The organism is Marinomonas foliarum, assembly GCF_016906065.1.
In the GTDB taxonomy this organism is placed as follows: domain Bacteria; phylum Pseudomonadota; class Gammaproteobacteria; order Pseudomonadales; family Marinomonadaceae; genus Marinomonas; species Marinomonas foliarum.
Map to the genome: position 1 here is coordinate 2,620,721 of NZ_CP070273.1, position 115,343 is coordinate 2,736,063.

General features: G+C 43.6%; 106 protein-coding genes and 1 pseudogene (2 of these 107 running past the window's edge). 53 read left to right on the forward strand and 54 right to left on the reverse strand.

Annotation, left to right across the window (positions count from 1 at the left end):
- Together glpD and JSY38_RS12170 are read right to left on the reverse strand one after the other, a co-directional pair.
- Nucleotides 1-465, reverse strand: partial view of a glycerol-3-phosphate dehydrogenase gene (glpD, locus tag JSY38_RS12165; RefSeq protein ID WP_205113421.1) — the beginning only. 1,023 nt of this gene lie to the left of the window's left edge; 465 of the gene's 1,488 nt are visible here — the first part of the coding sequence; the start codon lies at nucleotides 463-465; its stop codon lies off the left edge, out of view.
- Between the two features lie 182 nt (nucleotides 466-647).
- Nucleotides 648-1,418 (reverse strand): DeoR/GlpR family transcriptional regulator, encoded by a 771-nt coding sequence (locus JSY38_RS12170; protein WP_114411315.1) that lies wholly within the window; start codon nucleotides 1,416-1,418, stop codon nucleotides 648-650.
- A 170-nt stretch (nucleotides 1,419-1,588) separates the two neighbouring features.
- Between JSY38_RS12170 and glpK the strand changes: the two genes are divergently transcribed.
- Both glpK and JSY38_RS12180 read left to right on the forward strand, forming a co-directional pair.
- Complete coding sequence (glpK, locus tag JSY38_RS12175) at nucleotides 1,589-3,073, forward strand: glycerol kinase GlpK (RefSeq protein WP_114411314.1); 1,485 nt, start codon at nucleotides 1,589-1,591, stop codon at nucleotides 3,071-3,073.
- 93 nt (nucleotides 3,074-3,166) lie between these two features.
- Entirely contained in the window at nucleotides 3,167-3,457 is a 291-nt protein-coding gene (locus JSY38_RS12180; protein WP_205113422.1) for a hypothetical protein, read from the forward strand.
- An 85-nt stretch (nucleotides 3,458-3,542) separates the two neighbouring features.
- On the opposite strand, the gene JSY38_RS12185 is transcribed toward JSY38_RS12180, so the two are convergent.
- The 3 genes from JSY38_RS12185 to JSY38_RS12195 all read right to left on the reverse strand — a co-directional run bounded on the left by JSY38_RS12185 (nucleotide 3,543) and on the right by JSY38_RS12195 (nucleotide 6,127).
- Nucleotides 3,543-4,055: a DUF501 domain-containing protein gene (locus JSY38_RS12185; RefSeq protein WP_114411312.1), complete on the reverse strand. Its 513-nt coding sequence runs from the start codon at nucleotides 4,053-4,055 to the stop codon at nucleotides 3,543-3,545.
- A gap of 36 nt (nucleotides 4,056-4,091) precedes the next feature.
- Entirely contained in the window at nucleotides 4,092-4,502 is a 411-nt protein-coding gene (locus JSY38_RS12190) for an energy transducer TonB (RefSeq protein WP_114411311.1), read from the reverse strand.
- Between the two features lie 212 nt (nucleotides 4,503-4,714).
- Entirely contained in the window at nucleotides 4,715-6,127 is a 1,413-nt protein-coding gene (locus JSY38_RS12195) for an aminotransferase-like domain-containing protein (protein ID WP_114411310.1), read from the reverse strand.
- A 251-nt stretch (nucleotides 6,128-6,378) separates the two neighbouring features.
- Here JSY38_RS12195 and JSY38_RS12200 point away from each other — a divergent pair, with 251 nt between their 5' ends.
- Both JSY38_RS12200 and JSY38_RS12205 read left to right on the forward strand, forming a co-directional pair.
- Nucleotides 6,379-8,355 (forward strand): methyl-accepting chemotaxis protein, encoded by a 1,977-nt coding sequence (locus JSY38_RS12200; RefSeq protein ID WP_205113423.1) that lies wholly within the window; start codon nucleotides 6,379-6,381, stop codon nucleotides 8,353-8,355.
- Nucleotides 8,356-8,417: 62 nt separating this feature from the next.
- Nucleotides 8,418-8,897: a peroxiredoxin gene (locus JSY38_RS12205; protein WP_205113424.1), complete on the forward strand. Its 480-nt coding sequence runs from the start codon at nucleotides 8,418-8,420 to the stop codon at nucleotides 8,895-8,897.
- A 74-nt stretch (nucleotides 8,898-8,971) separates the two neighbouring features.
- Here the strand turns inward: JSY38_RS12205 and JSY38_RS12210 are convergent, their stop codons facing one another.
- From JSY38_RS12210 to JSY38_RS12220, 3 genes are all read right to left on the reverse strand, one after another.
- Nucleotides 8,972-10,240: a TRAP transporter large permease gene (locus tag JSY38_RS12210; RefSeq protein ID WP_205113425.1), complete on the reverse strand. Its 1,269-nt coding sequence runs from the start codon at nucleotides 10,238-10,240 to the stop codon at nucleotides 8,972-8,974.
- 2 nt (nucleotides 10,241-10,242) lie between these two features.
- Nucleotides 10,243-10,716, reverse strand: a complete 474-nt coding sequence (locus JSY38_RS12215) for a TRAP transporter small permease (protein ID WP_114411306.1) — start codon at nucleotides 10,714-10,716, stop codon at nucleotides 10,243-10,245.
- Nucleotides 10,717-10,799: 83 nt separating this feature from the next.
- On the reverse strand, nucleotides 10,800-11,813 hold the full coding sequence (locus JSY38_RS12220) for a DctP family TRAP transporter solute-binding subunit (RefSeq protein ID WP_114411305.1): 1,014 nt from the start codon (nucleotides 11,811-11,813) through the stop codon (nucleotides 10,800-10,802).
- A 657-nt stretch (nucleotides 11,814-12,470) separates the two neighbouring features.
- On the opposite strand from JSY38_RS12220, the gene JSY38_RS12225 reads away from it, so the two are divergent.
- From JSY38_RS12225 to JSY38_RS12250, 6 genes are all read left to right on the forward strand, one after another.
- Complete coding sequence (locus JSY38_RS12225) at nucleotides 12,471-13,478, forward strand: amidohydrolase family protein (protein ID WP_205113426.1); 1,008 nt, start codon at nucleotides 12,471-12,473, stop codon at nucleotides 13,476-13,478.
- A gap of 30 nt (nucleotides 13,479-13,508) precedes the next feature.
- Nucleotides 13,509-14,186, forward strand: a complete 678-nt coding sequence (locus tag JSY38_RS12230) for a 4-carboxy-4-hydroxy-2-oxoadipate aldolase/oxaloacetate decarboxylase (protein ID WP_114411303.1) — start codon at nucleotides 13,509-13,511, stop codon at nucleotides 14,184-14,186.
- On the forward strand, nucleotides 14,179-15,267 hold the full coding sequence (locus JSY38_RS12235) for a 4-oxalomesaconate tautomerase (protein WP_205113427.1): 1,089 nt from the start codon (nucleotides 14,179-14,181) through the stop codon (nucleotides 15,265-15,267). Before JSY38_RS12230 ends, JSY38_RS12235 begins: the two co-directional genes overlap by 8 nt.
- Nucleotides 15,268-15,351: 84 nt before the next feature.
- The gene (locus JSY38_RS12240; protein ID WP_205113428.1) at nucleotides 15,352-16,224 is read left to right on the forward strand and encodes an amidohydrolase family protein; all 873 of its coding nucleotides are present in this window, start codon (nucleotides 15,352-15,354) and stop codon (nucleotides 16,222-16,224) included.
- Nucleotides 16,225-16,265: 41 nt separating this feature from the next.
- Complete coding sequence (locus JSY38_RS12245; protein WP_205113429.1) at nucleotides 16,266-16,628, forward strand: protocatechuate 4,5-dioxygenase subunit alpha; 363 nt, start codon at nucleotides 16,266-16,268, stop codon at nucleotides 16,626-16,628.
- Nucleotides 16,628-17,476: a class III extradiol dioxygenase family protein gene (locus tag JSY38_RS12250; RefSeq protein WP_114411299.1), complete on the forward strand. Its 849-nt coding sequence runs from the start codon at nucleotides 16,628-16,630 to the stop codon at nucleotides 17,474-17,476. Before JSY38_RS12245 ends, JSY38_RS12250 begins: the two co-directional genes overlap by 1 nt.
- Before the next feature lie 74 nt (nucleotides 17,477-17,550).
- Here the strand turns inward: JSY38_RS12250 and JSY38_RS12255 are convergent, their stop codons facing one another.
- Together JSY38_RS12255 and JSY38_RS12260 are read right to left on the reverse strand one after the other, a co-directional pair.
- The gene (locus JSY38_RS12255; protein WP_205113430.1) at nucleotides 17,551-18,876 is read right to left on the reverse strand and encodes a methyl-accepting chemotaxis protein; all 1,326 of its coding nucleotides are present in this window, start codon (nucleotides 18,874-18,876) and stop codon (nucleotides 17,551-17,553) included.
- A gap of 253 nt (nucleotides 18,877-19,129) precedes the next feature.
- A complete protein-coding gene (locus JSY38_RS12260; RefSeq protein ID WP_114411298.1) occupies nucleotides 19,130-20,080 on the reverse strand; it encodes a LysR family transcriptional regulator in 951 nt (316 codons plus the stop codon).
- A gap of 186 nt (nucleotides 20,081-20,266) precedes the next feature.
- Here JSY38_RS12260 and JSY38_RS12265 point away from each other — a divergent pair, with 186 nt between their 5' ends.
- Nucleotides 20,267-21,682 (forward strand): acetyl-CoA carboxylase biotin carboxylase subunit, encoded by a 1,416-nt coding sequence (locus JSY38_RS12265; protein ID WP_205113431.1) that lies wholly within the window; start codon nucleotides 20,267-20,269, stop codon nucleotides 21,680-21,682.
- A 17-nt stretch (nucleotides 21,683-21,699) separates the two neighbouring features.
- Nucleotides 21,700-23,508: a sodium-extruding oxaloacetate decarboxylase subunit alpha gene (gene oadA / locus JSY38_RS12270; RefSeq protein ID WP_205113432.1), complete on the forward strand. Its 1,809-nt coding sequence runs from the start codon at nucleotides 21,700-21,702 to the stop codon at nucleotides 23,506-23,508.
- A 97-nt stretch (nucleotides 23,509-23,605) separates the two neighbouring features.
- Here oadA and JSY38_RS12275 read toward each other — a convergent pair whose 3' ends face one another.
- From JSY38_RS12275 to JSY38_RS12285, 3 genes are all read right to left on the reverse strand, one after another.
- Nucleotides 23,606-24,586, reverse strand: coding sequence for an aldo/keto reductase (locus tag JSY38_RS12275; RefSeq protein ID WP_205113433.1), 981 nt, complete (start codon nucleotides 24,584-24,586; stop codon nucleotides 23,606-23,608).
- A gap of 93 nt (nucleotides 24,587-24,679) precedes the next feature.
- On the reverse strand, nucleotides 24,680-25,627 hold the full coding sequence (locus JSY38_RS12280; protein WP_205113434.1) for a Gfo/Idh/MocA family oxidoreductase: 948 nt from the start codon (nucleotides 25,625-25,627) through the stop codon (nucleotides 24,680-24,682).
- Between the two features lie 149 nt (nucleotides 25,628-25,776).
- On the reverse strand, nucleotides 25,777-26,991 hold the full coding sequence (locus tag JSY38_RS12285) for a LysR family transcriptional regulator (RefSeq protein ID WP_205113435.1): 1,215 nt from the start codon (nucleotides 26,989-26,991) through the stop codon (nucleotides 25,777-25,779).
- Nucleotides 26,992-27,498: 507 nt separating this feature from the next.
- On the opposite strand from JSY38_RS12285, the gene JSY38_RS12290 reads away from it, so the two are divergent.
- The 4 genes from JSY38_RS12290 to aroQ all read left to right on the forward strand — a co-directional run bounded on the left by JSY38_RS12290 (nucleotide 27,499) and on the right by aroQ (nucleotide 30,735).
- On the forward strand, nucleotides 27,499-28,353 hold the full coding sequence (locus JSY38_RS12290; protein ID WP_205113436.1) for a shikimate dehydrogenase family protein: 855 nt from the start codon (nucleotides 27,499-27,501) through the stop codon (nucleotides 28,351-28,353).
- A 154-nt stretch (nucleotides 28,354-28,507) separates the two neighbouring features.
- Nucleotides 28,508-29,215: a GntR family transcriptional regulator gene (locus JSY38_RS12295; RefSeq protein WP_114411290.1), complete on the forward strand. Its 708-nt coding sequence runs from the start codon at nucleotides 28,508-28,510 to the stop codon at nucleotides 29,213-29,215.
- Between the two features lie 83 nt (nucleotides 29,216-29,298).
- On the forward strand, nucleotides 29,299-30,231 hold the full coding sequence (locus JSY38_RS12300; protein WP_205113437.1) for an AEC family transporter: 933 nt from the start codon (nucleotides 29,299-29,301) through the stop codon (nucleotides 30,229-30,231).
- A 51-nt stretch (nucleotides 30,232-30,282) separates the two neighbouring features.
- On the forward strand, nucleotides 30,283-30,735 hold the full coding sequence (gene aroQ, locus JSY38_RS12305; protein WP_114411288.1) for a type II 3-dehydroquinate dehydratase: 453 nt from the start codon (nucleotides 30,283-30,285) through the stop codon (nucleotides 30,733-30,735).
- A gap of 70 nt (nucleotides 30,736-30,805) precedes the next feature.
- On the opposite strand, the gene pcaQ is transcribed toward aroQ, so the two are convergent.
- Nucleotides 30,806-31,771, reverse strand: a complete 966-nt coding sequence (gene pcaQ / locus JSY38_RS12310) for a pca operon transcription factor PcaQ (RefSeq protein ID WP_114411287.1) — start codon at nucleotides 31,769-31,771, stop codon at nucleotides 30,806-30,808.
- Between the two features lie 318 nt (nucleotides 31,772-32,089).
- Here pcaQ and JSY38_RS12315 point away from each other — a divergent pair, with 318 nt between their 5' ends.
- Nucleotides 32,090-33,943, forward strand: a complete 1,854-nt coding sequence (locus JSY38_RS12315; protein ID WP_205113438.1) for a bifunctional sugar phosphate isomerase/epimerase/4-hydroxyphenylpyruvate dioxygenase family protein — start codon at nucleotides 32,090-32,092, stop codon at nucleotides 33,941-33,943.
- 119 nt (nucleotides 33,944-34,062) lie between these two features.
- Here JSY38_RS12315 and JSY38_RS12320 read toward each other — a convergent pair whose 3' ends face one another.
- The 4 genes from JSY38_RS12320 to JSY38_RS12335 all read right to left on the reverse strand — a co-directional run bounded on the left by JSY38_RS12320 (nucleotide 34,063) and on the right by JSY38_RS12335 (nucleotide 39,333).
- A complete protein-coding gene (locus JSY38_RS12320) occupies nucleotides 34,063-36,213 on the reverse strand; it encodes a methyl-accepting chemotaxis protein (protein ID WP_205113439.1) in 2,151 nt (716 codons plus the stop codon).
- 425 nt (nucleotides 36,214-36,638) lie between these two features.
- Nucleotides 36,639-37,922, reverse strand: coding sequence for a Xaa-Pro dipeptidase (gene pepQ / locus JSY38_RS12325; protein WP_205113440.1), 1,284 nt, complete (start codon nucleotides 37,920-37,922; stop codon nucleotides 36,639-36,641).
- A gap of 121 nt (nucleotides 37,923-38,043) precedes the next feature.
- Nucleotides 38,044-38,241, reverse strand: coding sequence for a hypothetical protein (locus JSY38_RS12330; RefSeq protein ID WP_114411283.1), 198 nt, complete (start codon nucleotides 38,239-38,241; stop codon nucleotides 38,044-38,046).
- Between the two features lie 60 nt (nucleotides 38,242-38,301).
- Entirely contained in the window at nucleotides 38,302-39,333 is a 1,032-nt protein-coding gene (locus tag JSY38_RS12335; RefSeq protein ID WP_205113441.1) for an SRPBCC family protein, read from the reverse strand.
- A gap of 168 nt (nucleotides 39,334-39,501) precedes the next feature.
- On the opposite strand from JSY38_RS12335, the gene JSY38_RS12340 reads away from it, so the two are divergent.
- Nucleotides 39,502-40,161: a cytochrome b/b6 domain-containing protein gene (locus tag JSY38_RS12340; protein WP_114411282.1), complete on the forward strand. Its 660-nt coding sequence runs from the start codon at nucleotides 39,502-39,504 to the stop codon at nucleotides 40,159-40,161.
- 94 nt (nucleotides 40,162-40,255) lie between these two features.
- Nucleotides 40,256-41,011: a histidine utilization repressor gene (gene hutC / locus JSY38_RS12345; protein ID WP_239543963.1), complete on the forward strand. Its 756-nt coding sequence runs from the start codon at nucleotides 40,256-40,258 to the stop codon at nucleotides 41,009-41,011.
- Here the strand turns inward: hutC and JSY38_RS12350 are convergent.
- Nucleotides 41,008-41,586, reverse strand: coding sequence for a HutD/Ves family protein (locus JSY38_RS12350; RefSeq protein ID WP_205113443.1), 579 nt, complete (start codon nucleotides 41,584-41,586; stop codon nucleotides 41,008-41,010). The genes hutC and JSY38_RS12350 overlap by 4 nt on opposite strands.
- Complete coding sequence (locus tag JSY38_RS12355) at nucleotides 41,579-42,979, reverse strand: formimidoylglutamate deiminase (protein ID WP_205113444.1); 1,401 nt, start codon at nucleotides 42,977-42,979, stop codon at nucleotides 41,579-41,581. Before JSY38_RS12355 ends, JSY38_RS12350 begins: the two co-directional genes overlap by 8 nt.
- Before the next feature lie 300 nt (nucleotides 42,980-43,279).
- Between JSY38_RS12355 and hutU the strand changes: the two genes are divergently transcribed.
- The 5 genes from hutU (at nucleotide 43,280) to JSY38_RS12380 (ending at nucleotide 49,438) form a co-directional block, all read left to right on the forward strand.
- Nucleotides 43,280-44,977 carry a urocanate hydratase gene (gene hutU, locus JSY38_RS12360; RefSeq protein WP_205113445.1) on the forward strand — a complete coding sequence of 566 codons (1,698 nt, stop codon included), beginning with the start codon at nucleotides 43,280-43,282 and terminating at the stop codon, nucleotides 44,975-44,977.
- A 114-nt stretch (nucleotides 44,978-45,091) separates the two neighbouring features.
- Nucleotides 45,092-46,630: a histidine ammonia-lyase gene (gene hutH / locus JSY38_RS12365; protein ID WP_205113446.1), complete on the forward strand. Its 1,539-nt coding sequence runs from the start codon at nucleotides 45,092-45,094 to the stop codon at nucleotides 46,628-46,630.
- Nucleotides 46,631-46,764: 134 nt separating this feature from the next.
- Nucleotides 46,765-47,985: an imidazolonepropionase gene (gene hutI / locus JSY38_RS12370; protein ID WP_205116807.1), complete on the forward strand. Its 1,221-nt coding sequence runs from the start codon at nucleotides 46,765-46,767 to the stop codon at nucleotides 47,983-47,985.
- Nucleotides 47,986-47,996: 11 nt separating this feature from the next.
- Nucleotides 47,997-48,812: an N-formylglutamate deformylase gene (hutG, locus tag JSY38_RS12375; RefSeq protein WP_205113447.1), complete on the forward strand. Its 816-nt coding sequence runs from the start codon at nucleotides 47,997-47,999 to the stop codon at nucleotides 48,810-48,812.
- An 89-nt stretch (nucleotides 48,813-48,901) separates the two neighbouring features.
- Entirely contained in the window at nucleotides 48,902-49,438 is a 537-nt protein-coding gene (locus JSY38_RS12380; RefSeq protein ID WP_205113448.1) for a DUF924 family protein, read from the forward strand.
- 97 nt (nucleotides 49,439-49,535) lie between these two features.
- Here JSY38_RS12380 and JSY38_RS12385 read toward each other — a convergent pair whose 3' ends face one another.
- Complete coding sequence (locus JSY38_RS12385; protein WP_205113449.1) at nucleotides 49,536-50,192, reverse strand: NAD(P)H-dependent oxidoreductase; 657 nt, start codon at nucleotides 50,190-50,192, stop codon at nucleotides 49,536-49,538.
- 175 nt (nucleotides 50,193-50,367) lie between these two features.
- Between JSY38_RS12385 and JSY38_RS12390 the strand changes: the two genes are divergently transcribed.
- Both JSY38_RS12390 and JSY38_RS12395 read left to right on the forward strand, forming a co-directional pair.
- Nucleotides 50,368-51,318, forward strand: a complete 951-nt coding sequence (locus tag JSY38_RS12390) for a LysR family transcriptional regulator (protein WP_205113450.1) — start codon at nucleotides 50,368-50,370, stop codon at nucleotides 51,316-51,318.
- Between the two features lie 102 nt (nucleotides 51,319-51,420).
- On the forward strand, nucleotides 51,421-52,656 hold the full coding sequence (locus JSY38_RS12395; protein WP_205113451.1) for an NAD(P)/FAD-dependent oxidoreductase: 1,236 nt from the start codon (nucleotides 51,421-51,423) through the stop codon (nucleotides 52,654-52,656).
- 78 nt (nucleotides 52,657-52,734) lie between these two features.
- Here JSY38_RS12395 and JSY38_RS12400 read toward each other — a convergent pair whose 3' ends face one another.
- From JSY38_RS12400 to msrA, 4 genes are all read right to left on the reverse strand, one after another.
- Nucleotides 52,735-53,259, reverse strand: a complete 525-nt coding sequence (locus JSY38_RS12400) for a peroxiredoxin (RefSeq protein ID WP_205113452.1) — start codon at nucleotides 53,257-53,259, stop codon at nucleotides 52,735-52,737.
- A 45-nt stretch (nucleotides 53,260-53,304) separates the two neighbouring features.
- A complete protein-coding gene (gene nfsA, locus JSY38_RS12405; protein ID WP_239543965.1) occupies nucleotides 53,305-54,042 on the reverse strand; it encodes an oxygen-insensitive NADPH nitroreductase in 738 nt (245 codons plus the stop codon).
- Between the two features lie 147 nt (nucleotides 54,043-54,189).
- Nucleotides 54,190-54,756, reverse strand: coding sequence for a porin family protein (locus JSY38_RS12410; protein ID WP_205113454.1), 567 nt, complete (start codon nucleotides 54,754-54,756; stop codon nucleotides 54,190-54,192).
- 292 nt (nucleotides 54,757-55,048) lie between these two features.
- Entirely contained in the window at nucleotides 55,049-55,675 is a 627-nt protein-coding gene (gene msrA, locus JSY38_RS12415) for a peptide-methionine (S)-S-oxide reductase MsrA (RefSeq protein ID WP_205113455.1), read from the reverse strand.
- 290 nt (nucleotides 55,676-55,965) lie between these two features.
- On the opposite strand from msrA, the gene JSY38_RS12420 reads away from it, so the two are divergent.
- From JSY38_RS12420 to JSY38_RS12430, 3 genes are all read left to right on the forward strand, one after another.
- A complete protein-coding gene (locus JSY38_RS12420; RefSeq protein ID WP_205113456.1) occupies nucleotides 55,966-56,742 on the forward strand; it encodes a ferredoxin--NADP reductase in 777 nt (258 codons plus the stop codon).
- Nucleotides 56,743-56,787: 45 nt separating this feature from the next.
- The gene (gene yghU, locus JSY38_RS12425) at nucleotides 56,788-57,651 is read left to right on the forward strand and encodes a glutathione-dependent disulfide-bond oxidoreductase (RefSeq protein ID WP_205113457.1); all 864 of its coding nucleotides are present in this window, start codon (nucleotides 56,788-56,790) and stop codon (nucleotides 57,649-57,651) included.
- A gap of 300 nt (nucleotides 57,652-57,951) precedes the next feature.
- Complete coding sequence (locus tag JSY38_RS12430; protein WP_205113458.1) at nucleotides 57,952-58,740, forward strand: SHOCT domain-containing protein; 789 nt, start codon at nucleotides 57,952-57,954, stop codon at nucleotides 58,738-58,740.
- 67 nt (nucleotides 58,741-58,807) lie between these two features.
- Here JSY38_RS12430 and rsgA read toward each other — a convergent pair whose 3' ends face one another.
- Nucleotides 58,808-59,932 carry a ribosome small subunit-dependent GTPase A gene (gene rsgA, locus JSY38_RS12435; RefSeq protein ID WP_205113459.1) on the reverse strand — a complete coding sequence of 375 codons (1,125 nt, stop codon included), beginning with the start codon at nucleotides 59,930-59,932 and terminating at the stop codon, nucleotides 58,808-58,810.
- 499 nt (nucleotides 59,933-60,431) lie between these two features.
- Here rsgA and JSY38_RS12440 point away from each other — a divergent pair, with 499 nt between their 5' ends.
- The 4 genes from JSY38_RS12440 (at nucleotide 60,432) to JSY38_RS12455 (ending at nucleotide 65,413) form a co-directional block, all read left to right on the forward strand.
- A complete protein-coding gene (locus tag JSY38_RS12440; RefSeq protein WP_239543966.1) occupies nucleotides 60,432-61,607 on the forward strand; it encodes a sensor domain-containing diguanylate cyclase in 1,176 nt (391 codons plus the stop codon).
- Complete coding sequence (locus tag JSY38_RS12445) at nucleotides 61,594-62,406, forward strand: substrate-binding periplasmic protein (RefSeq protein WP_205113461.1); 813 nt, start codon at nucleotides 61,594-61,596, stop codon at nucleotides 62,404-62,406. Before JSY38_RS12440 ends, JSY38_RS12445 begins: the two co-directional genes overlap by 14 nt.
- Nucleotides 62,407-62,568: 162 nt before the next feature.
- Entirely contained in the window at nucleotides 62,569-63,636 is a 1,068-nt protein-coding gene (locus JSY38_RS12450) for a Stealth CR1 domain-containing protein (protein WP_205113462.1), read from the forward strand.
- 640 nt (nucleotides 63,637-64,276) lie between these two features.
- On the forward strand, nucleotides 64,277-65,413 hold the full coding sequence (locus JSY38_RS12455) for a helix-turn-helix transcriptional regulator (RefSeq protein WP_205113463.1): 1,137 nt from the start codon (nucleotides 64,277-64,279) through the stop codon (nucleotides 65,411-65,413).
- 33 nt (nucleotides 65,414-65,446) lie between these two features.
- Here the strand turns inward: JSY38_RS12455 and JSY38_RS12460 are convergent, their stop codons facing one another.
- From JSY38_RS12460 to ilvC, 5 genes are all read right to left on the reverse strand, one after another.
- A complete protein-coding gene (locus JSY38_RS12460) occupies nucleotides 65,447-66,694 on the reverse strand; it encodes a hypothetical protein (protein WP_205113464.1) in 1,248 nt (415 codons plus the stop codon).
- A 3-nt stretch (nucleotides 66,695-66,697) separates the two neighbouring features.
- On the reverse strand, nucleotides 66,698-67,636 hold the full coding sequence (locus JSY38_RS12465) for a lipoprotein (RefSeq protein ID WP_205113465.1): 939 nt from the start codon (nucleotides 67,634-67,636) through the stop codon (nucleotides 66,698-66,700).
- 211 nt (nucleotides 67,637-67,847) lie between these two features.
- Nucleotides 67,848-68,558: an acid phosphatase AphA gene (gene aphA, locus JSY38_RS12470; protein ID WP_205113466.1), complete on the reverse strand. Its 711-nt coding sequence runs from the start codon at nucleotides 68,556-68,558 to the stop codon at nucleotides 67,848-67,850.
- Between the two features lie 200 nt (nucleotides 68,559-68,758).
- Nucleotides 68,759-70,195, reverse strand: coding sequence for a molybdate ABC transporter ATP-binding protein ModF (gene modF / locus JSY38_RS12475; RefSeq protein ID WP_205116809.1), 1,437 nt, complete (start codon nucleotides 70,193-70,195; stop codon nucleotides 68,759-68,761).
- A 99-nt stretch (nucleotides 70,196-70,294) separates the two neighbouring features.
- A complete protein-coding gene (gene ilvC / locus JSY38_RS12480; RefSeq protein WP_205113467.1) occupies nucleotides 70,295-71,767 on the reverse strand; it encodes a ketol-acid reductoisomerase in 1,473 nt (490 codons plus the stop codon).
- A 221-nt stretch (nucleotides 71,768-71,988) separates the two neighbouring features.
- On the opposite strand from ilvC, the gene ilvY reads away from it, so the two are divergent.
- A complete protein-coding gene (gene ilvY, locus JSY38_RS12485; protein WP_114411251.1) occupies nucleotides 71,989-72,882 on the forward strand; it encodes an HTH-type transcriptional activator IlvY in 894 nt (297 codons plus the stop codon).
- Between the two features lie 49 nt (nucleotides 72,883-72,931).
- Here ilvY and JSY38_RS12490 read toward each other — a convergent pair whose 3' ends face one another.
- Together JSY38_RS12490 and JSY38_RS12495 are read right to left on the reverse strand one after the other, a co-directional pair.
- The gene (locus JSY38_RS12490) at nucleotides 72,932-73,978 is read right to left on the reverse strand and encodes a Fe(3+) ABC transporter substrate-binding protein (RefSeq protein ID WP_205113468.1); all 1,047 of its coding nucleotides are present in this window, start codon (nucleotides 73,976-73,978) and stop codon (nucleotides 72,932-72,934) included.
- 96 nt (nucleotides 73,979-74,074) lie between these two features.
- On the reverse strand, nucleotides 74,075-75,298 hold the full coding sequence (locus JSY38_RS12495) for a GGDEF domain-containing protein (RefSeq protein ID WP_205113469.1): 1,224 nt from the start codon (nucleotides 75,296-75,298) through the stop codon (nucleotides 74,075-74,077).
- 255 nt (nucleotides 75,299-75,553) lie between these two features.
- Here JSY38_RS12495 and JSY38_RS12500 point away from each other — a divergent pair, with 255 nt between their 5' ends.
- Nucleotides 75,554-76,747 carry a sugar transporter gene (locus tag JSY38_RS12500; protein ID WP_205113470.1) on the forward strand — a complete coding sequence of 398 codons (1,194 nt, stop codon included), beginning with the start codon at nucleotides 75,554-75,556 and terminating at the stop codon, nucleotides 76,745-76,747.
- Between the two features lie 9 nt (nucleotides 76,748-76,756).
- Nucleotides 76,757-78,112: a GGDEF domain-containing protein gene (locus tag JSY38_RS12505; protein ID WP_205113471.1), complete on the forward strand. Its 1,356-nt coding sequence runs from the start codon at nucleotides 76,757-76,759 to the stop codon at nucleotides 78,110-78,112.
- Here JSY38_RS12505 and JSY38_RS12510 read toward each other — a convergent pair.
- On the reverse strand, nucleotides 78,109-79,230 hold the full coding sequence (locus JSY38_RS12510; RefSeq protein ID WP_205113472.1) for a DNA alkylation repair protein: 1,122 nt from the start codon (nucleotides 79,228-79,230) through the stop codon (nucleotides 78,109-78,111). The genes JSY38_RS12505 and JSY38_RS12510 overlap by 4 nt on opposite strands.
- 156 nt (nucleotides 79,231-79,386) lie before the next feature.
- Between JSY38_RS12510 and JSY38_RS12515 the strand changes: the two genes are divergently transcribed.
- Nucleotides 79,387-79,707 carry an antibiotic biosynthesis monooxygenase gene (locus JSY38_RS12515; RefSeq protein ID WP_114411245.1) on the forward strand — a complete coding sequence of 107 codons (321 nt, stop codon included), beginning with the start codon at nucleotides 79,387-79,389 and terminating at the stop codon, nucleotides 79,705-79,707.
- 88 nt (nucleotides 79,708-79,795) lie between these two features.
- On the forward strand, nucleotides 79,796-80,800 hold the full coding sequence (locus tag JSY38_RS12520; RefSeq protein WP_205113473.1) for an asparaginase: 1,005 nt from the start codon (nucleotides 79,796-79,798) through the stop codon (nucleotides 80,798-80,800).
- A gap of 1 nt (nucleotide 80,801) precedes the next feature.
- Here JSY38_RS12520 and JSY38_RS12525 read toward each other — a convergent pair whose 3' ends face one another.
- Nucleotides 80,802-81,266, reverse strand: coding sequence for an Lrp/AsnC family transcriptional regulator (locus JSY38_RS12525; RefSeq protein ID WP_114411243.1), 465 nt, complete (start codon nucleotides 81,264-81,266; stop codon nucleotides 80,802-80,804).
- Between the two features lie 147 nt (nucleotides 81,267-81,413).
- Here JSY38_RS12525 and JSY38_RS12530 point away from each other — a divergent pair, with 147 nt between their 5' ends.
- Nucleotides 81,414-82,391, forward strand: coding sequence for a hypothetical protein (locus JSY38_RS12530; protein WP_205113474.1), 978 nt, complete (start codon nucleotides 81,414-81,416; stop codon nucleotides 82,389-82,391).
- Between the two features lie 75 nt (nucleotides 82,392-82,466).
- On the opposite strand, the gene kdgR is transcribed toward JSY38_RS12530, so the two are convergent.
- Both kdgR and kduD read right to left on the reverse strand, forming a co-directional pair.
- The gene (kdgR, locus tag JSY38_RS12535) at nucleotides 82,467-83,249 is read right to left on the reverse strand and encodes a DNA-binding transcriptional regulator KdgR (protein WP_205113475.1); all 783 of its coding nucleotides are present in this window, start codon (nucleotides 83,247-83,249) and stop codon (nucleotides 82,467-82,469) included.
- A gap of 88 nt (nucleotides 83,250-83,337) precedes the next feature.
- On the reverse strand, nucleotides 83,338-84,087 hold the full coding sequence (gene kduD / locus JSY38_RS12540; RefSeq protein ID WP_114411240.1) for a 2-dehydro-3-deoxy-D-gluconate 5-dehydrogenase KduD: 750 nt from the start codon (nucleotides 84,085-84,087) through the stop codon (nucleotides 83,338-83,340).
- A 274-nt stretch (nucleotides 84,088-84,361) separates the two neighbouring features.
- Between kduD and JSY38_RS12545 the strand changes: the two genes are divergently transcribed.
- Nucleotides 84,362-84,997, forward strand: coding sequence for an RpiB/LacA/LacB family sugar-phosphate isomerase (locus JSY38_RS12545; RefSeq protein WP_114411239.1), 636 nt, complete (start codon nucleotides 84,362-84,364; stop codon nucleotides 84,995-84,997).
- 116 nt (nucleotides 84,998-85,113) lie between these two features.
- On the opposite strand, the gene JSY38_RS12550 is transcribed toward JSY38_RS12545, so the two are convergent.
- From JSY38_RS12550 to JSY38_RS12575, 6 genes are all read right to left on the reverse strand, one after another.
- Nucleotides 85,114-86,412, reverse strand: coding sequence for a TRAP transporter large permease (locus JSY38_RS12550; RefSeq protein ID WP_205113476.1), 1,299 nt, complete (start codon nucleotides 86,410-86,412; stop codon nucleotides 85,114-85,116).
- Nucleotides 86,413-86,414: 2 nt separating this feature from the next.
- The gene (locus tag JSY38_RS12555) at nucleotides 86,415-86,933 is read right to left on the reverse strand and encodes a TRAP transporter small permease (RefSeq protein WP_205113477.1); all 519 of its coding nucleotides are present in this window, start codon (nucleotides 86,931-86,933) and stop codon (nucleotides 86,415-86,417) included.
- On the reverse strand, nucleotides 86,933-87,919 hold the full coding sequence (locus JSY38_RS12560) for a TRAP transporter substrate-binding protein (protein ID WP_205113478.1): 987 nt from the start codon (nucleotides 87,917-87,919) through the stop codon (nucleotides 86,933-86,935). The genes JSY38_RS12555 and JSY38_RS12560 overlap by 1 nt, the downstream gene beginning before the upstream one ends.
- A 66-nt stretch (nucleotides 87,920-87,985) precedes the next feature.
- On the reverse strand, nucleotides 87,986-89,104 hold the full coding sequence (gene bglB / locus JSY38_RS12565; RefSeq protein ID WP_205113479.1) for a beta-galactosidase BglB: 1,119 nt from the start codon (nucleotides 89,102-89,104) through the stop codon (nucleotides 87,986-87,988).
- 216 nt (nucleotides 89,105-89,320) lie between these two features.
- Complete coding sequence (gene rhaI / locus JSY38_RS12570; protein WP_205113480.1) at nucleotides 89,321-90,613, reverse strand: L-rhamnose catabolism isomerase; 1,293 nt, start codon at nucleotides 90,611-90,613, stop codon at nucleotides 89,321-89,323.
- A gap of 38 nt (nucleotides 90,614-90,651) precedes the next feature.
- Nucleotides 90,652-92,742: a bifunctional rhamnulose-1-phosphate aldolase/short-chain dehydrogenase gene (locus JSY38_RS12575; protein WP_205113481.1), complete on the reverse strand. Its 2,091-nt coding sequence runs from the start codon at nucleotides 92,740-92,742 to the stop codon at nucleotides 90,652-90,654.
- A 239-nt stretch (nucleotides 92,743-92,981) separates the two neighbouring features.
- On the opposite strand from JSY38_RS12575, the gene JSY38_RS12580 reads away from it, so the two are divergent.
- The 6 genes from JSY38_RS12580 (at nucleotide 92,982) to JSY38_RS12605 (ending at nucleotide 100,187) form a co-directional block, all read left to right on the forward strand.
- Complete coding sequence (locus JSY38_RS12580) at nucleotides 92,982-93,764, forward strand: DeoR/GlpR family DNA-binding transcription regulator (protein WP_169459278.1); 783 nt, start codon at nucleotides 92,982-92,984, stop codon at nucleotides 93,762-93,764.
- A 62-nt stretch (nucleotides 93,765-93,826) separates the two neighbouring features.
- Nucleotides 93,827-94,822 carry a rhamnose ABC transporter substrate-binding protein gene (gene rhaS / locus JSY38_RS12585; protein ID WP_205113482.1) on the forward strand — a complete coding sequence of 332 codons (996 nt, stop codon included), beginning with the start codon at nucleotides 93,827-93,829 and terminating at the stop codon, nucleotides 94,820-94,822.
- Between the two features lie 139 nt (nucleotides 94,823-94,961).
- Nucleotides 94,962-96,461 carry a sugar ABC transporter ATP-binding protein gene (locus JSY38_RS12590; RefSeq protein WP_205113483.1) on the forward strand — a complete coding sequence of 500 codons (1,500 nt, stop codon included), beginning with the start codon at nucleotides 94,962-94,964 and terminating at the stop codon, nucleotides 96,459-96,461.
- Nucleotides 96,455-97,453, forward strand: coding sequence for an ABC transporter permease (locus JSY38_RS12595; protein ID WP_205113484.1), 999 nt, complete (start codon nucleotides 96,455-96,457; stop codon nucleotides 97,451-97,453). The genes JSY38_RS12590 and JSY38_RS12595 overlap by 7 nt, the downstream gene beginning before the upstream one ends.
- An 8-nt stretch (nucleotides 97,454-97,461) precedes the next feature.
- On the forward strand, nucleotides 97,462-98,481 hold the full coding sequence (locus JSY38_RS12600; RefSeq protein ID WP_205113485.1) for an ABC transporter permease: 1,020 nt from the start codon (nucleotides 97,462-97,464) through the stop codon (nucleotides 98,479-98,481).
- A complete protein-coding gene (locus JSY38_RS12605; protein WP_205113486.1) occupies nucleotides 98,478-100,187 on the forward strand; it encodes an L-rhamnose mutarotase in 1,710 nt (569 codons plus the stop codon). Before JSY38_RS12600 ends, JSY38_RS12605 begins: the two co-directional genes overlap by 4 nt.
- Nucleotides 100,188-100,294: 107 nt before the next feature.
- Here JSY38_RS12605 and JSY38_RS12610 read toward each other — a convergent pair whose 3' ends face one another.
- Both JSY38_RS12610 and JSY38_RS12615 read right to left on the reverse strand, forming a co-directional pair.
- Complete coding sequence (locus tag JSY38_RS12610; RefSeq protein WP_114411226.1) at nucleotides 100,295-100,570, reverse strand: helix-turn-helix domain-containing protein; 276 nt, start codon at nucleotides 100,568-100,570, stop codon at nucleotides 100,295-100,297.
- The gene (locus tag JSY38_RS12615; RefSeq protein WP_205113487.1) at nucleotides 100,563-100,916 is read right to left on the reverse strand and encodes a type II toxin-antitoxin system RelE/ParE family toxin; all 354 of its coding nucleotides are present in this window, start codon (nucleotides 100,914-100,916) and stop codon (nucleotides 100,563-100,565) included. Before JSY38_RS12615 ends, JSY38_RS12610 begins: the two co-directional genes overlap by 8 nt.
- A gap of 140 nt (nucleotides 100,917-101,056) precedes the next feature.
- Here JSY38_RS12615 and JSY38_RS12620 point away from each other — a divergent pair, with 140 nt between their 5' ends.
- Nucleotides 101,057-101,878 carry a hypothetical protein gene (locus JSY38_RS12620; protein ID WP_205113488.1) on the forward strand — a complete coding sequence of 274 codons (822 nt, stop codon included), beginning with the start codon at nucleotides 101,057-101,059 and terminating at the stop codon, nucleotides 101,876-101,878.
- Between the two features lie 191 nt (nucleotides 101,879-102,069).
- Here the strand turns inward: JSY38_RS12620 and JSY38_RS12625 are convergent.
- Nucleotides 102,070-102,425, reverse strand: a pseudogene (locus JSY38_RS12625) (alpha-hydroxy acid oxidase).
- Between the two features lie 60 nt (nucleotides 102,426-102,485).
- A complete protein-coding gene (locus JSY38_RS12630; protein ID WP_205113489.1) occupies nucleotides 102,486-103,082 on the reverse strand; it encodes a TetR/AcrR family transcriptional regulator in 597 nt (198 codons plus the stop codon).
- A 106-nt stretch (nucleotides 103,083-103,188) separates the two neighbouring features.
- Here JSY38_RS12630 and JSY38_RS12635 point away from each other — a divergent pair, with 106 nt between their 5' ends.
- Complete coding sequence (locus JSY38_RS12635) at nucleotides 103,189-104,265, forward strand: aldo/keto reductase (RefSeq protein ID WP_205113490.1); 1,077 nt, start codon at nucleotides 103,189-103,191, stop codon at nucleotides 104,263-104,265.
- A gap of 153 nt (nucleotides 104,266-104,418) precedes the next feature.
- Here JSY38_RS12635 and JSY38_RS12640 read toward each other — a convergent pair whose 3' ends face one another.
- On the reverse strand, nucleotides 104,419-105,567 hold the full coding sequence (locus tag JSY38_RS12640) for an alpha-hydroxy acid oxidase (RefSeq protein ID WP_205113491.1): 1,149 nt from the start codon (nucleotides 105,565-105,567) through the stop codon (nucleotides 104,419-104,421).
- A gap of 114 nt (nucleotides 105,568-105,681) precedes the next feature.
- On the opposite strand from JSY38_RS12640, the gene JSY38_RS12645 reads away from it, so the two are divergent.
- The 3 genes from JSY38_RS12645 to lepB all read left to right on the forward strand — a co-directional run bounded on the left by JSY38_RS12645 (nucleotide 105,682) and on the right by lepB (nucleotide 107,796).
- On the forward strand, nucleotides 105,682-106,581 hold the full coding sequence (locus JSY38_RS12645; RefSeq protein WP_114411222.1) for a LysR family transcriptional regulator: 900 nt from the start codon (nucleotides 105,682-105,684) through the stop codon (nucleotides 106,579-106,581).
- Nucleotides 106,582-106,666: 85 nt separating this feature from the next.
- Complete coding sequence (locus JSY38_RS12650; protein WP_114411221.1) at nucleotides 106,667-106,909, forward strand: hypothetical protein; 243 nt, start codon at nucleotides 106,667-106,669, stop codon at nucleotides 106,907-106,909.
- Nucleotides 106,910-106,962: 53 nt separating this feature from the next.
- Complete coding sequence (lepB, locus tag JSY38_RS12655; protein WP_205113492.1) at nucleotides 106,963-107,796, forward strand: signal peptidase I; 834 nt, start codon at nucleotides 106,963-106,965, stop codon at nucleotides 107,794-107,796.
- Between the two features lie 8 nt (nucleotides 107,797-107,804).
- Here lepB and JSY38_RS12660 read toward each other — a convergent pair whose 3' ends face one another.
- From JSY38_RS12660 to JSY38_RS12685, 6 genes are all read right to left on the reverse strand, one after another.
- Nucleotides 107,805-108,782, reverse strand: a complete 978-nt coding sequence (locus JSY38_RS12660; protein ID WP_205113493.1) for a 2-hydroxyacid dehydrogenase — start codon at nucleotides 108,780-108,782, stop codon at nucleotides 107,805-107,807.
- 48 nt (nucleotides 108,783-108,830) lie between these two features.
- Nucleotides 108,831-109,784, reverse strand: a complete 954-nt coding sequence (locus tag JSY38_RS12665; RefSeq protein ID WP_205113494.1) for a sugar kinase — start codon at nucleotides 109,782-109,784, stop codon at nucleotides 108,831-108,833.
- Between the two features lie 24 nt (nucleotides 109,785-109,808).
- Nucleotides 109,809-111,068, reverse strand: coding sequence for a TRAP transporter large permease (locus JSY38_RS12670; RefSeq protein ID WP_205113495.1), 1,260 nt, complete (start codon nucleotides 111,066-111,068; stop codon nucleotides 109,809-109,811).
- The gene (locus JSY38_RS12675) at nucleotides 111,053-111,550 is read right to left on the reverse strand and encodes a TRAP transporter small permease (RefSeq protein WP_205113496.1); all 498 of its coding nucleotides are present in this window, start codon (nucleotides 111,548-111,550) and stop codon (nucleotides 111,053-111,055) included. The genes JSY38_RS12670 and JSY38_RS12675 overlap by 16 nt, the downstream gene beginning before the upstream one ends.
- A gap of 55 nt (nucleotides 111,551-111,605) precedes the next feature.
- Nucleotides 111,606-112,604 (reverse strand): TRAP transporter substrate-binding protein, encoded by a 999-nt coding sequence (locus tag JSY38_RS12680; RefSeq protein ID WP_114411215.1) that lies wholly within the window; start codon nucleotides 112,602-112,604, stop codon nucleotides 111,606-111,608.
- A gap of 158 nt (nucleotides 112,605-112,762) precedes the next feature.
- The gene (locus JSY38_RS12685) at nucleotides 112,763-113,779 is read right to left on the reverse strand and encodes a LacI family DNA-binding transcriptional regulator (RefSeq protein ID WP_205113497.1); all 1,017 of its coding nucleotides are present in this window, start codon (nucleotides 113,777-113,779) and stop codon (nucleotides 112,763-112,765) included.
- Between the two features lie 170 nt (nucleotides 113,780-113,949).
- Here JSY38_RS12685 and JSY38_RS12690 point away from each other — a divergent pair, with 170 nt between their 5' ends.
- On the forward strand, nucleotides 113,950-115,023 hold the full coding sequence (locus tag JSY38_RS12690) for a zinc-binding metallopeptidase family protein (protein WP_205113498.1): 1,074 nt from the start codon (nucleotides 113,950-113,952) through the stop codon (nucleotides 115,021-115,023).
- A 118-nt stretch (nucleotides 115,024-115,141) separates the two neighbouring features.
- A protein-coding gene (locus tag JSY38_RS12695) for a DUF6172 family protein (protein WP_205113499.1) crosses the window boundary here: on the forward strand, nucleotides 115,142-115,343 show its 5' portion. The gene runs 140 nt beyond the window's last position; only the first 202 of its 342 coding nucleotides appear in the window; it begins with the start codon at nucleotides 115,142-115,144; the stop codon falls past the right edge of the window.

Sequence of the window (115,343 nt, forward strand, 5' to 3'; positions counted from 1 at the left end):
TACCACTAGGCGAGCGTCATCAACCCAGCAGTCAGAGTATTCAAAACCCTGTTTTATATCGTCTTTAAGTGGGCTGTCTGAAGCGTATTTAACGCCTTTCGATCCTAAAAGTGTTTCTCGTTTGCCTAAATTGTCATAAAGGAATAAGCCAATGCGAATTAACCACGCCGGACGTAAATGCGGTCTGTGGGGCATTTGAAAACGCATAGGCGTAACAAGATGAGGGGCTACTTTGAGCAATACTTCGCGCTCTGTCAGGGCTTCTTTGACAAGGCGAAACTCGTAATGCTCTAGATAGCGTAAGCCGCCATGAATTAGTTTACTGCTTGAAGATGATGTTGCATGGGCTAGGTCTCCCATTTCACAAAGGCCAACATCTAAGCTGCGGCCTGCTGCATCTGCAGCGATTCCTGTGCCGTTAATGCCGCCGCCAACAACAAATAGGTCGAAATGGGAGTGATTCATGCAAAGCCTCACGGTTATATTCGAATTTATATGTTCGAAAGTGAACATTTGTTTTCGATATTAAACCTCTAAGCGTCTTATGACAATAACGCTTTGTGAAGTTTTGGTGAATATTCTTTCTTAATTTGCAGTTAAAGGGGAGAGTTAAGTGCTGGAGAGGGTGGTTTTGTGCTGCCCAAGGGTTATTTGGGCGAGCACATTTCTAGGCGAATTTTATGTTCTTTGATTAGCTTTAAAATGGCTTTTGGTGGTTGCTCATCAGTAAAGAGTCTATCGACTTGGGTAATATTGCCTAACCTCACAACGGCATTTCTACCAAACTTTCCGCTGTCAGCTGCAAGAAAGACTGTGCGCGAATTAGATATGATGCTCTGTGCAACTCGAACTTCTTGGTAATCATAATCCAATAATGAGCCGTCGTTAGGATCAATGCCACTGATTCCTATGATGCCAAAATCGACTCGAAATTGGTTTATGAAGTCGATGGTTGCTTCCCCCATAACACCTCCATCCCTTGAGCGTACTGTGCCGCCAGCGATGATAACAGTAAAGTCTTCTTTTCCACTTAAAATCGCTGCTACGTTAAGGTTGTTGGTGATTACCTGTAGACCTTGGTGGTTTAGAAGCGCCCGCGCAACGGTTTCGGTTGTGGTACCGATGTTGATAAACAAAGAAGCGTGATTTGGAATTTCGGCTGCGATGCGTTTGGCAATTTGCTCTTTTGCCGGGAGTTGTAAAATTTGTCGAGTGGCATAAGCAACGTTTGTTGTGCTGGAGTCGTAGCTTGCGCCACCATGATGACGACGTATTTTGTCTGCTTTTGCTAGCTCATTAATATCACGTCGAATCGTTTGTGGTGTGACGGCAAATTGGCTGGCCAATTCGTCAATGGTTACATAACCCTTTTCTTTTACTATGGCGACAATTTTGTCTTGGCGAGATAACTGGCCCATGTTGTTTTCTTCTCCTGGTAAAAGACATTACTTGTTAAACGAGGCTTGCTAAACGAGTGCTCATTGGTTTTTAATAGAGATATTCGTATTTGAATATTTATGTTCAAAAAACAAAATAACAATGTAAGTTGCTTACTATCAAGCGACTGTGACTTCTAAGAGCATTCATCATGACTCATTATATTCTTGCTATCGACCAAGGTACTACAAGTTCTAGGGCTATTTTATTTGATGAGAAAGGTACTCGGGTTGGTCAATCCCAACAAGAGTTCCCACAAATTTTCCCTGACGACGGTTGGGTTGAACATGACCCTGAAAATATTTGGTCATCTACTTTAGCTGTGTGCCAGTCTGTTCTCAAGGATACAGGGGTAGATGCGCAAGCGATAGCAACGATAGGTATTACCAATCAGCGTGAAACGACCATTTTATGGGACACCGAAACAGGTAAGCCTGTTTACAATGCGATTGTTTGGCAAGACCGCCGTACTAGTGCTTTTTGCCAATCATTGAGTGATCAAGGTTTGAGCGAAAAAGTACAAGAAAAAACCGGTCTATTAATTGATCCTTATTTTTCTGCAACAAAAATTCGTTGGATATTAGACAACGTTGAAGGGGCCCGTGCAAAAGCTCAGGCGGGTAAGCTCGCGTTTGGAACCGTTGATAGCTTTTTATTGTGGCGGTTAACGAATGGCAAATCTCATAAAACCGATGCCACAAATGCGGCTCGAACCATGGCGTTCAATATTCATACTCAAGAATGGGATGATGAGTTGATTGGGTTGCTTGGTATTGGTGATGTGTTGTTTCCTGAAGTGATGGATTGCAGTGCAGACTTTGGTGTGATCGATGCTTCGTGGTTAGGTGCTGAAATACCCGTAAATGGTATTGCTGGTGATCAGCAAGCCGCTTTGGTTGGTCAGGCATGTTTTACGCCAGGCATGGTGAAAAGTACTTATGGCACCGGCTGTTTCATGATACTGAATACGGGTGATAACGCCATTCGTTCTGAGCATAAATTGCTGACAACGGTGGGTTATCGTTTAAATGGTAAAGTGACCTATGCCTTAGAAGGCAGTATTTTTGTGGCGGGCGCTGCTATTCAGTGGTTGAGAGATGGTTTGAAGTTGTTTTCGGATGCCAAAGAAACCCAGAGTTTGGCTAAACAGGCTTTGAATGATGACTCTGTGTATTTGGTGCCGGCATTCACTGGTTTGGGGGCGCCTTATTGGGATCCTGATGCTCGTGGGGCCATGATAGGTTTAACACGCGATACGAGCGTCTCAGACATTGTGAGCGCAGGCTTGCGTTCAGTGTGTTATCAAACCCGAGATCTTGTTGGCGCGATGGCGCAGGACGGTGCTACTTTTAGTTCTTTACGTGTTGATGGCGGTATGGTTATCAACGACGTGATGGTGCAGTTTTTGAGTGATTTGTTAGAGATAACAGTCGAACGTCCTTGTGTGACGGAAACCACCGCATTGGGAGCTGCATTTTTAGCTGGTTTGCATGTTGGGCTTTATAAATCTTTGGATGAGGTTGGAGATTTGTGGGTTGCAGACAAACGCTTTGAGCCAACAATGGAGAAAGGAACTGGCGATAAGTTGTATCAAGGTTGGCAAAAAGCAGTAGACCGTGTAAGAACTCGAGATTAGTTTTTACGATTTGATACACGCTTTGACTTGTACGATTAGGTGATTATGGCTACTTTAATAGGCAAGGACGTCTTTTTATGAAGGGTTGAGATAATGTCAAAGCAGTTTGCCGAAGTGCAGCAAGATGATTTTATGAAATTTGGTGGTGAACGCCCAAGCTATTTAGAAATTGAAGATGCTTTGATGAAGCTAGGTGGGCATGGTGTTAACGGTAACAATTTCAAAAATGAAATGGTGAAGTTAGCAGGTTGGACTGGTGGAGCGTTAACAACTTATGCCCAGCGTGCAGCGGTTGCTCAGGCTGCGTTTAATCGCATTCGAGAAGTGTTACCCAAAGCGAATACTCCTGAAGAGTTAAGGGCGTTATTGAAAAGCTTAAAATAGCACTTTCTCTCGAGCTGAAACCCTTAAAAAGGGGAATAGACTTTAATGCCTATTCCCTTTTTTTATTGCAAAATTTTTAGAAAGGCTACTCGGCGTCAGCAATGGCCTTCATGCCGTACTCTGCATCTAAGATACGACCAATTACATTGTCGCCTGCCAAGTGATGGGCGTATTGCATATGTAGGCAACGCACTTGGTCCCAATTAGCGATACCACCAATGCCAAGTTTATCAAACAACGGCTTGAAGCCTTTTTCTTCAATAATAGCTTTGTGTTCATCGCTCATTACATCCCAGCGCCTCGCAATGTAGTCGCGGTGGGAGGCGTGGTGTGCTTCTCTTAGCGTCTCGTCTTCTTTGATACGCTGTTCTAGCTCTTTTACCACACCTTGGCTTTCTATTTTGGCTAATGCTTTGTCTATGGCTTTACTAGAGAGCCAGTAGAGAGTCGGAAAAGGTTGATCAAATACCCAAGTTTCCATTTCTAATACTTGTGGAATGCCATTAGGTGAGTAGTGGGCAATTGCGCTGATGCCGCTTGGTGTTCGACCAAGTTGAGCCGTGATGATATCAATATCACCTTGAGAAAGAGTTATCATAATGTCTTATTGAGTTGAGTCTTCTAGGTAGAAGAATTAAATAATAAACGCAGGGAAACTTGCGGCGAATTTTTGTATCCATTCAGCGGCGGCTTCATTGTAATTCAGTCGTCGGCCTTGGACTTTAGCTTGGCGTCGATAATGTTCTATCTGAGAAAGCTGTTCTATCATGCGAACACAGTAACATTCTTCTTTGGTCGGGAATTCGATGGCGATGTGGTAACCGTCATCTTGTTTGTTGCACCAAGCTACACGGCCAGAGACACAAAAATTTGGGTCAATTTCTTCCAATGTAATTCTTACTGAACGTCCATTATCAAAAGGACGAAGGGCAACATATGTGATACCGACAAACCCAACTCTTTCATCACTAATGGGAGGAAAGGGTTGATCTTCTATTAGCGTAATGTCTAACGGAAGGTCTCTCGGATGTGCAACAAATTCCATCGCAACAAGCCAGCTACTATTTCAGATATTTATGTTATCGGCCAATGTGGCAGAGTGTTTAAAAAAGAATGGGAATTGTACGCTTTTTGCTCTGCCTGTACAGACGAATTTTAAGATGTGTAGAAGCATAATCATAACTTTTACTTATATAGGTGATTGCTCTGTATTGCCCCTAGCACATGGGGTTGCTCTGTTTTTATTGTTCTCTTAATTTAGCTTAACTGTTGTTGGCAAAGTTTGCCCAGTTCTTTTAGTGCAGCGTCTGTTTTGTTGTCCCAAGTTAGTGCGTAATTTAGCCTGAAATGATGGTCAAATTGAGCCGTTAAACTGAATGCTAGACCGGGCAATAAGCCAATTTTTTTTTCTAAGGCCTGAATGTGAAGTGTCATGGCATTCACTGAGCTTGGTAGGGTGATCCATAGTAGGAACCCGCCTTTAGGTTGTGAGGTTGTTGTCCCTGTAGGAAAGTGCTCATGAATAATCGCTTGGCAGCGAATAAGGTTGTCTTGGTAGGTTTGTCTTGTTTTACGTAAATGGCGATCGTACGCGCCATTTTCGAGAAAATTCGCAATGGCGGTTTGAGTCAATGTTGGGATTGCAAGAGATTGTACATAGGCATAATGCTCTATCTTAGCTTGGAATTGGCCGCCAACGATCCAGCCAATTCGAAAGCCTGGCGCGATACTTTTTGAAAAGGAGCTGCAATAAATCACAGTGTTATTCGTGTCGTCTGCTTTCAAGGCACGTTCGCGCTTGTCTTTGTAGCTCAACTCTCCATACACGTCGTCTTCAATAAGTGTAAAGCCAAACTGTATAGATTGCTGGATTAGGCGCTGTCTAGCCTGATGGCTAAGCGTTGCGCCAATCGGGTTTTGGTTGTTGGGGGTGACAATACAGGCTTTGACACCCCATTCTTTGGCTGCATTTTCCAGTACATCCAAATCTATGCCTGTATCTGCGGAGCAGGGAATTTCCACCGCTTTTAAATTTAGTACCTCAATAGCTTGTAACACGCCGTGATAGGCTGGGCTTTCGATAGCGATAGTGTCGCCCGCTTTAGCAACGGCCTGTAGCGACAGCATTAAGGCATTTTGACAGCCAAGGGTGATGGTGATGTCATCGGGCTGCAATTGGCAGCCACTGTCTAGCATTCTTATCGCGATTTGCCGGCGTAAACTAAGAGAGCCGGGAGTGAACTCATAAGCCGCACATATTTCTGGTTCTAAGCGCATTAAACGACCGACAGAGCGTTGTAATTGTCGGATCGGTAAAAATTGGCTTTTAGGGATGGCGGCGCCAAATTGAATAATGTCGTCATCTTGTGAGGCATGGAGTAAGCGGCGCAATAGTGTGTGTATGGTTGCATCGTTCTGAGTCGGTGCGATTTTTGCAGGTTCTTTTGGCTGTAATCGGTTCTCTTGAACAAAGTAACCTTTTTGAGGGCGTGCTTTTATAGCGCCTCTATCTTCTAACAAGCTGTAGGCTTGTAATACTGTAGCGACACTGACTTCCATCTGTTTACTGGATTTTCTTACAGAAGGGATCTTTGCTCCGGGCAGAAAAATACCTTCTTGGATTTGCAGCTCAATCTGGTTGGCAATTTTTTCGTATAACGGGCAATCCATAGGTATGAGTCAGTATCAGAGGGAAGATAGAGTAATTTATCAGATTGGGAGGTCGAAGGAAATCTATGTACTTACTGGTAAGTAGCGCGCTGAAGCCTATTTTGGCGTAATCAGGTGCTTGTTGTTCTTATTGATTGTAAGCAAAGTGTTATGATATTCCTGTATCCTTGGTCAAATTTTTGAAATGTGTGCAATTGTTTAACATGGGTGCACAAATTAATGTAAAGCAGATATGAATGTAGAGGTCGATTATGTCGTTGTCCGTCATCCAAAGAATTTTGTTTGGCTTTGGGGTTTTATTGCTGCTTTTGTTGATGATTGCTGCATCTGGATTTGTGGGTATCAGCAAAATTGAAGACAGATTGGATGTAGTGACTGGAGAGGTTGCTAGCATTTCATCTACGAGTACAGCTTTGAAAGAGGAGCTGAGTTTGGCGAATGCTGCGGTATTGCAATATCTATTAAGCAAATCGCCTGATGCATTAGAAGAACTTTCAGAGCGCTTTTCAGCTCATAAGCAAGCGTTCGCTGATGTTTCTAATCAGCTATCTGAGCAGCTGCAAGAGCAGCCGATTATGAGTGAGGCTTTAGAGAGCATCAATCAAGAGGTTGAGCATTTTTTTAGCATTACCGATGTGGCTTTTTCAAATCATAAAACCATGCTTGAGCTTCAAGCTTCGGTGCCAGATGAAAAGCTAGACCTAAAAGACGCCATTATGTTCACTGGTGAAGATTTAGGGATACTGGTGACAGATGGAGATACATCTGAAATTCAGTTTGCAGCTTCGTATATGCAAAGCCAGATAGGCAGCCTTCAAGTGTCGGTTAACGATTATTTTGATGTACGTAGCTTGGAGAGTATGCAGGATCTACGAGACAGTATGGCGTCCGTTATCACGAGCTTAAAGGATAAGCAGGCTTATTTGAATGACGACAATATCAATGAGTTGATTAATGAAATTGAGTTTAGCGTTGTTTCTGACGATGGCGTGATTGCAAAACAATATGAAAATATCCGCTTGCTACAAGAGTCAGAAGTATTGGCCAAGGAATTATCTGACAGCATGATGATTGTCAGTGCTTCGGTACAGAAACTGCTCTCGGAAGCCTCTGTCATGGGGGAGAATGCGAAACAAGAAGCCAGTGAGGCAGGCTCGCTATCAATGCTCATTATTGAAGTGGTTTTAGTTATTTCGATTATTATTGCCGTGTCGGTGGCGCTGTGGGTTAGTCGCAGTATTCGTCAGCCACTAAAAGAGGTGATGTCGGTATTAGGAAAGATTGCCGATGGCGATTTTACTCAGCGTAGTAGTGTAAAAACGAAAGACGAGTTTGGCGAATTATCCCGATGGGTAAATGGCTTGGTGGCTAAATTGCAGAGTGTGATGGCGGAGATTGATCAAGCCTCTAATGAAGTTGCTAGTTCGGCAGGCTCTAATGTTCGTTTAGCTGGCGATTCGAAGCGCCTAATGGTGGCGCAAAATGAAAGAACCACAGAGGTCGCTTCGTCAATGTCGGAAATGGTTTCTACGGTTGATCAGGTAGCAAAAAGCTCTGAAGTTATTTTGCATCAGATCCAATCCGTTGACCAAGGAACGAATCAAAGCCGAGCTAAAATGGATGCCAATATCCAGAAAATTGAGGGACTGCTCGAACAGATAGAAGAGTCGACGACGGTAGTAAATGAGCTTGATGAGCACTCTAAGAGCATAGACCGTATCTTAGATGTTATCCAAGAAATTGCAGAGCAAACGAACTTATTGGCGCTCAATGCAGCGATTGAGGCTGCTCGTGCAGGCGAGCAGGGGCGTGGTTTTGCTGTGGTGGCGGATGAAGTACGAACATTAGCCACAAGAACTCACAGTTCAACGGAAGAGATTCAGAATGTGATTGCCCAATTACAGCAGGGTGTTACCAAAACTGTTGGCAGCATGGAAACAAGCAGACAAAGTGCCAGTTCAAGTGCTGAAGAAGCGCGTGTAGTTGGTCAATCACTGGTGGAACTGCAAAGTAGTATGGCTGAGATTCGTGATTTGAGTACGCAAATCGCGACAGCGGCTGAAGAGCAATCGGCCGTGGCACAAGAAATAAAACAGAATGTGATAGAAATCTCAGAAATGTCTGAAGAAGCGGCTTTAGGAGCTGATCAAAGTGAGAAAGACAGTGAGGGTCTATCAAAGCTGGCTTCTCATCAAAAACAGTTACTGAGTCAATTTAAGATTGTTTGATGGTTTTTCTAAGACGTGTTGCGTTAATATGAGAGCAACTTAATTCTCAGGAGATACGGTTTATGTCAATTCTTGTTGGTGATATGTTGCCACATGGTGCGTTTCAGGTGATGGGGGAAGAAGGGCCTGAGACGATTGATGTCACCGACTTTTTTTCGGGAAAAACTGTGTTGATGTTTGCCGTTCCTGGTGCGTTTACCCCAACGTGCAGTGCGAGCCACTTACCAGGCTATGTTGTGCATTATGATGACATAAAAGAAAAAGGCGTTGATGAAATAATCTGTCTTTCTGTTAATGATGTTTTTGTTATGAATGCATGGGATAAAGCCAATAACGCTGAAAACCTTGTGATGGCAGCAGATGGCTTGGCTGAATTTACCTGCTCAATGGGATTAGAGTTGGATATCTCTGCAGCGAAAATGGGCATTCGTAGTCGCCGTTATGCAATGTTAGTGACTAACGGTATTATTCAACAGTTATGGTTAGATGAGCCGGGTGAGTACAAAGTAAGCTCAGCGGAATATGTTTTGTCTCAGCTGTAAATGAATTGCTTTTATCAACACAAAAAAACGACGCTATATGCGTCGTTTTTTTTTGTGTTGATATTTACCAATCGTCAATAGCCGAATAGTGTCGGCAAAAATGTAACCGTGCTTGGTACAAAAGTGATCAGTATTAACACAGCCAATTCGACTAAGAATAATGGCATGATTTGCTTAGATATTGCAGCCATACCGACATTCGCTATCGAGTTCGAAACAAACAAACATATACCCATGGGTGGTGTGACAAGGCCAATCATTAGATTGAAAATAACCACTATACCGAAATGAACAGGATCAATACCAAGGCTCATTGCAATAGGATGCAGAATCGGTAGCAATATTAGCATTGCTGCTATCCCTTCAAGGAAGAGACCAACAACTAACAAAATGACGTTCACTAGGATCAAGAACATCCAAGGGCTAGACACTTGTTCCAGCACCATTTGGCTGACCGTTTGAGGTACTCTTGAGAAGGTTAATAACCAGTTCGCTGCTGCGACTACTGCAATCACAATCAGAATCACAGAAGAGTCACGCATAGCCCGAATGAAAATGCCCGGTAAGCTAGAAATCTTCAAACTTTTAAGGATGAAAATACCAGCTAACAAAGCATAAGCAGCAGCGAATGCAGCGGCTTCAGTTGGTGTAACAATGCCAGTAAGTATTGAGCCAACGATGAATACCGGCATGAAAAGAGGAATCCAAGCATCAACGAATGCTTTTAAACGCTCTTTCATCGATAGCTTTGCTTTTAGTGGTGCGTAATGGCCTGCAAAAAAATAGACATAAATGGATAGGCCTACAGCCAAAAATAATCCAGGAGCAACGCCTGCTAAGAAGAGTGCAGGAACGGACACGCCTGTTGTGATTAGTGCATAAATTATCACCGGAATGCTAGGTGGAATCATCGGGCCGATAACAGAAGAGGCTGCGGTCAGAGCCGCTGCAAAGGAGCGAGGGTAGCCTTCTTTTTCCATTGTCGGAATAAAGACACGACCTAGTGCTGAAGTATCTGCCACGGCTGAGCCAGACAGACCGGCAAAAATGACCGACGCCCAAATATTCACATGAGCTAAGCCCGCTCGCATGTGGCCGACTAGCGCATTGGCAAAATTAATAATGCGGCTGGTGATACCACTTTCGTTCATCAGTTCGCCAGCTAATACGAACAAAGGAATAGCTAGGATAGAAAAGGAGTCGAGCCCACTAAAAATGCGTTGTGCTACAAGGCTCACATTAAAAGGCAGAGTATATACGTGCCCCACAACCCCTAACAAAATTGCGAATGCAATTGGGCTGCCAATGAGCAAAAGAACAATAAGAATTCCAAAACCTAACATGATTATTGTCCCTTCTCTAATGACGTAGACTGAAAATATTCAGCAAGCCTTATGAGCGCAGCGATAGTAAGGCAAACACCACCTATGACCATGGCCACTTGGAAATAGTACATTTGAATCCCCGTTCCTGGTGCTTGAATTGCACCTCGCTTTATCATGAAAAGGTAACCGGAATACGTAATAACACTGCCACTGATAAGGGCGATAGCGTCAGAAACAAAGTGAAGATAATGACGTATTTTTTCTGACACCATGTCTTCTAAAAAAGTAAAACGTATGTGAAGACCTTCTAGGTAACACAATGCCATGCCGAACATGGTGCCGTATATCATGGCGTATTTTGCGACTTCTTCACTCCATTGAATGGGGGAGTTGAGCAAGTAACGGCTCAAGCTGCTAACGAGCACAACGCCAAAAATAACGAATAGAGAGGTGCCAGTTAAAAGTGCGAGAGTATTTTTATAGAGGCGCTTCATGGTGAGCTTTCCGGGTAGAGGCAAAGGAAAAACAACCGAAAGCCCGCCAAAGGCTTTCGGTTATCGGTTTACAGGATTATAGCTTATTGTGAATTACTAACGACTTTTACAGACATTTGAGCACGTTCAATCCATTCTGGCTCCACTTCACCTTTTAACCAATTAATGACAGCTGGTTGCGCTGCATCACGGAATTTAGCCATTTGTTCTGGCGTTGGTGTCGTAATTTGCATGCCATTTTCTGCTAATGATTTTAGACCTTTTGCAGAATTAAACTGCTGAATTGCGCGGCCAAGAGTACCTGCTACTTTTGCTGCACGGTCAATAATGGCACGGTCTTCATCACTTAATGACTGGTAAACATCTTCATTCATCAACAAGAAATCTGTGCCGTAAACGTGGCCATCTAGTGTTAGGTATTTTTGGAACTCATAAAACTTGTTCGCTTCGATTACGCTGACAGGGTTTTCTTGGCCGTCCACAACGCCTGTTGTGAGCGCAGAGGGTACTTCAGGCCATGCAATTGGGGTTGGCTCGGCGCCCATTGCTTTTACCATTTCAACGTACAGAGGCAATGTTTGAACGCGAATTTTAAGGCCGCTCATGTCTTTTGGTTCAGCCACTGGGCGCTTAGAGTTGGTGAAATTACGAAAACCTGTTTCACCGTAGGCAAGGGTACGCAATCCACTTTCTTTTAAGCAATGCTCAGACAATGCTTTACCGAATTCACCATCAAGCACTTCCCAAGCAACAGGTGCAGATGGAAAAAGGTATGGAATTTCCAAAACAGATGCTTCTTTACAAACTTTAGCAAAGGCGCCAGATACCATCGCCATGCTTAGTGTACCTTCCTGTGCTGATTGCACTAGGTCTGTTTCACCACCTAGCTGACTAGAAGGATATATATTTACTTCGATACGACCAGCGGATTCTGCTTCAACAAGGTTTTTAAAAACCTCAGTTGCAGCGCCTTTTTTAGACGTTGTCCACTCTTGGGGGTCAACATGGCCAATTGTCAGAGTTAGATCTGCAGCACTAACACTGCTTACTGCGCCGGCAGCAAGTAAACCAAGCGTAAGTTTTTTTGTTAGGTTCATTTTTACGTCTCCAAGTTCGGGGTGTCCCGATAGTCTTATTTTTGTATTTCTACTCTATAGTCTAAAGATATAGGTAGGTGATTCACTATTCGCTCTTAGCGTTCTGGTTTTGCAAATAATATAGGATCATTTGAAAAATACCCTATATTTTTTAATGGATCCACAAAAGGCAAGTCAAACATAGGTTTAAACTTGTTTCCTTGTGATGCTTTAAAGCTTTGCTCTCGACCTCATTCAAGTGGAGAGTTACATCAAAATGTAGCAATTTTTGCATTTTTAGAAATGAATTTTTAATGTTTCATGTATATCAAAAAAGGAATATGAAAATACTAAGATGCAAGTTTTTTTTGAAAAAGATCATATATATCAATGCTTTTTTGCACTTCATGTTGATTGAGAAGGTGTTTGGTCTATGCTGTTTATCATATTGAATAACGTAAATAAGCCAAAAAAGAATTGGATGAAAAAACATCTATATCAAAATTTAATACCCTTTCGGTTAAATTGAAATAGCCAAAATGTCTTTAGATAACGAATACTCAGTGAAGATTTTAATGAGATGACGGTGTTAATCCAGAAGGCGAAAGGCGTATAACGTAAAGTTAGGCCTTCTATATCACCGTATTGTTACCTTAAATAAGAATAGAGAGCAGTAACATGATTATAGATTGCCATGGGCATTATACGACTACGCCACCAGGTGTGGGTGAATATCGCGATAATCAAAAAGCACAAGTTGCTAAAGACCCTGCGTTTGTTGGTGAAAAAGGTAAAGTCATTGTTTCGGATGATGAAATTCGCGACAGTATTATTAATAATCAGCTTCGTCTACAGCAAGAGCGTGGCACTGATCTGACTATTTTCTCTCCCCGTGCTAGTTGGATGGGGCACCATATTGGTAATGAATACACTAGCCAATACTGGACAGAGCATCAAAACGATTTGATTCGCCGCGTTTGTGATCTTTTTCCTGAGAACTTTGCGCCTGTTGCACAATTACCACAATCACCAGGTGTTGACCCAGGCAAGTCAGTTGCTGAGATCGTTCGTACTGTTGAAGAAATGGGCTTTATCGGTATCAACTTGAACCCAGATCCAAGTGGCGGTTATTGGCAAGATAAGTCTTTAGCAGACCGTTCTTTTTATCCTATCTATGAAAAAATGTGCGAATACGACATCCCTGCGATGATTCATGTAAGCGCGGCATGTAATGATTGTTTCCACACTACTGGGTCGCATTACTTGGGGGCAGATACTACTGGTTTTCAGCAATTGATGATGTCCGACGTTTTTAAAGATTTTCCAGAGCTAAAAATCATCATTCCTCATGGCGGCGGCGCTGTGCCTTATCACTGGGGACGTTTCCGTGGCATGGCACAAGATCAAGGTTTTGATCTTGCTGAACGTGTGTTGAATAACATCTACTTTGATACCTGTGTTTATCATCAGCGTGGTATTGATCTACTTCTTGATATTATTCCTACTAAGAACATTTTGTTTGCTTCTGAAATGATTGGTGCGGTACGCGGTGTTGATCCAGAAACGGGTCACTATTTTGATGACACCAAACGTTACATAGATAACAACACAGTGTTATCCGCGGAGCAGAAACAAGCTATCTTTGAAGACAATGCTCGTAGCGTTTTTTCTAGATTAAAAGCGTAAGGCTAACGATTAAAGGGATAGGAAAGCATCATGCGAAACAATGTAGTAGTACAAAATATTGAACGAGCTGACCAAGCTGTAATCGACGGTTTAGCTGAGTGTGGCGTAGCGACCATTCATGAATCTCAAGGTCGTGTTGGTTTATTGGCACATTACATGCGCCCAATCCAAATGGACAAAACCATTGCTGGTTCTGCGGTCACCATTTCTGGAGCGGCGGGCGATAACTGGATGATGCATGTTGCCATTGAGCAATGTAAAGCAGGGGATGTGATGGTTTTTGCGCCAACGTCGCCATCGAATCACGGCTTCTTTGGGGATTTGTTAGCAACCTCTGCGCAATCTCGTGGTGTAGTGGGTTTGATTATCGAAGGCGGTGTTCGTGATACTCGCGACCTTCGTGAAATGAACTTCCCTGTTTGGTCAAAAGCCGTGTTTGCTGAAGGTACGATTAAAGAAACCGTTGGTTCAGTGAACGTACCTATGGTTTGCGCTGATGCCTTGGTTAACCCAGGTGATGTGATTGTAGCCGACGATGACGGTGTGGTTGTGGTGCGCCGTGAGAATGCAGCTGAAGTATTAGAATTGTCTCGTAAACGTATGGCAAACGAAGAAGCAAAGCGTGTGCGTATGGCGAATGGCGAATTGGGTCTAGATATTTATGAAATGCGCCCTCGCCTAAAAGAGAAAGGCCTAAAATATGTCTAAACAGACAGGCGTTTTAAAAAGTGCGCCTTGTATGTGGATGCGTGGCGGCACATCAAAAGGGGCGTATTTCTTAGCGGAAGATTTACCTGTTGATGTTGATGCGCGTGCGCAGTTTTTATTGCGCGTGATGGGCTCGCCAGATGAACGTCAGATCGACGGCATAGGTGGCGCTGATCCATTGGCATCCAAAGTGGCCGTAGTGAAAAAATCTGCACGTGACGACGCTGATGTAGATTACTTGTTTTTACAGGTATTTGTTGATCAGGCGATCGTGACCGATGCGCAAAACTGCGGCAATATTTTAGCGGGGATTGCACCGTTTGCCATTGAGCGGGGTTTGGTTGCTGCGGAAGAAGGCGAAACCTCCGTACGTATTTTCATGGAAAACACAGGTCAAATCGCGGTTGCTCGTGTGTTGGTAAAAGACGGTGAAGTGCAGTACGAAGGTGATGCTCGCATTGACGGCGTATCGGGCTTTTCAGCGCCAGTTCCCATTGTTTTCCAAGATACGGCGGGTTCCAGTTGCGGTGCTTTATTGCCAACAGGTAACGTAGTCGATGTGATTGATGGCATTGAAGTAACTTGCATCGATAACGGTATGCCTGTGGTGATCATCCGTGCTGTGGACATGGGGATTACGGGTACTGAGTCTCGTGAAGAGCTTGAAGCCAATGATGTTTTACGCGCCAAGCTAGAATCCATCCGTTTGCAAGTCGGGCCTATGATGAATTTAGGCGATGTGAAAGAGAAGTCTGTGCCCAAAATGACCATGGTGAGTGCCGCGACGAATGGTGGTGCTATTTCTACGCGTACATTTATTCCTCATCGTTGCCATGCATCGATTGGTGTATTGGGTGCGGTTAGTGTGGCGACAGCTGCCGTTCTGAAAGGCTCGCCGGCTAATGAAGTGGCTAAGTTTGAGCCGAGTGCGCGTATGACGCTGGATGTTGAGCATCCGATTGGCGCGATGACAGTGATCTTGGATCAAGAAGAAAATGGTGATGTTGGCTCTGCGGCCATTCTACGCACCGCGAGAAAACTGTTTGATGGACAGGTGTTTGCTCATAGCAACGGCCTTTAGTTGCCTTTCTTCTATTGACGATATAACGACTGGTCAAACAGAAGGCTGGTTAATTAGAACGAATAATAAAACAGGTATTTGAACATGATGGACAAAGATTATATTCCATTTCACGCAAACCCAAGCGTGCCTACTTTTAAAGCGCCAGCGGGTGCGGTAGATGCCCATTGTCACGTTTTTGGTCCAGCGGATAAATTTCCCTACCATCCAAAACGTAAATACACGCCTTGCGATGCATCCAAAGAACAGTTGTTTGCGCTGCGTGATCATTTGGGTTTTTCTCGTAATGTGATTGTTCAAGCATCTTGTCATAGTACCGATAATTCCGCGTTGATCGATGCTTTAGAAACAGCCGGCGATTTAGCGCGTGGCGTGGCCTTTGTTGATGATTCAATAACCCATGAAGACATTGAAAGAATGCATGCTGTGGGTGTTCGCGGTGTACGTTTCAACTTTGTGAAACGCCTTGTTGATAGCACGCCAAGAGACGTTTTCTTCTCGATAGCTGAGAAAATTCGCCCTTTCGGTTGGCACATTGTTGTCTATTTCGAAGCGGCCGATTTAGAAGAGTTGATTCCTTTCTTGAAAGAATTGAATACCACCATTGTGGTTGACCACATGGGGACGCCAAATGTTGCCAACGGTGTTGATCACCCTGACTTTCAGCGCTTTGTTAACTTTATGGCGGACAACGACAATGTATGGTGTAAGGTAAGTTGTCCAGAGCGTTTAACGCAACATGCGCCTGATTACTCTGATGTCTATCCTTTTGCTCGTACGTTAGTTGAGAAGTTCTCTGATCGTGTCTTATGGGGAACCGATTGGCCGCATCCTAATATGAAAGTGGAAGCACCAAATGATGGTCATCTTGTGGATGTGATCCCACATATCGCGCCAACGCCTGAATTACAGCAAGCGTTGTTGGTGGATAATCCAATGCGTCTGTATTGGGCATAATCCACATTCCGCCGTAAAGTATAAAAATAGAGGTTAGCAAGATGGCTAGTAACTATACAGATCGACAGTTTCAAGGGACGTACCTTTTTGATGGCCAAATGGCCAAGAAAGGCTATGGCTTAAATAAAATGTGTTACTCGTTTAATGAGCAAGTAGCACGTGATGAATTTAATGCTGATCCAGGAGCTTACTGTGAAAAGTTCAAACTCACAGAAGCGCAAAAAGAAGCCATTCGTAATAGAGATGTGATTGGGCTTTTGCGTGAAGGTGGCAGTATTTATTATTTAGCAAAGTTTACGGGTTTGCTAAAACTAAACATGCAAGATATTGGTGGATTGCAAACCGGTATGAGTACGGATGAATTCAAAGCAATGCTAGAAAAAAATGGGCGAGGAGAAGTCTAATGGCTAACATTATTGGTGCAGTAACGACTTCCCATATTCCTGCGATTGCGAACGCAATGGCGAATGGGTTGGAAGAAACGCCATATTGGAAACCATTTTTTGATGGTTACCCACCAGTGCGTGATTGGCTAAACGAGAAGAAACCAGACGTTATAATTTTGTTTTACAACGATCATGGCTTGGAGTTTTTTATTGATAAAAAGCCGACCTTTGCGATGGGGGTTGCAGACGAATATTATAACGCGGATGAAGGCTGGGGGATTCCTACCATTCCACCAGTGACTGGTGAGTCAGATTTGTCTTGGCACATTGCTAACAGCATTGTCGACGAAGGCTTTGATATGACGATCTGCCAAGAAATGAAGGTTGATCATGGGTTAACGGTTCCACTGAACCTTATGTGGCCAGGTCATAAATACGGTCATGTAAAAGTTATTCCTGTCTGCATCAACTGTGAACAATACCCAATGCCACAACCTAAACGTACGTTTGAATTAGGTAAAGCGATCGGTCGTGCTGTGGCATCTTACGAAGAAGATCTTAACGTGGTTGTCTTTGGTACTGGTGGTATGTCTCATCAGTTAGACGGTGAGCGAGCGGGTATTATTAACCGTACTTTTGATATTGATTGTCTTGATAAATTGGTGTCAGACCCAGAAGCGTTAACGAAATACACCAACTTGGATCTTGTTGAGCAAGGCGGATCGCAAGCGGTAGAGCTGAATATGTTGATTGCGATGCGTGGTACTTTACTGGGTAAAGTGACCGAGCTGCATCGAAATTACCATGCGCCAATTTCGAATACAGGTTCTGGTTTGATGTTGTTAGAGCATGAAATGCCGAAGTAACAAATCTTCTTGTTAGAGCATTCCATGGTGAATATAAAAAATCCGCTATCTACGATAATAGATAGCGGATTTTTTTAGTTTTTCTCAATATCCAATAATTTGTTAACGGTATTGGAAACGTGTATCGCGCCTTTGAGTATCTCATCAATGATGCCGGATGCTTCGTCTATAAATTGCGCATTCTCTTTAGAGCGTTCACTCACCTTGCTCATACTTTCTTTGGCTTGACGAGTTAAGTTGCTGTTCTGTTTTACCATGTCATCAATTTCGATCGTTGATTTGCTTGTTCTTGCTGCAAGTGTTCGAACCTCGTCGGCCACAACCGCAAAGCCTCGACCATTTTCACCTGCGCGAGCGGCTTCAATAGCAGCGTTTAATGCAAGTAAATTGGTTTGATCAGCAATAGAGCCAATGGTTGTCACTATCTTGGCGATACTTTCAGACTGATGGTTTAATTGCTCAATTAGCTCTGTAGAAATGTCAACATCGGCCACGATTTTGTCTGACGTCTCGACTGTACGGCGTAAAATTTGAGCGCCATTCTCTGAAACTTGTGCGGTTTCTACTGACGTGGAGTGAGCTACTTTTGCTGCGTGTTGAATAGCGAGTTGCGTGTTCACACGCTCTGTAATGTCAGAGGCAACTTTAAGGACTTTTACAACCTTACCAAATTGATCGAAAATGGGGTTATAGCTGGCTTCTAGCCACACAGTTTGACCTTGTTTGCTGACTCGCTCAAATTGTCCTGTTTTGAAATCTCCATTCGCTAACTCTGCCCAAAAATTCGGATGCTTTTCATAGAATTCATTAGTACAAAATTTGCGATGCGCCTGACCGATAATTTCTTTGCTAGACTGATAACCCATTGCACTTAAAAAATTATCATTGGCTGTAATAACTGTTCCGTCAGGGGTGAATTCAATAGTGGCAGAAGAGCGATCAATAGCGTTGTAGACGGCTAGTTGGCTGTCTGCAATAAGTTTGGCTTGGGTAACATCGGAAGCAATTTTGACGACTTTTGTCACTACACCATCTACTTCAATTGGAAAATAGGTCGCTTCAAGCCAAATGTCTGAACCATCTTTATGTCTGCGTAAGACGGTCCCTTCTTTACTTTTTCCTGCTGCAAGATCTGACCAGAAGTGTTTGTATTCGGAGCTGGAGGTTACTTGGCTAGGGCAAAATAGAGCATGTTTTTGTCCTTTAATTTCTTCTAGAGAATAGCCTACTGTATTAAGGAATAATGAGTTCGCAGCGAGTATCGTGCCATCTGATGAAAAGCTAATTGTTGCGCAAAATTTTTCCATGGCTTTAATAAAGGCATTGTCTTCACGTTGAGAAACGGCCTGTTCAATCGCAGTATTCCTAGCGATTTTTTTGTCTTTGTTGCTGAAAAACATGGTGATATTCCTCAATCTGATTGTCGGGATTTTATCGTATTCCTTGTAGTCAATCTCCTACAAAACAGATCAAACAATATACTATATCGTCTTTATTTGTTGTTGGTGATTTGTTAATTCCTTGTTATGTGTTGTATACGTTTGATTCAAATAAATAGTTTATATATTTATCAACTATTTATTTAGAAGAAGTTAGATTTACGTCTGAGGCTAGCGATTTAAGGCAGGTGTGAGCTTCATGAAAATGAGGCGGCTATCTATCTTTCATTCGAGAAAACATTGTTTCAAATTGGCCGATATTTTGTTGAATGTAATCAATAAATGATCGCATCGCAGGAGTGGGGTGGCGTCCTTGTGGGTGGATCAAGCACCAAGATCGGCGAAGGGGGAAATCTTTGATCGGTACTTCGATTAAAGTGCCGAGTGTTAATTCAGAAAGAATGCTAAGTTTAGGTAATACAGCGACGCCAAGCCCTGCAATAACGGCATGTTTTATGGCGTCGTTAGAACCGATTTCCATTTCTGCTTGTAAGCGAATGCGTTGTTTTTGGCAATGTAGTTCAAGAGCTAATCGACTGCCTGAACCCGCTTCTCGAAGCAATAAATTGTGTTCTAAAAATGCGCTCAATGATATGTCTTCTAGGGCGAGAAGAGGATGGTTTTGTGGTGCGACAGCGATAAGCTCATTGTTCAAAAATGGTATGCTAAACATAGGTTTATCATTGGGTACCATGCCCATTATGGCTAATTCATCATGATTCTCACCAAGACGCTTGATAGCTGCAGCGCGGTTCATGACTTTCACATTTATGGTGACGTTTGGATGTAGGCTAGTATAGGCCCGAAGCAAATAAGGCACCACGTACTGCGCTGTACTCACAGCTACTAAGTTCAACTCACCAGATATCAGCCCAGCTTCCTCAGATAAGTCGTCTTGAAAGCGCTGTATTTCATCAAACATGGCGTGAATACATTTGGCTAATCGCTTGGCAGTCGCAGTGCTGTAAAGTTGGCGACCAACGTATTCAAACAGCGGTTGTTCTAATGCACTTTCAAGCTGTCGTATTTGATTACTTACGGCCGGTTGGCTCAGCCCCAGCATATCACCAGCTCGGCTGTAGCTACTCAATTCATAAACGCTATTAAAGACTTGTAGTTGTCTAAAAGTAAGCCGGTTGACTAAGCTTTGTACACTTTGAGGCATTGTTTTTGTTTTCCCTTGGTTTATCTATTAGCGCTTATCTATCAGGAATAGCTTATACATAAATGTCGTAATATCAATTTTTACTTTGGTTGATCTTTGAGTAGTCTGAATATTCAGAGATATTTGTACAAAAGTTGTGCTCGCTACGTTGTGCAGTGATCTCTTCAAACAAGAAAGGAGTGACTCATGTTAAAAAAAGTGTTGATCGCCAACCGAGGTGAAATTGCGGTTCGTATCATTCGCGCTTGCTCAGAGGCTGGGATTCGCTCTGTCGCGATATTTACGGAACCGGATCGATATGCGTTGCATGCCAAGCGTGCAGACGAGTCTTACTCGTTGGGCGATGATCCACTTGCCGGTTATTTAGACCCCTTGCGTCTAGTGAACTTAGCCATAGAAACGGGTTGTGATGCGATTCACCCAGGTTATGGCTTTTTATCTGAAAATGCGCATTTTGCTGAATTGTGTGAGCAAAAAGGCGTTACCTTTATTGGTCCTCATTCGTCTGTTATTCATAAAATGGGCGATAAAACCCAAGCTCGTGACAGTATGCGTGCGGCAGGCATTCCGGTGACACCAGGCTCAGAAGGAAACCTGGAAAATCTCGACGAGGCATTAGCTTTAGCAGGGAAAGTGGGTTATCCAGTGATGATTAAGGCCACTTCTGGTGGTGGCGGTCGCGGTATTCGACGCTGTGATACCCCAGAAGAATTAACCTCTCAATACCCTCGTGTTATTTCCGAAGCGACTAAAGCGTTTGGTTCCGCAGAAGTATTTTTAGAAAAATGCATCGTTGATCCTTGTCATATTGAAGTGCAAATATTAGCGGATTCCCAAGGTGATGCGATTCATTTGTATGAACGTGATTGCTCGATTCAGCGTCGTAACCAAAAGCTTATAGAGATTGCACCAAGCCCACAACTCACTCCAGAACAACGCCAATACATTTGTGATCTCGCAGTGCGAGCAGCCAAAGCGGTAGGCTATGTTAACGCGGGTACGGTGGAGTTCTTACTGTCTGGCAATGAAGTGTATTTCATGGAAATGAATACACGAGTTCAAGTTGAGCACACGATTACCGAGCAAATTACCGGTGTTGATATTGTGCGTGAACAGCTTCGTATTGCGTCTGGTTCGCCGCTTAGCTTCCGCCAAGAAGACATAAGTTATCGTGGTTATGCGATGCAATTTCGTATCAATGCGGAAGATCCAAAGAATGACTTTTTACCTAGCTTTGGACGTATTACCCACTACTACGCACCAGGTGGTCCAGGTGTTCGTGTTGATACGGCGATTTATACGGGTTACGAGATTCCGCCTTACTTTGATTCCATGTGTTTGAAGCTGGTGGTGTGGGCATTGACTTGGGATGAAATGGTGGCGCGAGGTCGTCGAGCTATTGATGATATGCGTTTGCATGGTATTAAAACCACGGCCAATTATTATCAGCAAATTCTAAAACATCCAGATTTTATTAAGGGCGAGTTCAACACAGGATTCGTTCCAGCGCACCCTGAATTATTAAATTATTCCGTTAGACGCCATCCAAGTGACATCGCTTTGGTGTTGGCAGCCGCTATTGCAGCGCATGTTGGTCGATAATCCGCAGGAGGAAGAAAATGAGTCAAGTTAAACAAAAAATAGAAGTGACAGATGTTACCTTGCGTGATGCACACCAATCGCTGATTGCCACTCGTATGCGTACGGAGGATATGTTGCCGATTTGTGAGAAACTCGATCAAGTGGGCTTTTGGTCTTTAGAGGTGTGGGGCGGCGCGACTTTTGATGCCTGCGTACGCTTTTTGAAAGAGGATCCTTGGGAGCGCTTGCGCCAGCTTCGGGCGGCCTTGCCAAATACTCGTTTACAAATGTTATTGCGTGGCCAAAACCTACTGGGCTATCGCCATTATGCTGATGATGTGGTGGAAGCCTTTGTGCAAAAAGCGGCTGACAATGGCATAGACGTGTTCCGTGTTTTTGATGCCCTCAATGATCTGCGCAATATTGAAACAGCCATGAAAGCGGTGAAAAAAGCCGGAAAACATGCGCAAGGTACGATTTGTTATACGACCAGCCCAGTCCATACGCCAGCTTTGTTTGTCGAGCAAGCCAAAGCCATGCAAGCCATGGGGGCAGACTCTATTGCGATCAAGGACATGGCTGGATTGTTAACGCCTTATGCGACTTATGATTTGGTAAAAGCGATCAAAGAAGCGGTTGATTTGCCTTTGGTGGTTCACAGTCATTCGACGTCAGGATTGGCGCCCTTGTGTCAGCTTAAAGCAATCGAAGCGGGAGCGGATCGTATTGATACCGCGATTTCATCCTTTGCCAGTGGTACTAGTCATCCAGCGACGGAGACTCAAGTAGCGGCGTTAAAAGATACGGACTACGACACTGGATTGGATTTGGCTCTGTTGTCAGAGATTGCTGACTACTTTCGTGATGTTCGTAAAAAGTATCATCAGTTTGAAAGTGAATTTACTCGCGAAGATGTGTCTGTTCAGGTTAACCAAGTACCGGGCGGCATGATGTCTAATTTGGCGAATCAGTTAAAAGAGCAAAATGCGTTAGATAAGATCCGTGAGGTGTTCGCCGAGATTCCTCGTGTTCGTGCCGATCTTGGCTATCCGCCTTTGGTAACGCCTACCTCGCAAATTGTTGGTACGCAGGCGGTTTATAACGTCTTGGCAGGTCAGCGTTATAAAACTATTACGAATGAAGTAAAACGCTATTTATTGGGTGGTTACGGTCAGCCGCCAGCGGCAGTGAACTCAGAAGTACAGAAAAAAGCGGTGGGCAATGAGACCGTTAATGACGCGCGTCCAGCGGATTCTTTGTCGCCAGAGCTTTATAAGTTGCGCAATGAAATCGGTGAATTAGCGAAATCAGAAGAAGATGTATTGACCTTTGCTATGTTCCCAGAACTAGGCCGTGAGTTTTTACAGCAACGTGCTGAAGGGACCTTAGTTCCAGAAGTTTTGCTACCGCCAGAGCAAGCGGGTCAAGGTGCAGCCGCGGAGGGCTTGGCTACCGAGTTCAAGATCGATGTGCATGGTGAAGTCTACAATGTGGAAATCACGGGTGTCGGTGACTTTGGGGTTGGTAAGCGCAAGTTGTACTTGTCTTTGGATGGTATGCCTGAAGAAGTGGTATTCGAATCTCTGAATGAATACGTTGCGGAAGGTGGTGCGGGTCGCTCTCGTGCGACAGAACCAGGCCACGTTAGCGCAGCAATGCCGGGTAATATTATTGATGTCTTGGTCAAAGAAGGCGACACGGTAACAGCGGGTCAAGCTGTACTCGTCACGGAAGCGATGAAGATGGAAACCGAAGTCCATGCCAATGTGGCAGGTACGGTAAAAGGCGTTTTCGTTAAGAAAGGCGACCGAGTTACCCCGGGTGAAATGCTAATTGAGATTGCGTAAATCTAAGTTCGGTTAATACCCTAGAAAACGCTTTAAAAACAAAGCCCCTTTGTTATCGACAAAGGGGCTTTTTATTGGTTGAGCAGGTTTGCTAAGGTTAAAACTCTTCTGTATCGATTTCGGCTTGTTGGGCTGCGGTATATCGTGTGCCATGGACGTTATGTTGATTGATCATCTCGTCTAACAAGCTCACTTGTTTGGCATCCAGTTTTAATTGCGCTGCTTCAAAATTGTCTCTCATATGATTAACCGAACGAGTGCCCGGAATAGGGACAATATTTTCATCTTTTGCTGTTAGCCAAGCCAAAGCAAGTTGTGCTGGTGTGCAGCCGATGTCTTTCGCTAGGGCAAAATAATCGTTCAACAAGGCAAGATTATTCGGGTAATGCTCGGCATTAAAGCGCGGCATATTGTTACGAATGTCTTTGGCTTCTAAGTCCGCAACGTCTTTTAATGTGCCTGTTAAAAATCCGCGTGCGACTGGGCTGAAAGCGACAAAAGTAATGTCTAGTTTCTTACAAGCTTCGAGTACGGCGATTTCTGGATTGCGTGTCCACAAAGAGTATTCGGACTGAATCGCGGTAATTGGGAACTCGTTGTGAGCACGAGTTAGCGTTTCAGCAGACACTTCGGATAAACCGATGGCGCCAATTTTGCCTTCTTTTACTAGCTCACCCAGTGCGCCAGCGCTTTCTTCGATTGGCACATTGAAGTCACGGCGATGCAAATAATACAAATCGATGTGGTCTGTTTGCAGGCGCTTTAGGCTGTCTTCGCATTGCTTGCGGATGTTTTCTGGTCGGCCGTTTATCTCTTTTTTACCATCGACCATTGCCATGCCGCATTTGCTGGCAAGGAAGAATTCATCACGACGATCTTTTAGTGCTTTGCCAACCAAAAGCTCATTTTTACCGCCGCCATATAAAGTCGCGGTATCAAAATGGCGATAACCCATCTCAAAAGCTTGATGAAGTGCCTTGATAGCTTGATCTTCTTCAACCGGTGAGCCATAAGCATGGGACAAATTCATGCAGCCTAAGCCTATCTTTGGATTGGCTAAGTGAGGGTGTTTTGACATAACAATATCCTTAAATAAAAACAGGGAGCCGAAGCTCCCCGTTTGAGTGTTGTTGAGTCACTTTAGCGTCTTGTCACTTTAGACTATTGGGACTTAGGCTTCTAGACATTCTTCAAGGCGATGTAGGGTTTCCATCGCTTCGATAGCCTGCGTAACACAAGAGTTTGGTGCACGACCTTCTTGGATTGCTGCAATGAACTCGCGATCTTGTAGCTCGATGCCGTTGTTTGAAACCGCAACGCCAGATAGGTCAATCTTGTTTTCGCTGCCATCAAATAGGTCGTCGTAACGTGCGATATAAGTACCATTGTCACAAATGTAACGGAAAAAAGTACCGAATGGACCATCGTTGTTGAATGACAATGACAAGGTACAGATTGCGCCGTTAGGCACTTTCATGCCAATACTCATGTCCATGGCAATGCCAAGTTCTGGATGGATTGGACCTTGAAGTGCTTGGACTTTGCTGGCTGTTTCACCTGTTTGGTATTGGAACAAATCTACCGTGTGGCAAGCATGGTGCCATAGTAGATGGTCGGTCCAAGAACGGGCTTTGCCAAGGGCATTTTTGTTCGAGCGACGGAAAAAGTAAGTTTGCACGTCCATTTGTTGAACGTTTAATTCACCCGCCATAATCTTATTGTGGATCCACTGGTGGGAAGGGTTAAAACGGCGAGTGTGACCAGCCATCGCAACTAGGCCAGTTTTCTTCTGCACTTCAACCACGTTGCGAGCGTCTTCGATGTTGTCTGCCATTGGGATTTCAGACATGACATGTTTGCCAGCTTCAAGGCATTGGATAGTTTGCGCAGCGTGCATTTGCGTTGGTGTTGCTAGGATGACAGCGTCAACGTCGTCACGGGCTAGGCTTTCTGCTAAATCGGTCGTGTAGTGAGGAACGCCGCGCTCTTCAGCAAACGCTTTGATCGCATCGATTTTAGTGCCAACAACAGAAACGACTTCTGCACCTTCGATCGCCGCAATGGCGTCCATGTGTTTCATGCCGAAAGCGCCAGATGCGCCAGCGATACAAATTCTCATTCGTCTGCTCCTATTCAAGATTTCATGTCGTTATTATTGAACGAAATTTAGGTTTTATCTTACTGATAAATTTAACATTCGATATCTTATGGGGATAATCCATAAACCGCATAAGCTATTCATTTTTTGCAATAAGGCTTTTAAGTTTTTCATCGAAAACGTTCGGAGATATCGCGTAACAAGCTGAGAAAATGGGATTGTGTGACGGTCGGAAGCCAGCTTTTTCGGACGCAAAGCCCAATTGGTCGACGAGTATGATCCAGTGGGAAGTTAATCTCATTGAGTAATTCAATATTAATTTCGCGCTCCACTTGGTGTGCAGATATTAATGTTAATCGGTCGCTTTCAATTAATAGTTCACGAATCAGTATCTGTGAACTGGACTCAACTAAGCGTGTAGGTAGGGCGATATCTGCGTCGTTGAAAATGTCTTCGAAGGCTTGTCGAGTGGGTGTGCCTTTGGCGGGAACAACCCAAGCAAACTCAGCGAGATCTTTTGCGCTGATATGTTGTTTGCCCATTAAAGGGTGACCTTTACGTGCCACCACTGACAATGGTGGTGCCCATAACTCCTCCTGAACGACGTCGTCAGCTGGTGTTGGATGACGTAATGCACCTAAGATAATATCGATGTCACCTTGGCGTAAGTGGTGAAGCAAATCGGTGTATGGACCTTCTGTGACATTGATGTTCACATCAGGGTGACGTTCGTTAAATTGTAAAATCGACTTGGGCAGAATGGTCATACGCGCTAGAGGCATACTACCAACGGTTATCATGCTGACATCTTTGCTTTGTAATGCGTTGATCTCATAAATACCTTGGCGTAATTCGCTGAAAGCCAACTTTGTAGCTTTGGATAACGTCTGAGCCGCTTTCGTCGCACTTGTGCCAAGGCTGTTTTTTTCAAACAGAACCACCCCAAGCAGTCTTTCTAGGTCTCTTGCTGCGCGATGCACTGAAGACTGTGATACGGCCAAATTCCGGCTGGCAATGCTGAAGTTTTGTGCTTCGCTCACGGCAATTAACGCTCTTAATTGGGTCGTGCTGATCAAAGCGATTAAGTTCTTTGGTGCGCGCTCTTTTAGAGTATTGTCTTTGACGATGTCTTGTGTCGCGCGTTGGATATGATCAATCGCGCGGCTAACACGCTTTTGCCAGACTTCGCCAGCCGTAGTGGGATACATGCCATCAGAATGCCTCTCAAACAAAGACGCACCCAGTAAGCCTTCGAGTTTTGCAATGGCTTGTGTTATGGCTGGTTGAGATAGAAATATATGCTCAGAAGCTCGTGTGATGCTTTTGAGTTCAGCCACGGCAAGAAATACGCGCAGATGCCGTAAGTTTGGTATCGCTATTTCCATATGACCTCCTTATTTTCTTCCAACTATATCAAAAATGAATATTTAATGAATAGACATTATGGGTTCATCGCTTATTTATTCTTAGTCTGGACAGAAAAAAATCATTTGATAAGTTTACATGGAATGTAGGTGTTCTATTTTTTAAATGGAGAAAACTGGGCCTATATCAAAGTTGGAGTTGGGTATGTGTTTCCTATTCGTGGCAATGAATTCATCACGTTATTGAGTAATCATAAGGTGGCTTTGTTGAGCGTGGTGGGTTTGTGTGTCTGTTGGATAATCTTGCTTTTAAGTAGTTTTGATATGACTGAAGACGGCGGAAGTCTCTAGAAATAGTTTATACTGATATGAATTTTCCTATCAAAATACATGTCAAATTGTCATACAACAAACCGTGAGTTTTGGTATACGCTTCTTTTACCCCAGATAAAGGAGGCTTTTTATCCTTTTCTATTTAATTATTAAGAATATGACGTTCTTTTTTGGAATACGTTGGAGACAGCTACAATGTTACACCTAGGTCTAATTGGTCAGGCTATTGCCGCTTCTCGTTCTCCTTCTTTGCATATGATGCTAGGCGAACTTAAACAGCTGCCAGTGGACTATCAGTTACAAGTGCCTGAAGATGATACTGCGGGTTCCTTTAATGCCAAACTTGCTGAAATTCGTTCCTTGGGCTTTGTTGGTACGAATGTAACTTTTCCTTATAAGCAGATCGCTATAGACAGCGCAGACGAAGTAAACGACGCAGTGAAAAAAGTCGGTGCTAGCAATACCTTGTTACTGAAAGACGGTAAAATCCGTGCGTTTAATACTGATTACACTGGTTTTATCCGAGGTTATAAAGGCCGAGTAGGAGATTTACCTGCAGGCAAGGTATTAATGATCGGCGCGGGTGGCGTTGGTCGTGCTATTGGTTTTGCTCTATTTGAAGTGGGTGCGACTGAAGTACTTGTTACCGATTTGAGTGAACGCAGTGCTCAATCATTGGTCGATGCTATTAACGAGGCAGGCTACAAGGCGCGAGTTGTTGCGAAAGAAGACATGGCAGCCGCGGCTGCAGAAGCTGATGGCTTGGTTAACTGTACGCCAGTAGGACATATTAAAAGCCCTGGTATGCCATTATCCGCTGAGTTTATTGGCAATCAGAAATGGGCATTCGATGCTGTTTATACCCCAATGGATACTGAGTTTTTGGTAGAAGCGAATAGAAAAGGTCTGCAAATTGTGTCTGGCTTTGATTTGTTCTTTTATCAAGGAATCGATGCTTTCGAAATCTTCACTGGTCAGGAAGTAACGGATGTGAAACCTGTTTGGGATCAATTCCGTGAAAAATACGATGTAGTGAGCTCATTGATCTAGAGAGATTGTTGGTAACTAAATAAATTCATAGAATGAGTGATGAAGAGAAGACGCCAAATGGCGTCTTCTAGTTTGGTTTATCCACTAAGATAACTTTTCTCGTGATATAGTGCAGAGGTCTTACAAGAAAAAGAAAAGGCCTTTAAAATTTTCTATGATTAACTCCGATGACCGTAAATTGGTTGGGCAATCTGTCTATGAGCAGCTACGTTCAGATATCGTAACGGGTAAGCTTTCTCCAGGTGAAAAGCTTAAATTAAACGCCTTGCGTATTCGTTACAGTGCCAGTGTGAATACCTTACGTGAAACCTTGATGCGCTTAGTATCAGATGGTTTTGTACTATTTGTAGATCAAAAAGGTTTTACGGTAAAACCCGTTTCTACCGCCGATTTGCGTGAATTATTAGAGCTGAGACAAATGTTGGAGTTGTCGGCAGTACGCAAATCAATGGAAAATAAAATAGGTCATATGGAATGGAAGTCCGCTTTGATCAGCGCGCATTTTCGTTTGAACTGTGTTGAAAAGCTGATGATGGAAGATGAAGGTAGCCATGTTCAGGCATGGGAAAAAGCTGACCGAGACTTTCACGTTACCATGGTGTCTCATTGTGGTTCGCAGCAGTTGATTCGTTACCACGCATCAGTGATTGAGCTTTATATGCGTTATCAGGTGTTGGCGTTACACCGCCGGCCATTTCGCGGCCAAGCTTCTGTAGAAGAGCATCAGAAACTGCTTAAACATCTTCTTGATGATGAAATTGAGTCAGTATTGACTATCTTAGATTCGCATATCCAGAAAGGGTTGGTCCTACCAGATCCTGAAAAAATATCACTCAATACAAAATCTAAAGCTATCGCTTAACGCTCATTCGATATGATTTCTATGATGAAAACTCTAGCCGAGTTTAAAGCATATAACGCAATAAACCACGAGGATATGGTGACATGGAAGCCGTAATAAACATCACAGCACCGATCTTTTTTTTGATATTTGTGGGATTTATCTGTGTTCGATATTCCTTTCTGCCGCAAGCTGCAATTCCTGGATTGAGTCGGTTTGTTTTGTATCTTGCCTTGCCGGCTCTAATTTTCATGAAACTCTCTAGCATGGAGTTAAAAGAAGTTCTGCATTTTGATTATCTTGCGGTGTATGCCGCGAGTGGTTTAGCGACCTTTTTTATCATTGTATTTCTGAGCTGGCGATTATTGAAAAGTAGTTTGGTAGACGCCGGTGTGAGAGGTGTTGGTGCGACCATGTCAAACAGTGCCTTTATTGGCTTTCCTATCTTATTGCAGTTCTTTGATGATTCATTGACGCAGGCCTTTGTCATGTCGTTGATGATCGAAAATATTATCTTTTTGCCAATTTGCTTGATTTTTATAGAGACAGTATTAGGTAAGGGTGAGAGTAATGGGAAAGGTCTTTTTATCGTTGTTTTAAAACGTATTTCAACCAATCCACTGTTAATTGCTTTAGCCGCAGGTCTGGTGTTTTCTATTTTTGAACTCAGTTTGCCAAACTTTGTTGGTAAAGGTTTTGACCTACTGGCTGCATCTGCTTCTGCGGCAGCACTGATTGTGATTGGTGGGTCTTTGGTTGGTGTATCGATTAAAGGCCAATTAAGCCCCATTTTACTGGTGGCAGTAGGTAAGTTGGTACTATTTCCAGTGATTGTTACCTTGTTATTACTATTAGTGCCTAATATGGCTGAAGAGTTAAAAATCGCGGTGATTATTTTTGCTTCAGTGTCCATGTTTAGCTCTTATCCTATTGTTTGTGGGGAATACGGCGCTCGCAGTTTTTGCGCCAGCACCTTGCTGATTACTACAGTAATGTCATTTTTTACTTTAAGTGTCTTGCTGCGATTCTTTGTATAAAAATTAGAAAGTTTGATTGAATATTTACGCTGATTTATAGGAGCTACTATTATGTCTACCATCATGGTGTTGAACGGTCCAAATTTAAATTTATTGGGGACTCGTGAGCCTGCCACCTATGGCTACGAGACGTTAGCTGATGTAGAAGCTATGTGCCGCGAAGCAGCGCTATCATTAGGCCATGAAGTGGAATGTCATCAATCTAATCACGAAGGTGTACTGATTGATCTTATCCACGAGGCAGGTCGTCGAATTAAAGCGGGTGAAGTGTTGGGTGTTGTATTCAATCCAGGTGCTTATACTCACACATCCGTTGCACTTCACGATGCAATCAAAGGTGCCGACGTGCCAGTGATTGAGGTCCATATCTCTAACGTACACGCTCGCGAAGCGTTTCGTCACCACTCTTATATATCACCTGCTGCAGCGGGAATTGTGGTCGGTATGGGTGTGCAAGGTTATGTTTTAGGTATTCAAGGTTTGGTACACAAGCTTAAGGCATAAGTCCGTTAAGCCAAAACAGATACAGGCAGATATTGGCGGTCTATATCTGTTTTGTCTCAAGCGTCTACCTTCAAATTATGGGACTATCTTTGTGGTGGTGGTCAATGGGTTTATAGTAGCTGTCTAATGTTTGTGCTGTGTCGCGAATAGCATTCATAAATAGCTTTAACGCTAGAGAGGGGTGTGAATCGGCGCGTGTGGTTAACCCAACAGCACCCAAGGTCTCTTTTGTGTCAATTGGTAGCTCATCTAGCTCGCCATCCGAAATCTCGCGAGCAACAACACCACGAGAAATAATCCACACCGCATCGTTGTTGCGAATAAACTCTTTACCAAATGAATCTGATACTGTGTCGATTCTATCGGTGAGAGTGCTAACCCCTTGGGATAATAAAAAACGATCTACATAAGGCGCTGTAATGGAGCCTTTTGGTGGGTAGAGCACGGTGTAATTGGCAATATCGCTGATTTTAAAGTTTTCTTTTGTCAGCAAAGGATGATTTGGGCGAACGGTAAAGGTGACTTGCTCAGAATATAGATGTTGGAAGGATAAGCCAGACATGGTTTCAGGAACGCCTAAACGTCCGACAACTAAATCTAACTCACCTACTCTCAATTGACTCATCAACAAAGCGTTGGGGCCAGAGACGAGGTGAAGTCGAACATCAAGACCGCCAGTGCGAAAGCGTTTTACCGACTCTGGTAGGATACTCGTGGCAACGGTAGGCAACACGCCAATACTAATACTACTAATGCCTTTTTGTTGTGCTTGAGCGACGCGCTCGGTACCTTCTCGCAATGCTGCAACACTAGTGCTGGCATGTTCTAAAAACACTTTTCCAAAAGGCGTGAGCTCAACACCTTTCTTGCTTCTTTCTAGTAGTCTAACCCCCAAGATATCTTCTAACTCTTTGAGTTTTTTGGATACAGCGGGTTGGGTAAGCGCTAATACATCGGCAGCGCGAACCACGCTCCCTTGGCGCGTGACTTCTAAAAAGCATTGAAGGTGGCGATATTTAATACGGTTTTCTAACATGAAAAGTCTCCCATCGTACACGCATGGTTTCGGTCGCAGCTAACTTGGCTATTAGGTCGTCAGTCACTAAGTAATTAGGCGTGTTACAAGCGCCAATAAGGGAATGATTTTCCTATATTACACTCCTATGTTGCGCCATTGAAAAGGTGTCATGTATTCCTTTTTCGATATATTTTTGGCGCTTTATTTCATTCTTAAGATGACGTCCAATCTCAAAATCTTGTGCTAGCATCAATATTAGTAAATATTGAAGCAAAAAACAGGTTTGTTTCTCATATATCGTTTTCGTTATGAAATATAGACAGACAGGGCGTAAGAATGAAAACAGCACTCGCAACCGTAACCATATCTGGCACGCTGAGAGAAAAATTCGAAGCAGCGGCAAAAGCCGGCTTTCAAGGCGTGGAAATCTTCGAAAATGACTTAACTCAGTTTGATGGTACGCCAAAAGATGTGCGCCGTATGGCGCAAGATCTAGGTTTGGATATTATCGCCTTACAGCCATTCCGCGATATGGAAGGTATGCCTGAGCCAATGCGCTCGCAAAAGGCAAAGATGTTGCAGCACAAAATCGATGTTGCTCATGAGCTGGGTACGAATCGTTTGTTGTTTTGCAGTAACGTGCAGCCTTATTCATCTGCGGATCGTGACGTTTGCGCCGCGGACTTATTTGCTCTGGCTGAAATAGCCAAAAAAGAAGGCATCATGCTGGGTTATGAGGCGCTTGCTTGGGGTTACCATATCGCCGATTACCATGAAGCATGGGATTTGGTTAAACGTGTCGACCATCCAAACTTGGGGATCATTTTAGACACTTTCCATATGTTTTCCCGTGGCAACACGCTAGACGTATTGCGCGATGAGATACCGTTAAACAAGATTGCTCTTGTGCAAGTCGCTGATGCGCCAAGTCTACAAATGGACGTGTTGCAATACAGCCGACATTTCCGCTGCTTCCCTGGTCAAGGCGACATGCCTGTCGTCGAATTTTTACAAGTTTTGAAAGACAAAGGCTTTGATGACTATTTGTCTCATGAAATTTTCAACGACGAATTTCGTTCTTCTTCGCCATTAGAAAAAGCCATTGATGGTATGCGTTCATTGATTTGGCTTGATGACCAAACGGTGAGCAAACGTGAAGAGAAAACGGCTCCAATTGAAGCGCCACAAGTGAGTGATGTTGAGTTTATTGAGTTTGCCATTGAAGGCGAAAGCGGAGAAGCGTTAACCAATACTTTGGCCCAGTTAGGTTTTCATGAAACCCATAAACACCGTTCTAAAAACGTTAGCTTGATGCGCCAAGGAAATATTAATCTGATCTTAAACCGCGAACCGAAAAGCCAAGCCCACGAGCATTATCAAAAGCATGGTGTGTCAGTTTGTGCGATGGCGTTTGCCTCTGAAAACGTCAAAGCGACCTTGTCTCTTGCTGAGCGTTATCGAGTGGAGCGTTTTGAAAACCAAGCCGGTCCTGGGGAATTAAACATCCCAGCGCTTCGAGGTATTGGTGATAGCTTGGTGTATCTTGTTTCTGCAGACGCTGCGGTACGTTTTTTTGAAGTGGACTTTAAACCCATTCAAGGCATTCAAGGTGAAACGGGCGTTGGCTTAACTCGCTTTGATCACATTGGCCAAACCGTTTCCAACACTGACTTTTTGTCGGCGTCTTTCTTCTATAAATCCGTGTTTGGTTTCGATATCGATGCCAGCCAAGACTTGCCCGATATTCACGGGTTAGTAGTGAGCCGTACCGCATTAAGTAAAGACAAACGTGTGCGAATTCCATTGAACATGACCAATGCTCGTGATGCCTCGGCACAACGCTTCATTCAAAAATCTAAAGGTTCTGGCGTGCACCAAATTGCGTTTGCTTGTGATGATATTTTTGCCGCGGCAAAAAACATTGATAGCGAAAAACAGCTACCCATTCCACAGAACTACTATCGTGATATTGAAGCACGCTTTGGCTTGTCTTCAGATATGATTAAAAAATTGCAGTCACACAACATCATGTATGACCAAAATGACGAAGGCGAATTCTTCCATTTTTATACAGAAGAGGTGCATGGCGTCTTTTTTGAAGTTATTCAACGTGTTGGTGATTACAGCCGTTATGGCGAAGCCAATGCATTTGTCCGTCTTGCCTCACAGGCGCGCCAAGAGAAAAAATAAATCATTGTCATTGCGGGGAATGATGTATTTTAGGCGTATCCTTTTGTGAGGAAACTATGCCGGAGGAAGGAAGCTTCCTCCGGTTTTTTTACGCTTATGATTTTCTAATCTATTAATTATTAAGCTTGGGAGTTACCTGTCACTTGAAATTGACCTACCAACGAATTGAGCTTCAAAGCCGACAATCCAACACGTGATGAGCGTCTTTGTAGTGCGGCGATTGAACGTTGCATTTGCTCTGTCGCTGCGCCCATTTCATGAGCTGTTTTGGCGTTTTCTTTATTGCTTTTATTCAGCAATAAAATGGCATCAAACATGGTGTCGACTAATTCGTACAAGGCGCTGTCGCCCGTGTTACTTTGTTCATTCGCCAGTAGATTCTTATCGACGTTTTCGGCGCCTTTTTCCATAAAACTTACAGCACCGCGTGTTTCTTCCTGAATACCTTCAAGCATGGCTTGTATCTCTTCTGCTGCTGAAGCCGTTTTTGAGGCCAAACTACGAACTTCGTCAGCAACGACAGAAAACCCACGACCATGTTCACCAGCTCTTGCCGCTTCAATAGCTGCATTGAGTGCCAGAAGGTTGGTCTGATTAGTGATGTCTGAAATAGTGGTAATTATACCTGCCACTTCGTTGGTTTTTTGGTCAAGGGATTTAACCGACTCTGCTGTGGCTCGTACTACATCACGTATTTCTTGTGTGCCTGTTTTGGCGCTTTCTAGGCGAGACTGTGTTTCTGCTGCGACTTGATTCATAGCTTGCTTCAAATCATCTGCAGTTTTAGAAGCGCTTTGTACTTCGTTTATTTGTTGTTGAAATACGTTAAGCATGCTTTCAACTGTGGACTCGAGATAATGCGAGGCTTGGCTAGCTTCTTCATTAGTACGAACCATAAAGTCATTAGACTTTTTGACATTAGTACTGGCTGAAATAACTTGGCCCATGGTGGTATCTAGGTTGTCGATAAAACTGTTCATCCAGCGTCCCATATCGCCTGTTTCATCGTTGGAAAGATTATCGTCAAGGCGTTGTTTTAGGTTGCCTTCACCTTCAGCGATGGTTTGTATCACTTCGGTCATTTCGTTCATGCTATTGCTTATTCTTTTGGTGCTGAGCTTATTAAATAGGAGTCCTGCAACGCCTAAACTGGCGAAAGCCGCTATGCTGGTCAAGATGATAGATAAGTTTGTGAAAGCTTGTAATGAGGTGCTAACGACAAGAGGAATACTGGAAGCCAGTAGATAGCTTTTCATTAGTTTTAAGTTGATAGAGCGGCGACGGTAAACTTCTTCTAAATCGCCTTCGCACATCATGCCCCAAGTGTCTGGGCTGCCTTTTAGTTGAAAGGTTACGCCTTTGCCGATAACCGGAATATGTCGATAGTCAGAATAACCTGGGTAAGTCACAAAAAGATTTTGGCCATTCTTAATGGTTTCTCTCACACCTGGATGCAGTTCTTTTGTTGCTGGATCGGTAAAGCGGATTTCAAATTCAGTATGTTGTTGAACTTTTACTGTGCCGAATTTTGTATTGATGCCGCCTTTTAGATTTTCACCATGACTGAATGCGTTATCTTCAAAACGTGAACGGGAAAGTGCTGTACCGGGAAGTATGGATTTGTCGAATTCAGGTCTCACCATGAATAAATAGTTATCGCCGGATTCCTTATAAATATGACCAGCTTCGCGCTGAATAAGATCACTAACAGCATCATTAGGGACTCTGGCGCAAACAGCTCCGACACTGATACCGTTTTGTTTAATTGGTAGATAGAACATCAGTGTGACAGCGTCATGGAATTTTGAGCTGGAAGCACCGATGCTTAGTGTGTTTGGGTCAACATAAGGACCATGAAGGAAGGGTTCTTTGATACCGGCTTCGACGGCTTTTGCTTGTAGATCTATTTTGTTTACATGAGCTTTTGACGTTGAGTTGAGCACTTTTCCTTGGGTATCAATGATAAAGTATTCAGACACATCAGGGACGATATTTAGACGTTCTTCTAAGGCTCCTTGATCTATTTTTGGGAAATTTCCTGCAATGATTTCGAGTAGCACATCCAGTTGGGACCATTGATTGTTAACCCAAGTATCTAATAGTTTCACTCTTGTGTTAGCGATACTCTCGAAAGTCTTTTCGACATTTTCGTAAGTACATTTGTTTAGGTAACATGACCAAAAAAGTGAGAGGCGGCCATTACTGCCAAACCAAGGTAACCAACGACGTTCAGCCTGTGAGAGTAACATCTGATTGCTTTTTAAACTCATATATTGGGCTCCATTACAGTAAGCATTACTTCGTTGCAACGCTTTGAGGGGAGTTAATATCGAGCAATAATCTAGCCATAGTTAAGTATTTATTAAAGTTTAGTGTGATGTTCTATTAACTTATAAATAAGCATTATAATTCTCTATCTCTGATTAATTATGCAGTGGATTTATTGAGTAGGATAAATCCCATAATGATGGTTTGATTTTTTCTTGCTTTGTTTTGGTGCTTTTTTGCTGTTAAAAGTGAAAAAAGAGGCGCTTTTTTGGGGCGAATTTCTTTTTCTGTTAATAATTAGTTGATCTAAAAGAGTTTCATACTAGTTCCATATTCCACTTTTGAAATATAAAAAAACCTCATTAATATCTAATGGGCCGATATTAATGAGGTTTTAAAGTATGAGGCTTAAAAGGTCTACAAATGCTTAAACAAAAAAAGCATTGCGAGTGAGGTTCTCGGGTAGGTCATTTTTAACTACCACATTGTCTTCAATTCGAATGCCGCCATAAGGCATGAACTGCTGAATACGTTTCATATCGCAGCCATGATTTGGAATGTCTGCTTGCATTTTATCCAGTAGCATCGGAATAAAATACAGTCCTGGCTCTATGGTGATTACCATATTTTTCTCTAGTGTTCTTGTAAGACGTAAAAAGGGAGCATGTTCATCAGGCATACTGAGACCGCCCATTTTATCTGCTTGATGTCCGCCAACATCGTGAACTTGTAAGCCAAGTAGGTGACCCAAGCCATGAGGGAAGAAAACCTGTGGGATGCGTTTGTCTAATTGTTCTTCGACACTCAGTGCACAAATTTTATGTTCGTGCAGCAAAGACGCAATACCAGCTAACGTATCTTGATGCAAATCGCGGAAGCTAACACCAGACATGGCGCTGCGACAAAGCTTTTGTTCCATCATATCAAGACTTTCTACCAAGGCGCTGAAGTCATCATCGTGACGGGTAAAAGTACGAGTGATGTCACTGGCATAACCATGTTCGTTGGCGCCAGCGTCAATTAACAATGTGCGAGAGTCTGGCATTTTCTCTATGGATTTATGCTCATAGTGCAGCACAGCAGCGTGCTCATTTAAACCGACGATTCCTGGGTAAGGCTCTTGTGTGGCAGTTTGTTGGCTGGCTTTTAAAAATGCAAGATGGATCTCTAGCTCGCTCATGCCCGCTAAGAAAGCTTCTTTCGCCGCGATATGACCAGCTGTGCCGCGAATGCTGGCTTGACGCATGGCTTGAATCTCAAAGTCGGTCTTCACTGCTTTGTCAAAATCTACGTAGGCTTTTAAACCCTCACAAGCGACAGCGAATGACATGGCTTGTGGGCCAAGCCAAGCGATTTGTTTGGGTAAATCGGTAAACCATTTATCCGTTTTTTTCGCCGTAACAATATTCCAATTTTGCTGCCAATCACCGCTCGGAACAGGATTCGGCGCATGCCAAAAATCGTCTCGTACTGGCCAAACCAAAGTTGGTTTTTCACCCGTTTTAAGTACGATAAAGGTTTCTGCACCTAGGCTGAAGGGCAACCATTGTTGGGCGCCAGAATAAGCGTGAAACGGGTGAGTATGATCATCCTGAAAGTAATAACTTTTTTCCCCAGAGGCTAAAACAATGGCGTCTAGGCCAAAATATGCCATGGCGTCTTCGTATCGATGGGAAAGAACGTCGAGGTGTTCTTGGTAGGCTGTGGTCATAGAAAACTCGTGTATATCTGTAGTGTTAGCTCGAACGCAGTCTTGCGTCCTTTAAGACTGCGTTATGTAATCAGGGGGAATAATACTATTTAGAATTCGCTAAAATTAACGTGTTCTGACATTATTTTTTTGCTGTTACTTTATTGAATATGATAACTAATCCCTTAAAGGTAACAAACGCACAAAGGATAGAGAAGAAGGCCAGCAACAAATCGTTATCTACTTCAAATAAGCCTTTGAACGCATAGAAGAAAAGAATGGTTAAAATAATGCGCAAGAGGCTTTCGACCAGTTGCATAATTTTGGGTGAAGCAACCATTTCATGTTTCCTTGTTGTTGTGAGAACTTAGACTTTCCCACAAAACGTCACTTAAGCCAATTATTTGATCGGTAAATACACACAAGTCACATAATCTTTAGTGATATGAGTTTGTAATGGGCCTACTTCAAATATCTCGACGCCATAGTGTCGACGATTTACGCGTATGTTATTTAGGCGCATAAAGGTATAGAGCACGTGCCAAGCGAGGGATAAATTTTGGTAACAGCCCGTATAACGCAAGTGTAAATAGTTGCCTCGTAAAATTATTCGCTCGGGGGTTAGTTCACAGGGCGACAAATTTTGTATGGGAATGCCAAGTTTCCCCGAAAAATAATGATGGATAATATCCGCTTTTTTATAAAGAGCGAAGCTGGGGCCTGCAGGAGGATTTTCTGGGCCCAGTTCGGTAATTAAATCATGAAAACCTTGATCCATTTTTTGTGACATTGGCTGATTATTTACAACGAAAGGGCGGGTGACTGCATCGACATTATCTAACTTGGTTTGCTCCAACCATTCAAATGTTGGCGCATTGTATTCTTGATCTGATGTTGTGTTGTATTTACCGAGATACGCTAAAACTTTTAGAAGAGCCAATTCTGCGTCTTTTTCGGCGCGGATATTAAAAGCGCCTTGTTTCCAGCGTTGAAAAAATGGCAAGTTCCCTGTGATTTGGATAGTTACTAAAGTACGACCTTTTTGCTTGGTCAGGTCAATATTGAAATGCACGTCGCATGGGTAAAACGCTGGCGCTTCTAACAATGTATGAAAATAATGCGCCCCAGAGCGTGATGGCTCTAAAGTAATATATCCCTCTTTAATCAGTTTACCTTGCCATACTAAGCAGGAGGGGAAAATTGAATGAATACCTGAGTTTAGGTATTCATAATCGACATGGGCTTTTGGTTCATAAAGCAGCCAAGGTAACCAGCTTTGCCAATTTGTTAAATCGCCTAGGTCTTCTGAAACTATATCGATAGGAGCATCAATGACTGCATTTTGTCGGCTAAAAAACCGACCTTTTAAGAGAATAAGATACGCAAATATTAGAGCACTTAAAAACGTAACCAGTAGTAACATGACAACCATATTTGCCTCACCTTTCATGTGCATATGCAGCATTTGATTTAGCGCTTATCGGCTAATTTTCGTTATTAGGCAATCAGAATCTTGCTTTTCACAGCATAGTGTTTAATGTCTCTATATTGCAAGCGCGCGATTTTTGAGCAGTCTACGAGCACAATGAGGATAATTAAGATGAAGTCGACACTGGTATGGGATTGGCCTGTGCGAATTAGCCATTGGCTGATAGTGCTTTTGTTTACGGGTTTAATTGTCACAGGAAAATCAGAAAGCGATTATGTCCAGTACCATTTTTATATGGGCTATGGTTTGTCGGCGGTGATTATTGCTCGTGTACTTTATGGCTTTTACGGTTCCTACTACGCGCGCTTTAGTCAGTTTGTTAAGGGGCCAAAGGTTGCTTTTCGCTTTGCTATGTCGTTGTTATCAGGGCGACCTAAGAAATACTTAGGTCATAATCCAGTTGGTGCATTGATGGTGGTTATTTTATTGCTCGCACTTTCGGTTCAGTGGGGAACTGGGCTGTTTACTAGCGATGAAGTATTTTGGTTCGGGCCTTTTAATGCTCTGGTACCAGAAGAGTTTGCCAGTCAGTTAGCGTCTATCCATCGCTTTTTACCCAACGTCTTGCTTGGTTTAGTCGCTGTGCATGTACTTGCTGTACTTTACCATGAGCTATGTCTTAAAGAGCGCCTTATTGATGCTATGGTTCACGGTCGAAAAAAGCATCAGACAATGACATCGGTTGAGGTGAAGACGCCTCGCTGGGGTGTGATCTTTTCTTTATTGATGGGGCTTTCTTGGTTAGCAGCATTATGGATGATGCCTATTTAGCTCTGCTGATTTAATTGTATAGACAGGCTGGATATTTGCTATTATTGCCAGTAATAGAAATTTTTTATAAACACATGATCATATGGAAACCTTAGTGTCTGACGTAACAACTTCTAATTTACTTAATTTATTTGACGATCTACCGGATGCCCCTTTGCCAATATACGCCAAGTTAAAGCAGGCGATTACGATGAAGATTTCTTCTGGTGAGTGGCAAACGAATCAACGCGTTCCCTCTGAAGCAGAAGTGGTTAAGGCATTAGGCGTAAGTCGTATGACGGTGAATCGTGCATTAAGAGAGTTGACGGCAGAAGGGTATCTTGTTCGTCATCAAGGTCTTGGCACTTTTGTAGCAGAGAAAAAAGCTCACTCAGCCTTGTTTGAGGTTCATAACATCGCAGAAGAGGTGGCTGCTCGCGGCCATAAACATCATTCTGAGTTATTAGTACTGGAAGCGGCCAAAGCCACCATGGAAGAAGCTATGACGCTTGGTGTTCGAACCAATCATGGGATTTTCCGCTCCGTCGTTTTGCACTTTGAAAACGATTTGCCGATTCAAATAGAAGAACGCATTGTTAATACGACGTTAGCGCCAGATTATGATAAACAAGATTTTGCCAAACACACGCCTTATGAATATCTAATGAGCGTGGCGCCAATGACAGAAGGTGAGCATTTGGTGGAAGCTATTTTGCCCAATGCTATTGAATGCGAACGACTGCAAATTCGAGGCTCAGAGCCTTGTTTGCAAATAAAGCGTCGTACTTGGGCGGGCGATGACATAGTCACCGCTGCGCGTTTACTCCACCCAGGCTCTCGCTTCCAATTATTCGGGCATTTTGGCCGTTAATCCAACTTAGTAATTTTGATGAAAACGCCACTGCCTTTTCTTAATGTGGCGTTAATGTTTTCTGATCCAATCACCATGCTGTGTGCTTTGACTGACATAGCGTCGGCATTCTCTATTTCAAGCACGCTGTCTTCACAAACATAGAAACCATTAAACAAGGTGTTGTTTGAAAATGAGAGAAAGCAGAGCGCTGTGCATGCCTGAACTTTGGCTTGCGTGTCTGTGTCTCTCACCATGATGTTCAGGTCTTCAATCTTGCCGTTTTTCAGTGTGGCAAGTGTTTCATCCCCGCCTGAAAAGCGTGCTATGTCTAAAGGCTTGCTGAGAATGTTAAGGTGATTGTCACTGCTATTCGTGTGTTCCAGAGCCATGCCTTCGCCAGATAGTAAGACCAGGGTACGATGCAATCCGCTGAAGTCTGAAAATACGCCATTTTCAACCACAGACGCTTGGCTGATACGAAAACGCAGGCCATCGTTATCTTCATAACGTTGAATTTCTAGAGTTTCCCCAAGGCCGTTTTTCCATGGCATTCGCTGGTATTCTGCTTGCTCGATAATAATAACGCTAGGCATGATACATGGCCTTTTTAATGACTTGAGTAAAGGCCAAGCGGCTGCTTTCTTCTTGCTGGTGGTGGAAGTTTTGGATGGTGTGATTGCCCGCAACGAAGACGTCTTTCACAAGGTTTTCATTAGTGGCGAAGAGCCAGCGATTGAGCAGGTCTTTGGCTTCGCTCGCTGCGATAAAAGGATGAGATTCGTCGAGCACCATAAAGTCAGCACGGTTACCTTCAGCTAATCCTAATGACACGTCGCAGGCTTGGTTGCCGCCCAGCAAGGCTTGCTGGTAAATATTGTCGCCAACGCTAGTTTGGTCAGGGCGATACAAGCGGTTACGCTGTTGATCCCGTAGGCGCTGTCCGTATTCATAAGTGCGTAACTCTTCGACAATCGATAAACTCACATGACTGTCCGAGCCAATCCCCCAACGACCGTTTTCTTGCTCGAAGGCTACACCCGGGAAAATACCATCTCCAAGGTTTGCTTCAGTAGTCGGGCAAAGTCCAGCTACCGCTTGGCTGGTGGCAATGGTTTGGCGTTCGGCATCAGTTAGGTGGGTAGCATGAACCAAACACCAGCGCTCGTTCAAACCAATTTCATTATTAAGCCATTCCACAGGGCGTTGACCACTGAAGGCGAGACTGTCTTGCACTTCTTTTTGTTGCTCGGCGATGTGGATGTGTATCGGAACGTCTTGTTTTAACGCAGAGAGTACAGTCTCAATTTGTGGCTTGGTCACTGCACGCAGTGAGTGAAAGCAAATCCCCAATTTATGAATAGGATGATTGGCGAGTGCTTTATCGCATGCTTGATGCAAGGCTAAATAAGAATCTGTGCTGTTGATGAAGCGCGCTTGTCCGGCGTTCGGTGCTTGTCCTCCAAAACCGGAGTGAGAATACAGCACAGGTAACAAAGTTAAGCCCAGCCCAGACTCGTCTGCTGCAGCGATGATCTGATTCGACATTTCTCCGAGCTGACCATAATGCTTGCCGCCAATATCGTGATGCAAGTAATGAAATTCGCCGACTTGTGTATAACCGGCTTTTAGCATGTCGATATAAAGCTGTTTGGCGATGATATGTGCGTCGTCTGGTGTGAGCTTTTGCACGATTTTGTACATCAGATCGCGCCAACTCCAAAAACTATCATTCGGATTTAAGCTGACTTCTGCGGCTCCCGCCATTACTCGCTGAAAGGCATGAGAATGCACGTTAGCAAGCGTTGGTAAGACGGGGCCAGATAAAACGTGGCAGTCTGTTGTTGGCACGCTGTCTGCTGAAAAAGAGTGAAATTGACCATTTTTAACAGAGAAAAGCACATCTTTCGCCCAGCCAGAAGAGAGCAAAGCGCGTTGTGCAAAATAGTATTGAGCATTGTCGCAATGAGTGGCGTGTTGGCTAGTCACAATTCATTTCCTAATGGATGTTGATCTTTTGAGTGTAATAGAAAATACGATGTATATACAAGTTTGTTTGTATAGGGTTTATTATCTATCTATTTTATGCCGTTTTTGATGTTTGTTTTATAAGGTTTTTTTCATTTTCGTTTGATTTTTCATCCACTATTGTTGATTTTAACTCGATTTATTTGAAAAAATGGCTTGCATCTAGAAAAGTTAGATTCTATCTTTAAGTTAATTGTATATACATGTTGGTTAAATATTTCTTTAAGCAGAATAAAAAGACATTCTTTGATAGGTGAAAAAATGACTAAGCAAACACTCGCTCAAAAACGTTATCGCGCTGGTGTCGTAAAGGCCGCAACGGGAACAACACTGACCGCAAAATCTTGGTTCACGGAAGCGCCAATGCGTATGTTGATGAACAACCTTGATCCTGATGTAGCAGAAAACCCAGAAGAATTAGTGGTTTACGGTGGTATCGGTCGTGCAGCACGTGATTGGGAAAGTTATGACAAAATCGTTGAATCCCTCAAAGAGCTAGAAGAAGATGAAACTTTGCTGGTGCAATCTGGTAAGCCAGTGGGCGTTTTCAAAACCCACAGCAATGCACCGCGTGTACTGATTGCTAACTCCAACCTAGTGCCACATTGGGCAAACTGGGAACACTTTAACGAGTTAGATGCGAAAGGTTTGGCAATGTATGGCCAGATGACGGCGGGTTCTTGGATCTATATTGGTAGCCAAGGCATTGTGCAAGGCACCTATGAAACCTTCGTTGAAGCGGGTCGTCAGCATTACGATGGTAAATTGGCCGGTCGCTGGGTATTAACAGCGGGTCTTGGCGGCATGGGTGGCGCTCAGCCGCTAGCGGCGACTTTGGCAGGCGCGTGTTCATTGAATATCGAATGTCAGCAAAGCCGTATCGATTTCCGTTTGCGTACTCGCTATGTGGACGAGCAAGCAACAGACCTAGATGACGCCATGGCGCGCATCAAAAAATACACAGCGGAAGGAAAAGCAGTGTCTATCGCGCTTTGCGGTAATGCTGCAGAAATTCTACCTGAAATGGTAAAACGTGGTATTCGCCCAGATATGGTGACAGACCAAACATCGGCTCATGATCCATTAAACGGCTACTTGCCATTGGGCATGAGCTGGGAAGAATACCGAGAAAAATCTCAGACAGAACCTCAGGCTATTGTAAAAGCCGCGAAACAATCCATGGCGAAGCATGTTCAAGCCATGTTGGATTTCCAAAAAATGGGCGTGCCGACCTTTGATTACGGTAACAACATTCGCCAAATGGCGATGGAAGAAGGTATCGAAAACGCTTTTGATTTCCCAGGGTTTGTACCTGCTTACATTCGTCCTTTGTTCTGTCGTGGTATCGGGCCTTTCCGTTGGGCAGCTTTGTCTGGCGACCCAGAAGATATCTATAAAACCGATGCCAAAGTAAAAGAGGTGATCGCGGACGATGAACATTTACATCATTGGTTAGACATGGCGCGTGAACGTATTCAGTTCCAAGGTTTGCCAGCGCGTATTTGTTGGGTGGGTCTTGGTCAGCGCGCGAAACTTGGTCTAGCCTTTAACGAAATGGTGCGTAGCGGTGAATTGTCTGCGCCAATTGTTATTGGTCGTGACCATTTGGACTCTGGTTCTGTATCTAGCCCGAACCGCGAAACGGAAGGCATGCAAGATGGCTCAGATGCCGTCTCAGATTGGCCTCTATTGAATGCCTTGTTGAACACAGCATCTGGCGCAACTTGGGTATCTTTGCACCACGGTGGCGGCGTTGGGATGGGCTTCTCTCAGCATTCCGGCATGGTAATTGTGTGTGACGGTAGTGATGACGCAGCAGCGCGTATTGCTCGCGTGTTGCATAACGACCCAGCGACTGGCGTGATGCGTCATGCGGATGCGGGTTATGATATTGCCATCGATTGCGCGAAAGAGCAGGGGCTTAACTTGCCAATGATCACTGGCGCTCAAGCTAAATAAGCTATTGCGAAACTTGCCTACTAACGTTTATTAGGCAGATCGTAGCTTTAATAAAATAGTTATTAAAAATTTAAAATAATATTGCAGAACATCGCTTAGAAACTGGAGATCACCATGTTTGAATTGACCATAAAACCAGGCCAATTGACGCTAAACGAATTGCGTCAAATCAGCCGTCGTCACGTTAAATTAGCCCTAGACGAAAGCGCTTTCCCTGCGATTCATGCCAGCACACAAGTTGTTAATGATGTGATTGCACAAAATCGCACGGTATACGGTATTAACACAGGTTTTGGTTTGTTGGCGAACACGCGTATTGCACCAGAAGATTTGGATGAGTTACAACGCAGTATCGTACTGTCTCATGCAGCGGGCATCGGTCAGCTAATGGAAGACAAAACCGTCAAATTGATTATGGCGCTGAAAGTAAACAGCCTTGCCCGTGGTTTCTCTGGTATTCGTCTTGAAGTGATTCAAGCGTTGCTGACCTTGATTAATAAAGAAGTGTATCCATGCATTCCGAAAAAAGGTTCGGTAGGTGCGTCGGGTGATTTAGCGCCATTGGCGCATATGAGTACGATTTTGCTAGGGGAAGGTAAAGCCCGCTACCGTGGTGAAGTCATTTCTGGTCAAGCAGCTTTGTCTATCGCAGGGCTTGAGCCAATTGCTTTAGCACCAAAAGAAGGTCTAGCACTGTTAAACGGCACGCAAGCATCGACGGCGTTTGCCCTAGAAGGTTTATTTGAAGCGGAAGATTTGTTTGCGTCCGCTGTTGTGTGTGGCTCTTTGTCTGTGGAAGCAGCGCTTGGTAGCCGTAGCCCATTCGATGCGCGAATTCATGAAGTGCGCGGGCATCAAACGCAAATGGATGCCGCGGCAGCGTATCGTCACCTATTAGGGGAAACATCAGAGTTGGGCGATTCTCACCAAGGTTGTGAGAAAGTCCAAGATCCGTACTCACTACGTTGCCAACCGCAAGTTATGGGGGCGTGCCTAGAGCAAATTCGCAGCACTGCAAAAGTCTTGTGTGTGGAAGCGAACTCAGTATCGGACAACCCATTAGTATTTGCCGCGGAAGGCGACATCATTTCTGGCGGTAATTTCCATGCAGAGCCTGTCGCTATGGCGGCAGATAACCTTGCTTTGGCGATTGCTGAAATTGGTAGTTTGTCAGAACGTCGTATGGCGTTGTTGATCGACAGTAACTTGAGCAAACTGCCTCCGTTTCTAGTAGACAATGGCGGTGTAAACTCTGGGTTCATGATTGCGCAAGTAACGGCAGCGGCATTGGCGAGCGAGAATAAAACCTACGCGCACCCTGCGTCTGTTGATAGTTTGCCGACTTCGGCGAACCAAGAAGACCACGTTTCTATGGCGACCTTCGCAGCGCGCCGCTTGAAAGACATGGCGGAAAATACCCGCGGTATCTTAGCAGTGGAAATTCTGTCTGCGGTACAAGGTTTGGACTTCCGCGCACCATTGAAATCCAGCAAACGTCTAGAAAACGCTCGTGCGACATTGCGTGCTCGTGTGCCTTTCTATGATAAAGACCGTTACTTCGCGACCGATATTGAAAAAGCGAATGAACTCTTGTTGGAAGCGGTTCATAACGACACCATGCCTGATGGCTTGTTACCAAGTTTGGTTGTGTAATCTGCTGAGTTAGATTTTAAAAGCAGTTCTTTAGGAACTGCTTTTTTCGTTTTTACTATGATGCTATGGCATCAATGATCGTTATAAAAATTGAGCGAAAAAGAGGGGCTATGGCACACAGCATGACAGAAAATATGACTCAAGATTCTTTTATGAAGTTAGACAGTTTATGGCGCAACGCGCACGTGGCGACCATGGCAAATGGTCGTTATAGCGTGATTGAAAACGCAGCGATAGGCGTCGTTGGTGGCTGTATTGCTTGGATTGGCGAAGCACATGACCTGCCAGCCTATGAGGCTCAGGCTGAACATGATTTAGGCGGTGGTTGGGTTACACCGGGTTTGATCGATTGTCACACGCACCTTGTGTTCGGCGGCAACCGCGCAGGTGAATTCGAACAACGGTTGAATGGCGTAAGTTATCAAGAAATCGCCAAGCAGGGCGGCGGTATCGCTTCCTCTGTGAAAGCCACTCGTGACGCCAGCGAAGTGAAGTTAATCGCTAGCGCTTCTCGTCGTCTGAAAAGCTTAATAGCCGATGGTGTGACCACAGTTGAGATCAAATCTGGCTATGGTCTGTCCCTCGATGCAGAATTGAAAATGCTTAGCGTAGCGACGGAACTAGGAAAGCAATTTCCCGTGACGGTAAAACGTACTTGTTTGGCAGCACATGCCATGCCGCCAGAATATGACGATAAAGACGCTTATATTGATTACCTATGTGACACGGTTCTACCAAAAGTGGCTGAGCTTGGCGTGGCTGATGCGGTGGATGCTTTTTGCGAAGGCATTGCCTTTAGCACCGAGCAAGTGGCGCGCTATTTTAAAACCGCAGAGTCATTGGGCTTGCCAGTGAAAATCCATGCGGAGCAATTGTCTTCGTTAGGTGGAACTTCTATGGCATCGTCGTTCAAGGCGTTGTCGGCGGATCATATTGAATTTATTGAAGAATCAGACGTAAAAGCCATGGCAGAATCTGGCACGGTTGCGGTGTTATTGCCGGGGGCGTTTTTTACATTAAAAGAAACTCAACGTCCGCCGATCGCCTTGCTGCGCCAATATGGCGTGCCGATGGCGATTGCCACGGATGCAAACCCCGGTACCTCTCCAGCGTTATCGCTTCGACTGATGATGAACATGGCCTGTACCTTGTTCGCACTAACGCCAGAAGAGTCTTTGGCGGGCGCGACCATCCATGCTGCAAAAGCATTGGGTATGGCGGATACACATGGTAGCTTAGAAGTGGGGAAAGCCGCTGACTTTGTGTGCTGGGATGTAGAAAGCCCAGGTGAGCTAAGCTATTGGCTTGGCGGCAACCTAGTAAAAAATAGAATCTATGAAGGCAAAAGTAGTTAAGAGGAAACATAATGACAACGCATGACGTATTAGCCGTACCGGCATTTGATTTTATTCAGGGCGATTCGCCTTTGCTAGTCAGCATGCCGCATTCTGGTTTGAACTTAACGGCTGAGGTACAAGCTGGATTGACAGATCAAGCTAAAAAACTGCCCGATACCGATTGGTTTATTCCTGAGCTTTATGATTTTTTGGAGTCATTGGGGGTGGGCTTTATCAAGGCAAATTACTCCCGTTATGTTATTGACCTTAATCGTCCCTATGATGACAAGCCACTTTACGCGACGAAAACCACGGGTCTGTTCCCCGACATTTTATTCGAAGACACGCCTGTTTTTGCTGAAGGTAAAGCACCAAGTGACGAGCATAAAACCTTTTGCAAAGAGCATATTTGGAAACCCTATCATGGCACGATTGAGCAAGAACTCGCGCGACTCAAAGCCAAATTCGGCTACGCTATATTGTTCGATGCCCACAGCATCGCAGCGGAAGTGCCTATGCTATTTGAAGGCACGCTGCCGGATTTTAACTGGGGCACTAATGAAGGCAAAGCGTGCGATGCGGCTATCGCCAATGCCGTTACGCAAATATTGCGACCGAACTACACGCAAGTACTCAATGGCCGTTTTAAAGGCGGCTACATTACTCGCCATTTCGGCCAACCAAACGACGGCATTCACGCCATCCAGCTCGAACTTTCTCAAGCAACTTACATTAACGACGAACTAGCGAAAGAATCTGAGTATCAGCTTGATAAGCAGAAACAGCCATTAATTACACAGCAGCTGAAAGACGTGATTGAGGCATTAACAGCGATTAGGCTGTAGTTTGCTGGAATATTAAAAATATAGTGATTGGAATTTAACAGTTCTAACCACTATATTTTTAGTTACTCTGTAAGTGCGAGGCGGACGTTATGTATCAAAGAGTATTGGATTTTTGGTTTAACGATATTGAACCAAATCAATGGTTTGAGAAAAACATCGACTTTGATAACACAATAAAAAATCGTTTCGGAGAACTTCATCAACAAGCCGTTCAGGGAGAACTGTCTGTTTGGCGTCATTCTCCTAAAAGCGCCTTGGCTGAAATAATCATACTGGACCAATTCTCACGTAATATTTACCGCGATAAACCAGCATCCTTTGCTGCTGACCCTATGGCTTTAGCCTTGGCTCAAGTGGCTATCTCCAAAGGTTTTGACCAAGAGTTATCGCTTTCAGAGCGAAGCTTTTTATATATGCCGTATATGCACAGTGAATCCGCTGTGATTCATGAGGAAGCAGTAACTCTATTTAGAGATTTGGGAATAGTTAATAATCTGGATTTCGAGTTAAAACACAAAAAAATTGTGGATCGTTTCGGCCGTTATCCACACAGAAATGCTATTTTAGGTCGTCAGTCTTCTGCAGAAGAGTTGGCATTTTTAGAAGAGCCTAATTCAAGTTTTTAAAAACAGTATATTAAGCTTATTTTGCGTGTGATATTTTTAAGTATAAAAAAGAGCAAGTCACTTTCATGGCTTGCTCTTTTTGCTTTTTAAATAGGCTTTAAAGTACGGTTACTACTTCTTTCATTGCTAGACGCGATTTAGGTAATGCGGCGTTGTAGTCTTCGTCTTTGTGGTGATACCCGATCGCGAGTGCGACGTCGCATTGGTAGCCTTCCAGTTCTGCACTGAAGATTTCTCCGATCAATTCTGGGTCAACACCTTCCATAGGCGTGGAGTCAATACCAAGGCGAGCGGCTGTATGCATAGCATTACCAAGAGCGATGTAAGTTTGTGATTTTGTCCATGCTGCGTTGTTACCGTTTTCGTCCATGTTCATTTCTGCAAACACAAAACCGCCAAAAGCTTGCTCTCTGTTTTCGGGTTTGGTGCGGCCATCTTCAATGCCTTTATCCACCACATTTGCGTAGTCTTCACGGCTGTAGTGAGTTTTGTGTGCAAATAAAATAATGTGCGAAGCGCCTTTAGCGTGTTTTTGGTTGAACTGGAATTTGTTCGCAAAGGTATCGTGGAAGCGCTGTTTTGCCGCGTCGCTTTCAATCACGATAAATTTCCATGGCTGCGAGTTAATAGAAGAAGGCGATAGGCGCATTGCTTCGTAGATAACGTCTAAATCGGCCTGAGGAATTTTCTGCACCGCATCGTAATGTTTTGCTGTATGGCGTTTTTCTAGATCAGTAATAATCTGGTGTGACATCTTCTCTCTCCAAAATAAGTAAAACTGTTTGGCACCCTAGAAAGCTAGAGTCGTTCAATTCAATGGCGTTATAGTAACGAGACTCAGCTAAATGAAAAACAGGGTTTTCATTGAATTATTATCAAATATTAATTGATAATAAGTGGTGGTTTTCATATCCAATAGGGGGTAGTTCATGCAGCTTGAAGATCTTCGAGTCGTGCTTAAAGTCGCGGAGTTTCGCAGTATTACGGCTGCAGCCACGCATTTAGACATGCAAATGGCGACAGCGAGCGCCGCTGTTAAGCGAATAGAGGCTGCGCTTGGTGTCGAGTTGTTTGTGCGTACTACGCGCCATCTACGACTTTCTAGTGCGGGCGAGCGTTACTTGCCCCAGTGTATTTCTGCTATGTCTATGTTGGATCAAGCAAAACAAACTATTCATAATGATCTGGATATTATTAGTGGTGAAATTCGCTTAGCTGTTTCGTCTGACTTGGGGCGCAATATCGCGATTCCTTGGGTGGATGACTTTATGGTGCAGCATCCAAAAGTGACACTGCGGGCACATATTAGCGACAGCAATGTCGATTTTTATCGGGATGCGTTGGATATTGCTCTGCGTTATGGTGCGCCAGCAGATTCCAATGTCTATGGCTTTAAAATTTGTAACGTACCGCGTTTATTGGTCGCCAGCCCAAGTTACTTGGAATTACAGGATGCACCGAAACACCCTAAAGATTTGCTCAATCACCAAGGTTTGTTTTATCAGCTGCAAAATATTTTGAACGATACATGGCACTTCTCTGGTAACGAGTCTGGGGCAGATAAGACTTACAAGGTTAAGCCTAAAGCCTATTGTGCGGCGAACGATGGCGACTTAGTGAGGCGTTGGTGTGTGGCAGGAAAAGGGGTAGCGGTTAAATCCTCTTTGGATATAGCTAATGATTTGCTTGCTGGTCGCGTAGTGCCCTTGTTGACAGATTATAACATCCCACAAGGTGAACTTTGGTTGATTTGTCCAAGTCGCCAGTCTATTACGCCAACGGTGCGTTTATTGCGAGATATGTTTCGTGAGCGCACCAAAGCACTTTTGATGCAATTGGTCGAGCGAGGCTTTTTACAAAAAAACGTTCTGGCTGATTAAGGCTATTGATAAATCAGTGAATCTCTTACTGCGTCATTGGGTAAAATTGCTATAGTGATGAGAGAAGATTGTTTTTTATTGGAATGATGTCGAGGAAGGAATATGGCAGAGTTTCTTGTGTTGGGCGCAGGAATGGTTGGGGTGAGCAGTGCCTTGGCGTTGCAGGCAAGAGGTCATCAGGTGACTATCGTTGACCGTACTGGTGCAGGGTTAGAAACCAGTTATGGCAACGCTGGTATGATCCAAGTAGAAGCGGCCGAGCCCTATGCGTTACCAAGAGATATGGTGACGCTGTTTAAATATGCGCTGGAATTAAGTAACGACGTGACTTGGAAAATGAGCGGAGCGTTACCTATGCTGCCTGCTTTATGGTCGTATTTTCGTCATTCGTCACCCGAAAGACACGCTAAGATTTCTCGTATTCATTCCCAATTGACGATTCGTTCCACGGCAGATCATGCCCCTTTAATTCGTGACTCTGAGTCTGAGCATTTGATCTCTCGCTGCGGTCTGGTTATGTTGCACAGAGACGATGCCGAGTTTGAAAAAGCCTCTAAAAAAGCCCGTTTTTTGCTTAGTGAATACGGTGTCACCTCGAATGTTTATGACGGCAAAAGCTATATGAAAGAAGAGCCTGCGCTGAAAAAAACGCCAGCAGGCGCAGTGCATTATACGCAAAGCTGGAGTTGCTCTTCGCCAGGAGGGTTAACCGAAGCCTACAGTGATTTATTTGTTAAACGAGGCGGTCGTTTTGTCACGGGTGATGCCAGTACCTTGCAGCATACATCGAAGGGTTGGCAAATACTTACCAGTGAGGGGGAAGTTAAGGCCGAGCAAGTGGTCGTAGCACTTGGTCCTTGGTCGCCAGAGTTATTAAAGCGTTTTGGTTATCGAATCCCGATGGTGTACAAGCGTGGCTATCACGGCCATTTTAATGCGCCTAAAACACTGCTGCGGCCATTTCTAGATGTGGCAAATGGTGTGCTGGCAGCGCCCATGGTAAAAGGATTAAGAGTGACAACAGGCGCGGCTTTGGTACCACTTAATGCTCCAATGGACACTAGACAGCTTGAACGTGGGGCCGCGGCGCTTAATGACATGATTGATTTAGGTGAGCAAGTAGAAGAGCCTCAATGGATGGGTACGCGTCCTTGTATGCCAGACATGCTGCCACTTGTGGGTGAAGCACCAAACCATAAAGGCTTGTGGTTTCATTTTGGGCATGGTCATCAAGGTTTCACGCTTGGCCCGACAACATCACAGTTATTAGTTCAGGCGATTGAAGGGGAGAGGAGTGAATTGTTAGATGCACTTGCACCAGTGAATCGTTTGTCCTGACACTCAAAATCATAAACAAAAAAGCAGACGTTTTTTCAAACGTCTGCTTTTTATTGGCCAATTCATTAACTCTTCGAATTAGTTGCTTTTCAAGTAGTTCAACATAGTGTCGGCATCAGATACTTCAAACGGATCACTTGGTGCGTCGTCTTGGAAGCCCGCTTCAGAAAACATTTTCTTGATTTCACCGTTTTCAACAAGCATAGAATAACGCCAGCTGCGCATGCCAAAACCGAGGTTGTCTTTTTTTACAAGCATGCCCATTTGACGAGTGAAGTCACCGTTGCCGTCAGGTAAAAGGAAAACGTTTTTTGCGTTTTGGCTTTTGCCCCACTGGAACATAACGAATGCATCGTTTACAGAGACACAAATTACCGCATCAACACCTTGTGCCTTGAACTCTTCGTAAAGCTCTTCATAGCGAGGTAGATGAGACGTTGAACAAGTTGGTGTAAATGCGCCTGGTAAAGAGAAAACAACGACTTTTTTGTTGTTGAATAAGTCTGCAGTAGTCACATCTTTCCATTCAAATGGGTTTGGTCCGCCTAATTCTTCGTTGCGAATACGAGTTTTAAAGACAACATTAGGTACATTAGAGATCATGTTTTTTCCTTTCCTTTAGAGAGTTAACAGTTGATTGATTATATATTAGCGTTTCAAAAAGCCACGTTTCTGTAAAAAGCTTAGCATATGTTCGCGTTTCTTTTTCTGTACAGCTGCGGCGGTTTGTTCTGACCAATTACTGCTTTTCTGATTATCGCCACGGCTCTGGTAGTATTTTTGCATTTGAGCATCGTAAGCTTTTACATCTTGAGCACAGCGGTTGTTGTCGTAGCTGTCCTTATGAAGGATAACATCCACTGGTAAGCGTGGTTTTAGATCCGGTTGCGCGTCAGGATAGCCAAGGCAAAGGCCGAAAATTGGATAGACTTGGTCTGGCAAGTTTAGCAGTTCAGCGACTTGTTCTGGGTCGTTGCGAATACCACCAATAAATACAGCACCAAGGCCAACTGATTCGGCGCCTAGCATTAGGTTCTGCGCAAAAAACGTTGCATCAGTTGTCGCTGCGATGAAATGCTCCGTATTTCCTTCTAGTTCACCTAAGCCTTGTTCTAAGCTGCAATGTTCTACACGAGTCAGGTCCGCACAAATTACCAAAAACTCCGCCGCCGATCCCACCCATTTTTGACCGCCAGCAAGTGTGGCAATTTTCTGGCGATTGTCTTTGTTAGTTACTTGGATAAGTGAATATGCCTGAATAAAGCTTGAAGAGGCTGCGCCTTGTGCAGACTGAATGAGTTGCTTTAGTAATGCCTCATCGATAGCCTTGTTTGTGTATTGGCGGATAGATTTGTGGTTGGTTTGGGCTTGTAGAATGGGGTTCATAATTAGCATCTTGTCAAAAAACGATGCATAGATATTAGAGGCATAGTCTTTTAGGGTAAAGACTATGTTGCTGAGATAAAGAGGAGATATAAAGAAAAGGCTTACTCAATTGAGTAAGCCTTTTCTTATGCTGGTGGACGCACTTTTTTAGAAGCGGTATTCAGCACCGACACTAGCTTGGTTGAAGTCTGTTTCGAATTTAGAATCAGAGCTGACGTTATCCGCGTTTAGATCGACGTCATACCAAGTGTATTGTGCATTTAATAACAAGTTTTCTGTTACGTTAAAGTTAATACCGGCACCAGCGAACAAGCTTCTATCGTCTGAGCTGCCTTTGATAGAAGCGACATCGTAGTCTGTTTCGTGCCAAAGTTGACCAGCTTTAACAAACAACTCAGTCGTTTGAGTAATCGGCAAGGTGCCTTTTAGGGCGGCGGTATAACCTGTTGTTGATGCGCTAGCCGCACTGCCGCCATATTTACCAAAATCAATGTAGCTACCTTCTAGTGCTAGGAAGGAATTAAATCGATAACCGACAATGCCTTGTACTACATCGTTGTTATCGTCGAAGTCGTCATCGCTGTCTACTTTCAGGTAGCCATAGTTACCACCTACATAAAGGCCACTGTCGTTTGACATATCTTCCGCTTTTACTGCGGCACTGAATGATACGATGGCAATACTGCTGGCGATGATTGGAATGAATTTTTTCATAGTAAAACTCCTTTTCGTTAATTAAAAGAACTCCGCGAGTTGAGTATCCAATGTGGTGTATGACAGACAGAAAGGCTAGGATTTCGCCGCTACTTACCTATTTGCTTCAATTTCTATGCGCTTAACGTAGGTTAAAAACGCTTTGTTGATAGTACGAAAAGGCAGAATGGATTTTGAACAGGTCGTAATCGATTGGTGATAATGCAGGAATAGATGGATGAGATAGATGGCAAAGAAAATGAGGAGGGATGAAAGAACTCAGCCTAAAATAGGCTGAGTTCTTTTTACTTTTTTAATGGTATTTCTTACTAGCGACTTCGCCCCATAAATCTTCAATACGACTGTCACGACCACAGCTTGCGCGATAGTAAGCGTAGCGAATCGGGTTCTTTGTGTAGTAGCTCTGATGGTATTCCTCTGCTGGGTAAAACTTTTTGGCAGGTAGAATCTCGGTCACAATATCGTCTTTAAAGGGTTTTGACTTTTCTACTTTTGCCAAAGAGGCTTCAAAAACCGCTTTTTGTTTGTCATCTTGGTAAAACATCGCTGTCTTGTAGGGTGAGCCTTTGTCACAAAATTGGCCTGCGGCATCGGTTGGGTCGATGGTTTTCCAGTAATAATCTGCTAATGCTTTTAGTGAAACCACGTCATCATCAAAATTGATCACGACGGCTTCAAAATGGCCTGTCTTTCCTGAGGATACTTGTTTATAGGTTGGGTTGTCGGTGTGGCCTCCTATGTAACCGGAGACAACATCGCTGACGCCTTGGACTAATTCAAAATCAGATTCTACACACCAGAAGCAGCCGCCAGCGACTATCATGGTTTGTGGTGCGGCTTGGGATAGACTACTAAAAGTAGCAGCTCCACTAAGCAGCAGTAAACCAAAGGTGTTACTGAATAAATGTCGAGTTTTCATGTCGGGTGTCCTTATTATCATGTGAGCGCGCCTGTTCTATGGCGCGGTTAGCAATGAAAGTGTTGCTGTATCGTTATCTTTATCTTTGACGTATAGCAGAACACTTTTCTTACAATGAATTTTACCTTCCTACTTCCTAACGTATTTGCTGTCCATTTGGATGACATACTTACCATATTATTGTTATCTATATATGCTTAGCATATTAAAGTCATTTAAAATATCGATTAAGTGAATATAAGAGCGTGCTGTAGTATGCAACCTAATCAGATTATTTAATTGGAGGGGCCATGAGTGCATTTGTTACTGAGCGTGTATTAAGCGTTCACCATTGGGATGAAAATCTCTTCAGCTTTAAAGTCACACGCAACCCCAGCCTGCGTTTTGATAATGGTCAGTTTGTTATGATCGGCTTAGAAACAGAAGCGCGTCCTTTGATGCGAGCTTACAGTATCGCTAGCCCTAACTATGAAGAGCATTTAGAGTTTTTTAGTATCAAAGTACCCAATGGACCACTGACTTCACGCTTACAGCATTTAAAGGTTGGTGATGATGTTTTGGTTAGCCGCAAACCAACTGGTACCTTGGTAACTCGTGACTTACATCCGGGTAAAAACTTGTATTTGTTGTCTACTGGCACAGGTTTAGCGCCTTTTTTAAGTGTTATCCAAGATTTTGATGCCTACGAGCAGTACGAAAAAATTGTATTGGTTCATGGTGTTCGCCATGTAAGTGAATTGGCATATGCTGACTTTATTGAAAAAGAATTACCTGAAAATGAATTCTTTGGTGAGCAAGTAAGAGACAAGCTAATCTATTACCCAACCGTGACTCGTGAACCGTTTCGTAATCAGGGACGTCTGACAGATTTGATTCGCAGTGGTAAGCTAGCTGAAGATATTGGCTTGCCTCAGTTGAACCCATTGCATGATCGAGTCATGATTTGTGGCAGCCCAAGTATGCTTAAAGACACGTCAACCTTGCTTGATGAACTTGGTTTTACAGAATCACCAAAGATTGGTGTGCCAGGGGATTATGTAATCGAGCGAGCTTTTGTTGAACATTAATTGCGAGAGTGACTTTTTCGCTGACTAATAATTTTAGGAGATGTTATGAGTTCTGACTCTATTAAAAATGAAGAGTACGTCCCACCAAAAGTATGGCAATGGGATGCAGAAAGCGGTGGCAAGTTTGCTAGCATAAATCGTCCTATATCCGGAGCGACCCACGAAAAGGTTTTGCCGGTAGGCAAACACTCACTGCAGCTTCATTCCCTAGCGACGCCGAATGGCCAGAAAGTCACCATCATGCTGGAAGAGCTATTGGCGCTAGGAATTAGCGCCGCCGAATATGATGCTTATTTAATCAACATCGGTGAAGGTAATCAGTTTGGTTCTGGTTTTGTTGAAATCAATCCAAACTCTAAAATCCCTGCCTTGATGGATCACAGTACAACGCCACCGACTCGCGTCTTTGAGTCTGGCTCTATCCTGCAATACTTAGCGGAAAAGTTTGATGCGCTAGTGCCAAAAGATCTAGCGGCAAAAACAGAATGTCGTAACTGGTTGTTCTGGCAAATGGGTTCTGCACCATATCTAGGCGGTGGTTTCGGTCACTTTTATGCGTATGCGCCGACTAAAATGCAATACCCGATCGATCGCTTTACCATGGAAACCAAGCGTCAGTTGGATGTGTTGGATAAGCAATTAGCCAATAACACTTACATGGCAGGCGAAGAATACTCAATCGCGGATATCGCGATTTGGCCTTGGTATGGCAATTTAGTGTTGGGTAACTTGTACGATGCCGCAGAGTTTCTTGATGTTACTAGCTACAAAAACGTGCTGCGTTGGGCGAAAGCAATCGAGCAACGTCCAGCGGTTCAGCGTGGACGCATTGTTAATAAGTCTTTTGGCGACGGAGCACAGCTTCAAGAACGCCATGACGCATCAGATTTTGATGGTCTAATTGATTAAACTATAGCGTTGGAATCGTGCGTTTTTATGAAGGAATAAGCCATTTACTGGCTTATTCCTTTTTTATTGGTAATAAAAAATGGTTGTTTGAAAAATAAACAGTTATTTGAACCTATTCGGTGGCTTGTCACCATTTTGTAAGGCATGCATGTGTTAGAGTGGTGCTCTACGAAACCTGTTGGCCAGCATGATGCTGCAACCTACTCTTTGTTTGTGTCCATGTACTAGGCGATGTTTGCCTTATTTTGCAATGGCTAGATAAAAGAGAACAGCTCTACGTCTCATTTAGAGAGCTTTACCATGCAAAATTTAACGCAAGATGGACAAAACCTAGTTAACTCCCTTTCCCGTCGTTACAACCTAAGTTTCGATGCTGTGGTGCACATGCTGATAGCCGTCAACAATGGCAATGGTTCCATGGCGCAATTTAATTGCCCTGAGCTGGGCGGTGGCGGTCAGTGGATGCGTGGCGGTATGACCATGGTCGGTGATATGTTCAACTATGGTTTGAAATCGACAGTGGACAATCTGTGTAATGAATTGGCTAACGGCTTGGCTAATATGCAAGTGTTCATGCCGCTACCGAAAGGCTCAAAATCCAGTAATCAATGGTGGCCGGGCGATCTTGGTCAGCCTTTTAGCAGCGGTGCGCAAAACAGTACGCGTTACGCTATTTTTCCGAAACGCCTTGCGGTTGAAGTGAATGGTAATGTCACTGTTTACGATACGTTAGATAATAATATTGGTGGTATAAGCCAGCAGCAGGGTGGTAATTCATCGCTGACTTTTTTCAGCCAGTTCGGCACGATTGCGGTGAATACATTGCCGATTGTTTCTGGCGCGGGTTCAGCTAATTCAAATACAAACAATCAAGCATCACAACATTCAGCACAACATAACACGGCACCACAGAACAACTTTGTCGCTCCACCAGCTCCAGCAATGCAAACACCTCAGAACTTGGGCAATACGGCATCAGTCGATGAAGTGATTCAGTTGATTGAAAAGCTGGCAAAGCTGCGCGACATGGGCGCTATTTCGGATAACGAATACAATTCGAAAAAGACAGATCTATTGAATCGGATTTAATTAGCTGTGGGATTAGTGAAATATTAACTTAAGAAAGAGGCTCATGAGGAGCCTCTTTCTTTAGGTTTTATCTTCCTTTATCTTGTCGGTGCTTTGATTGGATTCTATTAATGGCTTTGCTAAAGGTTTTCATATGCTGCTTCTGAGCATAGGCACCTTGGGCTGAACGAGCATTAAATGCGTCCTCTTTTAGTAGCTTTTGGTAATTGTCCCAGTGAGATTGAGCTAATTCACCATTCCCTAAGGCATTTAAGATCTTGCAGCCAGGTTCAGTTTGGTGAGAGCAATTGTTAAATTTGCAGTGTTGGGCCAGTTGCACAATGTCATGGAAAGCCATCTCTAAACCATTTTGCGCATTAAGCAGCTGTAACTCACGAATACCAGGTGTATCGATGAACAACACGCCGTCTGCATTAATCAGCAGTTGCCGAGACGTTGTGGTGTGCTTGCCTTTGTCATCATCACGAATGCCTCCTATGGTCTGAATGTCTTCGATCATTCTAATGTTGTTTTGATCAATTACCTCTCTCTCGACCGTTTGATTGAAAAGCACATTTATTAATGATGACTTGCCAACACCTGAGGAGCCAACCATCGCAATGGTTGTGCCAGCAGTCAGGAAATGCTTAAGTAACAAAAGAGAGTCAGGCTGTAACATCGAAATACCGACTATGTTATGGACTTTTAAATCACGAATTTGATCTAAAAAGTCGTCGACCTTATCGGTTAAATCGATCTTATTAAGCACGATGACAGGCTCGATATTGGCATCATAAGCCATAGCGAGATAGCGCTCTAATCGTTTGAGGCTAAAGTCACTGTTTGCGCTGGTGACAATAAAAAGGTAGTCCAAATTCGCCGCCATGAGTTGCCGTTTCTGGTTGCTCAAGCGTTCTAGTTGGTTTTCCGCGTCTAATACTTCAATGATACGAAAGTGCTCATGAGCTTGTTCTACGATCACCCAATCACCGACACAAAAATGTTCGCTGACTGGCTGAAAGCTTTCTGGGCAAAGCAATTCCACTTCGCCTTCTTCCCAATTGGCACCTAAACCTTTGATGACCGAACGATGAATCGCACTGATTCGAAAGGCCTGTAATTCGTTAGATTGTAGTTTTTCAAACGTTTGGGTGTCTGTTTGTTGCAGGAAAAAATGGCTCCAACCTAAAGGTTGTAATCTAGATATATTCAATGTTTTAGCTCCGGCTAAAGATACAAAAATTAGTTAGATAAAACTAAAAACGCCGGATGAGACAGTGCAAAGAAAGATATCCCGAAAGAAATCTTATAAGAGGGGCAGTTCAAAGAAAAACGGTAAAACGTCTAACGCTATTCTAAAGTCTGATACTCTGTGCAGTCTTAATCGGCGTTGAGTTGAATACAATCATCAATAGTCTCCTGTAGGTTTGAGTGAGTCTGTATTCTCAGTGAGATTGAGGGTTTGGTCAAGTTAGATGCTTTAATATCACAGGAAAGCAATGAACTAGGGGGATTGAAGCTTTTATTGTACGAGGAAGGTTCCATTAATTCCGTAAGTCATCTAAGCTAAACCTTAGCTTAAAGTTTGCTGGAAAGGTCCATTTTTAATGTTTGTAAGGTTCCTGCGTCCAAACAATCTCTCCCAAAAAATGATGCGTGTGATTTTTTCCATTTATTTGGTTGTTACCCTTCTAATCACAAGTTTACAGTTTTTGAGCGAATATCTGAAAACGCAGGATGCTATTGTCAGCGAATTACAGCAATTGGAAGCAACGGTTCGGGGTCCTATTTCTACTAGCTTGTGGCAGTACAACCGCAACCAGTTAGATTCGCTTACCTCGGGGCTGATTCAAATGCCAATTATTGAAGGTGTGGATGTTTTAGACCAAAATTCGCAAAGTATAATATCGAAAAGATTCTACGACTCTAGCTCTGTTCCACTGTCTATTTTTGATTCGACATCAGCATTAAGCTGGACTCTAAATGGCGAAAGCATACCTCTTGGTACGCTGGTACTTTATTCATCCTCAGGTGTGGTGCTAGAACGAGTTTGGTTCGGCTTTGCTTTGATTGCTATTACCGCATTCATCAAGTTAACTGTCTTATTCTGGCTGTTTATTTGGGCCTTTGACCGCTATTTAGCAACACCTTTAAGAGAGCTAATGTCGCAAGTGAATGAGGTGCAGTTAAGCACAAGTATCAGTAAGCGCATTCATTTATCGAACGCTGAAAATAATGAGCTTAGTCACCTTCAGGATCATATAAATACTATGCTAATTGCAATGTCGACAGATCGAGAGCGGCTGTTAGAAGATGAGCAGGCCAAGCGAGATTGGTTAGAAGAGGCCGTGGCAAAACGTACCGAAGACCTACAAATTCTTAATGAAAAACTCAAATACCTCGCAACAAGGGATTCTTTGACGGATGTCTTAAATCGAGGAAGTTTTTTTGAAACAGCACAACAGTTGCTGGTGCTTTCCCAGCGTCAAAAATCGACAGCGTCTTTTATCTTGATGGATTTAGATTACTTCAAGCGCATCAATGATACTTATGGTCATTTTATCGGAGACAAAGTACTGATCCACTTTACCCAAACACTTCAGGGCTTTTTAAGAAAATCAGACCTTCTTGGTAGAGTGGGCGGTGAAGAGTTCGCTATATTTCTTCCAGATACCGGATTGGATGCTGCTTGCCAGCTTGCTGATAAAATACGTCAAACTATAAGTGATGCTGCGTTAGAAGTGGAAGATAAGACAGTCACTTATACTGTAAGCCTTGGTGTTGAATCATCGGAGCCTGAAGATCAGTCAATTGATGAACTGTTTAAACGTGCCGATTTGAAGCTCTACGGAGCGAAAGATAAGGGGAGAGATCGTGTTGAAAGGTAATAAACTAAGAATGATATCCCTCCTTATGTTTGCCTTGGTAGCTGGCGTGTCGAGTGTTAGTCATGCGAAGACACTAAAAGTGTGTTACGACCAATGGCCACCGATGACAATATTCCCAACAAAAGCAGCTCCTGAGCGTGGTGTCGTCATCGACATGGTTGAGCAAATATACTCTTCAAAAGGATATACCCTCGAATACTTTGAAGTACCTCTAGCAAGAGGGTTGGACATGGTAGCCGAAGGGTTATGTGATATGTTGCCAGAATATCTCTATTCGAAGAATTCAGAGAAAGGCTTTAGCTACGCCGATGAAGCAACTTTTTCCTACGCCAGTGCTTTTGTTGTTCGAAAGAATGATCCTTGGCGTTATCAAGGCATCCAATCTTTAAATGGCAAACGAATCGCAACGGGTCCTGGTTGGGATTACAGCTCGATGAGTGCTGGCTATCAAAACTATATCGATGACCCGAAAAACGCTAACTTTGTTGAAGTCATCGCGGGTTATGATGATGTCGTTGACCGTATCTTTCAGATGATTAACGAAAACCGAGTCGACTTATATGCAGATAACGAGCTCGTCCTGCAGTATGTTTTAAATCAGCTGAACTTAAACGATGACCTCATAGTTGTGCGTCCAGGCTTAGAGAAAAACCTAGTTGAAATGCCCATCTTTTCAAATAAAATTCCCTCTGAAAAAAGACAAGAATTGATCAATATTTGGAACCAAGGTCGCTTAGCGATGAAGGGCAAAAAAGAGCAAGCTCTGCTTAGCAAGTATAAGGTATCATTGGAAGAATAATGTAAGACAGTTCTATTCCTTTCGAATAGCCAGAAAACAATAGATAGATTCACTATCAGATCAACTCAGTGAAGAGTTGACCCACCTAGAATTGACTCGTTCGACGATCAGCCTGAACCACTATTTGTATCAGCAAAGACATCGTCATGCACGGATATTGAAATGCTAAGCAATGTAAACGAACTCCAGCTTGAACCAATTGATGCTGTCATCACTTGGGTCGATGGAAACTCTGCGAAACACCGTCAGAAACGACAAAAATACATGGCAATGGAGTTATTGCCATTAAATGAAAATGCGTCGAATCCTCATAGATGGATGTGTAACGATGAAATTTTGTACTGCATCCAATCAATCGAAAACCATGCTCCTTGGATAGGTAAAATCTGGATTGTTGTTGATGATGAGGGGCCAGATCTATCAAGCCTTTCTGAAAGCATTAGAGCCAAGGTGCATCTTGCTTATCACGCGGAAATCTTTGCTGGATTCACGCATGTTTTACCCACCTTTAATTCTTTGACCATTGAGAGCATGTTATGGCGAATAGAAGGGCTGAGTGAGCGATTTATCTACTTTAATGACGACGTGTTCTTGGCCGCGCCATTAAAACCGACTGATGTGTTTGATGGGCTAGCGCCTGTTTTACGAGGCAAATGGGCGGATTTTAGTAAGCGGATTAGCGGCACTGAAGCACGCGTTGATCCCGCGAAATTTCATTACTTTATGCAGGCGAATGCGGCTAAAATTCTAGGTTTTTCTGCGTCAGAGTTGTATTCCGCGGCACATGTCGTCCATCCTTTTCTACGTTCAAAGATGGCCGAATTGTTTGCTCGTTTCCCCGATTGCTTTGTTAACAATATCCAGTATAGATTCCGCAATTTAGAACAATTTCTTCCACAGGGGCTGCATAACCACGCCTGTATTTTGGATAAAGAAGCCAAACTATGCATGGTAGATGACCACCTTCATATCTCAAGCGGATATGGAAAAGGTCTGCCTCCTGCTGACACTTTAGCGATACTGAATAGAGCGACAGATCCTAGCATCAAATTTCTATGCGTTAATGATCTTCCTCAACTGGTCGAAATTATCCCAAATGCCGCAGAATGGATTGCTCAGGCTATCGGCGGTTTTCCGGTAAGCGATAGCAATTTAATCAGTGAGGGATTGTGCCCCAATCAGGGCATCGATAAATTTGGCAAAAGCATGAAGCTGCTATCTTTTGATTAGCTTTAAAGCTTAGGGCCGAATTCACATGGTTTCTTAGTTACTTGTGATTAAGCCTTTAAAAGGCAATGAACTAAAAGCGCTCTGGAGCGAGATGGCCTTAAAGCTGAGTATAGACATTGAAACGCGCAGGAGCAGATGCTGTTATCAGTCTACTGTTAAGTACGGAGTTAGGGATGTTAGATGTTGCCTAGTCCGGTAATGAAACCCAACATCAGAGCATGTCGGGGGATCAACTTTCCGTCAAAAAATAGATTAAATTCATCCGCTCGAAAGTGCCCACCTTAGCGCAATATTTGAAATTAAGTCACTCCAAAGAATAGTGGTTGTCGTATGCTATTTTACAAAACAATACATTATGCGTTTTATTTTGATGGGAAAATGAAACCTTATTTAGAATTCATGCTATACGTTGGTGGATGTTATATCGCCTTTAAATGTTGAACTTCGCTGTATTAATTAGGTAGATTTTAAAAAAGGTAATGATGCATTTTTTTCGTACATTAGACCTTATCAACTTATAATAAGCCGCTAAGATCTTTCCTATTTTTCTTATTATAGGAACTAGTCCCTGGTATTGGATGCTGATGACTCAAAATGGCTGTTTTCTTTAACTTTTCAGTATCCATATGGGAACTTGACTATGTCTTTAGATCGTACCGTTCTGACACCTTTAACTTTTTCACAGCAAGAGACTGAAATGGTTCATGCTTTGTATGCAGGGCTTACTGATCGTGAAGGATTTCATCGTTTTTTAGATTTGCTGTTAACTACGAATAACGCCTGTGCTGCGGAATTAGTGGTTGTTCGTAAGCAGCCATTGCAAATAGATCATCTTTGGTATGCTGGGCTTTCTGATGAATTTATAGATTGGTATATACAAAATAATATGATCAAGCAGGATCTGGTTTCTAGATATGCGACGTTTCAACCGCCAAGCGTATTTCATTCTGCATTATCTATATTGGACGAATTAGACGTTACTGAAGACTATAAACGCTGGCAAAAAGATCAAAACATGATCGATAGTGCTTGGCTGGTTGTTCATTGCACGGATACTCATACGACATTACTAACGATGCAACGTACCGTCGAGCAAGGTTCATTCCAGTCGCTAGAGTTGGCACGGCTTAATCATCTTGTGCCTTTTATTCGACAAGCCATTTTGTTGTATCAACAAATTGATTATCGGGCGATTGCTAAAAAAACATTGGTTAGTGTGGTCAACGCCATTCCTCAGGCAACGCTTGTATTAAATGAACAGGCGGTTGTTATTCATGCTAACCCTTTAGCGGAAAAATTTCTGTTGGAAGCGTCGTTATTATCGATTCGTAATGAGCGACTGATGTTTCAGCAGCGCGATATTCAGCAAGCCTATTTACGGTCTGCAGTGCAAGTTATTCGCGCCAGTATGGGGCAAGATGAATATGATTCAGATACGCTGTTTTTACAGCGCGAGGGTCGACCCCCCTTGATTGTACTGATAAGACCGATGGAAAGTACGGACTTATCGCAAGGTGGTGCTTTAGTGACGATAGTGGAGCCGGCGAAACGTAAATTACCTGCTGCGGCCACAATCGGACAATATTTTTCACTCTCGCCCGCTGAAGCGGATTTATGCGAAGACCTAGTCGCAGGTATGTCACTAAAAGACATATCAATAAAGAGTGGGAAAACCGAAGCCACCGTACGTTCTTACTTGAAAAATGTTTTTATTAAAACCAATCACATACGCCAAGGGGCTCTCATTAGCAGTATTTTATGCGCTTTGCTGCATTAACTAGGTCGTACTTGCTTATTTAAGACCCAGTCGCTATTCCTTCTGGCATACGAATATCATGGTGACATTACAGCGAAATTCATTGTTATTTTGCTGACAATTCTTTTTAGCCATATTGCCACTGTTCATTTTTAATCGTCCGTTGTGCTCGCTACGACACAGTGAATGTGCCTTGTTTTCAGCGTTTGTTTGAGACAAATTAAGTGCTTGCTCATAAGCAAAGTAGCTTCCGGTTGTGCCGCTCGTTTCAATGCTAATGTTGGTTGGTTGTAGTGGTTTGGCGACGGATTTTGAGGGCTGTGACTTGGTTGTTGTTTGTTGTGAGTGCGGCTTAGTTTTTTGTAATGGCGCATAGCGTTGTTCAATCCTATTCACATTCGATTGAACTTGTGTCGTCACTTGTTCCTTGTGTTCTATAAAAGCCATTTTTTGTTGTGCAGGTGTTCTTGTGGTGCTGGTTAAATCGTTCATGCTGGAGGAAAACATACTGACATCTGGACCTAAGTCACTAAAATCACTACTAGCAACGGCCACCGTCGCTGCAATCGCAATGATTCTGCCGAAGTCGAAACTGTTACGCTGATCTTGTACTTTGGCATTTTGCTGCGCTTGTTGTTCCGATTCTAAATCGCGTTTGAACTGTGCCAACATACCCGCATCAGACGGTTTCAGCCCCGAATATTTTGAACTAATAAAGGGCGTACTGATTAAATAGTCTGTGCTGGCTAACGTGGTGATTTCTTCTTCACCTTGATAGCTTACTTTGCCAATAAAAATGATATTAGCGGCCGAATAGGCCAGTGAGGTATCAGGGTTCTCTTCATAGATGTGTTTAAACATGCCCCGGCTAGGAATGGCGTAGAACTCTCCGGTTAACGTTGCGCCAGTGGCAGAATAGTAAACCCCTTCATGTGGAAATGTGATGGTTTGCTTGCTGAAAGGGTCATAGTACTGAGTCCATTCACCGGTAAAATAATCCAGCTCGCCATTAGGGTGTGGGTAAAACTTCGTGCCACTGACCGGTCTGCCATCTTTATAAAGTGTTGTGAATTCTTGATCCTTGTAGTCAATGATATAAAGGCCACTACCAATTTCACCTCCATTCCATTGACCGTGGTAGGTTACCTTTGCGAATGGTGAGTACAAAGTGCCAACACCATTAGAGCAATCTCCAGATTGGCATTCAGCCGAGCCTAAGCCATGCGGCATTTGTAGGGTCGTGCATCCAGTGCACACCAAACAAACCACTAGCAGCCAGCCTTTAAATTGAGTGATCAGCATGATTTAAAACGCCTCACAGTTTGAGGTTTGTACAACCTCTCCCTGATCAAAGCACAGGTTGGAGCCGTATTTTCCAAAACTTTCTTGTAGACCGTGGGCTTTGTCATTAACGGATCTACCAATACCACTCAGCACCTTGCCAGTGTAACGGTAGGAGCGAAGACGTTTCTCTGTGCTATCCAGCGTTATGAAATGCTGAGTGAAATAGATTCCCGGGCTGGATGGGGCTTCGCTTATGTTTAATTGATCATTCCCTTTCTTGTAAGTGTAAATAAATAAAGGATCTTTTAAGTTACTCATACTGAGTGCTAATTTAGTTCCAAAATCTTTCACAAAATCATCACCCATGACGGTAGAGTGCAAACTAATAGACACGGTATGGTCATCACCAAAGCGCTGAACATGCTTCTTTTCAGTAATAGAGTGGGAGCCATTAAAGTTGGTTCCTGTAGTCTTGATAATGTATTTACTGTCGAGAAGGTAGCTTACACCTGCGACATCTTGGTTGTTGATCAGCTTTTTACAATCGGTTGCGGTTGCGAATAATGCGCCTCCTTGCCAATGGTAAGTTTGTTGGATATTACTCCCTGCAACGGAGGATGCATCTTGGCCGATACGAGCAGCGAGTGATTTTTCTGATTTTTTGTCTTTTTTCGTGGTATCAAACAAGTTGGCAATGCTTGTAAAGCCTGATATATCTTGAAGAACGCCTTCGCTGATATCGCAGCTGCTGTAAGTGCTAGTATCTATCGGCATTTGATTGGTGCTTTTGTATTCTTTCAATTTTTGTCTAAAGTCAGCTTGGGCGCTGGTGAACTCTGGTTGCTGGAAGACTGGCAGCTCCTCTTTCTTCGCACCAGTTGCGTCCATTACCATTGATGTGGTAGAAAAACACCCTGTTAAAGTGACGGTTAATCCTGCAGTGATTAGTGTTTTTTTCATAGTCATCTTCTCTTTGGATAGGGTTTATTACTGAAATATAAACCCATTAAAGGCAGGTCAATTACCCTCATTTGAGGGGGGCATTAAAAGATTCTGGTGAATAGAGTTTTATGAGGGGTATTTATGGAAAAATTTTGCGTGATAGAAGGGGAAAACAAAAAGCCGAAAATCTAATGACTTTCGGCTTTCTGCTATTTAGTACTATGTGTTATTAGTACTGAGAGTCTTTTAATACTCGTTCGCCATAGATGCCATTTTTCGGAATCGGCGTGTAGCTAGAGTTCGCTGCGCGCATTACACGAATGCCTTCAGCGCCCGCATCACGGGCCGAAATAATGTCACCATCTGCATCACCATAATACATCTTGATGTCATTCTCTTTGATGTACTTGGTTTTTGTGTATTCAGTACGGCTTGATCCTGCAAATATGACATCGTGCATATCTTTGATATCAAACGTTTTTTTCAAATATTCGGTAGTGAAATTACAATCGGAGCCTGTACGACCTGTAATGAAATAAATGCTGTCACCACGTTCTTGGTGCATCGCAATCAACTCTTTAGCAATGTTCTTAGGCATACTAAACGCATCCCAGCCACAATTTGCCTTATCCCAAAAATCTTGGTTCGATAGGTAAGAGTAACCATTTGGTGAAAACTCTTGTTGGCCACGGTAAAAAACTGGCGTACTGAACAAGCTAGTGTCATCAATATCTAAACCAACGGCAAAAGGCGCTTTGCCTTGCAGTTCCTTCTTGATATCCGTTACAGAAATCATCTTCACATCCGTTGGCATGCCAGCAGTCGTCATATCAATGGTGGAATAGCCTTTATGAGTGTCTGGTGTTTTTGGATCCGCGTTAGCAGACAAGCTAGCGACACAAGACAGTGCAACAGTTATCGAGCGTAGAGTATGGTTCACATTGTTCCCTATAGGTTTCATTGTTAAAAGCGGGCGTATTTTATCGCTAAAATATATGACTTTCTATTAACTTGGTTTGGTTTGATTAAAGGGCAGAGTAAGCATATTTACTTTTTATAAAGGGCGGCAGTGCCAGTAAATCTTCCTGAAACATGAAAGCCAACTCCTAGAGTTGGCTTTCATGTTAGTAAGGAGTCTCTCTAGTTTTTCTTCAACCCCAAGTAGTTCTCTATCCCTTTGATCTGGTCTTCCGCGTGGTGGTTGACGTAGAGCACGGTGGTTTCTTTCCCTTCACAAATTTTCTCGATAAGAGCGAGGATAAGCTGGCGGTTCATGTCGTCTAGGCCAAGGCAGGGCTCGTCTAGGATCAATAATGGCGGGTGTTTCACCATGGCGCGGGCGATGAGTAATAAACGCTGGTCGCCGTAGGAGAGTTTGTTGAAGGGCTGGTCTGCACGATCTTTCATACCGAGTAGCTCAAGCCACTGATCAGCAATTTGCTTCTGGTTATCGGTGGATTTGCTGTACATGCCGATGCTGTCGTAGAAGCCGGAAATAATGACGTTTTTGCAGCTGGTGCTGACGCGGTATTCCCATTGCAGTGCCGTGGAAACGTAGCCGATAAATTGTTTGATTTGCCAAATGCTTTCGCCGTTACCACGTTGGAATCCGAAGACAAAAATATCGTTGGTATAACATTGCGGATGATCGCCGGTAATCAAAGATAATACGCCAGTTTTGCCGCTGCCGTTGGGGCCGCTGAGTTGCCAATGTTGGCCGCGCTCTATGGTCCAATCTAGCTTATCAACAATCACGGTATCGCTGTATTTGATGGTGGCTTGGTTAAGTCTGACCAGCGGTTGGTTTGGGTCGAGTGCTGGCAAGGTGTTGGCTGGATCAGCTTCAGGTACTTGTAGGTCTGTGGTTTTTAAATGCAGTAATTGATAAAGCTCGTTAAAGGCACTTTCGTCTTTTTTGTCTACTGTTAGCGCCAGTTCACCCTTGTCCACATAGGCGACATGAGTAATAAACTCAGGCATTTCATCGAAGCGGTTGAGCACTAAGATCATAGGTGTGGTGTCTATGATGGAAACCAGATGCGCTTGCAACATGACAAGCGTATCTACGTCTAAGCCATCAAAAGGTTCATCTAAAATTAATAAATCCGGTTTGCTCGATAGGGCGCGAATCAGCATGACTTTGCGTGTTTCGCCGGTGGAGAGTTTACGAAAGGCGCGGTCGAGCAGTTTGGTCAAACCGAATTTTTCTACCAAGGCGTGGGCAAGCTCTGGGTCTTGGCAGTTTTCAAAAATCATTTCATGTAAAGGCGTGCCGAGGGAAATCACGTCCATAATGTCGGCATCGTCTTTTTTCAGCTCTTTGGCAATCAGCTCCGCTTGGGCCTCAAAAGACACCACCCCCACATTTTTTGGCAGACCAGTGACTGTGCCATTTTCAATATCGCCCACGCCTGCTAGCACAGCAGCCAAGGCCGATTTGCCCGCACCATTTGTGCCAGTGATGACCCAATGCTGGTTCGGCTCAATGGTCCAGTCGATCTCGCTTAGGGTAAAGCGATCATCAAAGTTCACTGTTACTTTGTTGAGGAGGATGTTGTCTAAGCGGATGCTGTCCATGGTATTTCCTAATGTTTTGTTTAGAACCAGTAGAGACAAAAAAGCCGAGATTATTTATAGAAACAATCTCGGCTTTTTGTGTTTAATTTCTAGAAGAAATTAAACAATCTTCTTCATGTCTGCCATGTGGCCGCGTAATACCGCGCCAACTGCTTCTACTGGGTGAGAGCGAAGAGCTGCGTTTACTTCGATTAGGCGAGCGTTGTCTACGCCGTTATCGTCAGTAGCAAGACCTTTACCTATCACGTCAGTTTTGATGTCTTTCATGAAGTCACCTAGCAATGGTAGGCAAGCGTGGTTGTATAGGTAACAACCGTATTCCGCTGTATCAGAGATTGTCGCGTTCATTTCGTAAAGTTTCTTACGAGCAATTGTGTTCGCGATTAGTGGCGTTTCGTGTAGTGACTCGTAGTAAGCAGATTCTGCGATGATGCCTGCAGCAGTCATAGTTTCGAAAGCAAGCTCAACGCCGGCTTTAACCATAGCAACCATCAAAATACCGTTGTCGAAGAATTCTTGCTCAGAAATTTCTACATCGCCAGCTGGTGTCTTCTCGAAGTTGGTTTCCGCTGTGTCTGCACGCCATTGGTGAAGATTTTTATCATCATTCGCCCAGTCTTCCATCATTACGCGAGAGAAAGTGCCGTTGATGATGTCGTCTTGGTGCTTGTTGTAAAGCGGGCGCATGATTACTTTTAGCTCTTCAGAAAGATCGAATGCTTTGATCTTAGCTGGGTTAGAAAGACGATCTAGCATGTTAGTCACGCCGCCGTATTTCAATGCTTCAGTGATGGTTTCCCAACCGAATTGGATCAAGCGAGATGCATAGCCAGCGTCGATGCCTTCTTCAATCATTTTGTCGAAGCAAAGGATAGAACCAGTTTGTAACATACCACAAAGGATAGTTTGCTCACCCATTAGGTCAGATTTAACTTCTGCGATGAAAGAAGACATCAAAACGCCTGCTTTGTGACCGCCAGTACCAACAGCGTAAGCTTTCGCTAGTGCAAGACCTTCGCCTTTAGGATCGTTGTCTTCGTGAACCGCGATAAGTGTTGGAACACCGAAACCACGAACGTATTCAGCGCGAACTTCAGAGCCTGGGCACTTAGGTGCAACCATGATGACTGTAAGGTCGTCACGTACTTGCATGCCTTCTTCTACGATGTTGAAACCGTGAGAGTAAGATAGGCAAGCGCCTTCTTTCATAAGAGGCATAACGGCTGTAACAACTGGAGTGTGTTGCTTATCAGGTGTTAGGTTCAATACAACATCAGCTGTTGGGATCAAATCTTCGTAAGTACCTACAACAAAACCGTTTTCAGTCGCATTTTTCCAAGACTGACGTTTTTGTGCAATCGCTTCAGGGCGCAATGCGTAAGAAACATCTAGTCCAGAATCACGTAGGTTCAAGCCTTGGTTAAGACCTTGTGCACCACAACCGATAACAACCATTTTTTTGCCTTTAAGCGCTTCTACGCCGTCTGCAAATTCAGAGCTGTCCATGAAGCGACATTTTGCTAGTTGAGCTAGTTGCTCGCGTAGCGGCAAAGTATTGAAGTAATTAGCCATGATAAACACACCTTTTAAATTAATTTATCAGCGATAAAAACACGCGGATATTAAAAATGGATGACACAGTCGCCAAGCAATGATTTTCCTGACATTCTGCGAGTAGGGTTAATCTATCCTAGTAGAACCTTTTCGTAAATTGATATATTCGCAATATAGTATCCCATTTATTGCAATCATGATTTATGATGAGTAAACAGCAATAGGGTGCAGGCTTCATTATGAATATAAAAACGCTTAAGCAGTTTCTCGCCTTAGCGGAAACGTTGAATTTCGGACGCGCCAGTGACGAATGTCACATCAGTATTTCTGCCATGTCACGAAACATCCGACACTTAGAAGACGAGCTCGGCGTGGCTTTGTTTAACCGTGATAATCGCACTGTAGTATTAACCCAAGAAGGACAGAAATTTCTCAAGTACGCTCGCGATACCAGCCGACAATGGAACTTGATTCGTCATGAATTGACAGATAATTCCGACCAGCTTAGTGGTGAAATCAGTCTTTATGGATCAGTCACAGCGAGTTATAGTTTTTTGTATGAATTACTGCGTCGTTTTCGTATTGCTTATCCAGCGATTGAGATAAAGCTACGTACTGGCGATCCAGAGCATGCGATTGCGCATATTCTGGATGGTAAAGAGGACATTACCATTGCTGCCCGCCCAGCTAACTTGCCTCGTGGCTTAGCCTTTAAGCCAATCGCTATTTCGCCTTTGTTGTTTATTGCGCCACTTGAACAGCAAGTGCCGAATGTTCCAACCAACACGCCAACGTCGCCAGAGGAGTGGGCTAATATCCCAATGATTCTTTCTGAAGGTGGTGTATCTCGAACACGTATTGACGAATGGTTTCGTCAACTCGACATCGCGCCAAGGATTTATGCTCAAGTCACCGGTAATGAGGCGATTGTGAGCATGGTGAGTTTGGGTTTTGGTATCGGAGTTGTGCCAAAAATCGTCTTGGATAACAGCCCATTGGTGGATCGAATTAAGGTGCTGGATGTGCAGCCAGAGTTGGAGCCTTATGATATTGGCCTGTTTACACTCAAGAAAAGTTTGAAGAACCCATTGGTAGAAGCATTTTGGAGTTTAATGGAAGAGGAGGCTAAATAGCCTCCTCTTTTAAGTATTGGAGTTTAACGATTTGGCTGTAGCTGGAGTATTACTTCCAACCACCTTGGTCCATTAGTTTAACCGCTTGGCGGTTGTTTTCACCTAATACACTCAAAGACACTTTATCAGCTTTGAATTCACCAAACGTCGCTAGGCTTTTTGGTGGCGCCACGCCTTCAATCACGGCGTATTCGTTGTTCACGTTGGCGTACCATTCTTGGCTTTGCTTATTGGTTAAGAAGTCGATTAATTGTTTAGCATTGTCTGTGTTTTTAGAGGATGCCGTGATGCCAATACCGCTGACATTGACGTGAGCACCACGCTCGTTAGCCGCTTGGTTAGGCCAGAACATTTTTAGTTTATCAAACACTGCACGGTCTTCTTTTTTGTTGCTTAAACCTAAACGGCCAAAGTAATAGGTGTTTGCGACAGCGATATCACAAACGCCTGCTGCCGCGGCTTTAATTTGATCTGTGTCACCGCCAGCTGGTGGACGTGCAAAGTTAGCAACTAGACCTTTGATCCATTCCAACGTTTGTTTTTCACCATTGGCATCGATCATGGAAGCAACCAAGGATTGGTTGTAGATGTTGCTAGAAGATCGAATGCAGATTTTGCCTTTCCATTTTGGATCAGCTAGGTCTTCGTAAGTCGATAAATCAGCAGCGGAGACAGTTTCAGGGTTATAGAATATAACGCGAGCACGCTGAGACAAGCCATACCAGTAACCGTCACGATCCTTTAGATGCTCAGGTACAACTTTATTTAAGTTGCTTGTTTCAAACGCCTGGAGCACACCTGCTTCTTTTGCGCGATATAAACGTCCTGCATCAACCGTGATGAATACGTCGGCAGGGCTGGCGTCACCTTCTGATTGCAGACGGCTTAGCAAAGCGTCTGCACTGCCGGTAATTAGGTTTACTTTGACGTTATTTTCTTTTGCATAAATGTCTAGCAAAGGAGCAATCAGTGCTTCGCTGCGCGCTGAATAGACATTGACCTCACCACTGGCGTGGGCAGAAGTACTGCTCAAAGCAAGCATAGTTGTTGCACCAGCTAGGGTTAAAAGCGATGTTTTTATTGTTGGACGTTTCATTACAAGTTCCTATCTATCAGAGTGGGATTTATAAATTGTTTTGTATGTGACAGATAGTAATGCAAATCGTTCCTGTTAACATTTATTTTTTTTAGGTTATTGGAATACATGACAAACACAATTTCGACCGTTTGATTTTGCTTCGTATAATGCTTTATCTACCATCTCGAGAGCGTCGTCTAATGGAAGGTTTGGAGTTAATTCAATGACTCCTGCAGAAAAAGTTATGTAGATTGATTTATGATTGATCATAAATGGGGTTGTTGCCATGTGTTTGCACAAGCTTTCCGCCATGCCCAACGCGCTTTTTATGCTTTTTCCGCGCATTAAAATATAAAACTCTTCGCCCCCAACACGGAATGCGTGGTCTGTTTCGTGTAGCTGGCTTTGTAGCCAGCTAGCAATTAACTGCAGTGTCCGATCTCCTCCGCCATGACCAAACCTATCGTTTATTTGCTTAAAGAAATCGATATCCAATGTCATTAAACTGAGCTTTTGCTCTGAACTCTTCTGTTCGTTAAGTGCCTCTTGGATGGTAAGATTAAACTCTCTTCGATTAGACATTCCGGTTAATGGATCAGTACGAGTTGCTTTGTCTAACTTACGAATTAATTCGTTACGTTCTGTTACTTCTAGCATGACACCAACTTGGCCGATTGCTTGCCCTCCTGCATTTGTGAAAGCGGCTTTATTAAATTCCATTTCATGGAGAGAGCCATTGCAAAATCTTACTTCTGCTTCATAGCGTTGAGTGCCACCTTTTGCCAATAATTCACAATCAGCTTCATAGTAAATATCAGCGAGGTGTTTAGGGGCAATATCATAAACAGAATGGCCGACGACTTCGTCCCGGGGGCGTCCAATAAATTCACAAAATGCGGTGTTACATCCGCGATAAATATGGTGTTGGTCTTTAAAAAAAATGGGGGCAGGAATAGCGTCGATAATGACCTGTAAAACATCGTCGTCTGTCTTGCGTGTTCTTGTCAGGGCAAATTTTGAGAACTCAGATAGAAGCCAGCTGATCAGGTGCTCATCATGGTGGGCAAAGCAGTTATCTGCCCCTCGATTTATCCATTTAGCGCTGACTTCTAAGCTCCATTCATCAACAATGACAATGGTTTTTCTGGACGGGATTAAGAGGATGTCTTCTGCACTGATATCATTTTCTGCAATGAGTACCAGTGAAAGTGCGGGGGACTGCTTAATCTGTTGAATGGGGAGCCATTCAACAGTGTGTCCATGTGTTTGTAACTTTGTATTTAATTGCGCCTTCCATGATGCTAATTGTGGTGAAAAATACAGTATAGAAGGGATCATTATTACTCATTCTTATCGATTTGCAACAGTCGTGATATTCTCATAAGAGCCGTTTGAATTGTGTAAGAAAATGTAGTTTTTTTATGAGTGGCGTTTTTATCCCTGCGATTTTTGGACCTTAAAATACATTGATGGGGGGTTGTGTTCGAAAACTGGAGTAAAATATCAATAAACATTCATATTTGACTGTTTCGTTGAAGTTGAAAAAGTGGACAATAATGACCTTTCAAACACCTTACATTTCAGCAGGTAATCATGACGTCAACTTTCTCTCCTGAGGAAACGGTTTCTCGCCGTGTCCAATACTTGCGCGTGTTTATTTTGGGATTCAGCGCTTTTATATTTAATACGACAGAGTTTGTACCGGTTGGGTTATTGTCTGACATAGCGCAGAGTTTCTCGACTTCCCCTGCTCAAGTAGGCTGGATGCTGACGGTTTATGCGTGGATAGTGGCGCTGATGTCACTCCCAATGATGCTCCTCACTCGTAAGTTAGAGCGAAAATCTCTGTTGATGGGATTATTCGCGCTTTTCATTGTTAGTCATATTTTGTCTGTGATTGCGTGGGATTTTACGACCTTACTGATTAGTCGTATTGGTATCGCATTTGCGCACGCCGTTTTCTGGTCTATTACTGCCTCTATTGCGATTCGTGTTGCTCCACAAGGTAAACATACTTTTGCTTTAAGTGTCTTAGCCACAGGTACTGGACTGGCTATGGTTTTAGGTGTTCCGGCTGGACGTATTATTGGTCAGCTTATGGGGTGGCGTACTACCTTTGCTTTTATTGCCGTGATTGCACTTATTATTATGCTGGTCATGTATCGTTTGTTACCGAACTTACCTAGCTTGTTTTCTGGCTCTATGAGTAAAGTTCCTGAGGTTTTGCGTAATCGTGCGTTATTAGGAATGTACTTGTTTATCTTCGTGATATTTTCTGCTCATTATACGGCCTATAGTTATATTGAGCCTTTCTTGCATGAAGTTGGTGGTGCCAGTGGGCAATTCACAACCACAATTCTGCTGTTATTTGGAATGGCAGGGATAATTGGGAGTGTGTTGTTTAGCTATTTTGGTGATAAAGCCAATGCGCAAATGTTGGTTTCTAGCGTTGTAATCATTACATTATGTATGGGCATGCTGTATTTTGTGACCCCGAATAACTACTGGCTTATTAGTTGCGTGTTGTTTTGGGGCGCAGCTCTGATGATTATTGGCTTGAGTATGCAGATCCGAGTACTGAATGTTGATGGCAGTGCAGCGGATATTATTATGTCTTTGTACTCCGGTATCATTAATTTAGGTATTGGTGCAGGAGCGTTGATCGGTAGCCAAGTTATTCAGAGAGTTGGTTTGGAAAGTGTTGGATTATCTGGCGCTGTATTAGGAGTATGTGCGTTTGGTGTTGTCATTATGATACTCAAAAACACGAAAAAAGCGGATGGATAACAGGCTAATATGTTTACTTGGTTAAATGCGTCTATGACCAGAAAAATCAGCGGCCTTTCATTTGTGCTGTTGGCCTTTCTTTTTATTGTGATTCTCTACACGGCTTATAAATCCCAGAAAATCTATAAAGATATTCAAGAAGTTTCCAAAATCGACATTCCTTTATTGGAAGTGATTACTGATATCGAAATTCTCCAACTTAAACAGCATCTTTGGATGGAAGGTATTCGTCTACAGGGGGATGTTTTTTTTGAGGACGAAAATCTTCGGAAAAAAGGTATGCAAGGTTTTGATCAGTTTAATCAGCGTCTTGCCACACAGCTTGAGAGAGCGATTAGCATTCTCCATTCTGCTTTAGCTCTGGACAGTGTGCGCATTAATGTTGCAGACCACCAAGTTTTACTGAAAAAAATCAAAGATCTACATAGTCACAGAGTCAGTTTTGAACATGCCTTTGTGCAGTTTATAAACAAAGACCAACACTCTGATATTGACTGGAATAATGTAGAGAAGCAAGACAACGCTTTGGATGACGAAGCAAATGAATTACTAATGAGTATCGATCAATTGGCTATTCAAGTTGCCTCATCTGTAGAAAAGCAAGAGCGAGACTTCTTGGTTATGAGTGCTACATTGGGCTTTGTCGCATTTGTCATTGGTATTTATTTAACGCTTCATACTATTTTGTCTTTTCGTCGTAAGGTGGATGTATTGCGTGGGCAGATTGACTCTTTACATAGATCAATGCCACATGATGCGGATGCAAATACCCCACGCTATAAAGGTACCGATGAGCTAGATGAGTTGGAGAAAGACCTCAGAATTTTGATTGGACGATTTTCTCAGGAGCGAGAGAGTCGTGATGAAGTCGAAAGTAAATTAATCGAGCTTGCCACACGAGATAAGTTGACTGGCGCCTTTAATCGCCACAAATGGGATGAGCAAATTAAGTATGAATTAGTACTCGCTCAAAGTGGGCATCATTTTAGTTTAATTTTATTAGATGTTGATTACTTTAAGAAAATCAATGACTCATACGGTCATGATGTCGGTGATAATGTGCTTAGGGTATTGGTTAAAACACTCCACCGCCGTCTACGTCAAACCGATGCACTGTTTCGAGTGGGTGGGGAAGAATTTGCCATATTGCTTAAAGATACCAATCTTGAAGAGGCTGAGTTTTTGGCAGACCAATTGCGTAAATCTATCGAGTCACTTAACGACCCCGATATTCCAAGTTTTACAATTAGTCTGGGTGTTACTGAGTACCAGCACCTTGACGACCAAAGCCGAATGATAAAACGCACCGACATATTGCTGTATGAAGCCAAAGGGGCAGGGCGTAATCGCATTATGGTTGGTTAGCTGGTTGATAAAAAGAAGCGATTTTTTGCAATCGGTTGACCATTCACGAGGATTTCCACCTCATGCAGGCCGTCATAATAAACTCGAGTGGTGATGGCTTTGAAAGGGTGTTTCTTGCTCATAGAGACTTGCTTACCAGCTTCCAATATCGTTTTTTTCCACTTAAAAACCTTAGCTGATGTTTTGCCATTTTTCTTTTGATGGTGAATAACGTAATCGATCATCAAGCTTTGATCACTTTCACTGGTGGATTCTAGTAACAGTGAAAATTCTAAGTTGCCATTTAGCTTCACTTGTTCTTCATGAACTTCCAACTTAATACTATCTAACTTTGGTCTGCCGTAGCCGAATACTTCGAGAGCTTTATCATTACCTTGTTTTAATAAGGTTCGACATGCATGGCGTATCAGCTTTTGACGGTTTATATCGGCACCTTGCATCCATTTTTCGGCAATGTCTGCTACAAGGTCAGGGTGATCTTTGGCAATGTCATTAAGGTTATTGGCCACCGAGCGGCGCACGTATTCTTCTGGATCGTCTTTCAGTTCTTCAAGCAACTCAATAACGGGTGCTGGATTCAGAATAAAACTCGGCAACTGCATAGCCCAAGGTAAGCGTGGTCGCGTGCCTTCGGAGATGAGGCGTCGTACGTGTTTGTTGTCGTCTTTCAGCCAGCTTCTGAGTACTTCGAGAGTTTTTTCTTGGGACGTCAATAAGAAAAATCGAATGCTGAATTCGGACGTAAATCGACGGGTCATAGCGTTCAACAAAGTCATGGAAAAATCATGATGAGCAAGACCATGAAGACCTACATAATCGCCCATTGGCATCACTGCCCAGCCTGTAATACCGTCACTTTCGATTATTAGTTCCTCGTTGGATTCTGGCGCTAAGGCGGCTAGTAAAATTTGACCTGCGTGTTCGAAATCCTTTGGCAAATATTGGCTCATCGCAGCGGTGATTTGTTGAGAGCGTGCTTTGAGTTCCAATGCTTCAAGTTGATGAGAGGCGGCATCAATAAAGCCTTGTTTATCGAAGTCTTGCCAATGGCGTTGAAAGTGTTCCGCCATATGGTTGATAACATGGTTATTGAAGAGGTTTTTAAAGGGTTCTGACATACGTTTATCTTCTTGGGTGATAGCTTAAAGAGTAACCTTATCGTTTCGTGATGTCAGTTGTTGTCAGCATATTCAAATATATTTGAATACAGAATGAAGAAATTGATTATGCTGTGTTTACTTTTGTATGAAGCTTAGTCGATCAAGGAGAGAGGGATGTTTATTGCTGTTTATGAGTTTGAAATCAAAGAAGGGACGGAAACGTCTTTTCGTGCTGCATGGTTTGACGTCACAAAAGCGATTTATAAAAACTGTGGTAGCTATGGCTCAAGACTGCACACGTCAGATAAAGCCAATATTTTGGTGGGTTATGCTCAATGGCCAAGCCGAGATCAATGGGACAAGATCAATGATCTTGTCGATGGGGCTTACCAAAGCGCACGTAATGAAATGCGCAGCTGCCTAGTTCAGTCAAAAACGATTTATGAACTTGAAGTCTGTGATGACTATCTGCAAACCACTATCGCATCGGAGTGATATAAAGGGTATTTTGGTAAGTTGTTATCTCTTCACCTTCAATTTATTCTGGGATAAATAGTCCATTTTTAGATAAAGGAGCAATTTGATGCAGCATTCACCTCTTTCTGTACAAGTAACACGTGGCGGTATTGTTGAAAGTGAGCACAATATTAAAGCCGTTATTGTTTCAAGCATGGGTGAAGTCATTGAATCTTGGGGCGATGTAGATGCCTTGGTTTACCCTCGCAGTGCAATTAAAGCAATGCAGGCGTTGGCTTTTATCGAGATGGGAGGGGCGGAACGTTTTGGGTTCAGTGACGATGAAATTTCCATTTGTTGTGCGTCTCATAATGGTGAACCGGAACATGTGGCAACTGTGCAAAGTATGCTGGATAAATTGGCATCGTCTGAAGCAGATTTTGAGTGTGGTTGTCATTGGCCAATGCGCGTTGAAGCGGGTTATGTGTTAGCAGGCGAAGGAAAAGAGCCAAATCAACTGCATAATAACTGCTCGGGCAAGCATGCGGGTATGCTGGGCTTAGCGAAATTACTTGGTGTTTCATCAGAAGGTTACATTGGCATTGATCACCCTGTGCAGCAGAAGATTGCCGATACCATGGCGGATATGTGTGACTACGATTACAGCACAGCACCTTGGTCCCCCGATGGTTGCTCCGCACCTACATGGGCGATGCCCCTAACGAACCTTGCTTTGGCATTTGCTAAGTTTGCTAGCCCTGATAGCTTATCAACAGAGCGCCAAAAAGCCTGTAAAACCTTATATGACGCAGTAGTCGAGTATCCTTTTATGGTGGCTGGGACGGCGCGTTATTGTACCGATATGATGAGAATCCTACAAAAGCGCGTCTTTTTAAAAGTAGGAGCTGAAGGTGTTTATATTGCAGCTATTCCAGAATTGAAGCTTGCGATAGCGCTAAAGTGTGATGATGGCGCTGTTCGAGCTGCAGAGTCCGTCATGACCGCATTATTGGACCATGTGGGTATTACATCTTTTGTTGCGGATAACATCATGCAGAAATACCGTTCTGTTACGTTAAAAAATTGGGAAAAGCGCAAAACAGGTGAGGTTGTTTGCTCAACCTCTGCGTAATTTATTCGCTCAAATGAATCTCGGTTGAGGATTTCACCGTTCGCAGCGACACCGAGGTTTGGAATTTTCGGATGTTGGCTTCGGTGTGAAGCACTCTATCGACAAAGCTTTCAAAAGCTTGGATATCTGGCACAGTGACGACCATCATAAAATCATAGCTGCCTGTGATTTGGTAGCAGTGTCTCACTTCTGGCGCTTTGCTAACGACGCGTTTAAAAGCGTCGTACACATCTTTTCGATCCCGCTCCATTTCTACTGATACTAGAAGAGTCAATTTATTACCGCTCAGTTCGGGATTCACAATAGCAACGTCACCGACGATGATGTTGTCATCTCTCAGGCGTTTTACCCTTTTATGGCAAGCTGGTGGCGATAATCCTACTTCTTCGGCCAGTTCAACATTTGCGATGCGATTATTTCGTTGCAAGATGACTAGGATTTTTCGGTCTATTTTGTCTAATTCCATAAATTTCTCAAAACAATAGTTATACGACTAGAAATTTCTTAATAGCTTTTATATTAAAAATATTAGACGTTATCAATTATTAAATTGATCAACATATTTCTTCTTATCTCAATAGACTTCATCCATACATTGTTTGGAGCAAGAGAAGTGAATAAACGTATATCCCGTTGGATTGGACTTTTGTGGAATGGTCTCTGGAAAGAGATCATTGATGTTACTTGGACGCTTTATAAAATCATGATTCCGATGATTATCGTGATCAAGGTTATTGAAGAGTTTGGTGGTATAGAACTGCTAAGTCACTGGCTGAGTCCTGTTATGTCTTTGGTTGGCTTGCCCAGTGAAATGGGGTTGGTATGGGCAACAACACTGGTTACCAATATGTACGCTGGGCTTGTGGTCTTTATGAGTATGGATGCCGACTTAACCGTCGCTCAAGTCTCTATTTTAGGAACGTTATTGCTGCTCGCGCATTCATTGCCAGTAGAGGTTGCGGTGGCTAAAAAAGCCGGAGTAGGTATTGTTGCGACACTAGTGATTCGTCTGGGTGGTGGCTTATTAATGGGTTGGATACTTCACCATATTTATCAAAGCGGAGATCTATTAAACACAACTGCTCACACTGTGTGGAAACATACACCAACCAGTGACCCTAGCTATATGGCCTGGGCGCTTGATCAACTACAAAGCCTTGCGATGATTTTTGTGGTAATCGCCGCGTTAATGACACTGTTACGTTTGCTTAAATTACTGGGCATTGAAAAGCTCATGGGGATGTTACTTAAGCCGATCTTGTCTGTGCTGGGGATCAGCCGGGAGGCAACAAACTTAACGGTTGTTGGCATCACGCTAGGGGTGTCATTTGGTGGCGGTTTGCTTATTAACGAAGCAAAACGAGGTCATATTTCTCCCAGAGATATTTTCGTCGCCATGATGTTGTTGAATTTATTGCACAGCTTGATTGAAGATACTTTGCTGGTTCTTTTAATAGGCGCTGACTTTATGACGATCTTTTGGGGGCGAATTGTTTTTTCAGTGGCCGTGATTAGTGTGTTGGTTTTTGTGCTTAAGAGAATGGATGAAAGAACATGCCGTAAGTATTTGTATAAGAAAATTAGTCGTTAGAGTAGCTGGGTAATAAGGTTTAGCGGATTAGGCGGATAAAATCCGCCTAATCCGTTTTCTAATTATGTTCACAAGCTATTTTTTGTAGCCTAGCTTCTCAGAAATACTGCTTGCTGCATCTTGCAGCAAGCTAACATATTGATCAAACTTTTCGCTAGAGTGGCGCAATGTCGGAAAGGATACGCTGAGCCCAGCTATAACATTGCCAAGACGGTCGTATATTGGTGCAGCAATGCAACGTAGCCCTTCCTCTTGTTCCTCATTATCGACACCATAGCCTTGGCTTTTCACGTCGTTTAGCTCTTCTAACAGCGAATCAACAGAGACATGAGTCTTTGCAGTGGATGGAATAAAGTCTACTTTTTCAAAGATTTGTCTAATATCACTCTCTGAGCGTTCTGCCAAAAGCACCTTACCAATTGCGGTTGAATACAACGGGTTACGCCCGCCGATACGTGACTGCATTCGTAAGTTATATTGCGCATCGACTTTGTAGATATAGATAATACTATCGCCATCACGTACGCCTAAATGCAGTGCTTCTTTTGTCTTTTCGCCAATGCTAGCCATGTAAGGCTCGGTCAGGGACACCAGATCAACGTATTCTAATGCTTTTGAACTGACTTCAAATAATTTTAGCGTTAGCCAATAACGGTCATCGTCGCCTTCTTGGGAAACAAATCCCAGCATTTTCATGGTTTGTAGGAAACGATAGACAGTGCTCTTTGAGCTCATGACTATTTGAGATAATTCGGTAATACCAAGTGACTTGTGCTCAGCTAAAGCTGTAATAATGGCGAACATCTTCATTACAGATGAAACAGGTTCAATTTGTAGAGCGTTTTCTTCGTTATTCATAAGTTTCATTTTTTTTGAAATGGGATTTTGTCTATTTACTATATGACATTTTTTTATCTAACAACACCCCAACTCATATAAATGCACGTTAACGTGCAAGCCAACCACCATCGACGGCAATGGTATAGCCGTGAACATAACGAGAGGCTTCAGATGCTAAAAAGACGATAGGGCCGGCCATGTCTTCTGGTGTTCCCCAGCGGGCAGCAGGGATTCTGCCTAAAATTTCTTCGGACCTGCTTTCGTTGGCTCTTAATGCTTCAGTATTGTTGGTCGCCATGTAGCCTGGTGCGATGGCATTGACATTGATGCCATGTTTTGCCCATTCATTAGCGAGTGATTTTGTTACGCCCATAACGCCACTTTTCGATGCGGTGTATGAAGGCACTCGAATACCACCTTGGTAAGACAACATAGAAGCGATGTTAATAATATTACCAGGTGTTCCCTGAGCAATAATTTGTTTAGCAAAGCCTTGGCACATGAAGAAGAGTGATTTGATATTGAGATCCATGACCTCATCCCAGTCTTTTTCGGTAAAATCTAATGCGTCGTTACGACGAATGATGCCAGCATTATTGACAAGGATATCGACTTTTCCAAAGGCGGCAACGGCCTCTTTTATAACATGATCAACACTGTCCATCTTGCTCATGTCTGCATTTACGTTGTGAAATTTCCGACCTGCTTTTTGGATCAAATCGATTGTTTCTGCAGGGTCGCTTCTATTAACACCAACGATGTCTGCGCCTGCATTGGCTAGTGCTAGTGCCATGCCTTGTCCCAGACCTGTATTGCATCCAGTGACAATGGCTACTTTACCCGTCAGATCGAACATAGTACTTCCTCTTTATTATAGTGATAGCAGCATGCATCGCGGCTGTTTTTCATATTGTAGAGCTATACTAGAAGAACAATTTTCAAATGACAATGTTAATTTTATTTTATTGAAACATCATTTCATTTTTATTTTATTGTATTGTGAAAAATATTGAATATTGTTTTTCTATTGGTATAGTTGAGTGGTATGACTTATTAATTCAGGACTGCGACACCGTAGCCTCTACAACAATAATTGCTGAGAATTATTCAGACAAAATTAGGAGAGAATGATGAAAATTGCATTAATGATGGAGAATAGCCAAGCGGGTAAAAACGCAACGATTTTGGAGCAGCTCAATACAGCTGTAGAGCCATTTAATCATGATGTATTTAATGTCGGAATGGATGGCGAGAACGATCATCACCTGACTTATATCCACTTAGGTATCATGGCTAGCCTTTTGTTGAATTCAAACTCAGTGGACTTTGTGGTTTCTGGTTGTGGCACAGGACAGGGCGCTATGATGTCGTTAAATGCTCATCCAGGCGTGGTATGTGGCTATTGCTTAGAACCATCTGACGCGTTTCTGTTTAATCAAATCAACAATGGCAATGCTATTGCTATGGCGTTCGCTAAAGGATTTGGTTGGGCGGCAGAATTGAATGCTCGCTACATTTTCGAAAAAGCATTCTCAGGTCCTCGTGGGCAGGGCTATCCAGTAGAGAGAAGAGAGCCGCAAGTGAAGAATGCAGGTATCCTTAATCAAGTGAAAGCGGCGACAATGAAAGACAGCTATTTGGATGGGTTAAAAGCGATGGATCAAGAATTGGTTCGCACTGCCGTGGCAGGAAGTCGCTTCCAGCAATGTTTCTTTGATAACAACCAAAACCCAGAGATCGAAGCTTACGTACGTTCACTGATTTAATCTAAGCAGTATTCGCTAGCCTTCAAAAATAAAGGCGCTTCAGCAATGAAGCGCCTTTATTATTTCCCACCTTTTTGTCCCAAATAATTTTTAATCGAGTTGTTTAGTCAATAACCTCATAGACCGAAGAAGGATGGCAAGAATAGGGTGATGACTGGAACGTAAGAGATCAGCGCGAGTAAGCTGAACAGAACAAAGTAGAAGGGGGCGAGCGCGACAATGACTTTTTCGACTTTTACCTTGGCAACGGTAGCCCCGACGAATAAGCCGGTACCAACAGGCGGTGTGATAGTGCCGATGGCAAGGTTGAACACCATGACAACGCCGAAGTGCACAGGATCGTAGCCAACTTTCATGGCAATTGGTAATAAAATTGGTGTGAAGATCAAAATCGCCGGCCCAATATCCATAAAGCAGCCTATTACCAGTAATAAGATATTGATGATCAGCATAACCATGATCGGGTCGTTAGAAATCCCTAGGATCAAAGCCGATATCGCTGCCGGAATACCAGTGAATGCCATGGCAAATGACAAGGTGGCAGATGCTGCTAAAAGCAACATGATGGTGCCAGTAATGTGCGATGTTTCGATTAGGAACTTAGGCAAAGCGCGAAGCGGTGTGGTTTTATGGATGAAGAATGCCAAAATCATGGTGTAAATGACCGCAATACCAGAGGCTTCTACTGGCGTCACCACGCCCATAACAATCCCACCAATAATAAACACGATGAGGAATAAGCTAGGAATGGCATCAAGAGTTATCTTAACGGCTTCTTTAAAAGGCACTCGATCTGACAATGGGTATTTGCGTTTTTTGGCAATAATAACGGTGACTAGCACCAAGCCCAGCGCCCAAATAACACCTGCTACAGCGCCACCCAAGAACAAAGCAGCGACAGAAGTGCCACCAGAAATTAACGAGTAAATGATAAAGGCTGTGGTGGGTGGCACCAACATGCCCGTTGGGGCTGAGGCGATATTCACTGCTGCGGCAAAGGATCTGTCATAGCCTTCTTTGGCTTGAATCGGCACCATAACGCTACCAATTGAAGTAGACGCCGCAATGGCCGAGCCAGAAATACAGCCAAATAATACGTTACCCGCGATGTTAGTTTGCGCTAAAGAGCCTGGAATACGTCCAGCCATGAGTTTTGCGAAGTTAACCAAGCGAATGGCAATGCCGCCGGAGTTCATAATGACACCAGAGAGAATGAAAAACGGTACGGCTAACAGAGAAAAACTGTCTAAGCTCGCCACCATTTTTTGGGCAGAAGTAAAGAGTGCCATGTCCACAGGCACCATCATGGTGACAGCGGCTAATGACGAGGCAACCAAGGAAATAGCCAGTGGTAACCCTAAAAGAGACAGGATAGAAAACGTAATAATGAGCACAAGGCTCGCTTCACCCGCCATGTTTATTCTCCCATGCTTAGTGGTTGATCGATATCAGAGCCAGTCTTGGTATTCATTGGTTCTTTTAATACATCAATCAAATTCAAAATAGCGTACAAAATCAGCAATACTCCGCAGACGGGTAAAGCCGCGTAAAAACTCGACATCGGCATTTGCAGTACAGCGGTGAGTTGTTTCGAAGCGATTTGCATGCTGTGTAAACCGCCCAGAATCAGTACGTAAATGCTGAAAATAATAAAGCTGATAGGGACTAACATCTTAAGGAGTTTTTGAAATCTACCGCGCGAAATATCGCGCAGTAGATCAATGGCCATATGAGAACCGCGGCCAGCAGAATAAGCCGCTCCTAATAGAGACAACCAGACCAATCCTAACCTTAGTAACTCTTCGGTGTAAGTCGAAGGGTCGTTGAATACATAACGGCTGATTACCTGCCAGCTAAGTATCACGACCATACTAAGGAGTAAGAAAGAACACGTTGTCCCTAGACAGATGTCTAGGAAACGTCTTATTTTTGGCATTATTTTGACTCCGCTTGCTGGCGGATTGCCTGATAAACCTTATATTTTTCTGGATCTGATTTTAGCTCTTCATACATTGGCTGAACGGCCGCTTGAAACTCGCTAACATCTGGGTAATAAAAGGTCACACCGAATTTTTCTTCGCTCATGGTTTTTGCGTCGTTAACGGCTTTTGTCCAGGCTTTCTTTTGGAACTCAGTAGACTCTTTTGCCGCTTCTTCAACTGCTGTACGCTGGTCTGGTGTTAAGCGATCCATGGTTGCTTTCGAGATCAACACAATATCTGGCACACGAGAATGTACGTCATAAGAATAGTGTTTCGCGACTTCGGCATGACGAGCAATCGTTAGGGCAAACTCATTGTTCTCCGCGCCATCTAATACGCCTTGCTGAATTGACGAATAGACGTCAGCTTGGCCCATCGCGATAGGCGAGCCACCCAGCATTTTTACCATCTTGATAGATGTTGGGCTTTGCATTACACGGATTTTGAGACCTTTCAGATCATCCACATTACGAATGATTTTTTCTGAGGTATAGAAGCTACGAGCACCACTGTCGTAATAGGTTAGGCCCAAAATACCTTCGCCTTTCGATGACTCATAAATCGGTGTGGTGATTTTGGAGTTATCCATCACATTGTAGAAATGCTCTTGGCTATCAAATAAGTAAGGCATGGAAAAGACACCATACACAGGAGCAAAACTTTCCATTAGGCCGCCACTGACTTTTGTCATGTCTAGCAGGCCAGCTTGTAGTAACTCGACCATTTCACGTTCGCCACCTAATTGGCTGTCAGGGAAAAAGGTGACAGTGACATCGCCTTTTGTTTTCTGATCTACTAATTCGGCAAATTTCTTCATCGCTTCTACGGTTGGTGTCGCGTTACTAGCGTAGCCAAAACGTAAGTTCTCTGCGTAAGCGGATGCCGACGCTAGCCCTAAGCTAATTAGGGTAAGTGCTGTGGTAAATAATTTGGTTTTCATTTTCTTATCCTTTTTATGTTTATTGTTGATCTAAGAAATTGATAGCTGAGTTTCCTTTAACCTCAGCTAGATATAGCGACGCAAATATTCGCTAAGACATAAAATCGCCATGGCTTGTCCATAAGGCATAGAGGTGATTTTGATGTTTTTGTAATACTCTAAATCGTCACCCATGGCGGTACCAAAAGAGGTGTTTTGCAGTTCGCCTTGCGCGTCAATGTTGCCATAGACCGCTTTGATGGCTTTTTCCGCAATAGGTAAATAGTCACTAGAGAGATAGCGTTTGCGTACGGCTTTTAAAATGCCATAGGCGAATCCCGCGGAGGCGGACGCTTCTAGGTAAGTGCTGCTATCGTCTAACAAGGTGTGCCAGAGGCCATCGCTGTGTTGTAGTTCGCTCAAGGCTTTGACTTGGCGTTCTAAAGTAGATAACAAGAAGCGGCGAATCGGATCGTTTTCAGCCAAATCCAATAATTCAATAAATTCAGGAATCACAATGGTGACCCAGCTATTACCGCGAGCCCATAAAGCATCGGCAAAGTTGTGGTTACCTTCGAACGTCCAGCCGTGAAACCAAAGGCCGCTTTTTGAATCCATTAGGTATTGGATATGAGTCAAAAATTGGTATTTTGCTTCTTCTACATAGTCGGGTTTATTAAGTAATTTGCCTATTTTGGCGAGCGGCAGGACGCTCATCATTAAGGTGTCGTCCCACATTTGGTTGTGGTTTACGCTGTTATAAACGGTGTGCTGAAGACCGCCTTCTTGCACGCGGGGCATTTCGTACATGACCCATTCTGCCCATTCTTCCAAATACGGCTGCCAAGACTCTTTTGGCGTACGTTCATGCAAACAAGCCAGTGTTAAAAAAGGTGCAACCGTGTTGATGTTTTTAGTTGGCGTGCCTTCACTCAGGCGTTGTTCAAACCAATCGTGAATAATTTTTAGCGTGTCTGGGTTGTTGGTGATTTGCCAATATTTGAATAAACCATATAAGCCAATGCCATGAGTCCATTCCCAGCCTGCCCAACCTTTGGTGTCGATCACTCGACCGTCTTCAAGGCGTAGCAGAAAGTCACCGGTAGTGTCTTCAATATTAATGAGATTTTGAGTTAAAAGATCGATTGCTTCGACGACTTGATCGCGTGAAACAACATGCTTCTTTTCTCTTAGTAATTCATGCATTTTTAATCCCTTTGTTATTTTTGGATTGGCTTCATGTCTTGTTTAATATAAATCACAATATTTCTATTTGAAATGAATATCTAAATTTATATTTTCAAATAAATATTTTTAATGAAACATTGTTTCTAAAATTAAAATAGTTAAAAAAATATAGCCTCTACGAAAGACTATATTTTCTGATAGCTACTCTATTTCGTGTGCGCTTTTGTCCGTTAGTTACACAATCCCTGAGCCTGTTTTATTCGGGTCTGCAGGTCGAGATTTGGCAACGGCAGCACGGTAGCCACTCGCTCGGTAACAGCTCACTGGATCGATGGCACCACCTGCTTGTAAACGGGCCATTTGTAAGATTGGCTCAACGTCCAGGTTATAGGCTTGCTTTAAGCTGGCCTGCGCCATCATTGGGTCGTTTGCTTCTTGGTATTGAGTTAAGGCTTTGCGATCTACTAATAAGCTTTTCACGAAAGCGCGCTGCACTTCCGCAGCGCTGTACATTAAGCTTTCTACAGGATCTGTCACATTGTGTGATTGATCCAGCATGTAGAATGGGCTGTACGCAGGATCTTGCGCTCGAATGTCTGTTAGCTCGTTGAAGATCAAGAACAGCTGATAAGGATTGATAGAGCCGCTGTCTAAATCGTCATCACCGTATTTACTGTCGTTAAAGTGGAATCCGCCAAGCTTGCCGAATTGCGCAAGACGGCTAACGATCATTTCAATATTGACGTTCGGTGCGTGGTGTCCCAAATCCACCAATGACATACAGCGCTCGCCCGTTTCTTTTGCTGCAAGGTAGTTACTGCCCCAATCTTGAATCACAGTAGAGTAAAACGCCGGCTCAAAGATTTTGTGTTCCAACAGCATGTTCCAGTCGTCTGGTAGGCTTTTGTAAACCTCTTTAATGCTTTCTAAATAGTGCGTGAAGCTGTTTTTAAAGTGTTGTTGGCCTGGGAAGTTTGAGCCATCACCCACCCACACAGTAAGTGCTTTTGAACCTAGCTTTTGGCCAAGTTCGACGACATCGATATTGTGAGCAATGGCTTGTTCGCGTACGGCTTTATCCGTATGGGTCAAACTACCGAATTTGTACGACTCTTCCTGACCAATTTGATCTTGGAAAGTATTGGAATTCATCGCGTCAAAATGCAGGCCGTATTGTTCGGCATACTGGCGAAGTTCGTTTGGATCTTTTGGGCGATCCCAAGGAATATGTAGAGACACCGCCGGTGTAGCTTGTGATAGCAATTGAATAACAGAACAATCATCCAGTTTTTCGAAAATATTGCGTGGTTCGCCTAAGCCTGGGAAGCGAGCGAAGCGCGTGCCACCTGTGCCTACTCCCCAAGATGGAACAGCGACGGTAAATTGCTTAGCTTGCTCTAAAATAGTGTCGATTTTGATGCCGGAGCGATCCAGTTTTTCCGCCAGCGCGTTGTAATCACTTGTGACGGCGGCTTCCTGCTTGGTGTTGTGTTCTTGCAGCAAGTTTTGATCAATGAGCTGTTTCATGATGAATCCTTTTTTATTTTTAGGTTCTTTTCACCGAACTAGCGAGTAAACGATGGCGCATGCCCCGCATCAACATTCAGAATATTACCTGTCGATTTAGACGACGCGTCAGACGCAAAGAAGTAAATGGCCTCGGCGATGTCTTCAGGGAAAACATTCAGCTTCAGCATACTGCGTTGGCGATAATGTTCTTCTAAATCATCGGTCGATAGTTTGTAAGCGCTGGCTCTTTCTTCTTTCCATTTACCAGTCCAAATTTTTGAACCACGCAACACTGCGTCCGGGTTAACTACGTTTGAACGAATACCAAGTGGTGCACCTTCTAGTGCAACGCAGCGCGCAAGTTGAATCTCAGACGCTTTTGCTACGCAATAGGCGCTGGCGTTTGCACTGGCAACCAAACCATTTTTACTGGCGATGAATACCATGTTGCCGCCCATATCCTGTTGTTTTAACAGACTAAAGGCTTCGCGAGCAACTAAGAAGTAACCTGTAGATAAGATGCTTTGGTTTTTATTCCATAGGGCAAGAGACGTTTCTTCTAATGGTGCGGAAGAGGCGATGCCTGCATTGGAGACAACAATGTCCAAACCACCAAAGGCGACAGCGCAATGTTTCACTGCACGGATCACATCGTCTTCGTTGGTCACATCCATCTTGATGCTAGACGCGGAATCTTTCCCAAACTCGCCGATGATGTCTGCTTGTGCCGTCTTCAGAGCGTCTTCATCTATGTCCATCAGTACTATGTTGGCACCTTCTTTGGCTAGACGTTTAGCCGTGGCAAGACCAATACCACCAGCTGCACCCGTCACCAAAGCGATATGGCCTGCTAAGGATTTTGGTTTTGGCATACGTTGCAGTTTGGCTTCTTCCAGTAGCCAATATTCGATGTCGAAGGCTTCTTGTTCTGGCAAGCCAACGTATTCGCTCACGCTGTCTGCGCCACGCATGACATTAATCGCATTAACATAGAACTCGCCAGCGATTCGTGCCGTGGCTTTGTCTTTTGCGAACGACAACATGCCAACGCCTGGAATCAAATAGATGACTGGGTTTGGATCGCGCATAGCTGGGCTGTTATCGCGTTTACAACGGTTGTAATAGCCCGCGTAATCTTCACGGTAATCAGCAAGGCTTTTATCCAGTGATTCAATGACTTCGTCTAGGTTGTCTTTTTGTGGATCATAAGCCACCACAAATGGACGAATTTTCGTGCGTAAGAAATGGTCTGGGCAAGAGGTGCCAAGCTTGGCAAGACGGTCTAAGTCTTTCGAATTGACGAACTGCAACACTTCGTCGGAGGCATTAAAGTGCCCTATTTGACGTTGTTTTTCGCTGGTTTTGCCACGAATCAATGGCATTAAGCTAGAAACCACTTGTTGGCGTTTGTCATTAGGCAGAGTCTTAAATAGCTCGCCACCAAAGGCGGCTTTGCCAGCGCTTTGTTGTTCTAACCAAGTCTGTGCTTTGTTAATAATGTTCAGCGAGTTTAGGTAGCAATCTTTGTTGCCATTCGACCAAGTAAACAGGCCGTGACTTTCAAGGACGACACCTTTTAGGTGTGGGTTTTCGGTAGCGATTTTGTGTAAATCCATGCCCAACTGAAAACCCGGACGGCGCCAAGGAAGCCAGCCAATCTCGCCGTTGAAAATGTCTTCTGTCAGTTGTTTGCTGTTTTTGCTTGCCGCAATAGCAATCACGGCATCTGGGTGAAGGTGATCCACATGAAGGTACGGTAAATACGCATGAAGTGGTGTATCTATACTGGCGGCGCGGGAGTTTAGGTTGTAAGTACAATGCGGAAGGTAAGCGACCATCTCATCTTCAAACTCAAGCCCGCGATAAAGAGGTAAAAGCTGGTTTAGCCTATCCATATAAAGTGTTGAAAAGCCATCTAACCCCATAGAGCCAATGTCGCCGCCAGAACCTTTTACCCACAATACAGTGGTCTTTTCTCCAGTAAGCGTGTCGTTCATTTCGATTTTTGCTGAGGTATTGCCGCCACCGTAGTTGGTCACGCGCATGTCAGAACCAAGCAAGTTTGATCGGTATTGCAATAATTCTGGTTCGCTTAGAAGAGCCGCTTCAGCATCGTTCCAAAGATTGGGGAGTAAATTAGTAGACATCGTTTAACCTCAAGTTTTGTCTTATTTAACAGCCTAAAACTCTGTTTTATGGCCATTTATCAAAGACTTAAATTTTATTTTTGTTATGAACAATCAGCGGGTTAGAATGATTGATAGATTTCATGTTAAAACAAAAATAATCATTTTCAAGCATTTTTTATCTTTTTATGTGTTTTTATGATCAATAGTGCTTGATAATGATTGAAAATTAATTATATTGATTATCGAGGATTTAATCGATGCACGAAATTGAAAGGCATAGAGTGATCTTGTCTGAAGTTGAAGCTCGACCGATTGTGACGGTAGCGCACCTAGCCGACGTGTTAGGCGCTTCAGAAGCAACAGTTCGAAGAGACATCAGCTTTTTAGACAAGCAAAAGAAACTGCGTCGGGTGCGAGGTGGGGCGGAAGCCATTAATCCTCCTTCTGATGTGAGCTTATTGGGAAGGCCTTACTCGGTTAGTCAAACGATTAACATGGACATAAAGCGTTGTATTGCGAAAGCGGCGGTGGATTTATTATCGGACAATATGTCAATAATGATCAGCGGCGGCACAACGACAGCGGCTATGTCTGAGTTTATGCGTGGCTTAAAGCTGCAAGTGCTGACTAATTCGTTTTCTATTGCTGATCAATTGATTAAAAAGAGTAAGTGCAGCGTGACCGTGCCGAGCGGAAAAATCCATCGGGAACAGAACATAATTTTGAGTCCGTTCCCAGATGATATTTCCAACCACACGTACGCTGATGTTCTTTTTATTGGTGCATATGGCATTAATTCTCACGGTGTGATGGAGACAGATCCACAAATCGTACAAGCGGTAATGAAATTGATAAATCGAGCAGATCAGCGGGTGCTTTTGGTTGATAGTACAAAATTTCAAAACCGATCAAGTATGATCATTTGTCCTCTTTCACAGATAGATATCGTCATCACGGACGATGGAATAGATAACAAGAGTAAAGAAGTGATCAAAGCGGCAGGGTGTCGATTGATCATAGTAGAAAAACAAAAACAATAAACCGCGTCTCGGATACGACAACTTCTTGTTGTGTGACGATGAGCGCGCTCTTGGAGATAATTATGAAAAACAAACTCATCACGGCATGTGTGTTGGCTTCTGCAACTTTATTTGCTTCTGGTACGTATGCAGCGGATCAGGTTCGAGTGGCGTTGTTAGTGAAAGCATTAGGTATTGGCTTTTTCGAAGCGGCGTACCGCGGTGCAGAAGAAGCTAAAAAAGAGTTAGGCGATGTGGAGATTATCTACACTGGGCCAACTTCGACCACAGCTGAAGGTCAGATTGAAATCATCAACTCGCTGATCGCGCAGCGTGTTGATGCGATTGCGGTATCTGCAAACGATGCGGATGCCTTGGTTCCTTCCTTGAAAAAAGCCCAACAGCGTGGCATTAAAGTCATTTCTTGGGACTCTGGTGTTGGCAAAGAAGGTCGCCAAGTTCATTTAAACCCTTCTAGTAATAGTCTGATTGGCGAAATGAATGTGCAGCTTGCTGCTGACGCTATTAAAGCCAAAGGCAAAAAATCTGGTACTTTTGCCATTCTGAGCGCAACGCCAACCTCGACCAACCAAAATATTTGGATTGGTGAGATGAAAAAATCCCTTAGCAAATTCCCTAACCTAAAACTTGTCGATACGGTTTACGGTGATGACTTGGCGGATAAGAGTTTCCGTGAAGCTACCGCCTTAATCAAAAACCACCCTGATCTAGATGTTATTGTGGCACCAACGACTGTCGGTATTTTGGCCGCAGCGCAAGCCGTGAGCGACATGGGCTTAACGGGCAAAGTGTATGTGACAGGTTTGGGGCTTCCTTCTGAATTAGCGGGTCATGTGCACAGTGGTGCCATTCATAGCTTTGCTATTTGGAACCCAATCGATCTTGGTTATTCAGCAACCATGCTGGCGTACAACCTTGTAAAAGGCAAAGGTACGAAAACCGAGATTCCAATGGGTCGCATGGGCACGCTTGAAGTAGATAAAAATGGTGACGGCGCAATGGCGAAGCCCTTTATCTACGATGCTTCAAACGTTGATGAATTCTCTTCTATTTTCTAGTAGCTATTGACCCCCTCCCAGCCTCCCCCTTATCAGGGGGAGGAGCTAAGAGTTTTTGTTCCCTCCCCTTATGAAGGGAAGGGGGTGGGGTTTTACTCGTTCAATAATTTCATAATGAATAACAATAAGAGCAGCCGTTATGAACAATGCAATTTTTAGTCTAAAAAAGGTGAGTAAAGTTTTCCCCGGTGTGAAAGCACTGGATGGTGTCGATCTTCACCTTTATCCCGGCCAAGTGACCGCTTTGATCGGTGAAAACGGCGCAGGTAAATCGACTCTAGTAAAAACCATGACTGGCATTTATCAGCCGGATGGTGGGGAAATTATTTTTAACGGCAAGTCTGTGCAGTTTCATTCCCCTCACGATTCTCATGCTTTAGGCATCACTGCGATTCATCAAGAAACCGTGTTGTTTGATGATCTGACGGTGGCGGAAAACATTTTTCTAGGGAACTATCCGCTGACTAAACGCTTTTCCATTGATTGGCCTGCGATGGAGGCGAGGTCACAAGAAATTCTGTCATCAATCAATGCTCACATGAATCCTAATCAAATCTTACGCGAATTAAGTATTGGCCAAAAACACATGGTCGGTATCGCTCGCGCTTTGTCTGTTGATGCCAAAGTAGTGATTTTAGATGAGCCAACAGCGGCTTTATCTCATCATGAAATTCATGAACTTTATGAATTGGTAAATACTTTAAGAGATCAAGGCAAAGCGATTCTTTTTATAACCCACAAATTTGATGAGATTTTTACCTTGGCGGATCGCTATACCGTGTTCCGTGATGGTTCTTTTGTGGGGGAAGGTTTTATCAAAGACACCAATGAAGCACAGTTGGTGGAAATGATGGTGGCGCGTAGCATCGAAGCAACGTACCCCAAAAAAGACGTTGAAATTGGCGAAACACTTTTAGAAGTCAGTCACTTATGTCACACAACAGAATTTGCTGATATCAGTTTTAGTTTGAAAAAAGGCGAGATCCTTGGTGTTTATGGTTTGGTAGGTTCGGGCCGAACGGAAGTGATGCAAGCTTTGTTCGGCACCACGGATCATGTAACTGGCTCTGTCAAAATGAATGGTAAAGAAGTGATTATTCACTCACCCAAAGAGGCTATCGATAACGGCATTGTGTATGTGCCAGAAGAGCGTCAGAAACAAGGTATCGTGTTGGAATTGCCTATTTATCAAAACGTTAGCTTGCCGCAGATGGAACGTTTAGCGAAGCACGGGCAAATCGACCAAGAAGGCGAAATGGCACTGGCTCGCCAATATTGTGAGCGCTTGCAAGTGAAAGCGTCTTGTTGGGATGAGAAGGTGATGAACCTCTCAGGAGGCAATCAGCAAAAAGTCGTTATCGCCAAATGGCTCGCCACTAACCCTAAAGTCATCATCTTGGACGAGCCGACTAAAGGCATCGATATAGGGTCGAAAGCGGCGGTGCATGAGTTTATGTCTGAGCTGGTGGATTCAGGCTTGTCTGTGATCATGGTGTCGTCGGAGTTACCAGAAATTCTTGGTATGTCAGATCGTATATTGGTGATGAACGAAGGCCTAATTGTCGGGGAATTATCTCGGGCTGACGCGACACCAGAGAAGGTGGTTTCACTTGCGACGGGAGGCAGTGTGGCATGTTAAAACGTTTAATTTACTCCCGTGAAGGCGTGCTCAGTATCATTGTACTGGCGATGTTTTTTGGTGTTGGAGTGATCAGTCCTGATTTTATTAGTCTATCGAACAGTGTCAGTATTTTTAATGACACTTCAATTCTGATCATGCTAGCTCTGGGGCAGATGTTGGTGATTCTAACCCGTTGCATTGATTTGTCTGTGGCGGCCAACGTGGCATTTACTGGCATGTTTGTCGCCATGGTGAATCAATATTTTCCAGAACTTCCTATGGCATTACTGATATTTTTATCGCTGTTTATTGGTGCCTTGTTAGGGGCGATTAATGGCTTATTTGTTTGGCTATTAAAAGTGCCTTCTATTGTTATTACCCTTGGTACTATGAGTATTTATCGTGGCGCGACGTTTCTATTATCAGACGGTGCGTGGGTGAATTCTCACCAAATGAGCGAGTCTTTTATAGGCTTACCCCGCTATGAAATTTTATCCATGCCTGTGCTTGGCTGGATGGCCGTCGCTGCCATTATCTTATTTTTCTGGGCAATGAAGTTCAGTGTTTGGGGACGTAACTTTTATTCGGCAGGCGGCAACCCAATGGCCGCATTTTACTCCGGTGTAAACGTGGGTAAGGTCCAGTTTTATGCTTTTTTAGTGTCGGGTACCTTATCTGGTTTATGTGGATATTTGTGGGTATCGCGCTTTGCGGTTGCCTATGTGGATGTAGCCAATGGCTTTGAACTGCAAGTAATCGCGGCGTGCGTGATTGGTGGTGTGAGTATCGTTGGCGGTTTGGGCTCTGTGGTGGGCTGCGTGATTGGCGCCTTGTTTATCGGCGTGGTGAATAACGCCTTGCCAATTATTGGTGTCTCACCGTTTTGGCAAATGGCGATTTCAGGTTTGGTCATTATTATCGCCGTTATTGCCAATGCAACATCAGGCAAAGATAAGGCGCGGATTATCTTACGTACCCCCAATGAAAATGACGAAATACGAGTTAATTAGAGGCGCATATGGATACAACAATAAAAAAATCAGCAACGCCGGATTCAATGTTTACCAGCAAACTACAGGGCTTGCTACGCTGGGAAAGTTTTTTGGTCTTAATCGTCTTTTTAGTGTGCGTGATGAATTCTTATTTATCCCCTTACTTTTTAGACCCTTGGAATCTATCGGATGCGACCTTTAACTTTACCGAAAAAGCCTTAATTGCTTTGCCGATGGCGATGCTGATTATTGCCAAAGAAATTGATATTTCTGTGGCGGCGATTATTTCGCTTTCCAGTACCTTGATGGGGTTAGTCGCACAAATGGGCGCACCCGTTTATGCGGTCGCATTTGTTGGTATTTTGGCGGGTGCGGCTTGCGGTCTGTTTAATGGCGTCTTGGTGACGCGTTTCAAGATTCCCTCCATTGTGGTGACAATCGGTACCATGAGTTTATTTCGTGGTATTAGCTATATCTTGTTGGGCGACCAAGTTGTACGTGACTATCCAGATGGCTTCGAGTTCTTTGGGCAGGGGTATGTTTATTGGGTGTTCTCGTTTGAACTGGTTCTATTTGCTTTCTTTGCTTTGGTGTTTTATTGGTTGCTGCATCGCACTACGTTTGGTCGTTACACCTATGCGATTGGTAATAACCCGACGGCATCTTATTATTCGGGGATCAAGGTGGATAAGCATCGTTTGATCCTGTTTACCTTGGTTGGTGTGATGTCTGGTGTTGCCTCTATTTTGCTTACTTCACGTTTGGGCAGCACACGTCCAAGTATCGCCATGGGTTGGGAACTCAGCATTATTACCATGGTGGTTCTAGGGGGTGTGAGCATTCTGGGCGGCAGCGGCACTATTGCTGGCGTGGTGTTGGCGGTGATCCTAATGGGCTTGGTCACCTTTGGTATGGGGCTGTTAAATATTCCAGGCATCGTCATGACGATTATCGTTGGCGTGATGTTAATCACTGTTGTGAGCTTACCCGTACTGATTACTATGTATAAAACTTCCCTAAAACGAAAAGAGGCAAAAGCGTTATGAGATATGCCTCAGTAATGTATTTACACAAAGGCTGTGAAGAAGAATACAAGAAACGTCATGATGAACTCTGGCCAGAGCTTGCTGAGCACCTTAAGCAACATGGTATCCGCAATTATTATATTCATTTGGATGCTAATGAGAGTAACCAAAACTCAAACCGATTGTATGCCACCTTTGATGCGGATGATCTGGACTCTAAAGCGCTAGCTGACCATCCCGTTATGCAGCGTTGGTGGGAATACATGGCGGACATCATGGAAACCAAAACCCCATCGTTTGAACCTGTCGCTGACGCGTTGCAAGAAGTGTTTCGCTTTAATGTGTTGCAACCTGATAAAACACGCGTGGTAGCGGTGTTAGACATTGGTAAAACCAACATTAAGATCTGCCTGATGGATGGGCAAACTGGCGCGTTATTGCATATTGAAAAACGTGTTAATGGCGTCGTTGACGCGCCGCCATATCCACATGTGGATGTGGATTCAATATGGCAATGGATCAAAGGCACCCTTGCCGATTTAGCCCAGCGCTATTTTATTGCCAGCATTGCGATTACGACACATGGGGCAACCATTGCCTGCATGAAGGGCGACCAACTTGCCTTGCCGATTCTGGATTATGAATACGATGGTGTGTCTGAGTTAAAAGAAGAATACGACGCTGCACGCCCAGACTTTAGTGAGTCTTTTAGCCCGAGATTGCCGCAAGGCTTGAACCTTGGAACGCAATTGTTTTGGCAACAAGAACGTTTTGCAGATGAGTTCGCCGAGGTCGATTCGTTACTCTTATATCCGCAATTTTGGGGTTATAAGCTCAGTGGCAACAAGGCAGCAGAAGTGACCTCATTAGGTTGCCACACCGATCTATGGAATCCGACCAGCTGCCAGTTCTCTACTTTTTGCGAACAACAAAAGTGGGCGGAGCGTTTTCCAGAAGTGATGGAAACCGGCGCGAAACTTGGCACTATTTTGCCAGGCTTAGCCAAAGAAACGGGCTTGCCAGCGAGTTGCGTTATCTTCAACGGTATACATGATTCCAACGCTTCGTTGGTGCCGTATATCGGGCAACCGATGGAAAAGCTCACCGTCGTGTCTAGCGGTACTTGGACGGTCATCGCCACCATTAACGGTAAGCTGGATTCGCTACAAGAAGACAAAGACATGCTCGCCAATGTGGACGCTCTTGGCCGCGCTACACCGACGATTCGCTTTATGGGCGGGCGTGAGTGGGAGCAACTGCGCAGCGACAGCAAAGCTACCTTAAACGATGTGAACTTCATTTTAGAAAACGGTATTTTGGCTATTCCTGCCTTTGCCAAAGGTGGCGGGCCATTTGCTCATTGTGAAGGTCGCATTATTGACCGAGGCATTGAATTAACGCCTGCTCAGCAGTCTGCTTTGGCGGATGTGTACGTGGCTTTGATGACGGATTATTGTCTGGATCTGATGGACAGCAGCGACACCGTTATCGTCGAAGGCGCATTTAGCAATAATGTTAATTTCCTCACCTTATTGGCCTGCATGCGTAGTCAAAACGAAATTTACGCCTCTCGGGATGTTACCGGCACCTCCGGCGGCGCGGCCTTGCTTTCGAACAAAAGCTTAAAGCTAAAAGGCCGCCTCAGCCTCGCCCTGTGTGATGCAAACATAAAACCTTTGCTTAATCTTTATCGTCAGCAATGGCGGGATTTAGTGGGGGAGTTGTAGGCTTATATTCAAATTAAAAAACCATTAACAAAGTCTTGTTCTGATACTGACAAGAACAATTTATTAGGTGTTGTTAGTGGTTTTCTATCGTTTTGTAGATGGAAAAGTTACACCAAACGGATTTCGAGTTTTTTACCCAGAGCGGTAGCAAAACGCTCAAGAGTCGATAGCTTTACATCATCCGAATGGTTCTCAATGCGAGATATGGCGCTTTTTTGAGTATGCAGTTTCAATGCTAATTCATCTTGTGTTAACCCTGCGTTCTTGCGCGCTTCTTTGAGCAATACACCAAATTTAAAGGCCTGATAACCCTCGTCGTAACCTTCAGAAAAATCCTTATCGGCGGCTTTGCGGTCTGTTAAATACTGTTTTAAATCACTCATGTTTCTTCCTCGCTAAATAGTCGTGACGACGACTCTCTGCAATTTTGATGTCTCTTGGTGGTGTTTTTTGAGTTTTCTTTTGAAAGCCGTGATTTAAGACAACCAAGTTGTCGCCATCAAAGAAACCTAATAAACGAAATATGTTACCGCCAACTTGTATGCGCACTTCCCAGATGTTATCGGTATTAACCAATTTTTTAAGGTAAGTGGACGTCACTGCATCAAGTTCTTCAACTAATTGGAGTACCCAAGCAACTTTCTGTGCTTGTTTGCTAGAAAGCGAATCTAGAAATTCTGCTACTGGGGACTTGCCATCTTCCATGATGTAAAAATTTATATTCCCCATGCTTGAATGTTAACACTAAAGTGAACTTTTTCAAGGGTAAGTGTTCACTTTAGTGTCAACTTTATGGTGATTGAGGAAGTTGTAACTTTGACATTAAAACCACCAACAACACTTCATTTTGAAACTGGTGCGAACACGTCATGAAGTTTTTATTAATTGATTATAGTAGTTTATTTTTGCTTAATGAGTGGCTAAATATTAGTAAAGGAACACCAATGAAAACTAAAATTTCTTATCTAATCTGTGCTTCCGTTGCTTTCTTTTTTGGTATGGCTGTCGCTTCTTTAATAATTGATCAACTACGAGTTATGGAAATAATTAAAAAATTAGGGAATAGCTCAATATTTTGGGAGTCTTTAAGTGCTATAGGAACACTTTTGGCTGTTGTTACATCTTTATATCTCGCATCCAGTGGCGCTAGAAGAGAACGTGACAATAGAATAGAGGAATACTGGAAAATAAAGACAGAGTCGGCTAGTACTACTTATCATCATTTAAATCGTTTAGGAAATATTGTATCCCTTCTCAATACTAAAGAGTTTTTACAGACAGAATTTGAAAGAGAAAAATATGAAGAGCTATATATGGGATGGTCAACACTTTTTATTAATGAGGGTATGGCTGGAACAACTACAGCAATATCGAATTGGGAAGGTGAGAAAATACATGAAAAAGTTGAAATTATTACACAGATTTTTACTCTACACTTTCATGAAAAGAAAATTCTAGGCCTTGAAAGGAGAAGAGAACATTGGAGCTCTTTAAATAGCCTTATGATTATTTGTCAGAATATAGCTTTCCAGTATATGCATGAATGCTACAGAAAGGCTGAAAAACATGAGAGCGCATATGATACAGTTATTGATAAGAGGATTTTTTTTAGAGAAGCAGATAAACAGATAGCTGACTCAAAAAGACAGGCTTTAATAGCTCTTGCTAATTTTAAGAGCACACAACCATGAAACGAGCTTGATAGCTATTGAGACATAGTAGACATTTTCCATACATCGTATGTGCGTACCAGCTATATCTCTCTGTCTTGTACTTGGTATTCTAAATAGGTTTTTTCTGAATACTCTAATTATATCACTAGGTTTGAATACGAATGGCCTTTTGATGCGAAACGCCATTCGTTTAACCAATATATTCGAGGCTAAGCCCGAAACCGTAAGTTTTCTCTCGTCAGTTGATCAATTGATGTTTTGCCCATGAGTTTCATGTCTCGTTCGAGTTCGGCTTTCATTAATCCGAGTGCGCGCTCTACACCGGGTTGTCCAGCGGTGGCGAGTGGATACAAGTGCATGCGGCCGATGCCGACGTCTTTGGCGCCAAGAGATAAAGCTTTGAGCACGTGAGTTCCCCGCTGTCGAAGATGACGTCTATTTCATCGCCCACCTCAACCACAATTTCTGCGAGCTGATCAAAGGAGCTGCGGGAACCATCAAGTTGGCGTCCGCCATGATTGGAAATGACCACGCTAGTGAAGCCAATTTCTAGGGCTTTAAGCAAAACATCTGGTGGATACTACTTCATCTGACCTCAAACTATTTGCTCGCCGTATTTTTGCTATCAGTGATTTTCAGGCCATGCCTTCAAAGCTTGCTTACATAGTAAAATCAAACTGTTTTGTTTGACTCCATCGCGGGCAAGAACAGACATACCTTGGATAATAGCAAAAACTAAATCAGCAAGAGCATCTGCGGATGTATCGCTTGGCAATAACACTTTTTCAATATCTTGATCAATCCGCAATTTCAAATTAAGGCGCATGTCATTGCGGATGTCTGCAACGTAACTACGCACGTCTTCAGAATTAGCTGATCCGCTAGCGGTCGAGCTCGCCATTAAACAACCTGGTGGCGTATTTTCATTGGTAAACAAGTCAGCCGAATGCTGCATTAATAACCATGCAGCATCTTTTGCTGTTGGCGCATTGTTCATTTGGTTTATCACATCAGGATCTGCATAGACGTAAAGACGAATCGCCTCCAAAAAGAGCTGTTTTTTGTCACCAAAAGCCGTATATAGACTTGGTGCAGTAATCCCCATGGCAGTGGTTAAATCTGTAATAGACGTTGTCTCATAGCCACTTTGCCAAAATGTCAGCATCGCCTTTTTAAGCGCTTTATCTCTATCAAATGAGAGGGGTCTACCCACTTTTTTCATATCCAATTTATCCAAAAAAATTTCATAGTGTTTATTATGTAATTGTTGACAATAAAAATCAACGGCGTAATGTCTTAGTTTCATATCAGTCACTATGGAATTAAAAGTGAAATTAACCTCTTATCGACCATTGGGTCATTCAGGTCTTATTGTCAGTCCTTTAGCCCTAGGCACTATGACATTTGGCGGCTCGAATTGGGGCTCCACTGAGCATGATGCACAGACAATATTTGATGCTTATCGTGAAAAGGGAGGTAACTTTATTGACACTGCTGATATCTACGGCCAAGGAGCAAGCGAGGAGTTGCTTGGTAAATTTATAGCAGAGTCCGGTAGCCGAGATGACATTGTGTTAGCCACAAAATTTGGATTCAATTTTTCAGCAAGTCCATTGGCGGAAAATAAAAGTGCCAGGATTGCCAACCCAAATGCAGGTGGTAGCGGCGCAAAAAACATACATAGGGCATTAGAGAATTCGCTTAAGCGACTTCGTACGGATTATATCGATCTTTATTGGATGCATATTTGGGATGGTGTCACGCCTATTGAAGAGATATTACAGACACTTGGTGATTTAGTTAGGGCGGGTAAAATTCGTTATTTTGCCTTTTCAGACACGCCTGCTTATATCGCCATGAAAGCGGCAGTTTTAGCGAGTGAACGCCGAATTCCTGCTCCTATTGCCATGCAATTAGAATACTCACTGGTTGCTCGTGAAGTGGAAAGAGAGCATTTCCCCGTTGCCCGCGATACATCTATGGCTGTTATGCCTTGGAGTCCATTAGCAGGGGGCTTTTTAACCGGTAAATATAGTAAAGAAGGTCTGCGTGGCGAAGGGCGATTAACGAAACCCAATCCCTTTGGTGATTCGAAATTTAGCGACAGAAACTGGCTCATACTTGATGCTTTGCACGAAGTGGCAAGTGAACTAGAAAAACCACTTGCTCAAGTAGCCCTTGCTTGGACATTGTCTAAACCAGAAGTTACTTCAACGATTATAGGCGCATCGTCTCTGGCTCAATTGCAATCCAACATTGCCGCACTGGATATTGAGTTAACAGCAGCACAACTTGAAAAACTCAATCAAGCAAGCCAATTGACACCTGAGTTTTCAGAGAACTTATCCGGCTCAGCTATTCGAAAAATAGTCTATGGAGGATTTGATGTATTAGGTGTCGAATAATATTGAAGGTTGGAACAAGTCCTCTTGTCTCAGCCTAATTAAGAGGAGATCAGGGTTTGAATTATCACCACGAATTTGATCTATATAAACAGATCGGTAATCCTACCCTTGAAGGTAAGGGGAGGATTACTGTTCTTTCTAAGACCGAAAGCGCTAAGATCGAAACCGCAAATTTTCTTTCGTCAGTTGATCAATTGATGTTTTGCCCATGAGTTTCATGTCTCGTTCGAGTTCGGCTTTCATTAATCCGAGTGCGCGCTCTACACCGGGTTGTCCTGCGGCGGCGAGTGGATACAAGTACATGCGGCCTATGCCAACGGCTTTGGCGCCAAGAGATAAAGCTTTGAGTACGTGGGTGCCCCGCTGTACGCCGCTGTCGAAGATGACGTCGATTTCGTCGCCCACTTCATCGACTATTTCCGCTAGCTGATCGAAAGAGCTGCGGGAGCCGTCAAGTTGGCGTCCGCCATGGTTGGAAATAATTACGCCAGTGCAGCCGATTTCCACTGCTTTGCGAGCGTCTTCTCGGCTCATGATGCCTTTTAAGCAGAACTCTCCATCCCAGAATTTCACCATTTCCGCCACGTCATCCCAGTTCATCGATGGATCGAGCATGTTGGTAAAGTAGTCGCCAATCGAGGTCGCGCCAGAACCCATGTCCACGTGTTCGTCGAGCTGAGGTAAACGGAATTTCTCGTGGGTCACGTAGTTAATGCCCCACATGGGTTTGAGGACAAATTGCAGCATACCTTTTAGGTTTAATTTAAAAGGAATGGCGAAGCCGGTGCGAAGGTCGCGCTCTCGATTGCCGCCAGTAATGGAATCGACTGTCAGCATCATCACTTGTACGCCAGCGTCTTTTGCTCGTTGCATCATGGCACGGTTCAGTTCACGGTCTTTATGAAAGTAAAATTGATAGACCTGAGGCGTGGTGGTTTGCTTGGCGATTTCTTCCATGCTCACCGTACCAAGGGACGACACGCCAAACATGGTGCCGTATTTTTCGGCGGCACCCGCGACGGCTCTTTCACCGTCATGATGGAATAAGCGTTGTAGTGCAGTTGGCGAACAATAAATTGGCAGGGCGAGTTTTTGCCCCATAACGGTAACAGATAGATCTACGTCTTTTACGCCAGTCAGGACGCTGGGCACTAGGTCACAGGTTTCAAATGCGGCTGTGTTGCGGCGGTAAGTTGTCTCGTCGTCGGCACCACCATCAATGTAATTGAAAATCGGGCTTGGCAGGCGTTTTTTGGCTAGGGTGCGAAAGTCTTGGAAGTTATGGCAGTCTTTGAGACGCATGGATTCAGCTCCTTTTATTTTTTATTAACTATAGACTGTGTTCTATTTATAATAAATACGACACAAACTAATAAACTCTTTCTTAAAACGTCTTAATAAAAAAGGGGTTGGATATTGAACGCAGCCGATTTAACGCTTTTTGTGAATGTAGCCGATGCCGGCTCATTTAATAAAGCGGCGCAGCAAGCAGGACTATCGACGCCTGCCTTGAGCAAACGTATTAGCAAGCTTGAACAAGATCTCGGTGCGCAGTTGATCCATCGTACGACAAGACGGCTCAGTCTCACCGAAGCAGGGGAAAGCTTATATGTTCATGCCAAGAATATAGAAGGCCAAGTGAGCGATGCAATTGCTTCTGTGTCGGCGTTTAGTCAAGGTCTCACAGGCACGATAAAGATGTCCGTGCCGACGATTTCTGGGGAATTGTTATTGGCTGAAGCGGTGGCGGAGTTTTGTCAAAAATACCCGAATATCACCGTGGATATGCGCCTTGAAAATGACTTTGTGGATCTGGTTGGCGAAGGATTGGATCTAGCGATTCGGACCGGCAAGTTGGAAGATTCAAGCCTAATTGCCAAGCCTTTGATTCAATCTAATTGGGTGGTGTGTTGCTCGCCAAGTTATATCGAACGATATGGAGAAGTCGGTGATCTGGAGGCCCTGAGAGACCATAATTGCTTGGCTTATACCTACCAAGCACAAGGCTCTTTTGATTGGCGCTTTACTCGAAGTAACATTGAAGAAAGTGTGCGCATCAGCGGTAGTTTCGCCACGAATAACGCCCAAGCATTACGCAAGGCTGCCTTGGCTGGTTTTGGGATCGTCTATGTGCCGCGTTGCTGTGTGTATGAAGATTTGCAGCAAGGCAAGTTAGTCACCATTTTACCGGATTACCAACCGCGCCGACTGGGGGTTTACGCCATTTACCCTTTTACTAAATACCTACCGGAAAAGTTGAGGCTATTGATAGAGCACATCAAACAAGCCTATCAGGATAAGAAAGCGTATTTTTAGTAATGGCAGGTGATGGAAGTTGCTTTTCATTTATCTGTTTTGTCCTTATTCTTAATTTTTTAGCGGTTTTATGATGGGAGCGCTTATGTCTGGTCAAGGTTCAGGTGGCAATGTGATTGCTGCACTTTGTAATGTTTTTATTCCTGGATTAGGTCAATTGGTGCAGGGACGTATTTTTATGGCGTTGTTCTTTTTTGTAACCGTTTTTGTGAGCTATGCATTAGGGGCAACGGTGATTTTGTTCTTTATGTGGTTAGTTGGCGGAATATTACATCTCTGGTCAATTATTGATGCCGCGCGTTTTTCTCGATTTCGTTCGGTTTTATGATAGATAGTTAAGTTATTGACAGATAAAGAGTAATAATTGAAGGGATTCAATACGTGATTAAGAAAAGAAAGCCTATTGCTGCATTACTATTATCGATCCTGTCGCCGGGCTTTGGCCATGTCTACGCAGGGGATTTTAAAAAAGGTTTATGGCTGTTTTTTCTACAAGCTGGTGGGCTATTTGTATTTGGTAAGCTTGGCTGGCTTTCGACAGCTTATGGCATTTGGTTTTTCATGGCCTTTTTACTGTGCCTCTATTTGTATGCCATGCTCAGTGCTGTGCGACTTGCCTTGTCGAATAAAACCTATGAATTGAAGCCTTATAATCGTTGGTATTGCTATCTGGCTATACTGGCTTTGATCTTGTTTCTTGGTCAAACACTTATCTCGTCTCGTGGTGCCTTGTTGGGTTTTGAGCTGTATCAGGTTCCTTCTCGTTCTATGATGCCAACGCTTCAGCCTGGCGATTACATTGCTGTCGATACAAAAGATTTGTCTTTAAACGTGGGCGATGTTGTGGTGTTTCGTTATCCCAATAACAGACAAACCTTGTTTACTCAACGAGTGGTAGCCCTAGGGAATGATAGAGTAGCCATTGAAAATGGCCAAGTGATATTAAACGGTAAGTCCGAGCTTATCGCTTCAGTGGATGAGCGTTTTAGACGCAACGAAATCTCTATTTCTATGGCTGAGCGAGTTGTGCCAGAAGGGCAAGTATTTGTCTTGGGTGATTGGCGAGATAACAGTAATGACAGTCGTTATTGGGGGGCTTTTTCTGAGTCTGATATTATTGGTAAAGTGACTTATATTTGGCTTTCTAAAGAGTTTAGTCGTCTGGGGAGCAAGGTTACACAACCGTTTTCTATAGAAAATTTGTTAAGTAGATAGCCAAGAGGCTATCTACTTAACAAATGTTGATTGGCGCAGTTCTGCGAGATATCACCATTCAGTGCATTGATCAAATTGTCCACAGCGCAAGTAATCATAGCAAGGCGTGTTTCCGCGGTTGCCGAACCTATGTGTGGAAACAATACCGCATTGTCCAGTTTGCAAAGCGGTGAGTCACCAGATAAAGGTTCGACTTCAAAGACGTCCAACCCGGCCGCGCGAATAGTGCCATTTCTTAGAGCGTCGACAAGCGCTGTTTCGTCAATGACTTTGCCACGGGAGCCGTTGATGAAAATGGCACTTTTCTTCATCATGGCGAATTCTTTTGCGCCAATTAATCGTTCGGTTTCTGGTGTTAACGGCGTCATAACACAAACAAAATCGGATGTTTTGAGCAGTTCTTCCAAGTCCATGTAAGTTGCGTTTAGATCTTGCTCGGCGTCTGGTTTGCGACTGCGGTTGCTGTACTGAATCTTCATATCAAAACCAAAATACCCGCGTTTGGCAATGGCATAACCAATGCGACCCATGCCAATAATACCAAGGGTTTTTCCATGAATATCTGTACCGTATAAGTCTTCACCTATATTGCTGGTCCAGCGACCTTCTCGCACCATGTTTGATAGTTCAACAGCGCGTCTAGCTGTGCACATGATGAGCGTGAATATGGTATCGGCGGTGGTTTCATTTAGAACGCCAGGTGTATGCATTAAGGGAATGCCACGCTTTGCAAGGTATGCTAAATCGTACTGATCTGTACCAACTGAAATCGTTGATGCTGCCTTTAGTTTGGGGGCAAGGTCCAATAATTCTGGGCTCATGCCGATGCTGGAGCCAATCAGCCCCTCTGCATCGGCAAGGGCCGCTGTAAATGCGCCCTTATTGTCGTTACTGACACCATCAAAGAAAGTAACGTCAAATTCAGCTTCAAGTCGTTGGCGTTCTGCAGCTGGAATGTCTCGGTATAAAATGACTTTTTTCTTCATCTCGTTACTCCCTTTTGGCTTTCTTTGTATAGGTCGCTTTTCTCTGAATTATTTTTCTAAACTATTTAGGTGCGCGCGAGTTGGTAAACCTTCACTGTCACCACGAACTTGCACAGTTAAAGAGCCGAGCAGGTTTCCGCGACGAGCAGCTTGCTCAATGGTTTTTCCATCGAGTAATGCTGAAATTACACCAACGGCAAAGCTATCGCCAGCACCCACTGTATCGACCACTTTTTCCACTGGGAAGCCTGCAACCGTTCCGGATTCACCAGTACTGGTTTTGAAGTATGCGCCTTTGCTACCGAGTTTTACGATAACTGTTTTGACACCATTTTGGAGATAAAAGTCGGCTATTACTTCTGGTTGATCACTACCCGCGAGAATTTTGCCTTCTTCTATACCCGGTAAAACAATGTCACTGGCAAAGGCAAACTCATTAATATTCGCAATCATAGTGGCTTCATCTGGCCATAAAGTTGGTCGCAAGTTGGTGTCAAAAGACACACTGCAGCCTCGCTCTTTTGCTAGGTTTAAGGCGTGTTTTGTCGCCTCACGCATTGAGCTAGATACTGCTATCGAGATGCCAGTTAGATGTAAATGGGAACCCGCTTTGAATAAATTTTCGTCTATGTCTGTAGAATTTAATGTAGAAGCGGCAGAGTTTTTGCGGAAGTATTCTACCTTAGGGTCGCTGCCGTCGGTTACGTTGGATTTCAGCATAAAACCAGTAGCGTGATTAGCGCTTTCAGAAATCCAGTTTGTGTGAATATTCTCATTGCTAATTGCTTGGCGGATAAATTGACCAAAGCTGTCTTTGCCGACTTTGCTAATGTAGCTGGCTTCAAAGCCTAAACGTGCCATACCAATAGCGACGTTGACTTCCGCTCCAGCTAAAGAGCGGTGGAATTCTTCAATGTCAGCAAGTTGGCCTGGCGTTTTGGCCACAAACATAGCCATGGCTTCACCAAGCGTGACAAAAGAGTGTGATTGCTTTGTTTCCATTATGGATGATTCCTTCTTTCTCTCTTAGATCAATAAGATAAATGGCATAAAAATAACGGCAATCAATACCAACACTATGACAGAAATATATGGCATAACTGCTTTAAATGATCGATCAATGGACAGTTCCCCAATGGAACTTGCGATTAATAAGCACAAACCATAAGGGGGAGTGATTAAGCCGATGGATAAAGTAATAATGACGACGATACCAAGTTGAACTGGGTCTATGCCTAATGTGAGGGCGACAGGATAAACAACTGGAACAAATAGCACCATGGCTGGGATCGCATCCATAAAGGTGCCAACAAATAGGAAGAACGCCACAATAATGAATAGGAATAAATATTCATTGCCACCCATTCCATCAAAAAAGCCGGATACAATCGCGTTAATTTGGTAATAGCCAAGGAATTCACCAAGAGCCGAAGCGGCTGCCAAAGCAAAAAGTGATAAACAACTTAACTTTAATGTTTCGGTAAAAATCTTTGGCAAATCTTTGAGGCTAATGGATTTATAGTAAAAAGCACTAACGAAATAGGCATAAACAGCGGAGAATGCGGCTGCTTCTGTCGGTGTGAATACACCAAAAACAATACCGCCAATAATGATAAGAGGCGTGATCATTGCTGGAACGGCGTCTTTCGTTAATGAAATAAACTCGACACGACTTATTTTCTCTGCTTTTGGTAAGTTGTCACGTTTCGCTATGATGCTAATAACAAACATCATTCCAAGACCAATTAAAACGCCAGGAATCATGCCACCAATAAAGAGTTGCCCAACCGATGTATTGGTTAATCCACCATAAATCACCATGGTGATACTAGGTGGAATAATGCCACCGATAGTAGACGAGGCTGCTGTAACGCCAACCGCCATTTCTCGGCTGTAGCCTTTGTTGATCATGTTAGGGATAAGAATTTTACCTACGCCCGCGGTATCAGCTGTGGAAGACCCACTGACACCTGCAAACAACATGGAGACCAATACGTTTGCGTGACCAAGCCCGCCTGGTTTGCGACCGACTAAGGCGATAGAGAAATTAATAAGTCGATGAGATATCTGGCCGCTGTTCATTATGTTGGCTGTCAGCACAAAAAGTGGTACAGCGAGCAACACATAAGAGTTTAGGCCGTAGAACATCTTCATTGGGATCATAGTTGTTGGTGCACCAGTCATGGTGCCGATACCCACTAAAGAAGCAATGCCGATAGAGAAGGCAATCGGGATACCAAGAATGATAAGGCCAATAAATAATAAAGTAATTAGCGCGAGTTCCATTTAGCCCCCTTGAAGCAAGATAGTGTTTTCGCTTCGTTATAGATGTTATCCACCAGATAAACGCTGGAGCTAATAAAGGTGATTGGCATGATCAGCCACACATAGCCTTGTCGAAATTCTGGGATACTGATCCAACGAGAGTTCCAAAATGCTTGAGTGATTTCGACGCTGTATAGCGAGCAGAATACACAGAAAACCAACATAATAAGATTCTGAGTAATCACTAAAACCGAGCGTTTATGACCTTGAAAATAGTGAGTGAGAACATCGAATCCAAAGTGTTTGTTTTCTTTTACCATTACGGCTGTGCCAAGGAACATGGCCCAGATAAACGAATTCACGGCGATTTCTTCTGTCCATAACACTGAAATACCGAGATAGCGGGTAACAACTTGGATCAAGGTTGCGGCGAGGAACACCACCAATAGCAAAACGCCCAAGCTGATTTGGAGTCGAGCGATAAATGTAGTGAGTATCTTCATACCATATATCCTTGAAGCTCCGAGGTACCCTCGGAGCTAAAGCGAGCAGATAGTGTTATTTGGTCTGACGTATGGTTTCAAGAACTTCTGTCATACCATTTTTTTCTGCCCACTGATCTTGGATAGAAAGGGCTTTTTCAATGAAAGGTGTGCGGTCCAGCGTATTGACGATAGCACCATCATCAATGGCTTTTTGTTTGTAAGTTGACTCTTCACTATACAAAGCTTGGCGTTCCGCTTGAGTCGCTTCTTTTACAGCTTGATTGAAGGCCGTACGTTGCTCGTCATTGAAGCTTTCCCATACCGAATTACGCACTAGCAATAGACGAGTAGTGTAGTCGTGACCCGTTTCAGAAATGTACTTACCGTTGGATGTTTTGTGGTGTTCCATTGGAATGAAGTAAGGGTAAGCGTTTTCAGCGGCGTCAACCACATTGCTTGATAGTGCTTGGTAAAGCTCAGCCCAAGCTACAGAGGTTGGAACAGCACCGATTTCTTTCCAGTATTGAGAAACGACACCGGATGTTTGAGTACGAATCTTCATACCTTTTACATCTGCAAAAGAATTAACTGGTTGCTTGCCATACCAATGACGTACGCCAGCAGTCCAATAAGCGGCTACTCGGTATTTTTCACCAGACTTTGTGTAGATAATGTCAGCAATATCTTTACCTACTTTGCCATCAACCACTTTTTCCCAATGGCTGTAATCGTTGAACAAGTAGAGTAAAGAGAATAGATCCACTTCTTCAATGCCTGATGACGTCATAAACCCTGGAGAAACCAGAACCATATCAGCGCCACCGAGAACCAACTTTTCCACTAGTTCATTTTCATTGGTACCGATAGTTCCTGCATGTACTTCGACATCAAAAAATCCTGAATTATCAGCGACTTCTTTTAGTTTAAGCATACCTGTTTGGTAGGGACTAGAGAGATTGGTTTGGTTGTGAGCGGCTACTAACTTAATCGTATCTGATTTGGTTGAGTCGTCGCCACATCCGGCAAGAGAAAGGGCGGCAGTAGCCGTTAGTAAAGTAAATAATTTTTTCATGGTGACTCCATTATGGATCGATTTTTATGATTATGGTGATCGCACTTTAGGCAGATGACGATATCATGGAATCGATTCCATGAATAGGCTTTGTCAATCGCTTTTGAAAAAAATGCATGATTGTTTTTTAACCAGTTCATACGCGGGGTTGTAAAGGCTTAAGTGGAATGCCGAATAACGAGTTCGGCTTTGAGCTTGATGTGTTGTGCTGGTTCTTCGTTGCCTTGGACTCTCGTCAGTAATCGCTCGCAAGCGGTTTGGCCGATGAGTTGCGTTGGCTGGCGCATGACGGTAATACCGCCTTCGAACAATTGAGCCCATTCTGGGTCGTCTATGCTGATTAAGCCTATTTGCGAGCCGATACGAATGTCTAACTGTTTCAAGGCTTTCGCGGTACTCATCATAGCGACACCATTGGTGGTGAATATGGCTTTTTTACGTTTTGGGTTTGCGTCTATGAAAGCTTGAATGGCTTTGGAAAGCTGGCTGACTGTCATGCTTTCTATTTCTATGATGTCACAAGACATACTTTCATGTTCTTGGGTAAAGGCCTTTATTGCATCAACTCTGGATTGGCGAGGGTCAATTTTGAGGGATTTGGTAATGACGAGAATAGCTTCATAGGCCTTGGTTTGTAAATGTTGGCAAGCCTCTTTTGCGGCGGCTTCATTATCTAAGCCAATGGTATCAAAGCCAAGTGAGGTGTTGATTCTGTCCACCAGAACAATAGGGCATGAGATTTGTTCCAAACTGCTAATTTGTTTCTGTGCCATACCTGATGTGTTTACTATTATTCCATCGACTCGGTGTGCTTCTAGCAATGCTAAATAGCGATCTTGCAGTTCTTTTTCATTGTCCGTGTTACAGACCATTAACATGTAGCCTTCACGACGACAAATATGCTCCACACCTTGTAAAACGTCTATGGAATATGGGTTGGTGACATCGGCGAGCATGAGTCCAATCAGCTTTGAGTGGCCTGCTCGAAGCATGCGAGCGGAATGATTAGGGCGAAAATCTAGGTGAGTGATGGCTTGCGCAATTTTTTCTCGTAGCTCATCTGATAATTTGTCTTGTTCCCCATTAAGGTAACGTGAAACACTGGTTTTACCCACTTTGGCGTGTTTCGCAACGTCTGAAATCGTTGTGAAGCTCTTGTTATTTTTCTTCAGCAAGGTGTCGTCTCAATAGTTGTTTTTAGTGCGTATAGGAGTAGGTGATTTGCCGTACTGTAAACTATGATCCTAGTAAGGTGCAATTATGTAGAGCGAATCACATGCTCGATTCGTTTCCGCTTTTTTTCTTCTCACATGTAATTGCTTATCTTTTTGATAGCAGGAGTTTTATGAAAATTTTCAGCTGCCAGCAATGCGGACAAACGGTGTTATTTGAGAACACTCACTGCGAGCAATGTTCGTCGTCGTTGGGGTTTTTACCCGATCAATTGGTGATTAGTGCGCTAAAGTCAGTTGATAATGCTTGGTATGCTATGGCGGACAAATCCATTCCCGCTAAGCGTTGGTATTACTGCGAAAATCATCAGCACCAAGTCTGTAACTGGTTGGTAGAAGAGGGCGGTAGTACGTTTTGTATGGCTTGTGAATTAAACCGCCATATTCCGAACTTAGAGAAAATTGAAGAACGTCAGGCATGGCAACAACTGGAGTTTGCTAAGCATCGTTTGGTGTATTCTCTGCTGCGTCTTGGCTTGCCTTTAGTGAGTAAAAAAACAGAGCCAGAAGACGGTTTATCGTTTGATTTTATTTCTGAAAATAACGTGGTGCCAGAAGATGTGAGCGCAATGACAGGCCACGCTTCTGGACAGGTGACGATTAACGCCGCAGAAGGCAACTCGGTTGACCGTGAGCAAATGCGCGAAGACATGCAAGAATCTTATCGGACCGTAATTGGTCATTTTCGTCATGAAATTGGCCATTATTATTGGGATTGGTTGGTGTTTGATGATGAGCAGGTTTTGGCTGACTTTCGATCTGTTTTTGGCGATGAAACGGTTAGTTATGCAGATGCATTAGAAGCACATTACAAAGCGCCCAATTCAGATTGGCAGCAGTCTTTTGTGAGTGTGTACGCTTCTTCTCATCCTTGGGAAGATTGGGCAGAAACATGGGCGCATTATCTGCATATTGTCGATACTTTAGAGACGGCAAGCGATTTTGGTTTGAGTCTTCAGCCTGCAGGGGCGAATCGCCAGAACCTCGCTGTGATGGTGAATATCGACCCATATCGACACAATAATTTCGACGATATTCTAGCGCAATATGTGCCGTTAACGTTTGCTGTGAACAACTTGAACCGTGGCATGGGGCAACCGGATTTGTATCCTTTTGTCTTAGTTCCAGCAGTGCGGGAGAAGTTGGCTTTTATTCATCGTTTGTTGCGATCTTATACGGCAGAATAATTTGCGTGACAGAGATTTTATCGACTTATCCATGGCGACAAATAAGTCGATCCGTTATCATGCTTGGCAATTGGAGCATGCAACAACGTCTCCTGACTTTTAATCCTTTAGGATACCAATGAAAAAGACATTTAAACTATCTCATCCAACCATCAAATACCCACGTTTAATTGAAGCGACAAAAAACGAAGTTAAGAAGTATCTAAAAAGAGAGCGCAATAAAAAATTGCCAGAATACGCTGACTTTTGGGGATTTGATTGTCGCTTTGGTCAAACAGAAGCGCTTGCTGAAGAGATTCATGTCGCTCAAATTAATGAAA

Coding starts and splice junctions, on each gene's coding strand:
- JSY38_RS12260 (WP_114411298.1), bottom strand. CDS start 20,080: ATGCCTCAAAGTGTACAAAGCTTAGTCAACCGGCTTACTTTTAGACAA.
- JSY38_RS12265 (WP_205113431.1), top strand. CDS start 20,267: ATGTTAAAAAAAGTGTTGATCGCCAACCGAGGTGAAATTGCGGTTCGT.
- JSY38_RS12210 (WP_205113425.1), bottom strand. CDS start 10,240: ATGTTAGGTTTTGGAATTCTTATTGTTCTTTTGCTCATTGGCAGCCCA.
- JSY38_RS12680 (WP_114411215.1), bottom strand. CDS start 112,604: ATGAAAAAATTATTTACTTTACTAACGGCTACTGCCGCCCTTTCTCTT.
- JSY38_RS12590 (WP_205113483.1), top strand. CDS start 94,962: ATGAACAATGCAATTTTTAGTCTAAAAAAGGTGAGTAAAGTTTTCCCC.
- JSY38_RS12300 (WP_205113437.1), top strand. CDS start 29,299: ATGGAAGCCGTAATAAACATCACAGCACCGATCTTTTTTTTGATATTT.
- JSY38_RS12235 (WP_205113427.1), top strand. CDS start 14,179: ATGTCTAAACAGACAGGCGTTTTAAAAAGTGCGCCTTGTATGTGGATG.
- JSY38_RS12515 (WP_114411245.1), top strand. CDS start 79,387: ATGTTTATTGCTGTTTATGAGTTTGAAATCAAAGAAGGGACGGAAACG.
- JSY38_RS12390 (WP_205113450.1), top strand. CDS start 50,368: ATGCAGCTTGAAGATCTTCGAGTCGTGCTTAAAGTCGCGGAGTTTCGC.
- JSY38_RS12250 (WP_114411299.1), top strand. CDS start 16,628: ATGGCTAACATTATTGGTGCAGTAACGACTTCCCATATTCCTGCGATT.
- JSY38_RS12340 (WP_114411282.1), top strand. CDS start 39,502: ATGAAGTCGACACTGGTATGGGATTGGCCTGTGCGAATTAGCCATTGG.
- JSY38_RS12595 (WP_205113484.1), top strand. CDS start 96,455: ATGTTAAAACGTTTAATTTACTCCCGTGAAGGCGTGCTCAGTATCATT.
- JSY38_RS12230 (WP_114411303.1), top strand. CDS start 13,509: ATGCGAAACAATGTAGTAGTACAAAATATTGAACGAGCTGACCAAGCT.
- JSY38_RS12500 (WP_205113470.1), top strand. CDS start 75,554: ATGACGTCAACTTTCTCTCCTGAGGAAACGGTTTCTCGCCGTGTCCAA.
- rhaI (WP_205113480.1), bottom strand. CDS start 90,613: ATGAAACAGCTCATTGATCAAAACTTGCTGCAAGAACACAACACCAAG.
- JSY38_RS12400 (WP_205113452.1), bottom strand. CDS start 53,259: ATGATCTCTAATGTACCTAATGTTGTCTTTAAAACTCGTATTCGCAAC.
- JSY38_RS12495 (WP_205113469.1), bottom strand. CDS start 75,298: ATGATCCCTTCTATACTGTATTTTTCACCACAATTAGCATCATGGAAG.
- pcaQ (WP_114411287.1), bottom strand. CDS start 31,771: ATGTTAGAAAACCGTATTAAATATCGCCACCTTCAATGCTTTTTAGAA.
- JSY38_RS12380 (WP_205113448.1), top strand. CDS start 48,902: ATGTATCAAAGAGTATTGGATTTTTGGTTTAACGATATTGAACCAAAT.
- JSY38_RS12180 (WP_205113422.1), top strand. CDS start 3,167: ATGTCAAAGCAGTTTGCCGAAGTGCAGCAAGATGATTTTATGAAATTT.
- ilvC (WP_205113467.1), bottom strand. CDS start 71,767: ATGGCTAATTACTTCAATACTTTGCCGCTACGCGAGCAACTAGCTCAA.
- hutU (WP_205113445.1), top strand. CDS start 43,280: ATGACTAAGCAAACACTCGCTCAAAAACGTTATCGCGCTGGTGTCGTA.
- JSY38_RS12620 (WP_205113488.1), top strand. CDS start 101,057: ATGAAGTTTTTATTAATTGATTATAGTAGTTTATTTTTGCTTAATGAG.
- JSY38_RS12560 (WP_205113478.1), bottom strand. CDS start 87,919: ATGAAAACCAAATTATTTACCACAGCACTTACCCTAATTAGCTTAGGG.
- hutH (WP_205113446.1), top strand. CDS start 45,092: ATGTTTGAATTGACCATAAAACCAGGCCAATTGACGCTAAACGAATTG.
- ilvY (WP_114411251.1), top strand. CDS start 71,989: ATGAATATAAAAACGCTTAAGCAGTTTCTCGCCTTAGCGGAAACGTTG.
- JSY38_RS12205 (WP_205113424.1), top strand. CDS start 8,418: ATGTCAATTCTTGTTGGTGATATGTTGCCACATGGTGCGTTTCAGGTG.
- msrA (WP_205113455.1), bottom strand. CDS start 55,675: ATGAAAACTCGACATTTATTCAGTAACACCTTTGGTTTACTGCTGCTT.
- JSY38_RS12650 (WP_114411221.1), top strand. CDS start 106,667: ATGTCTGGTCAAGGTTCAGGTGGCAATGTGATTGCTGCACTTTGTAAT.
- rhaS (WP_205113482.1), top strand. CDS start 93,827: ATGAAAAACAAACTCATCACGGCATGTGTGTTGGCTTCTGCAACTTTA.
- JSY38_RS12665 (WP_205113494.1), bottom strand. CDS start 109,784: ATGGAAACAAAGCAATCACACTCTTTTGTCACGCTTGGTGAAGCCATG.
- JSY38_RS12575 (WP_205113481.1), bottom strand. CDS start 92,742: ATGTCTACTAATTTACTCCCCAATCTTTGGAACGATGCTGAAGCGGCT.
- hutI (WP_205116807.1), top strand. CDS start 46,765: ATGACTCAAGATTCTTTTATGAAGTTAGACAGTTTATGGCGCAACGCG.
- JSY38_RS12430 (WP_205113458.1), top strand. CDS start 57,952: ATGCAAAATTTAACGCAAGATGGACAAAACCTAGTTAACTCCCTTTCC.
- JSY38_RS12630 (WP_205113489.1), bottom strand. CDS start 103,082: ATGAAAAAAGTGGGTAGACCCCTCTCATTTGATAGAGATAAAGCGCTT.
- hutG (WP_205113447.1), top strand. CDS start 47,997: ATGACAACGCATGACGTATTAGCCGTACCGGCATTTGATTTTATTCAG.
- JSY38_RS12335 (WP_205113441.1), bottom strand. CDS start 39,333: ATGGTTGTCATGTTACTACTGGTTACGTTTTTAAGTGCTCTAATATTT.
- JSY38_RS12275 (WP_205113433.1), bottom strand. CDS start 24,586: ATGTCAAAACACCCTCACTTAGCCAATCCAAAGATAGGCTTAGGCTGC.
- kduD (WP_114411240.1), bottom strand. CDS start 84,087: ATGTTCGATCTGACGGGTAAAGTAGCCATTGTCACTGGATGCAATACA.
- JSY38_RS12660 (WP_205113493.1), bottom strand. CDS start 108,782: ATGAAGAAAAAAGTCATTTTATACCGAGACATTCCAGCTGCAGAACGC.
- nfsA (WP_239543965.1), bottom strand. CDS start 54,042: ATGAACCCCATTCTACAAGCCCAAACCAACCACAAATCTATCCGCCAA.
- JSY38_RS12510 (WP_205113472.1), bottom strand. CDS start 79,230: ATGTCAGAACCCTTTAAAAACCTCTTCAATAACCATGTTATCAACCAT.
- JSY38_RS12240 (WP_205113428.1), top strand. CDS start 15,352: ATGATGGACAAAGATTATATTCCATTTCACGCAAACCCAAGCGTGCCT.
- JSY38_RS12320 (WP_205113439.1), bottom strand. CDS start 36,213: ATGAGTTTAAAAAGCAATCAGATGTTACTCTCACAGGCTGAACGTCGT.
- JSY38_RS12690 (WP_205113498.1), top strand. CDS start 113,950: ATGAAAATTTTCAGCTGCCAGCAATGCGGACAAACGGTGTTATTTGAG.
- JSY38_RS12285 (WP_205113435.1), bottom strand. CDS start 26,991: ATGGAAATAGCGATACCAAACTTACGGCATCTGCGCGTATTTCTTGCC.
- JSY38_RS12605 (WP_205113486.1), top strand. CDS start 98,478: ATGAGATATGCCTCAGTAATGTATTTACACAAAGGCTGTGAAGAAGAA.
- JSY38_RS12220 (WP_114411305.1), bottom strand. CDS start 11,813: ATGAACCTAACAAAAAAACTTACGCTTGGTTTACTTGCTGCCGGCGCA.
- JSY38_RS12615 (WP_205113487.1), bottom strand. CDS start 100,916: ATGGGGAATATAAATTTTTACATCATGGAAGATGGCAAGTCCCCAGTA.
- JSY38_RS12520 (WP_205113473.1), top strand. CDS start 79,796: ATGCAGCATTCACCTCTTTCTGTACAAGTAACACGTGGCGGTATTGTT.
- JSY38_RS12420 (WP_205113456.1), top strand. CDS start 55,966: ATGAGTGCATTTGTTACTGAGCGTGTATTAAGCGTTCACCATTGGGAT.
- JSY38_RS12385 (WP_205113449.1), bottom strand. CDS start 50,192: ATGTCACACCAGATTATTACTGATCTAGAAAAACGCCATACAGCAAAA.
- JSY38_RS12675 (WP_205113496.1), bottom strand. CDS start 111,550: ATGAAGATACTCACTACATTTATCGCTCGACTCCAAATCAGCTTGGGC.
- JSY38_RS12245 (WP_205113429.1), top strand. CDS start 16,266: ATGGCTAGTAACTATACAGATCGACAGTTTCAAGGGACGTACCTTTTT.
- JSY38_RS12195 (WP_114411310.1), bottom strand. CDS start 6,127: ATGGATTGCCCGTTATACGAAAAAATTGCCAACCAGATTGAGCTGCAA.
- JSY38_RS12555 (WP_205113477.1), bottom strand. CDS start 86,933: ATGCCAAAAATAAGACGTTTCCTAGACATCTGTCTAGGGACAACGTGT.
- JSY38_RS12550 (WP_205113476.1), bottom strand. CDS start 86,412: ATGGCGGGTGAAGCGAGCCTTGTGCTCATTATTACGTTTTCTATCCTG.
- JSY38_RS12640 (WP_205113491.1), bottom strand. CDS start 105,567: ATGCGTCTCAAAGACTGCCATAACTTCCAAGACTTTCGCACCCTAGCC.
- JSY38_RS12455 (WP_205113463.1), top strand. CDS start 64,277: ATGTCTTTAGATCGTACCGTTCTGACACCTTTAACTTTTTCACAGCAA.
- JSY38_RS12460 (WP_205113464.1), bottom strand. CDS start 66,694: ATGCTGATCACTCAATTTAAAGGCTGGCTGCTAGTGGTTTGTTTGGTG.
- JSY38_RS12295 (WP_114411290.1), top strand. CDS start 28,508: ATGATTAACTCCGATGACCGTAAATTGGTTGGGCAATCTGTCTATGAG.
- JSY38_RS12490 (WP_205113468.1), bottom strand. CDS start 73,978: ATGAAACGTCCAACAATAAAAACATCGCTTTTAACCCTAGCTGGTGCA.
- JSY38_RS12545 (WP_114411239.1), top strand. CDS start 84,362: ATGAAAATTGCATTAATGATGGAGAATAGCCAAGCGGGTAAAAACGCA.
- JSY38_RS12525 (WP_114411243.1), bottom strand. CDS start 81,266: ATGGAATTAGACAAAATAGACCGAAAAATCCTAGTCATCTTGCAACGA.
- JSY38_RS12610 (WP_114411226.1), bottom strand. CDS start 100,570: ATGAGTGATTTAAAACAGTATTTAACAGACCGCAAAGCCGCCGATAAG.
- JSY38_RS12215 (WP_114411306.1), bottom strand. CDS start 10,716: ATGAAGCGCCTCTATAAAAATACTCTCGCACTTTTAACTGGCACCTCT.
- JSY38_RS12580 (WP_169459278.1), top strand. CDS start 92,982: ATGCACGAAATTGAAAGGCATAGAGTGATCTTGTCTGAAGTTGAAGCT.
- oadA (WP_205113432.1), top strand. CDS start 21,700: ATGAGTCAAGTTAAACAAAAAATAGAAGTGACAGATGTTACCTTGCGT.
- JSY38_RS12170 (WP_114411315.1), bottom strand. CDS start 1,418: ATGGGCCAGTTATCTCGCCAAGACAAAATTGTCGCCATAGTAAAAGAA.
- JSY38_RS12255 (WP_205113430.1), bottom strand. CDS start 18,876: ATGTTTTTCAGCAACAAAGACAAAAAAATCGCTAGGAATACTGCGATT.
- glpK (WP_114411314.1), top strand. CDS start 1,589: ATGACTCATTATATTCTTGCTATCGACCAAGGTACTACAAGTTCTAGG.
- JSY38_RS12200 (WP_205113423.1), top strand. CDS start 6,379: ATGTCGTTGTCCGTCATCCAAAGAATTTTGTTTGGCTTTGGGGTTTTA.
- pepQ (WP_205113440.1), bottom strand. CDS start 37,922: ATGACCACAGCCTACCAAGAACACCTCGACGTTCTTTCCCATCGATAC.
- JSY38_RS12350 (WP_205113443.1), bottom strand. CDS start 41,586: ATGCCTAGCGTTATTATTATCGAGCAAGCAGAATACCAGCGAATGCCA.
- modF (WP_205116809.1), bottom strand. CDS start 70,195: ATGGACAGCATCCGCTTAGACAACATCCTCCTCAACAAAGTAACAGTG.
- JSY38_RS12465 (WP_205113465.1), bottom strand. CDS start 67,636: ATGAAAAAAACACTAATCACTGCAGGATTAACCGTCACTTTAACAGGG.
- JSY38_RS12395 (WP_205113451.1), top strand. CDS start 51,421: ATGGCAGAGTTTCTTGTGTTGGGCGCAGGAATGGTTGGGGTGAGCAGT.
- JSY38_RS12670 (WP_205113495.1), bottom strand. CDS start 111,068: ATGGAACTCGCGCTAATTACTTTATTATTTATTGGCCTTATCATTCTT.
- JSY38_RS12185 (WP_114411312.1), bottom strand. CDS start 4,055: ATGATAACTCTTTCTCAAGGTGATATTGATATCATCACGGCTCAACTT.
- JSY38_RS12450 (WP_205113462.1), top strand. CDS start 62,569: ATGCTAAGCAATGTAAACGAACTCCAGCTTGAACCAATTGATGCTGTC.
- JSY38_RS12225 (WP_205113426.1), top strand. CDS start 12,471: ATGATTATAGATTGCCATGGGCATTATACGACTACGCCACCAGGTGTG.
- JSY38_RS12190 (WP_114411311.1), bottom strand. CDS start 4,502: ATGGAATTTGTTGCACATCCGAGAGACCTTCCGTTAGACATTACGCTA.
- JSY38_RS12330 (WP_114411283.1), bottom strand. CDS start 38,241: ATGGTTGCTTCACCCAAAATTATGCAACTGGTCGAAAGCCTCTTGCGC.
- JSY38_RS12505 (WP_205113471.1), top strand. CDS start 76,757: ATGTTTACTTGGTTAAATGCGTCTATGACCAGAAAAATCAGCGGCCTT.
- JSY38_RS12410 (WP_205113454.1), bottom strand. CDS start 54,756: ATGAAAAAATTCATTCCAATCATCGCCAGCAGTATTGCCATCGTATCA.
- JSY38_RS12600 (WP_205113485.1), top strand. CDS start 97,462: ATGGATACAACAATAAAAAAATCAGCAACGCCGGATTCAATGTTTACC.
- kdgR (WP_205113475.1), bottom strand. CDS start 83,249: ATGAATAACGAAGAAAACGCTCTACAAATTGAACCTGTTTCATCTGTA.
- JSY38_RS12290 (WP_205113436.1), top strand. CDS start 27,499: ATGTTACACCTAGGTCTAATTGGTCAGGCTATTGCCGCTTCTCGTTCT.
- JSY38_RS12315 (WP_205113438.1), top strand. CDS start 32,090: ATGAAAACAGCACTCGCAACCGTAACCATATCTGGCACGCTGAGAGAA.
- aroQ (WP_114411288.1), top strand. CDS start 30,283: ATGTCTACCATCATGGTGTTGAACGGTCCAAATTTAAATTTATTGGGG.
- bglB (WP_205113479.1), bottom strand. CDS start 89,104: ATGCATGAATTACTAAGAGAAAAGAAGCATGTTGTTTCACGCGATCAA.
- JSY38_RS12280 (WP_205113434.1), bottom strand. CDS start 25,627: ATGAGAATTTGTATCGCTGGCGCATCTGGCGCTTTCGGCATGAAACAC.
- yghU (WP_205113457.1), top strand. CDS start 56,788: ATGAGTTCTGACTCTATTAAAAATGAAGAGTACGTCCCACCAAAAGTA.